The following is a 95,927-nucleotide window of genomic DNA, read 5'->3' as shown; positions in this document are numbered from 1 at the left end:
CCCGCGGCCGTGGTTTTCGTTTTAAGCCTTTAAATAATCCAGTGGGCGTTCGTCTTTTTTCTGGTTTGGGGTTGTGTTGTCGTCACCCGCGACTCCCTGCCCGCCCTGTGCGCCACCCAGGTCACCAGCTGGGGCATCGTCTACTACGCCTTCCCTGTCCTCAACCCGCGCCTGACGGCCGACACCGGCTGGTCCGGCAACGCCACCACGGGCGCGTTCTCCCTCGCCTTGCTCGTTTCCGCCTTGGTCGGAATCCCCGTCGGCCGGATACTCGACCGCCAAGGTCCCCGAGCGGTGATGACCGCCGGATCCGTCATCGGCGCACTCGCCGTCCTGACCATCGCCGCCGCTCCCAACCTGCCCGTCTTCTTCCTCGGCTGGATCCTGGCCGGGATCGCGATGGCGGCCACTTTCTATCCACCCGCATTTGCTGCGGTCACCCGTTGGTGGGGACCTGGCAGGGTTCGGGCCCTGACCATCGTCACCCTGGCCGGCGGTCTGGCCTCCACGGTGTTCGCACCGCTCACCGCCACGCTTGCGGAGCACCTCAGTTGGCGGCAGACCTATGCCGTCCTGGCCATCATCCTGGCCGCGATCACCATTCCGGCCCACGCATTGGCCCTGCGAGCCCCCTGGCCCCCGGCGCCTCCGGCCCCGCCCACCACCGACCGGACCCCGGTGGCCAAGACCCGCCCCTTCGTCGTCCTGGCGGCGGCCTTCACCCTCTCCAGCTTCGCCATGTACGCCGTCGTCATCGGCCTGATCCCGCTCCTCACCGAGCGCGGCGCCGACACCACAACCGCCGCCTGGGCCCTGGGACTCGGCGGCGCGGGCCAGACACTCGGCCGCACCCTCTACGCGGGCCTGGCCGACCGCACCACGGTCACCGCCCGCACGGTCACGCTCATCGCACTCGGCGGCGCCACCACGGCAGCGCTCGCTCTCATCCCGGGTCCGCTGCCTCTACTGGTCATCCTCGCGGTCCTGGCAGGAGTCGTCCGCGGCAACCTCACCCTCCTGCAGGCCACCGCCGTCACCGACCGCTGGGGCACCGCCCACTACGGCCGCCTCTCCGGACTCCTCGGCGCCCCGGCCCACATCGCCGCCGCCCTCGCCCCCTGGGCCGGCGCCGCCCTGGCGGGCCCTCTCGGCGGCTACCCCCTGCTCTTCGGGCTGCTCGCGGTGCTCTCCGGTGTGGCCGCGTGCCTCGCAGTGTGGGGTCGGGGTGACGCGACATCAACTCCGTGAGTCAAGAGTGCATGATGCGAGCATCGATTCCCACGTCGATGAGCGCACAGCATGTACGGATGTGCACGCTGTGCGCCCGCACGCCCGGTTCGGGGCTGGTTCGCCACGGTGCTGAACGCGGGCGGGGCGGGGGAGCGGAGCCGGTGGAGGGCTCCGCGGAGGCGCTGGTCAGGGCACGCCCGCGGTCATGGTGATGGTGGCGGCCAGGTGCCGTAGGTCGTGGACGGTGATCCTGGGGAGGCCGGCTTCCTCGGAGATCCGGTGGAACCGGTCAAGGACCTGGTGCGGTCCGGGCGGGTGGCCGTCGGGCCCGCAGAAGACGAGCCCGGCGAACGGGTCGTGGGGATCCTCGCGGGTTCGGGATGCTGATCGGGCCCTGTGCCGGAGGGCGGTAGTAGTACGTGTCTTCTCCCGCGGGATCTGACCACGGGCTGTTATGGGGACTTCCAGTCCGACTACAGCCTGGCCAACTGCACCGGGCGCGTCATGCACGACAAAACCCTGGCCAAGGACGCCGCCGGCTCATCGCGGTCCCTCATCGGTGACAACTTCAACAAGGCGCGCGCCCTGGCCACACGTGACATCACGCGCCAGTGGGAGTCGTTCCGAGCCGCACTCCTCGAACGGTATGCGGCCAACAACCGGGGCTCCGTCATGGTGTGCGCGATCACGCACGACAACCCTGTCGCGGCCTGCTGAGCTTGGCGTCCCCTCTCAGCCCCCACCTCCGTCGGTGGGGTGGGGGCTGACGGTTCACCGTCGGCCCGTTGCTGAAGGTTCCAGCAATTCCCCCTGGAATACGCCTTGTTGGTGGACACCTACGGCGCGCCGGGCAGACTGTTGGGCCGCACGGGTGGTCATGTCCATTGCAGGAACGATCAAGCTCCGGGTGATCCTTCTTCGCGCCGGACGGGTGTGGAACGTTGACAGCGCAAGCCCCCAGCGCGACCACGACACTCAGGAGGTGTTCGGCAAATGGTGACCGCACCCGTGCTCTGGAACAACGACAAGGCGTACCTGTTCGACGGCGGGAACTACTACCGCTACGACGTCACCAAGGACAAGGTCGACCCCGGCTACCCGCAGCGGATCACCGCCAACTGGCCGGGCCCGTTCCCGTCCCGCGTCGACGCCGGCGTGGTGTGGAACAACGGCAAGGCGTATTTCTTCCGCGGTTCCGAGTACGTCCGCTACGACATCGCGGCCGACAAGGTCGACGACGGGTACCCGAGGCCCATCGCCGCCAACTGGCCCGGCCTCCCCTAAGCGAGGCTCCAGCGCGCGCACGGGCCGCCCAGTCTCTTCCTCCCTCCACCGAAGGAGCTCCACATGGGAATCGTCGATGCCGCCGCCAAGACCGCCGGGAAGGCCCGCGACACCGCGTACGTCGCACTCGGCGGCAAGAACGGCTCCGGCCTCGAGTACAAGATCGTCGAAGCCAAGGGCGTGCAGAAGATCGAGGTGAAGGCGCCCGAAGGCTACATCGTCACCGGCGGGGGCTGGAACGCCCCGTCGTGCAGCCCCGGTCCGTCCGGGTGACGAGGGATCGTTCCTGCGTACCGGTCGGAGATCGGGAGCCGGGTACCGCACCGGTTCCCGGCTAGCGTCTGGTTGCCCGGCCGGCCGGGGCCGGCCTTTCGGCCCGCGACCGGGCCGGGCGACATCAGTCCGCGACCTGCTCCGCGGACGGTCCCACTACTCGCCATGGCCGGGAGAGAAGCCGTGTCCGTACCGTCGACGATCGACCACACCGCCAGGAAGCACAGCCCCCAGCTCGCGTACTGGATGGTCCGGGCCGCCGACCTCGCCTACAAGGACGAGGCCACCATCGATGCCGAAGCCCGCGCATGGGGATTTGGCCGGGTGCGTCACCACCACACCCGGTTCACCCCGCCGTTCCCGCTGGAGGACACCCAGGCGTACACGATCGCCAGCGACAAGATGATCATCACGGGGTTCCGGGGCACCGAGCCCGCGCAGATCCGGGACTGGCTCTCGGACGCCACCACGCCCCCGTGGCCGGGACCGGGCAAGACCGGCTACATCCACTACGGCTTCGGCCAGGCCCTCGACTCGATCTTCCCCACCGTCAGGGACGCGCTCGCCGACTTCCGGGACAACGACCAGAGCGTGTGGTTCACCGGCCACAGCCTCGGCGGCGCACTCGCGATGCTCGCCGGCTGCCGCATGTACCTGGAGGAGCCGCGCCTGCGGGCCGACGGCATCTACACCTACGGCCAGCCCCGCACCTGCGACCGGCTCCTGGCCGCCTCCTGCAACAAGGGCTTCAAAGACCGCCTGCACCGCTATGTCAACAACAACGACATCGTCCCGCAACTGCCGCCCGAGCCCGCCTACACCCACGTCGACACCTTGCACTACATCGACGCCGGCGGCCGCATCCGCTCCTCCATGCCGCTGACGAGCGCACTGGCCGACCGGGTCAAGGGCGCCACAGCGGACCTTCTTGCCCCCGCAGGCGACGCCCTGCGTGACCACCCCATCAAGAATTACCTCGCGGCCATGGAGAAGAACCTCGTGTGAAGGAGCGGGGTTCCGAGGGCTCGGTTCACGCCTCCGTGTCGCGACCCGCTCGTAACCCCCACAGCTCGAGGGCGGGGGCTCACCTGCCCAGGAGTCGTCCGGCCGATCAAGGCCTTCCGCCGCCTCTCCCCAGGCCGGCTCGGTCTGCCTGGCCCGGCGAGAGTGCTCCTCGTGGACGTACGTGAACACCTACCCGAGGGACCGGAGGTGCTCAGCGGGCGAGTACGTGGCCGTCGTGGGGGCGGTGGTCGCGGGAGCGGCGCAGGTCGGTGGTGACGTAGGTGCGTTGCAGCCAGCGGTCTGCTCCGTCGTAACGGGGGTGAAAGGCGGTACGGCCGTGGACGGTCACGCGGTTGTCGATGATGACCAGGTCGCCCGGATTCAGGCGCAGGGTGCGGGCGGTCGCCTCGCAGGCGCGGCCGAATGCGGTCAGCGCCGCGGCGGCCCGAGGGGTGAGCGGGGTGGTGACGAGTTGGGCCATCCGTATGTCGGGATCCTCGACCGCTCCCGACAGCACCGGTCGGGGCTCGACGTCGGGCTCACTCGCGGCAGCGTCGGGGCCGAAGGAAGGTGGTGGTGTGGTGATGAACTCCGGTGCGAACAGGGCCTGGCGACTGGCTGGGGTGAGGAGCGGCAGCGCTTGGCGGATGCCGGCGACGCGCATGCCGGCGATCCGGTCGTGGTCGGCGCGCAGGCACAGGAAGATCACATAGTCGGGTGGGTGGGGGTGGAAGCCGTTCTCGGTGTGGAAGGACAGCGGCACCGATCCGGCGTTGCCGTGGAAGCTCTCCTGCCCGGGCACGGGCACGACGTCCTGCACGAGGGCGCCGGATTTCTCTGCCCGGTAGGCGAGGGGCTCGCCGAGTCCGCAGGCCACCATGGTGAGCACCGCGGCCGAGACGGTGGCCCGGCGCTGGACCGAGCCGGGTACGGACGGTGTCGCGGGCAGGGCCGCCTGATCGACGGGCAGGCCGCCGATCACCAAGGTGCCCTGCGGGCCGGAGTGCCTTCGAAATCGGCGCACCCCACGGCGCAGCGGGAACGGAAGGTCCTCCCAGGCGTCCCGGGCCCGGGCCACCCACTCGGGGTTGTCGACCAGGTCGTGCTCGCCAGTGCACAGGGTGCGGGCCAGCCGCTCGCACGCGCCGGCATCGGCCGGGTCAAGTGCCCAGTCGGCGGCGACGGCAGAGCTTCGGGTGGTGCCGGGCGTCGTCTCGGGCATCAGGGTCTCCTGCCGGAGGTGTGGGCGGCGGACACGCGGACTCACGAGTGGCGCAGGCCGGCCACGGCGTCGGCGATGTAGTGGTCCCCGAATCGGATCAGCGAGGCGTACTGGGCCGCGCGGCGATGGCGCATGAGCCGTAGTTCGGCGACGGCGTTGTCTGGGCCCTCTGGTTTCTGAGCGATGGAACGACGCAGATGCACCATCGAGTACGCGAGGGTGACGTGCCGTTCACCGTCCACGATGTCGGCTTCCAGGAGCGCGCCCCGTGCCTCGGCCAGCTCCGGGGCGCGGGCCGCCAACTGCTCGTAGGAGTCGGGTACCACGGACAGCAGCTCCTTCATCGCCGCCCGGAACAGCTTGTATCCGCGATGCTGGCGCCCGCTCAACGGAACGTCCACCGACGGGGGCGCCATGGTGCGGCGTATCTCCGCCATGTAGTAGTCGGCCGGGACCGTACTCGCGTGGGTCATGGCCGCCGGGAAGCCCCGCACGTACGCCGTCGCGTCTGCCAGCCGCAGCAGAGCGGCATCGCCGTCGCCGTGCCGTAGATGGCGGGTGGCGTCGGCCACGGCGACCGCGGCGCAGATGTTGAACAGGACGTGGACCTGGTGACCGATGAGCCACCGGGCACTCCACACACTCTCCAACGACGGCCCAGCGCCAGGCTCGGGGACGGCCACCGGCGGTACGTCGTCACGGTCGGCGTCCGCCGCTGCGCCGGTGAGGTCGAGCACCGCCTGCCGCATCCCGGTCACCTCCAGGGCCAGGTCGGCACCCGACAGCGGAGCCTCACACAGGTCTTCCAGACCGCGGTGGATGACCAGGGCGCCGTGCAGGGCGGCCTGTTGATCTGACAGCTCCCCCTCGCGGACCCGGAAGTAGGACTGACTGGTCGACTCCGCCGGCAGTTCCTCACCGGCCGCGGCCGGAGCCAGCGCCGACAGGGCGGCCACCAACTCACCGGCAGTCGCATCGGCCTGCCGCAGCGCGAGGGCCCGCTCCACAGGTCTGGCATGGGTCGCCAACCCGGCCAGCACGCACGCGGTCCGCTGCGCCGCGGCATCCACCCGTGGACCCAGCACGGGTACGGGCCGACCGCCTCGGGGCTCACGGAAGACAGCGACAGCAGGATGACCGGTATCCGGCGATAAGCCCATGGTGGAAGTACTTCGCCAAGAACACTCCATCCGAAACCCTGATCCGCAAGATGTTCCGGTGCGGCGGTGTGCCGCTCCCGATGTCCGGATCTGAGACAACCTCGTCATTGCGGTCACGCGGCGCAGGCCGAATGATCGGTGCATGCCCCCACCGCGAAGAGTCGTCATCGTTGCGTTCCCCGGAGTCGAGTTGCTCGACGTCACCGGGCCCGCCGAGGTGTTCTCCGTGGCGACCCGGGTCGTGGGGCAGGAGGGGGCCGGATACCTGGTGCAGATCGCGACGGCCGCTGGAGGTGAGCTGCTGACCTCCAGCGGTCTGCGGATGGTGTCCGACCTGTCCCTGGACGAGGTGGACGGCAGGGTGGACACCTTGCTGGTGGCCGGTGCGATCGCCCAGGACGGGGAGAACGTCGAGGCGGTCATCGACGAGACGGTGAGCGCGTGGCTGCGCCGGGGAGAGCCCCGGGCCCGCCGGATCGGCTCGATCTGCGCCGGCGCCCATCTGTTGGCCGATGCGGGGCTCCTGAAGGGATTGCGGGCCACGACCCACTGGCTCACCGCCGCCCAGCTGGCCGCCGACCATCCGGAGCTCAGGGTCGAGCCGGACCCCATCTTCATCCGGTCAGGACGCGTGTGGACCTGCGCGGGGGTGACCTCGGGGTTGGACATGGCTCTGGCGATGGTGGCCGAGGACCACGGCCAGGCCGTCGCGCTCGCCACCGCCCGCATGATGGTCATGTACGTGAAACGGTCGGGCGGGCAGAGCCAGTTCAGCGTGCCGCTCTCCGTACCGGGTCCCTCCGACGATCCGTTGGAAGCGCTGTGCCGGTGGATCGGTGAGCATCCTGCCGAGGACCTCTCGGCCGAAGCCCTCGCTGCCCGGATGAATCTGAGCGCGCGCCACTTCTCGCGGCAGTTCGGCAGGCGCATGGGCAGCACTCCTGCCTCCTACGTCGAGGCCGCCCGGCTTGAGGCTGCCCGCCGGCTCCTGGAGGAATCGGACATGAGCCTGCCGGAAGTCGCCGCGTCCAGCGGTCTCGGCTCGGTGAAAACCCTGCACCGTTCCTTCCAGCGCCGGCTGAGAACGACTCCCGCCGAGTACCGGCGCCGCTTCCGCTAGGCCGGTCCGAGCCGCGCCTCGCCCCGAAACACAAGATCCCGCCCTGTCCCCGGCCCCCGGGGCTCGTGGTGAACACCGGCATGCCCGAAACACGCTCCACTACACGAGGGAGAAGACGATGTCCCACACGAAGGTCATCCCGATTCCGGTCCTGGGCAGGCACGCGGTCAACGCGTACCTGCTGCTGGGCCGGCGCCCCGTCATCGTTGACGCCGGAACGCCGGGCAGCGCCCGCAAGATCTACGATCAGGTCGCCGCGCACGGGGTGGACCCCGCGGACATCGCGCTGATCGTCATCACGCACGGCCACATCGACCATTTCGGCTCCGCGGCCGAGCTGCAGCGGCTGACCGGAGCACCCGTCGCCGGTCACATCGCAGACCTCGACCCCTTCCGAACCGGCCGGGTCCGAGAGCCGTACCTGCCCACCGGCCCCATGGGACGCCTCATGAACCGCAACAAGAATCTCCACGTCCAGGCCGAACCCCTCGAACCGGACGTCCTGGTCCGCGGCGAGACGAGCCTCGGCGACTTCGGCATCGCGGCGCGCATCATGCCCACTCCGGGACACACCGCGGGCTCGCTCTCCGTCATCACCGACACCGGTGACCTCGTCGCGGGAGACCTGGTGGCCAACTCCTTCATGGGCCTCATACCGGGGAAGCCGGCCAACCCGCCCTTCCACGACGACCCGCTCGGCAACCTCGCCAGCCTGCGGGAGATGCTCGCCCTCAACCCCACGCGCCTCCACGTGGGCCACGGAACGGCGCTCGACCCCGACCGCGTACGGCGCTGGGCGACCCGTGAACAGCGCCGGCTCGCCCGCCTCGCCGCCCGGGGGCGTCTCACCACTCGGGATCCGGCACTTACCGGCCTCAATCAGGGCCCGTCCAGTCGAAGGTGATGTGCTTGCTGGACTGACCGTCGCGGCTCCAGTGGAAGCCGAAGGCGTCGGCGCGGTCCGCCGTCGAGCGGCCCCAGGTCGCGACCTGTCCCGGCCCGGTCTCACAGCCCGGCAGGTTGGTCGACTGTACGCGCGCACCCTCAGGCGTCGTCGGCCCGGTGAGGGCCACGGCGCTCGCCTCGACCCGGCCGGGAATCGTGGCTCTCCAGCCGCCGAGGTCTTCATCCACCTCGATCTGAATGGGGGCGAAGTCCATGCCCCGCATCTCGGCGTCCATCATGCTCACCATCTCGGCGGGCCAGCTGCCGGCCTGGCCGCCGAAGATCATCTGCAGTGCTTCGCGCTGCGCGTCGTCGGCGCGTTCGTCGAGGAACACCGCCGCGTAGGTGTCGGTGTGCTCGGCCCATATGTTGCCGACGAACGCGCCGAGCATCACCACGTTGAGGCCGTCCAGCTGTACCTCACCGTAGTTGCCCTCGCGTATGTGCCAGGCCAGGACTCCGTCGCAGTCGCCGTAGGTGGGCAGCTGGGCGAACGAGCAGGGGCAGGGAACGTTGCACCTGCACGTATCGAACCAGTCACCGACCGTGTGCCATCTCGGGACGGTCGCTGTCGTCTCAGTCATCTCGTCGCCTCCTGATGGCCCGCACGGACAGGGTTCCGCCTGGTCGGCGAGGCCCCGCCGGACGTCAGAACAGGCGCTCGGTGCCGCGGGTCGTCATCAATTCTCCTCCCGTCGGCACGTGGGTAAAAGCCGTGCTGCCGCGAGCGCGGCCATCGGGGCGGGCACAGCGCTCATCCGGCCCAGCCGGTCATCCGGTCCATGGGCGGGGCGGTCTCCAGGCCGGGCAGGAGCCAGGGCTGGAAGGGAGCGAGCACGGCCAGGACGAGGAACGCGAAGCCGACGGCCCACGCCAGCCAGGGGCCCTGCCGCCAGAGTTTCTCCAGGAAGATCACGGCCGCCAGTCCTGCCATCGCGGCCACGTTCATCACGCCGAGCGGGATCAGGACGATCATCAGCCCCCAGCAGCAGCCGACGCAGTAGAGCCCGTGGTGCGCCCCGACCCGCAGGTCCTTCGCCCAGGGCCGGAAGCGCGAGTACTGGACCAGCTGGAACATCGGGTTGCGGCAGTGCCGCAGGCAGACCCGTTTCAGCGGCCCGAACTGCTGGGCCGCCGCGAGGAGGAAGACGGCGGCGCCGATCCAGCGGCCCGTTCCGGGGTTGCGGTCCACGAGGTGCCCGGTGGCCGTCAGGGCGGCGTACGCGAGTAGCCCGAACGCGGTCCAGGCGAGGAGGTAGCCGCTGACGAACGCCGCGATCCGCAGGGCGCGGGCAGGGCCGGCCGAGCGGCGGTTGATTCCGCGCACCCAGGTGATGGCCACGGGGGCGACGGACGGCAGCATCATCGCCGCCATCATGACCACCCACAGGAGCAGGAAGAGGGGCAGCGCCAGGCCCATGGTGCCGGGTTGCATCCCCATGTGGCGGGACTGGCCGATGGTGAGCAGCCACGCCAGGGCGGCGAGCAGCACCATCAGCACCCATGCGACCGCCAGGTCCCGGGCGGGCAGGAGGACTCCGGGCCTCGTGGGCGCCGGAGGGGCCAGGCGGAGGTGCGGCACGGGAAGCCTCCCAAGGACGCGAGCTGCCCAGGCCGTCCCGGGCACCCGTGCCGCACGGATGGCGGTGGTACACCGCGGGTAGCCGAGACGGGCCTGACGGCATCTCCAGCAGATCACAGAACCGGAAGGCCCAAAACCCGGGGGGCCGGCCGTGAGCGCGATGAGCCGACCTCGTTGGGTTCCTCCTGGTCAGCGGTACAGGAGCTGGAGCTGGAGCTGGAAGCGCCGTGGCCGCAGGCTGTTGGGGGAGCGCCGAACGGCCGACGGTTCAGGGCATGCCCTAGCATGGCGCGCATGTCGCGACGCCTGCCCCCGTCACTGCGGACGTGGTCCGGAGTGCTGCTGGTGTGCGCGTTCTTCGCCTGTCTGACGGGGCTGGCGCGTCCCGCGATGGCGATGGCAATGCCGGGGCCGATGGAGATGTCCCCGCACGCCGCGATCAGTGGGCATGTCGCGGCTCCGTCCGCCGCCGAGGCGCCGGACCACGGCCCGCGCTGCCCGGTGGCCGCGGAACAGTGCGTGGCGCCGCAGGGCATCCTCGCTCAGGACGGTCCGGCCGTCCCCCCGCTCGCGGCCGTGCCGCACGCGACGCCCTGCTCGCCCGAGCCCCTGATGACGCGGCCCAACGCCCCGCCGCCGGTGGTGGCTCCCCCTGACCTGCACCGGTTGTGCGTGTCAAGGACGTGACAGCCGGCCACCCGTGAGGCAGCGCCTCGCGGACGCCGTGTCTTCTCACGTCCGCCTCGGCACGCCCGGACTTCCGTATGTCCGTGTGCGCGTGCCGTCGTCGCAGAACAGGAGCAACGACGCATGCCGTCGTCCGTCGCTTTGCTGATCACCGGTGCGAGCACCGGTCTGCTCGCCGGTGGCGCCTCGTGCGCCGCCGTACAAGGGGGCCTGCTGGCCGGCGCCGTGACCCGCCGCCGCACCCCCGCACCCACCTCGAAAACGGCCGCCGAGCCGAACACCTCCCGACCGGAAGCCGCCATGCCGCTGGCACCGGTCGGAGCCTTCCTCGCCGGGAAGCTCGCCTCACACACCCTGCTCGGCGCCCTGCTGGGCATCTTCGGCCACACCCTGCAGCCCAGCCCCCGCACCCAGGCGGTGCTGATGCTCGCGGCCGGGGCGGTCATGGTGCTGTTCGCCCTGGACTTGATCGGGGTCAAGTCCGTGGGGCGGCTACTGCCCAGGCCCCCGGCGTCGTTCGGCCGCCTGGTGCGGCGCAGTGCCAAGGCCGACTCGGTCGTCACCCCCGCCATCGTCGGCTTCGCCACCGTCCTGGTGCCCTGCGGGGTGACCCTCTCGATGGAGCTGCTCGCCATCACCTCCGGATCGGCGGTGGCCGGGGCCGCGGTCATGGCCGGGTTCGTGGTGGGCACCGCGCCGCTGTTCGCCCTCCTCGGCTATCTGTTCCGGCGCAGCAGCCGGGCACTCTCGGGCAAGCTCGCAGGACTCACCGGCGTCGTCGTGCTGGCCGTCGCCGCCTGGACGATGCTCTCCGCGCTGCAGGCGGGCGGCTGGGTCTCCTTCGACTCACCCTCACCGGGCCGGCAGACCTCGGCGAGCGGGCCGTTCATCGTCGAAGGCGGCGACGGCAGCGGTTCCGGGGGCAACAGCGGCTCATCGGAGACCGTGACCCCCGTACGCACCGACGCGTCCGGGCGGCAGATCATCACGCTCACCGTGACCGACTTCTACGCCCCCACCCAGTTCACCGCGAAGGCCGGCGTACCCACCACGCTGGTCCTGCACGGCAAGGACTCGGGCGGCTGCGCCAGGGCGTTCACGATCCCCGAACTCGGGGTGCAGGAGATCGTCGAACGGGACGGAGACACCGACGTCGACCTGGGCACCCGCAAGCCGGGCACCCTCCTCTTCACCTGCGCCATGGGCATGCAGACCGGCGCCATCGAGTTCAAGACGGGCCTGTGATGAAGCTCTTCAGCCGCAAGAACAAGACCGGGGCCGACACCGCTCCTCAGGTGGAGCTCCTCATCGACGGCATGCACTGCACCAGCTGCGGCCTGCTCATCGACGACGAACTGGAAGACCTCCCCGGAGTCCGCTCGGCCGCCACGGACACGCGCCGGGGACGGAGCGTCGTCCGCCTGGAGGAAGGAGCCCGGGTCGACGGCGCGGCTCTCGTCGCCGCGGTGGAAGCGGCGGGCGCTTACACGGCTCGGCTCGCCGACTGACAACGGGGGGCGCTCCCGCTGGAGCGCCACAACACGCCAGGGCTCCTGTCGGCCTCCCGGTAGGGGCCCTGGCGGCCGGTTCAGGCGATCCGGCCGGCCGCGAAGGTCCGCCGCCGCGCGCGTACGGTGGACGTAGGGCCGGAGCGGGGTATGCGCCGGTCCCGGCAGCCGCTGCGGGCGGCCACCCGCCGTGGCGCGCTCTTCTGCTCCTCCACAGGAGGGAAAGGCCATGCCCGAGCACATCGTCGGCACGCAGGAGGAATTCGAGGCAGCCCGAGCGGAGCTGCTCGCGGAGGAGAAAAAGCTCACCAGGCGCAGCGACGAGCTCGCGCGGAAGCGGCGCCGGCTTCCCTGGGTGCAGGTCGAAAAGGACTACCGCTTCGAGACCGAGGGCGGGACCAAGTCGCTCGCGGACCTCTTCGACGGCCGCTCACAGCTGCTCGTCTACCACTTCATGTTCGGCCCGCCGTACGCGGCCGGATGCCCCGTCTGCTCCTCGATCGCGGACACCCTCGACCCCAACGCGGTCCATCTCAAGGCCCGCGACGTGACGCTGATCTGCTCCTCGCGGGCACCGGTCGACAAGCTCCTCGCCTACCGGGAGCGGATGGGCTGGAGCTTCGACTGGGTCTCCGCCGGCGCCGGCGACTTCCACCGCGACCTCGGCTTCATGTCCACGGAGGAGGAGCTGAGGCCGTTCCTCGACGGCGAGATCCCGGCGACCGTGAGCCAGATGGCAGAGGCGTGCGGCACGGACGTACTCGGGTACGTCACCGAAGGGCCCGGGCTGAGCTGCTACGCCCGTTCGGAAGGCGCCGTCTACCGGACGTACGTCACCACCGCGCGCGGCCTCGAGCCCGCCATGGCCTACTACGGGCTCCTCGACCGCACGCCGCTGGGACGCCACGAGGAGGGCGAGGCGACCCACTGGCTGCGCCGCCACGACGAGTACGGGACCTGAGAGGCCGTTCTCTCGTCCATGAGGGAACGGCCTTTCGTGTGAGCGGCGCGGCATGCCGGCGGAGGGGTGCCGCAGGGCGGCGAGAGCACGACTCTGCCCGTGCCGGGCGCGGAGAGGCGGGGTGTCGCCCACCGCACCCCCTCCCCTACAGTGCGTGATGCCCGCATCCCGCCCCGTGAGGAGCCGTCCCGTGGCCACCCATGTCCGCCCCGGATCCCTCCCGGGCGTTCCCGAGCTGGATCCCGCCCTCGTCGGACAGTGGCAGGCCGGGGGAGGGGAGCTCGTCGACCTCTTCGCCCAGGCGCGGCAACGGCTCGGCGGGGTCGCCGCGTTCCGGCTCGGCCCGCGCCCGACCGTACTGGTCACCGCCCCCCAATCCGTGCAGCACGTGCTCGCGCTCCACCCCGACCGGTACGTCAAACGCTCGCACCGCGCCCGACTCCTGATCGGCGACGGCCTCCTCGCCGCTACGGGCGAGGCGTGGCAGCGGCAGCGGCGGCTGCTGCAGTCCCAGTTCACCGGCCGCGGAATGCGCCGCTACGAGCAGCGGATCGCCGATGCCGCCGGGACCGCCGCGGCGCGCTGGGCCGGGTACGCCCGCACCGGGCAGGTCCTCGACGTCGGCGACGAGATGCGGCGCTTCGCCCTGGACACCATCTGGCGCGCCCTGACCGGCCATCCCCTCGACCCCGGCACGGAGCGCGAACTGGCCGCCGTGCCCGCCGTGGTGGCCGCGCTGCCCAGCCTGCCCGCCGACGGGGCCGCAGCCCAAGGAGCCGTCGCCGCCGAGCTGGCCCGCATCGACGCCGTGGCGGGCCTCGCCATCGCCGCCGCCCGCGACGGCGACGCCGGACCCGACGGCCCGGGCCTGCTGCACGTCCTGATCGAGGCGGCGGGAACGCGCCCCGAGTACACCGACCGGCTGATCCGCGACGAGCTGGTCACCCTGCTGGTCGCCGGTCACGAGACCACCGCCACCACCCTGACCTGGCTCCACCTCCTCCTGGACCGCAACCCCGGGGCGCGGGAACAGGCCCTCGCCGCGGGCCCCGAAGGCTCACCCGAACGGCGGCAGGCCGTCCAGGCACTCGTCAACGAAACGCTGCGCTTCTACCCGTCCGCCTGGATACTGCCGCGCTGCGCCGCGGAGGACGACGTCCTCGACGGATACGGGATCGAGGCCGGCACCGACGTGCTGGTCTGCCCCTACCTCACCCACCGGGACCCCGGGCTCTGGGAGGACCCCGACCGGTTCGATCCGGGGCGCTTCACCACCCCCGGCCGACGCCCCAACCACCCCGGCAGCTACCTTCCGTTCGGCATCGGACCCCGGGCCTGCCTGGGCCTGCAGTTCGCCCTCCGGGAGTCGACCGCCCTCCTCGAACACCTGCTGCCCGCCCCCGCCCCGCGCTTCCGCTCCACCCCGGCCAAGGCCGCGTACGGCCTCACCGTCCGCCCCGACGGTCCGACCCCCGCGGTGCTGGACGGCTAGCGAAAAACGCTTGGACGCCGCGGGGACCGTCACGGGACACTGCGAACCTTGTCCTTGGGGGTCCGACAAAGCAGGGTTGGAATGGGTTCGCCTGAATCGAGCAAAGGTTCACCGGGCAGGGGTCCGGTGCTCCTCGCACTTCGCTACTACGGACGGGAGTTGGCCCGGCTGCGCCGGCTGACGCTACCCGCGATGCTGCTCCCGGCGATGGGCAACATCGGCATCAACTACATCGCACCACTGGTCGTCGCGAAGCTCGTCGGCCACATCGTCGGGGGCGGCGGTACCGGCATCGACGCGATGCTGCCCTACGTCCTCGGCTTCACCGGTGTACTACTGCTCGGCGAGACGCTGTGGCGCGTCGGACTGCACTGCCTGAACCGGCTCGACGCCCGCGGCATCGAGCAGCTGTACGTGATCGGCATGGACGAACTGTTCGCCAGGGACGCCGCGTTCTTCCACGACAACTTCGCCGGATCGCTGACCAAGCGGGTCCTGAGCTTCGCCTCCCGCTTCGAGGAGTTCGTCGACACCCTGACCTTCTCGGTCATGGGCAGCTTCGTTCCGCTGGTGTTCGCGTCGGTGGTCCTGTGGCAGTACGAACCGCTGCTCGTGGTCGGGCTGTTGGTGATGATCGCGGTGACGGCCCTGTGCGTCGCTCCGCTGATCCGTCGCCGCCAGGCGCTCGTCGCCCAGCGGGAGGAGGCGATCGCCCGGGTCTCGGGGCACGTCGCCGACAGCCTGATGAACATGGACACGGTCCGCGCGTTCGCCGCCGAGGAGCGCGAAGCCGCCGAACACCGCTCCCGCGTCGCGGAGTCGAGGCGGCTGACGCTGCGTTCGTGGGACTACGGCAACCTGCGGATCGACACGCTGGTCGCGCCCATGTCCGTGCTGACCAACGCGCTGGGCCTGGTGCTCGCGCTCTCCCTCGGGGCGGGGGAGCACGGCGTCGAGGGGATCATCGTCGCCTTCACCTACTACGCCAACGCGACCCGGATCATGTTCGAGTTCAACCAGATCTACCGCCGCCTGGAGAGCTCGATGACGGAGGCCGCGCAGTTCACCGAACTGCTGCTGACCCCGCCGACCGTCCTGGACCCGCCCTCCCCGGAACCGCTGCTGTCCCGGGGCGCCGACGTGCGCTTCGAGCGGGTGACCTTCGCCCACGCCGGCGCGAAGCCGCTCTTCGAAGGCCTCGACCTGGACCTGCCCAGCGGGGCGAAGGTCGGTTTCGTCGGCCGGTCCGGCGGGGGCAAGACCACGCTCACCCGGCTGCTGCTGCGGATGACGGACATCGACGCCGGCCGGATCCTCATCGGGGGCCAGGACATCAGCAGGCTGCGCCAGGCCGAACTGCGCAGCCTGATGGCCTACGTGCCGCAGGACCCGGCGATGTTCCACCGCACACTGCGCGACAACATCGCCTTCGCCCGGCCGGACGCCACCGACGCCGAGATCCGCCGCGCCGCCGAGGCCGCGCACGTCACGGAGTTCGCCGACGCGCTCCCCGACGGCTTCGACACCATGGTGGGCGAGCGCGGGGTGAAGCTGTCCGGCGGCCAGCGCCAGCGGGTCGCCCTCGCCAGGGCGATCCTGCGCGATGCGCCGATCCTGCTGCTCGACGAGGCGACCAGCGCCCTGGACTCCGAGAGCGAGGTCCTCGTCCAGGACGCGCTGTGGCGGCTCATGGACGGGCGGACGGCGCTCGTGGTGGCACACCGGCTGAGCACGGTCGCCGGCATGGACCGGCTCGTCGTCCTCGACCGCGGCCGGATCGTCGAGCAGGGCACGCACCAGGAGCTCCTCACGGCGGACGGGGCCTACGCGAAGCTGTGGCAGCACCAGTCGGGCGGATTCCTGGAGGACACCCCCGCGACGACCGAACTGCGCCCCTGATCCGCACCAGCGGGGAGCGGAGCGGCGGCGGCTATCCGCCGTCGGCCGGGCGGCCGGCGTGGAGTTCCAGGGGGCCGGCGCCGGTGGTGCGTGCGGTGAGGCAGGCCTTGATGCGGCGGCGCAGGGCCGGCTTGACCAGGGCGGGGAGTTCCGCGGGCGGGACGGTACGCCACTGCAGGAGTTCGTCGGGGGCCAGGCGGATGCGGGCGAGGGAGGGGGCGTCGACGACGCCGCCGTCGTAGAGGAAGCGGACGCGGGCCAGCCGGCCCGGCTTGTGGGCCCAGTCGACGGCGAGCAGCCGCCCCGGCGGGAGGTCGAGGCCGATCTCCTCGCGGACCTCCCGCCGGGCGGCGGCCCGCGGGGTCTCCCCGAGGTCGCTGTCGATGCCGCCGCCGGGCAGGTGCCAGCGGCGGGTGTTCCCGTACGCCGGCTGCACGAGCAGGATCCGGCCCTCGGCGTCCGTGAACAGCACGCTCGCCGAGGTCAGCGCCTTGGGGCGGTGGGCCAGGTGGCCGGCGGCGCCGAGGGTCCCGGTGTGTTCGAGGGCGAGGCGGTCGGCCGGCTCCAGGCCGGCCGGGGAGCCGGGCTGGGGCACGCCGTCGACGAGGTGGGCGAAGGAGCCGGTGCGCAGGGCGGCCAGGCCGGCGCGCAGCCGGCGGGCGAGGCGGGAGGGCAGGGCGGCGCAGGCCTCGTCCGGCGCCAGCCAGCGCGCCTCGGTGATCTCGCCGTCCGGGAAGGAGATGGCCGCGGCCTCCTCGGGCGACAGCGGGCCGACGAGGTGGACGTGCACGACGAGGGAGCGCCCGAGGAGGCCCGGCCGCCGGGAGTCCACCGCGAGCAGCCGCCCGACGGGCCGGCCGAGGTCGAGCTCCTCCTTCAACTCGCGGGCCAGCCCTTCCTCCGGGGTCTCGGCGTCCTCGACCGTGCCGCCCGGAAGCTCCAGATCCGCCTTGTACGACGTGGTCAGTACGAGGACCCGGCCGCGCGGGTCCAGGACGATCCCGGTGGCGGCGAGGAGCGGGGCGGGCTGGGCGGCGTAGTACTCCCGCACCGCGTCGGGGGAGGGGCGGTCGGGCACGGCGGGCTCCTGTGGGGTGTCGTCAGGCACGGGCCAGCAGCATGCCGCCCATCGTGACCATCGTCGCCGCGACCAGGCCGTCCAGCACCCGCCACGCGGAGGGGCGGGCGAGGAGGCCGCTGAGCAGCCGGGCCCCGTAGCCGAGGGTGCCGAACCAGGTCAGGCTGGCCAGGCCGGCGCCGATGCCGAAGGCCCAGCGCAGGTCCCCGCGGTCGGCGGCGAGGGAGCCGAGGAGCAGGACGGTGTCCAGGTAGACGTGCGGGTTGAGCCAGGTCATCGCCAGGCAGGTCAGCACCGCCCGGCGGCCGGACCCGGCGGCGGCTCCCTCCGCGGTGAGGGCGGCGTCCGGGTCGGGCCGCAGCACCCGGCGGGCCGCGAGGATCCCGTAGCAGATCAGGAATCCGCCGCCGGCCAGTCCCACCACGGTCAGGGCGGCCGGCCAGGCGGTGACGAAGGCGCCGACGCCGGCCACGCCGAGGGCGATCAGGAGCGCGTCGGAGACGGCGCAGATGGCGACCACGGCCAGGACCGCGTGGCGGCGGGCTCCCTGGCGCAGGACGAAGGCGTTCTGCGCGCCGATGGCGACGATGAGGGAGAGTCCGGTGCCGAAGCCGGCGAGGCCCGCCGTGATGATGCCGTGTGTCATGTCTTCGACCGTATGCAGCCGTGTCGATTCAGTACAGCTAAAGATTTTTACGTACCATTAGCGCTTGTGATGGACGAGCTTCCCCTGGACCAGGTGCGGACCCTGCTGGCCGTGGTGGACGAGGGCACCTTCGACGCGGCCGCGGCCGCCCTGCACGTGACGCCCTCCGCCGTCAGCCAGCGGGTCAAGGCCCTCGAACAGCGGACCGGGCGGGTGCTGCTGATGCGGTCGAAGCCGGTGCGGGCCACGGAATCGGGGGAGGTCGTGGTCCGGTTCGCCCGCCAGCTGGCCCGGCTGGAGCGCGACGCGCGGGCCGAGCTGGGGATGGCCGCCGAAGGGGCGGGGCCGCTGCGGCTGCCGATCGCGGTGAACGCGGACTCCCTCGCCACCTGGTTCCTGCCGGCGCTGACGCGGGTGCCGCAGGATCCGCCGGTCTGCCTGGAGCTGCACCGCGAGGACGAATCGCACACGACAACGCTGCTGCGGGAGGGGCAGGTGATGGCGGCGGTGACCTCCTCGCCCGATCCGGTGGCGGGGTGCGGCGTACGGATGCTGGGGCTGGCGCGGTACCTGCCGGTGGCGAGCCCGGAGTTCGCGGCGCGCCACCTGGCGGGGGCGCCGGAGCGGGACCTGAGGCGGGCGCCGACGATCGTCTTCGACCGGAAGGACGAGCTCCAGGACGCCTTCGTGCGGTCGTTGACCGGGGACGCGACGGGCGGGGCCGGGCCGGTGCGGCACCACGTGCCGACCTCGGAGGGGTTCCGCGACGCGGTGGTCGCCGGGATGGGGTGGGGGCTGGTGCCGGAGCAGCAGGCGCAGCCGCTGGTGCGGACGGGGGAGCTGGTCCTGGTGGTTCCGCGGCGGCCGATGGACGTGCCCCTGTACTGGCAGCAGTGGAAGCTGGACTCGCCGGTGCTGTCGACGGTGGCCGAGGTGATCGCGGAGGCCGCGGGGGAGGCCCTGCGGAGTCCCGCGCCGGACACCCCCTAAGCTGCCCACCATGGAGTCCTACACGATCGGCCAGGCGGCGCGGCTGCTGGGCGTCAGCGTCGACACGGCGCGCCGCTGGGCGGACGCCGAGCGGTTCCCGACCCGCCGCGAGGGCGCGCGGCGCATGGTGGACGGGCCGGACCTGGCCGCGTTCTGCGTGGAAGCGGCGCAGGAGGGCGGCGACGGCGAGCAGGCCCCCTACACCTCGGCGCGCAACGCCTTTCCCGGGATCGTCACCGGGGTGAAGCTCGGTACGGTCGACGCGCAGGTGGAGATCCAGGCCGGGCCGCACCGCATCGTGTCGCTGTTGACGCGGGAGGCCGTGGAGGAACTAGGCCTGGAGGTGGGCGCCCGGGCCACCGCGCGCGTGAAGTCGACCAGCGTGTTCATCGACCGGACCTGAGCGGGGCCTCGGCGGACCTGCCCGGGCGGACGCGGGCGGAGCCCTGGCGGGAGCCGTGCGGCGGCGGTGGCAGACTGGCCGCTGATCTGCCCGAAGAGGAGTACGCCGTTGTCCATGTTCAGCACCCTGCGCCGGGCCGTGCGCCGCGGCTACCGGCGGGCCGTCGACCTCAGCCACCCGGCCCGCTCCCCGCTCGGCAGCGCCGTGGTCAACTGCGTGGTCTACCGGGACGGCGTGCGGCAGGACGGCTGCGCGGAGGCCGAGGAGGCGCTGCACCGGGTCCGCAAGACGGGCGAGGGCTTCGTGTGGATCGGCCTCCACGAACCGGACAAGGCGGAACTGGCCGGGCTCGCCGAGCTGTTCGGCCTGCACCCGCTGGCCGTCGAGGACGCCGTGAACGCACACCAGCGCCCCAAGATCGTGCGGTACGACGACACGCTGTTCTCCGTCTTCAAGACCGTGCGCTACGTCGAGCACGAGGAACTGACCGCGACCAGCGAGGTGGTGGAGACCGGCGAGCTGATGGCCTTCACCGGTGAGGACTTCGTCATCACCATCCGGCACGGCGGCCGCGGCACCCTCGGCCCGGTCCGCGAGGCGCTGGAGGCCGAACCGGAGCAGCTGGCGAAGGGGCCGGCGGCCGTGCTGCACGCCATGGTCGACCACGTCGTCGACGACTACACCGCCGTGACGGACGCGGTGCAGAACGACATAGACGCCGTCGAGACCGCGGTGTTCAGCGAGTTCGGCGGCCGCGGCGACGCCGGGCGGATCTACCAGCTCAAGCGCGAACTCCTGGAGCTGCGGCGGGCGGTGGCGCCGCTGAGCCGGCCGCTCCAACAGCTGGCCACGCAGCCGATACCGGTCATCCCGCCGGAGATCCGCGCGTACTTCCGGGACGTGGAGGACCATCTGACCCGCGCCACCGAGCAGATCGGCGCCTACGACAACCTGCTCGACTCGATCCTCCAGGCCCACCTCGCGCAGGTGACCGTCGCCCAGAACGAGGACATGCGCAAGATCACCGCGTGGGCGGCGATCGTTGCCGTCCCGACCATGGTCTGCGGGGTCTACGGCATGAACTTCGACCACATGCCCGAACTGCACTGGACGTACGGGTACCCGCTCGTCCTCGGCGTCATGGCGGTCGCCTGCTTCGCGATCCACCGGGGCTTCCGGCGCAACGGCTGGCTCTGACGGCCCGCGAAAACCCTGGTGAGGGCGGTCGGGGCCGCCGGTAGGGTCCGCCTGTCACTGATGATCACAGGGAACGGGCGGGTCGGACATGGAACGGCAAGCGGCGGAGGCGGACGGTGGCGCGGCGGTCGGTGGCGCGGCGCTCGGCGGCGCACCGGACGGCGGTGTATCGGACGCCGACGCACTGGTCGGTGAGCGCGTGCGGCTGGAGCCGCTCGCCCACCGGCATCACGACGGGCTCTGCGAGGCCATACGCGACGGGAAGCTCTGGGAGCTCCCGGTGACGATCGTCCCGCACCCGCGGGACGTTCCCGCCTTCATCGACGACGCGCTGGCGGCGCGCGAGGCGGGCACGCAGATCGCGTACGCGACGGTGGACCTCGCGACCGGCAGGATCGCGGGCTCCACCCGGCTCATGATGATCAACACCCAATTCCGGCGGCTGGAGATCGGTTTCACCTTCCTCGGCGCGTCCTGGCAGGGGACCGGGCTGAACACCGAGGCCAAACTCCTCATGCTCAGCCACGCCTTCGAGGCGATGGGCATGAACCGGGTCGAGCTCCTCACCGATGTGCGCAACAGCCGTTCGCGGGCGGCGATCGCGCGGCTCGGCGCCACGCACGAGGGAGTGCTGCGCCACCACATGGTGATGCGCGACGGGTGGATCCGGGACACCGCCGTCTACAGCATCACGCGCCCCGAGTGGCCGGACGCCAAGCGGGCCCTGCGGGAACGTGTGCGGGGGGCTTGACGGTTCACGGATTCCGGCACGGGTCTTGAGGGCTTGCGAACTCTGGTAGTAAAGTTTCCTAACGAAACCGGGAACGCCTCAACTACCCCACGGAGGCCTTGTGTTGACCCCCCACCGCAAGAAGATGCTCGCGATCGGCGCCGTGCTAGGCAGCGCGCTCATCGCCGTACCGGTCACCGCCCACGCGACCGCCCCGGCCCCCGTCACCGCCCCCGCGGTGGCGGCGGCCGCGGGGCTCGACGATCCGGCGAAGAAGGAGATCGCCATGAAGATCGTCTCCAGCGCGGAGAACTCCTCGCTGGACTGGAAGGCGCAGTACAAGTACATAGAGGACATAGATGACGGCCGCGGCTACACGGCCGGCATCATCGGCTTCTGTTCCGGCACCGGCGACATGCTCGACCTCGTCGAGTACTACACCCAGGTCAAGCCGGGCAACGTCCTCGCCAAGTACCTCCCGGCGCTGCGCAGGGTCGACGGCACCGACTCGCACGACGGCCTCGACCCGAACTTCACCAAGGACTGGGCGAAGGCGGCCCAGGACACCGAGTTCAAGAAGGCCCAGGACCACGAGCGCGACCGGGTCTACTTCAACCCGGCGGTCAAGCAGGGCAAAACCGACGGCGTCGGCACCCTCGGCCAGTTCATCTACTACGACGCCATCGTCATGCACGGCGACGGGACCGACTCCACGAGCTTCCGCAACATCCGCAAGCGCGCCCTGTCCAAGGCCAAGCCCCCGTCCCAGGGCGGCAACGAGACCACCTGGCTGAACGCCTTCCTCGACGCCCGCGTCTGGGCGATGAAGCAGGAGGAGGCGCACAGCGACACCAGTCGCGTCGACACCGCGCAGCGGGTGTTCCTGAAGAAGGGCAACCTCAACCTCGACACCCCGCTCGACTGGAAGGTCTACGGGGACTCCTTCCACATCGGCTGACCCGGCGGCAGCGGCGGCCCGGGGCGGATCCCCTCCCGCTCCGGGCCGCGAGGACGTCCGGCCCGGGCCGGCGGTGTCGCAGTGCGATAACGATGTCGGAGCCGCAGAGCCCGGCTTCTGCGGCGGCGAGCCCGCCCGGGGCGGGGACGTTACGGACTTCAGGGGACACGGCGCCTCTCCCGCACCCTGAGTTACGGCTTTCGTCACCGGAAAGCTTGCTGCGGGGCCGATTCGTAACCCTGTTATGTGGCTTGACCGCGCCATAAGCGGGGCATAAGTTCTGCCCCGGCTTGCTCCAGCAGGACGGGCCGGAACACTGTCCTCTGGGGGGACCTGTGCACTACTTCACCGATGTCGTCAAGCGGTACGCCGACTTCAACGGCCGCGCCCGTCGCCAGGAATACTGGATGTACACGCTCTTCTACGCGGCGGCGCTGATCATCTTCCTGATCGTCGACTTCGCGCTCGGCACCTACCCGCTGTTCTACTTCCTCCTCGCGCTCGGCCTCTTCCTCCCCACGCTCGGGGTGGGCGTGCGCCGCCTCCACGACCAGGACAAGTCCGGCTGGTGGATCCTCATCGGCGCCGTGCCCCTCATCGGCTGGATCTGGGCGATCGTCCTGATGGCCACCGAGGGCACCCCGGGCCCGAACCAGTACGGCCCGAGCCCCAAGTCGATCCACGCCTGAGACGCGCGCCGCGCCTGAGACGGGCGCGGGCACCCGTATCGCCGAGCGCCGTCGCCGACCCCACAGGTCGGCGGCGGCGCTCGCGCGTGGAGCACGCGTGACGCGCGTCTCCCGCAGCTCGTGCCAGGGGGCTGTCCTGAGCGGCCCGATCAGGAGATATCTTGATGTCGAGCAATGTTGCAGACGAGAGACCAGACTGTGGAGCGGAGCATCCGGTGACTGACTCGACCATCATCTACACGCACACTGACGAGGCCCCGGCCCTCGCGACGTATTCCTTCCTGCCTGTGATCCAGGCGTACGCGTCGACGGCCGGTGTGAATGTCGAGACCCGTGACATCTCCCTGGCCGGTCGGATCATCGCCAGCTTCCCCGAGCACCTCGAGGAGGGCCAGCGCATCGCCGACGCCCTCGCCGAGCTGGGCGAGCTGGCCAAGACGCCGGAAGCCAACATCATCAAGCTGCCCAACATCTCGGCCTCGATCCCGCAGCTGAAGGCCGCGGTCGCCGAGCTCCAGGGCCAGGGCTACGCCCTTCCCGACTACCCGGACGACCCGAAGTCGGACGAGGAGCGCGAGATCCGCGCCCGCTACGACAAGGTCAAGGGCAGCGCCGTCAACCCGGTCCTGCGCGAGGGCAACTCCGACCGCCGCGCTCCCGCCTCGGTCAAGAACTACGCCAAGGCCCACCCGCACCGCATGGGTGCCTGGACCTCCGAGTCGAAGACGAACGTCGCCACCATGGGCGAGAACGACTTCCGCTCCACCGAGAAGTCCGCCGTCATCGCCGAGGCCGGCAGCCTGCGCATCGAGCACGTGGACGCCGACGGCGCCGCCACCGTGCTGCGCGAGTCCGTACCGGTCCTCGCCGGTGAGGTCGTGGACGCGTCCGTCCTGCACGTCGACGCGCTGCGCACCTTCCTGAACGACCAGATCGAGCGGGCCAAGGCCGAGGACGTCCTGTTCTCCGTGCACCTCAAGGCCACGATGATGAAGGTCTCCGACCCGATCGTCTTCGGCCACGTGGTCCGCGCCTTCCTCCCGACGACCTTCGCGCGCTACGGCGAGACCCTCGCCGCCGCCGGCCTGTCGCCCAACGACGGCCTCGGCGCCATCCTGAACGGCCTGGGCGCCCTGTCCGACGGGGACGCGATCAAGGCGTCCATCGACGCCGAGATCGCCGAGGGCCCGGCCCTCGCCATGGTCGACTCCGACAAGGGCATCACCAACCTGCACGTGCCGTCCGACGTCATCGTCGACGCCTCGATGCCGGCCATGATCCGCACCTCCGGCCACATGTGGGGCCCGGACGGCAACGAGGCCGACACCCTGGCGGTCCTCCCGGACAGCAGCTACGCCGGTGTCTATCAGGTCGTCATCGACGACTGCCGCGCGCACGGCGCCTTCGACCCGGCCACCATGGGCTCGGTGCCGAACGTCGGCCTGATGGCCCAGAAGGCCGAGGAGTACGGCAGCCACGACAAGACCTTCGAGATCGCCGCCGCGGGCACCGTCCGCCTCGTCGACGCCGCGGGCAACGTGGTCCTGGAGCAGGAGGTCGCCGAGGGCGACATCTTCCGCGCCTGCCAGACCAAGGACGCGCCGATCCAGGACTGGGTCAAGCTCGCCGTCACCCGCGCCCGCGCCACCGGCGTCCCGGCCGTCTTCTGGCTCGACGAGGGCCGCGCGCACGACGCGCAGCTGATCGCCAAGGTGCGCACGTACCTCGCCGAGCACGACACCGAGGGCCTGACCATCGAGATCCTCTCGCCGGTCGAGGCCACCGCGTACTCCCTGGAGCGCATCCGCCGCGGCGAGGACACCATCTCGGTGACCGGCAACGTGCTGCGCGACTACCTGACCGACCTCTTCCCGATCCTGGAGCTGGGCACCAGCGCCAAGATGCTGTCGGTCGTCCCGCTGATGAACGGCGGCGGCCTTTTCGAGACCGGCGCCGGCGGCTCCGCCCCGAAGCACGTCCAGCAGCTGGTCAAGGAGAACTACCTGCGCTGGGACTCCCTCGGTGAGTTCCTCGCGCTGGCCGTCTCCTTCGAGCACCTCGCCACCACCACCGGCAACGCCCGCGCCCAGGTGCTGGCCGACACCCTGGACCGCGCGACCGGCACCTTCCTCAACGAGGACAAGTCGCCGAGCCGCAAGCTGGGCGGCATCGACAACCGCGGCAGCCACTTCTACCTCGCCCTGTACTGGGCGCAGGAGCTGGCCAAGCAGACCGACGACGCCGAGCTCGCCGCCTCCTTCGAGGCGCTCGCCAAGACGCTGGGCGAGCAGGAGCAGACCATCGTCGCCGAGCTGATCGCGGTGCAGGGCTCCCCGGCCGACATCGGCGGGTACTACCAGCCCGACGTCGTCAAGGCCGCGGCGATCATGCGCCCGTCCGCGACCTTCAACCAGGCGATCGCGACCCTGGGCTGATCCACCCGGCGGCGGCCGATCCGCGCCGCCGTCGACGCGTTCCGCCCCGGCCGGCCTCGTGCCCGGCCGGGGCGGACCCGTTCGCGGCCCTCACAGCCGGTGGACCCGCTCCTGTTCGAAGCCCAGGGGGGAGCGGCCGGCCGCGAGGATGCGCAGCCCGGGGGCCGTGGCGAGGAGGCCCCGCAGCCAGGCGAGGGCGGCCGGGCCGAGCCGTTCGGTGCCGTCCAGGACGAGCAGCATGTCCCGTTCGGCCAGCCACGAGGCGGCGTTGGCCGTCCCGCACGGCAGGAAGGGCATGCCGGGCACGTGCCCCAGCTCGGCCGTCAGCTCGCGCACGCCGTAGCCGCCGTGGAGCGGGTCCAGGGTGACGACGGCGACCCCGTCGTAGAAGTTGGACGCGAGCCGCCGTGCGATCTCGCGGACCAGCAGGCCGCGCGGCTCGCGGAATCCTCCCGTCACGGTCAGGACGCGCCCCCGCCGGACGGCCGTGAGCAGCCGGGACATCTCGGCGGACGTAGCGGGCAGTGTTCCGGTCGACCCGGATTCCCTCATCGGCACGATGCCCCCCATTGCATGCGTGACCAAGCGCGGCGACAGGGTTTTTTCAAGCCGCGTGACGACGATTATGCGCCACTTGTGCCGTAAGACCAGGGGAATGTCGCATTCCGCCGGAGCTCTCCGCTGCCCCGCAGGTCAGGTCGCCCACGCGGCGCGGTGCACCGGCGCGGGCAGCGCTCGGCTCCCGCCCGCCGGGGGTACCGCGCCGGCTCCGACCGCCTCGCCGAAGCCGCCCGCCCGGCCCGCACCGGCCACCCGGCCCGCCCGCTGCGCGTGGTGGCGCTTGAGGTCCTCCTCCCGGTAGCGCTTCGTCCGGTCGTGCCAGCAGGCGATCCCCGCCATCCACCGCCTCAGCTCCTCGGCGCTGCGGTCCACGGCCGCCCGGGCCGCCGCGTCCAGCCCGAGGTCCGCGTACATGACGGGCAGTTCCTTCTCCGCCACGTGCTCGAACTGCTTCATCCGCGAGGTCATCAGATCGTTCGCGATCCGCAGCGCCGTCGCAGGGTCGCAGCCGAAGAAGTTCTCCACGACGATCAGCAGGTTGTGCAGCTCGCCGTCGTACTCGGCCTCCTTCTGGTACGAGTACACGTCGTTCATGACGGCCGAGTACTCGAAGGCCGCGGACTGCATGGACTGCATCGCCGAACTCGCGTAGACCTCCTCCGGTACGACGTCCAGGTGCGCCAGCCGGGAGAGCGCGATGGTCATCGGCGACCCGAAGGTCACCCGGCGCATCTCCAGGTAGTCCACCGGGTCCGGCACCCGGTTCGCGGCCTGGTTCTCCAGCTCCCAGTGCCAGCCGGCCAGCACCTCGTCCATGGCGTCCCGGAAGATCTTCCGGCCGCGCATCGGCATCGGCCCGGCCGTGCGCCGCCACAGATCGGCCAGCCCCCGCTCCATGGCGTTGGCCGGGGGCGGCGGCGCGGACAGGTCGAGGGGCATGCAGGCCTGCAGCCGCGCCGTCTGCGCCCTGGCGGCGGCCAGGCCGCGGGGGGTGCCGAAGAGCAGCGGATAGGCGTCGTCGGCGTACGTGCCCCAGCTCAGCCAGCCCGCGCTGATGTCCAGGGTCTCCGGCGGGCACTGCGGATCCATGCCCGCCGAGCACAGCGCGAAGTCGTAGTCCCGGGCCTTCTCCTCCCACCAGAGGCCCTCGTCGAGCATGCCCATCCGCCGGTTCCACTCGACGAGCCGCTCCCGGGCGCCGTCCAGGTGCGGATTGAGCACGTTGCGCAGCGGCATGTAGAACTCCGGGATCACCGAAGGGCCCACCGGCCGCGGGGTGTTGCCGTACCGGCGCAGCCGCGGGGCACCGCCGGTCAGTCCCAGCAGCGCCCTGATGTTGGCGCCGGTGGTGCCCAGCCCCGAGGGGCCGCGGAGCCCTTCGGGCAGGCCCGCGTCGGTGCGGCCCGGGCGCCCGTTCATGTACCGGCTGGAGCGCATGTGCCATTCGTGGCCGCCGGACTGCCAGTCCTGCAGCCCGCGGGCGTAGGTCAGGACCGCGAGGACCTCGGCCGGGGTGAGCCCCTTCTCCGCGCACAGCGCGGGCAGTTCGGTGAAGAAGGTGGTCTCGAACTGCTGGAGCCGGGAGGTGAGCAGCTCGTTCAGCCGGTCGGCGGCCTCCTGGGTGGTGCAGCCGAAGAACTTCTCCAGCACCAGCACCCCGTTGCTGAGCTCCCCCTCCGCCCCGGTCTCCCGCTGGTACGAGAACAGGTCGTTGCGGAAGTGGACCGAGTCGGCGAAGCAGTCCCGCAGGACGCGCAGCGCCCGCTCCCCGGCGACGGACGGGGGCACCTCCGCGCCCACCGCGTGCTCGACGAGCCCCGCCGACCAGGGCGCGCCGCCCACCTTGCGGCGCTGTTCCACGTACTCCATGGGGTTGGAGATCCGGCCGATGCTGATGTTGTCGAGCTCCCACAGCGACTCGTGGAGGAGGTTGCGGGTGCTGAGGGTGAAGCGCGCCGTCCAGTCCGCCGAGTGGCCCGGGACCGTACGCCGCCACAGGTCGGCCAGGCCCGCCTCCACGGGGTTGGTGGGCTCGGGCATCGGCGTGCCCGGATCGGCGGGCATGAACAGCGCCAGGCGCTCCAGCGCGTCCCGCCCGCCCGGCCGGTCGCCGGTGCGCTTGAAGCGCTCCAGGAACCAGTCGTCGAAGAAGAACACCCACACGTACCAGTCGGTGACGAGCGAGAGCATCGGCCCGTCGCACTCGGGATGCGTGTAGGCGCACAGCAGCGCGTAGTCGTGCGCTTCCAGGTCGGCGAGGTCCCAGACGCCCGAGCCCTCCAGCATCCCCAGGTCCCGGGCCCAGGCCCGGGTGTGCGTCCGGGCCTGCTCCAGGTGCGGATTGAGCCGCGCGGGGTGCGGCAGGTAGAACTCGGGCAGCTCGAAGGGCTGCTCAGCGGTCATGACCCGGCCCCTCCCGGTCGTCGAACCGGGAGATCTCCACGTTCTCCAGCACCCCGACCGCGTCGGGGACCAGGATGGCCGCGGAGTAGTAGGCGGTCACCAGGTAGGAGATGATCGCCTGCTCGTTGATGTTCATGAAGCGCACCGACAGGCCGGGCTGGTACTCGTCGGGCAGCCCCAGCTGGTGCAGTCCGATGACGCCCTCGTTGTCCTCGCCGGTGCGCAGGACCAGGATCGAGCTGGTCCGCTCCTTCGTCACCGGGATCTTGTTGCAGGGCAGCAGGGGCACCCCCCGCCAGGAGGGGAGCGCATGGCCCTGGAAGTCCACGGTCGCCGGGTACAGGCCGCGCCGGCTGCACTCGCGGCCGAAGGCGGCGATGGTGCGCGGATGGGCGAGGAAGAACTCCGAACCGCGCCTGCGGCTGAGGAGTTCGTCCATGTCGTCGGGGGTGGGCGGTCCGGTGCGGGCGAAGATCCGCTGCTCGTAGTCGGCGTTGTGCAGCAGCCCGAACTCCGGGTTGTTGATCAGCTCGCTCTCCTGGCGCTCCTTCAGTGCCTCGATGGTGAGCCTCAGCTGCTGTTCGGCCTGGTTCATCGGCTGGTTGTAGAGGTCGGCGACCCGGGAGTGCACGCGCAGCACGGTCTGCGCGACGCTGAGCTCGTACTCGCGTGGGCTCAGGTCGTAGTCGACGTACGTGCCGGGCAGCATCACCTCGCCGGTGTGGCCCGCGGACAGGTCCACGGCGTCGCTGCCCTTGCGGCCGACGCGCTCCGCCTCCAGATAGGCCTCGGCGTGCCGGCGCAGCGCGGGGGAGCTGTTCAGGGCCACGTCCCAGTCGCCGCGGTTGAAGGTCATCGTCACCACGTCGGTCAGGGCGCGGGCGGTGAACTCCCAGCGGGCGTCCGGCAGGGGGTGGTGGCCGAAGTGGTCGCCGTCGCTCAGGACGCCGAGGCTGGCCTCGTCCCCGTAGGCGCTGGCGCTGAGCCGCTCGATCCGGCCGTGGGCGACGAGGTAGATCTTGTCGACGGGGTCACCGCGCCGGACGATCACATCGCCCTTGCGGAACTCCTCCTTCACGAACCGCTCGGCGATCGACTCGACCACCCGGTCGTCGGGGAAGTTCCGCAACATCCCCAGCTCGCGCAGCATGGGCGGGATGACACGGAGTTCGGTGCCGGTCTTGACGAAGGTGATGCGGCCGTCGCCGAGGGTGTAGCTGACGGTGCGGTTGACCCGGTAGGTGCCGCCGCCCGTCTGCACCCACGGCAGGATCCTCAGCAGCCAGCGGGAGCTGATGCCCTGCATCTGCGGGGCGGACTTCGTCGTGGTGGCCAGGTTGCGGGCGGCCTCGGTGCTCAGGCTCTGCCGGGCGGCGGCCAGATGATCGGCGGCGCTCACTTCGGCGGCGGGGTCGACGGACATGGCAGGCCTTCCTCTCGGTCAGTCTTCCTGGGCGCGGCGGCGCGGCGGCGCGGGGCGCGGTGGCGCGGGGGCGCGGTGGCCGCCGGCTGGTCGGGGGTCGTGAACGGGGGTGATCGGAAGGAGTGATCCCGCTTCCAGTGATCTGCTGCGCTCCCGTACGCCAGGGGCATGCGGTGTGATCGCGTGCCGCCGAGCGCACACGTCTTAGTTAGGGGCAGGACGGCTTCACCGGCTACGGCGGCCCCGCCCCCACCCTGTTGAATGTCCCATCGCGTTGAAGGGCTGGACGTTTGTACGAGCTGGGCGGTTCTGATGGCCATGCGTGAACCCAACGGACGACTCCGCACCCTCCTCACCGACGCCCGCTGGAGCGGGCAGGACTTCGCCCGCGCCGTCAACGGCGTGGCCGCCGAAACCGGCCTCACCCTGCGCTACGACCGGACCTCCGTCTCCCACTGGCTCGCCGGCACCCGCCCGCCCGCCCATGTCGTCGCCCTCGCCGCCGAAGCGCTCAGCCGGCGGACCGGGCGGCGGGTCAGCCCGGCCGACACCGGGCTCACCCGGCCCGCCGGCACCAGGGTGCGCGACCGCACCGGCGCCGAACCGCGGGGCGCGGACGGCCTCGCGCCGGGCGAAGCCGAGGCCCTGCTCGGCGAGATCCCCGTCTACTCCTCCGCGTGGCGGCCCCCGGGCGGGCCGCCGCCGCCCGGCGGGGCCGGTGCCGCGGCCCCTTCGGCGGGCGGGCGAATCGGGGCGGACCACGTGGCGGCGGCCGAGGCCGTGCTGCCGGTCTTCCGGAACACCGACATGATGTTCGGCAGCGGCCTGGCCCGGCCGGCCCTGACCCGCTACCTCGCGACCACCCTGGCGCCCTGGCTGCGCGCCGCCGCCGCGCCCGCGGTCCGGCACCGGCTGCTGGGATGCGCGGCCAGGCTCGCCTACACCGCGGGATTCCTCTGCTTCGACAGCAACCAGCAGGGCGTGGCCCAGGCGTACTACCGGGCGGCGCTGCGGCTGGGGCAGGAGGCGGGGGATCCGCAGTGCTGGGCGCCCGTACTGCGCGCGATGAGCGTGCAGGCCCATGCGCTGGGCCACCGCAAGCAGGCGTGGGAGCTGGCGGAGGCGGCGGCCCGCGAAGCCGGTCGGCTGCCGTCGCTCCAGGCGGCCTTCGTCACCGGGCAACTGGCCGTGGCGGAGGCGGGCTGCGGCGACCGGCGGGCCGCGGTGGCGCATCTGGCGGAGGCGCAACGGCTGTTGGAGCGCTCGGACGGGCAGCGGGCGGCCATCGGCGACTACCACCACGCCGCCCTGGCCCATCAGGAGGCGGAGGCGCTGGCGGCCCTCGGGGACGTGCGGGGCGCGATAGCCGCGCTCGGCACGTCGCTGCGGCACCGGGCGGGCGGCGAGCGGCGGGCGCGGGCGATCACGACGGCGCGGCTCGCCGAACTCCACCTCGGGCAGGGGCATGTGGAGCGGGCCTGCGGGGTGTGGCACGAGCTGCTCGACCTGGTGCCGCAGCTGGATTCTGCGCGGGTGGAGGAGGCCGTGCGGAGGCTGCGCGGGCGGCTGCAGCCCGTGCGCGGCCACCGCGCGGCCCGTACGCTCCTGGCCCGCCTCCCCTAGCCGGGGCCCGTTCCTGGGGCTCCGCCCCGGACCCCGCGCCTCAAACGCCGGCGGGGCTGGATTTGGCCCGCCCGGGTGGGCCCGTGCGGCTCAAGGATCGGGGCTCCGCCCCGGACCCCGCGCCTCAAGCGCCGGCGGGGCTGGATTTGCCCCGCCCGGGTGGGCCCGTGCGGCTCAAGGATCGGGGCTCCGCCCGGGGAAGGGCCCCGCGCAGCGGAAGGGGTGGTTCAGGAACCCGTGGTGCGGACCGAGCCGGTGCTTGAGCCGGTGGTGTCGCCCAGGAAGCAGGTGACCTCGCGGTCGCCGAAGGCCCAGGTGGTGGACTGCGGGAAGTAGTAGTACATCTCCATCTTCTCGGAGAGCTTGGGCTTCGCGCCCACGTAGTCGGTCAGCTTCGTGCCGGAGCACTTCTCCTCGGCCATCGCGGTGACCTTCTCCGTGCCCGGGTACGCCCCGCCCTCCAGGTCGAAGACGGCGTACGCCTCCGCCTCGTGCGGCTGGTCGCAGGGCACGATGCGCACCGAGAAGGAGGCCTGGCCGCCGTCCTCGTCCTGGTAGTCCGCCAGGTCGCCGCCCGTGTTGAAGCAGTCCCCCATGCGGATGTCGTTGACCTTGCTGGAGCCCGGGTCGGTGACCTGGCCACCGGTGTCGCGCTTCGGCGCGGGACCGTCGTCCAGCGCCCCGGAGAGTCCGAGCGCCACGAGGATCGCGTAGAACGCGATGGTCGCGCCGTGGATGGCGATCGCCGCGATGGCGAGGCCCTTGCCCTGCTCGCCCCGGCTGCGGATCTGCGAGAGGGCCACGATGCCGAGGATCAGCGGGACGAACGGGATCGCGCAGACGAGCGACATGACGAAGGCCACGATCGCCAGGGGGTTGGTCTTCCGCGACGGCATCGGGGGCGGGGCGTACCCGCCGGGCCAGCCCTGAGGGCCGCCGTACGGTCCCGGCTGCGGGTACGGCTCGGGCGACGACGGCGGCTGCGGTGGTATGGACATGCGGGGAGAAGCTCCTTGGTCAAAGCGTGAGACGCAACCAACAGCCAGGCGGTGACTCCGCGGCCGCCGTGTGGGGCCTGCTCGGCGCATGGTGCTGTGCCGCGCCTACGCTACCCCGCGAGGGCAAGGGGAGCTGCCGTGGGGTCGGTCCTCGCCGGGGGAGTGAGACGGTGATGACGGGCTCGGGCCGGTCCTCGTTCCCGGGGGCCCTCAGGCCGGGCCGTGGTAGCGGGGGCTGGTGGCGTGCCATTCCTTCGCCCCGCCCATCCAGTTCCAGACGCCCTCCAGGAACCGGCCCAGCAGCGGCGAGCCGAGCCCGGCCAGGACCGCCGACTCCGCCTCGACGGTCCGCATCACGTCGTCGTGGATCGCCGCCGTCCGGTTCACCGCCTCCTGGAGCGAACAACCCTCCTCCGCCACGATCAGGTTGGGGAGATTGGTGTCCGCGGAATCCTCCCGGGCCATCGAGTACAGGTCGTTCAGGAGGCACGAGGCCACCCCCGCGTACATGTACGTACGCCGCACCCGCACGTCCGCGAACTCCTGCGCCGGCACCTCGTAGCCCCCGACCGGGTCGGTCAGGACCATGCACGGGAAGAAGCCGTTCTCGTACCGGTGCACCAGGTACTCCCACACCGGCGGGCGGCGGCCGGACATCCGCCACTCGGCCTCGTGGTTGTACCCGACGAACATCACCGACAGCTGGTAGCGCAGCCGGGTCACCTGGGTGGGGGAGGCGAACTCGGCGAGGTGGTCCAGACCGGAGCGGAACGCGCGCAGCACCGGCTCGGCCGCCACCCGCTCCTCGAACTGCCGCTCGTAGCGCGGCGGCAGCCGCACCGGGTCCACCACGGCGTGCGCGAGCGCCGACCGCAGGCCGATCAGCGCCGGATCGGGGTCCCGGCCCTCGTCGACCCAGTGGTCGTCGACCGCCCACTCGGAGAGCCCGCACTTGGCGGCGGCCAGCAGCCGGTCCGGATCGTCGCAGTCCGGGTGCGCGAGCATCATCAGCCGGCCGAAGCCGCTGGAGCGCAGCATGTCCAGCCGCCCCTCGTAGATCCCGACCTCGGCGGCCCACCGGACCAGCCGCTCGTCGACCACCTCCGCCAGCGCCGGGTCGTCCCGTACGGCGTCGGGGCAGTACAGCGGGGGGACCACGATGCCGCTACGGGTCCCCGTACGCGCCTCCGTACGGGAATCCGGGACCGGGCCGGCGGCCGCCGTGGCAGGCGGGGCAGGCGGGGCAGGCGGGGCAGGCGGGGCCGGGGCCCGCCTCGGCGAGGTGCCCAGTCCGCTCCGGCCGCCGAGCAGCCGGCTCAGGACGTCCTCCGGTGCGTCGAGGGCGGGAACGGGGGCGCGGTCCATGGGTCCTCCTGCGGGTCGGCACACCCACCCATGGAGCGCGGCCGGTCCGCCGGCCCGGTAGGCCCCGCCGCCTGCCCGCCTGTTGAAGATGCGGCGGCGTTGAAACCCTGCACTGGTGTCCGCACCGCCGGCCGCCCGGCTCCCTCCTCCCGGCTTCGTACTGGCGTACAGGGCTTCAACCCGCCGGGATTTTCAACAGGCCTCCCGGCCCGGGCGGGTACCGCCACCGCCGCCCCGCGCCCCACCGTGAGCCGTGCGGAGAGCAGAGCCTTGCCGCACGCCGCATGCTCCTCGTGGACCGACGCAGGGAGGAACCCCGCATGACCTCGCAAGCGCCGCCGCCCCTGGACCCCGCCGACGAACGTCAGCTGAGCCTGAGCACCGCCGCGGCCCGCAATCTGGCGACGACCACCAAGTCCGTTCCCCAGATGCAGGGCATCAGTTCGCGCTGGCTGCTGCGCATGCTGCCCTGGGTGCACCTCGGCGCCGGCACCTACCGCGTCAACCGCCGCCTCACCCACGCCGTCGGCCGGGGCCGGGTCTCCTTCGTCCAGACCGGCGCGGACGACGTACGCATCCTCGCCCCCACCCTCACCGAGCTCCCCGCCCTCAAGGGCTACGCCGACAGCGGCGTGCTCGACGAGCTGGCGCTGCGCTTCGTCAAGCGCGACCTGCGCGCCGGTGACGCCCTCGTGGACGCCGGCGCCGCCGTCGACGAGGTGTTCGTCATCGCCCACGGCCGCTTCGAGAAGCGGGCGGAGGGCAAGTACGGCGGGACCGAACTCCTCGGCGTGGTCGCCGACGGCGACCAGCTCGGCGACGACGCCCTCGGCCAGACGGACCCGCGCTGGGGCTACGCCGTCCGGGCCGCCACCGCCGCCACCGTCATGGTGCTGCGGTGGAGCTCCTTCCAGGAGGTGCTGGGGCGCTCCGCGACCCTCCGCGCCCACCTGGAGCAGTACGTCGAGAACGGCCGCCGGCCCGTCAACCGGCGCGGCGAGGCCGACATCGAGCTCTCCTCCGGCCACGAGGGCGAGGCCGTGCTCCCCGCCACCTTCGTCGACTACGAACTGCGGCCGCGCGAGTACGAGCTCAGCCTCGCCCAGACCGTGCTCCAGATCCACACCCGCGTCGCCGACCTCTACAACGACCCGATGAACCAGTTCGAACAGCAACTGCGCCTGACCGTCGAGGCGATGCGCGAGCGCGAGGAGTCGGAACTCCTCAACAACCGCGATTTCGGGCTGCTCCACAACGCCGACTACGGACAGCGCATCAGCACCTGGTCCGGCCCGCCCACCCCCGACGACATGGACGACCTGCTCAGCATGCGCCGCGGCACCCGCTTCTTCCTCGCCCACCCCAAGGCCATCGCCGCCTTCCTCCGCGAGTGCAACAAGCGCGGCATCTCCCTCGACACCGTCGACGTCCACGGCAAGCAGGTGCCCTCCTGGCGCGGCATCCCCCTGCTGCCCTGCGGGAAGATCCCGGTCGTCGGCGGCCACACCAGCTCCATCTTGGCCCTGCGTACCGGCGAGGAGAGCGAAGGGGTCGTCGGCCTGCGACCGGCCGCGATCCCCGAGCAGATCGAACCGGGCCTCAACGTCCGCTGCATGGGCATCGACCAGAAGTCGGTCATGTCCTACCTGGTCAGCTCCTACTACTCCACGGCGATCCTCGTCCCCGACGCCATCGGGATCCTCGAGAACGCCGACATCGCCTCTACGCGCACCTGACCGGCCGGCCCCGCCTCGGGCGTAGTTCCCGTCGGCCGTGTGACGTACGTGTCCGCGCCCCGGCTCCGGCGGCGGTTGTCCGGAGGCCGGTCATCGGCTCTACTGCTGTGCAGCCCCGCCGTTGGGGCATATGCGCGGGAGGGACTCCAGGATGACAACGGACCGGCGATCGGACCGGCGACCGGACCGGGTGCCGGGCGGGCGACCGGACCGGCGGGCTCGGCGGTCGGCGGCCCGTCCCGTGTCGCACCGGCGCAGGCCGGGCTTCCGGGGCCGCCGGCCCCTGTTGGCCCTCCTGATCTCCGCCTTCCTCCTCGTCGGGGTCTGCGCGGCCACCGGCATGGCCTGGGACCCCTTCGGCTCGGCCTCCGCACAAGGCGGTCCGGCCCCCGCCATCGGCGCCCCCCGGTCCACCGGGCCGGCCGTCGGCCCCACCCCCGGCGCCTCAGACCAGGCCACCCCGCAGCAGCCCGCGCCGAGCCCGTCGCCCACCAAGGGCACCACGGCCAAGGGCGATTCCCACGGCACCGTGGACACCGGCGCCGAACGCCCCGCCGGCGCCCTGCCCTTCGACATGCCGGCACCGGCGGCCCTGCGCTCCGGCGCGGCGGGCCGGAAGCTGGTGTTCGCCCACTACTTCACCCCGTACCCGCTCTCCCTCGACAACGCCGGCGCGGACGGCGACTACTACACCCGCCACTACCTCGACCCGGACGGGGAGAGCCGCAAGCACGAGAAGTACGGCGGCCTGCTGCGCGACCGGCCACTGCCCGTGGCACCGAAGGGCGGCGACTGGGAGTACGCCAACCTCCAGCAGGAGGTGCGCACGGCCCGCGCGGCCGGCATCGACGGCTTCACCCTCGACATGCTCTCCCTCTCCGGCAAGAACTGGGACCGCTCCAACCTGCTGATGGCGGCGGCCCACTCGGTGGACCCGGCCTTCAAGATCATGCTGATGCCGGACATGACCTCGCTGAAGACCGACGACCCGGGCGTGCTCGCCGACGCCATCGCCGCCCTCGGCGACGCCCCGGCCGCCCACCGGCTCCCCGACGGCCGGCTCGTCGTGTCCCCCTTCAAGGCGGAGGCGAAGAGCGCCTCCTGGTGGACCGAGGTCATCGCGCTCCTCGCGTCCCGGCACCAGGTCCGCACCGCCTTCGTCCCGCTCTTCCTCGACTTCGGCGCGCACAACGGGGAGTTCGCCCCGATCAGCTACGGATTCTCCGAGTGGGGCAGCCGCAGCTACGTCGGCCAGGAGAGCAACACCCGCGACGTCCGGCGCGCGCACGACATGGGCAAGATCTGGATGCAGCCCGTGTCCGTCCAGGACGCCCGCCCCAACCAGGGCATCTACGACGAGGCCGGCAACACCGCCACCCTGCGCTCCACCTGGACGCACGCCATCGAGGACGGCGCCGACTGGGTGCAGCTGACCACCTGGAACGACTACTCCGAGGGCAGCCAGTTCGCGCCCTCCCTGCACAACGGCCACGCCTACCTGGACCTGACCTCCTACTACCTGACCAGGTTCAAGACGGGCAGCTGGCCGAAGATCGTCCGCGACACGCTGTACCTCACCGCGCGCACCCAGTTCGCGGACGCCGATCCGACGGGCGGCCAGTCGCTGCTCATGTCGGTGCGCAAGGGCAGCGCCGCGCCCCGGGACACGGTGGAGGTGCTCAGCTTCCTCACCGGGCCGGGAACCGTCCGTACGGCCGTCGGACCGGCCGAGGCCACCCACGAGGCCCCCGCCGGGATCCACTCCGAGCTGCTGCCGCTGAAGCCGGGCGGCGCCTCGGCGCGGCTGGTGCGGGGCGGGAAGACCCGGGCGGAGGTGGAGCTGCCGTATCCGGTGGACCACACGGTGGAGGTCCAGGACCTCCAGTACTACGCGGCCACCAGCGGACGGGCGTCGTAAGGCCGCGTCCCGCGAGGGGCGGGGTGTCGGCGGCCGCGCGGCCGGGAGATGATCCCCGGGACACCCGCGCCGCACACCCGGAGGTCCCGTGAACCAGCCGCCGCACCAGGCCGCTCCGCCGCACCCCGCCGCCCAGCCCCCCGCCGCGTTCCCCGGCGGGCCCGAGCTCTTCCGGCTCGACCCCGGCGTCGCCCACCTCAACCACGGCTCCTTCGGCGCGGTGCCCGTCCCCGTCGAGGAGGTCCAAGCGGGCCTGCGCGCCGAGGCGCACGCCGATCCCGATGCCTTCTTCCTCGCCGTCTCCGACCGGCTCGCGGAAGCCCGCGCCCGGATCGCCGCGCACCTCGGCGCCGACCCCGACGGCCTCGCCTTCATCTCCAACGCCACCGAGGGCGCCAACCTCGCCCTCGACGCCATCCCCTTCGCCGACGGCGACGAGATCCTGGTCACCGACCACGGCTACGGCACCGTCGTCGCGGCCGCCGCCCGCCGCGCCCCGGTCACCACCGTCGCCCTGGACCCCCACCTACCCGACGAGGACGCCGTACGGGAAACCGTGCTGGCCGCGCTGACGCCCCGTACCCGCGTGGCCGTACTCGACCACGTCAGCTCGCCCACCGCCCGGCTGATCGCGGGCCCCCGGCTCCTCGCCGACCTGCGGGAACGCGGGGTCATCACCGTCATCGACGGGGCGCACGCCCCCGGCATGCTCGCCGACCCGCTCGCCGGCGGCGCCGACTTCTGGTTCGGCAACCTCCACAAATGGGGCTACGCCCCGCCCGGCAGCGCCCTCCTCGCCGTCGCCCCGCAACACCGCCACCGGGTCCGGGCCCTCGTACCGTCCTGGGAGGACCAGCACGGATTCCCCCGCTCCGTGGAGTACCGCGCCACCGCCGACTACACCGGCTGGCTCGCCGCCCCCGAGGGCCTCGACCTCCAGGACCGCCTCGGCGCGGACCGGGTCCGGGCCCACAACAGCGCCCTCGCCGAGCACGGCGCCGCGCTGCTCGCCGGGATCCCCGGGCTGACCGCGCTCCCGCACACCGCGGGCCTCGCCATGCGCGCCCTGCGCCTGCCGCCCGGCGTCGCCGAGACCGTGGAGGACGCCCGGGCGCTGCGCGAGGAGATCGCGGCGCGGGAGCGCGTCCGGGTGCTGATCTGGCCCTGGCCGGGCGGCGGCGGCATCCGGGTCTGCGGGCAGGTCTACAACCGGCCCGAGGAGTACGAGCGCCTCGCCGCCGTCCTGCCGCGCTTCCTGAAGTGACGCGGGTCAGCCGCGGCGGAGCAGGTACGTGTCCATGATCCAGCCCTTGCGGGTGCGGGCCTCGGTCCGCAGCTCCTCGATCCGGCCGGCGACCTCCGCCAGCTTCCCCGAGACCAGGATCTCGTCCGGGGTGCCCACGTAGGCCCCCCAGTAGATGAAGAGGTCCTGGTCCAGGTGGGCGGTGAAGGCGTGCCGCGCGTCCAGCATCACCACCACGTCGTCCACGTCCTGCGGCCAGCCCTCGGCGAGCCGCCGCCCGGTGGTGATCTGGACCGGCCGGCCGACCCGGTTGAGGTTGGTGCGGTGCCGGGCCAGCAGTGCGGAGACGCTGCTGATGCCGGGCACGACCTCGTGCTCGAAGGCCACCCGGCCCCGCTCCAGCACCTCGTCGAGGATGGCGAGCGTGGAATCGTAGAGCGAGGGGTCGCCCCACACCAGGAACGCCCCGGTCTCGCCCTCCGCCAGGTCCTCCGCGATGAACCGCTCGAAGAGCTCGGCCCGCGCGCTGCGCCAGCCGTCCACCGTCGGGGTGTAGTCGGCGGGGGTCCGGTCCCGGTCCGGGTCGCGGCCCTCCACCAGCCGGTGGCCGGGGCGGGCGTGCTCGTCGAGCATCGCGCGCCGCAGCCCGGTCAGATCCGCCTTCTCCTCCCCCTTCTCCAGGATGAGGAATGCGTCCGCCGCGCCGATCGCCTTGACCGCCTGGAGGGTCAGGTGGTCCGGGTCGCCCGCGCCTATGCCGATCACTGAGAACTTCTTCACCCGGCTATTCTGCCCGTCATGCGCGTCGCCCTGTTCGTCACCTGCGTCAACGACGCGCTGTACCCGCGGACGGGCATCGCCGTCGTACGCCTCCTGGAGCGCCTCGGGGTCACCGTGGACTTCCCGGCGGCCCAGAGCTGCTGCGGGCAGCCGCAGTACAACACGGGCTACCGGCGCGAGGCGGAACCGCTGGTGCGGCGCATGGCGGAGGCCTTCGCCGGGCACGAGTACGTGGTCACCCCCTCCGGGTCCTGCGCCGCCATGATCCGCGAGCACTACCCGCGGATCGGCCGCCGCGCGGCGGGGGAGGGGCGGGGCGAGGAGCTCGCGGACGCCGCCCGCTCGCTGGCCCCGCGGGTGTACGAGCTGACCGAGTTCCTGGTCGACGTGCTCGGGGTGACCGACGTGGGCGCGTACTTCCCGCACACCGTCACCTACCACCCCTCCTGTCACGGGCTGCGCAGCCTCGGGCTGGGGGACCGGCCGCGGCGGCTGCTGGCCGCCGTCAAGGGCCTGGACCTCGTGGAACTGCCCGGGGCCGAGGAGTGCTGCGGCTTCGGCGGCACCTTCGCCGTCAAGAACCCGGACGTATCGGCCGCGATGGGCACCGACAAGATCGGCAGCGCGGCCGCGACGGGCGCCGAGGTGCTGTGCGGCGCCGACAACTCCTGCCTCGCCCACCTCGACGGCCTGCTGCGCCGGGCCGACTCCCCGGTGCGGGCCCTGCACCTCGCCGAGATCCTGGCCGCCACGGAGGAGGACCCCCTGCCATGACGGGTACGTATCTGGGCATGCCCGCCTTCCCCGCCGCCGCGCGGGAGGCCGTACGGGACGACGTGCTGCGCGCCAACCTCCGGCACGCCACGCACACCATCCGCGACAAGCGGGCCCGCGCGGTCGCCGAACTGGAGGACTGGGACCGGCTGCGCGCCGCCGGCAAGGCGGTCAAGGACCACACCCTGCGCCATCTCGACCGCTACCTGCTGCAGTTGGAGGCCTCGGTCACCGCGGCCGGCGGCACCGTCCACTGGGCGGCCGACGCCGACGAGGCCAACCGCATCGTCACGGACCTGGTCCGCGCCACCGGGGAGCGGGAGGTCGTCAAGGTCAAGTCCATGGCCACCCAGGAGATCGGCCTCAACGAGGCACTGGAAGCGGCCGGGATCGCCGCCTACGAGACCGACCTCGCCGAGCTCATCGTCCAGCTCGGCCACGATCGGCCCTCCCACATCCTGGTCCCGGCCATCCACCGCAACCGGGGTGAGATCCGCGACATCTTCCGTGCGGAGATGGGGAGTTGGGGCCGCCCGGCGCCGGAAGGGTTGGGTGACGACCCCCGCGAACTGGCCGAAGCCGCCCGCCTGCACCTGCGCGAGAAGTTCCTGCGCGCCAAAGTCGCCGTCTCCGGGGCCAACTTCATGGTCGCCGAGACGGGCACGATGGTCGTCTTCGAGTCCGAGGGCAACGGCCGGATGTGCCTGACCCTGCCCGAGACCCTGATCTCCGTCGTGGGCGTGGAGAAGGTCGTCCCGACCTTCCGCGACCTGGAGATCTTCCTCCAGACCCTGCCCCGCTCCTCGACGGCCGAGCGGATGAACCCGTACACGACCATGTGGACGGGGCTGGGGCCGTCGAAAGGGGCGGACGGCGACGGGCCGGCCGCCTTCCACCTCGTCCTCCTCGACAACGGCCGCACCGACACCCTCGCCGACGAGGTGGGCCGCCAGGCCCTGCGCTGCATCCGCTGCTCCGCCTGCCTCAACGTCTGCCCCGTCTACGAACGCGCCGGCGGCCACGCGTACGGCTCGGTCTACCCCGGGCCGATCGGCGCCATCCTCAGCCCCCAACTGCGGGGTACGGGAAGCGAGATCGACGCCTCGCTGCCGTACGCCTCCACCCTGTGCGGGGCCTGCTACGAGGTCTGCCCGGTCGCCATCGACATTCCCGAGGTCCTCGTCCACCTGCGCGAACGGGTGGTCCAGGGCGGCCCGGTGACGCGCGACGGCATCCGCGTACGCCTCCGCCCGGCGCACGGCCACACCGCCGAACGGGCCGCCATGCGCGCCGCCCGGCTGCTCCTGGACCGCCCGGGCGCGCTGCGCGCGGGCGAGCGGCTGCTGGCCCGGGCCCGCCGGCTGGCGCCCCGCAGGCTGCCCGGCCCGGGCCGGGCCTGGACCGACACCCGCGAACTCCCACCCGTCCCGGCGCAGTCCTTCCGCGACTGGTGGACCGCCCGCGAACGGGAGACCCCGCAGTGAGCAGCAAGGACCGCATCCTGGCCCGCATCCGCCGCGCCGTGCCCGACCCGGGCCCGTACCCGGGTCCCGACGCGGAGATCCCCCGGGACTACCTCCGGGTGCACGGCTCCCGCACGCCGGCCGAGAGCGCCGACCTCCTGGCGGCCAACCTGGCCGAATACCGGGCGAAGGTGCACCGCACCGACGAGGACGGGCTCGCGCCGCTGCTGATGCGCCTCCTCGCCGAACGCGGTGCCCGGACGGTCATCGTCCCGCCCGGTCTGCCTCCGCACTGGCTCTCGGCCGCCGATCAGACCCGCGTCCCCGACCGCGCCGGGTCCACCCCCGGCGAACTGGACGCCGTCGACAGCGTCGTGACCGGCTGCGCCCTGGCCATCGCCGAGACCGGCACGATCGTCCTCGACGGGAGCCCCGACCAGGGGCGCCGGCGCATCACCCTCGTCCCGGACCACCACATCTGCGTGGTCCGCGTCCCCGAGCAGCTGGTCGACTCGGTCCCGCAGGCCCTGTCCCGCCTCGACCCGGCCCGCCCCATGACGTGGATCTCCGGTCCCTCCGCCACCAGCGACATCGAACTCGACCGGGTGGAGGGGGTGCACGGCCCCCGCACCCTGGAAGTGATCCTCGTCGGCGCACAATAGGGGCATGCCCTCCCACATCGCGCTCACCGCCCTCGTGGTCCACGACTACGACGAGGCCATCGACTTCTACACCCGCGCCCTCGGCTTCGACCTCGCCGAGGACACCGCCCGCCCGGACGGCTCCCGCTGGGTCGTGGTCCGCCCGCCCGGCGCCACCGAATCCGCCCTCCTCCTGGCCCGCGCGAAGGACGACGCCCAGCGCTCCCGCGTCGGCGACCAGACCGGCGGCCGCGTCGGCTTCTTCCTCTACACCGACGACTTCGCCCGCGACCACGCCCGGATGACCGCCGAGGGCGTCCGCTTCCTGGAGGAGCCGCGCCACGAGGCGTACGGCTCCGTCGCGGTCTTCCAGGACCTCTACGGAAACCGCTGGGACCTGCTCCAGCCCGCTGCGTAGGCCTCGCGGTCGGCCAGGGGGTCAGGCGGGGCCCGGCGGGCCGATGAGCGTCGGCGCCTCGCCCGCGGCGTCGATCCGCTCGCCGGCCTCCACCCGGTTCGCGAGGTCCCGGGCCCACCCGACCAGCCCCGCCACGCCGATCCCGTACGCATCGCCGCGCCCGGCCAGCCCGTCGGCCCCCCGCAGCAGCAGCCGCGCCCCGCCGACGGCGTTCCCGCGCGCGGCGTGCGTCAGCCCGACCGCGAGTTGGGCGAGCCCCCGCCAGAGCGGAGCCTCGCCCTCCGGACCGGACTTCCAGGCGTCCTCGAACACCTCGTGCGCGTGGAACGGCATCCCGGCGTCCAACAGCCGCTGCGCCTCCGCGACGGTCTCCCCGGGCGACCGCACCACCCCCTCGGGCTGCCGCTCCACCCCGGGCACCCCGTACGGCAGCGGCCGCCCCAGCCCGTCCCTGGGCCGCGCACTGCGCGCCCGCCCCTCACCGTCCCGATCCCTTGCGTTCACCCCCTCATCCTGCCCCGCCCCGATTACCGGTGCATGCGCACCCCTCTGTGTGGGGTAATGTTCTGCATGTGCCGCCGGGACGGGGGAAACCCCAGATCAGAAGCACAACGGGACGTGGCGCAGCTTGGTAGCGCACTTGACTGGGGGTCAAGGGGTCGCAGGTTCAAATCCTGTCGTCCCGACCATGCTTCATGCAGGTCGGAGGCCGTTCTCTCACACGTGAGAGGACGGCCTTTTCCATGCCCGGAGTCCTGGTGGTCGCAGTGTGGTCGCACGCCCGGTTCGGGGCAGGTCTGCCATGGTGCTGAACATCGTGGCGGCGAGGTGCCGCAGGTCGTGAACGGTGATGCGGGGAACGCCGGCTTCGTCGGACAGTTTCCGGAGCCGGTCGAGCACGCCCTGAGGGCGGAGTGGCCGTCCGTCGGGTCTGCAGAACACGAGTTCGGCGAACCGATCATAGGGATCGCCGCGGGAGCGGGTTTTTGACTGGGCCCGGTGTTGGAGTGCGGTGGCGACGCGGGGTGAGATGGCGACCCAGTTCTCGCTGGCGCGCGTCTTCGGGCTGGTGATGGCGAGGTGGTTGTTGTCGATTGCCGAGAGGGTGCAGCGGACGTAGAGAACCCGTTCGGGCGGGTGGACGTCGTGCCAGTGAAGCCCCAAGGCCTCTCCTTTGCGCATGCCGGTGCCCATGAGGAACTCGAACAGGTCGGCCATGTCCGGGTCTGCCTGATGGCGGTGCTGGAGGAAGCGGACGGCCTCGTCCGCGGTCCAGATCCGCCGCTCTGGCGACGGTGGACGGTGAAGAGCCGGTGGGCTGGCTGGGTTGTGGGGGAGGCGGTGTTGGCGGACGGCGTCGCCGAGAGCACTGGAGAGGGTGGCCAGGCAGCGGTAGAGGGTGGTCTTGCCGCGGCCTGCGGCGAGCTCGGCGGTGACGAAGGCCGCGATGTGACGGTGTCCGAGCTCGTCCAGCTTGAGGGTGCCGAAGGCGGGCGCGAGGTCGTTGTGGTCGTCGAAGCCGCCTTGCACGGTCGTCCGGTGGCGGCGTGGGGCCGGGACATCGACTGCAAAGGTCCACGTCCCGTGGTGACCGTCGGTGAGCAGGTGGGGGAGTGCGCTCCGAGCTGGTGATGCAGTGTGTCCCGGCAGCCACATCTGCGGTAGATGCGGCCACGGTCGGCGGTGGTGCGCATGGGGATCGCCTCCAGGAGGCGGAGGAAGGGCCGACACTTCCAGTCTCGTGCGACCACATGCGACCACCACGCTCCTCACGCCGGCCGTGACCAGCACGTTTCCCTTGACCGGGCGAAGGGTGGCGGCTCAGGCGGCGCTGCTCCCAGCCGATGGGTGCCCATTCTTCGTGTGCGAATGGCCCGGATCTTGGTCGCGGCGGCCGAGTGGCTTGGATGGCCCAGGGCTACTCCTCACAGTGCGCCTCGGTGACCGGCTGTCTGCCGGCCGGCCAGGACTGGGAGCGGCCTGCGTTGCCGGTTCCGATGCGGAGCTGGAGCCAGCTGGAGAGACGGGTGTCCGGGTCGTCCAGGTCGAGGCCGAACAGTTCACGGCTGCGGCGTAGCCGGTATTTGAGGGTGTTCTGGTGGATCGTCAGGCGCCCTGCCGCTTCGCTGATGTTGCCGACGGCGTCCAGCCAGGCGGCCACGGACGATGCGTAGTGGGTGTGGTGGGTGCGGTCGTGTTCGAGCATCGCCTCGATGCCCGGGTGGCGCAGTCGCGGCCGGCGGGCGAGTCCGTCCGCAAGGTGTGCGAGCAGGACGCGGGCGTGGACGTCGGTCAGGGCCGCGACCGGCGGTGCTTCGGGATCGGTGGTGGTCACGCGCAGTACGTCGTCGACCTCCGCGCGCAGGTCGGCCAGCTCGGACAGGCCCGTTGCGGATTCGCCGAGCGCGGCACGCAGCGGCTGGGTGCGGGGCCGGGTGACGGCTGCGAGAGCCTGTGCGGCCAGGCGCCGCCCTGAATCCGGGTCTTCGCCGGGCAGCAGGGTGTAGACGGCGCCGGGGGCGGTGGCGACCGCGGCCGAGGGGCGTACGGCCGACCAGTGCCGGCCCAGCTCGCCTCCCAGCCGGGTGAGCAGAGCCTGCGCCTCCTGGGGTGCGCCGGCCGGGGCGAAGCCGATCAGCAGCAGCGGTGTGCCGGCCGGCAGGCCGAGGCGGGAGGCCGTCTCCTGCGCCCGTGCGGTGCCGTCCAGAGCGGCTCGCAGCGCCTGGTCGCGGGCGTGGAGTTCCAGGGCGGCGGCCCCACGGCGGCGGAGCATGTGCAGGGCGGCGGTCCGGGCGCCGTCCAGCAGCGCCTGCTCTCCGGCAAGGTTGAGCGGGGTGTGGTCCTCGATCGCCCAGATCGTCCCGAGCGGGAGGTCTCCCGCGCGGATGGCGACGGCGGCGCGCGGCAGTTCGCCGTCGGCCAGGGCCGGGAGGCGTACGACGCCGGTGGCGGCCAGCACCTGACGGTACTGGCGCAGCTGTCCCTCGTGCTGCGGGCGGGCCTGGTCGGGGACTCGCCGGCCGAGGATGCCCTGGCGGCGCAACTCGTCGATGCGGCCGTCCGGCAGCGTGGAGTAGGCGAGGACGCGGGTGTCGAGGTCCTCGATCGCCACGGAACCGCCGATGACGGCGGCGATGGCGTCGGCGAGAGCGAACAGCTCCTCGCCGGTCCCGTCGCCGCTGCCCGGGATTGTCAGATCCGACCACGTCATGGCTGGATCGTAGGCGATCGGGACAAGGCGGGGGAGGGGTGGCGGCCTCCAGCATGGTGCGACCGGCCGGCCCCGAGTTCGGGACGGCCGTATCCCACCCGTGGAGGAAGATCATGTCCGTCGCGCTCGCACCAGCCGCCGCCTCGCCGTCCCAGGAGGCACTCCTCGGGCTGTTTCCGCCGGGCACGGAGCTCACTCCTGGCGGTGAGCTGTTGATCGGCGGCTGTCGGGTGACCGAGCTCGCAGAGCGATTCGGTACTCCGGCGCTGATCGTCGACGAGGCGGCACTGCGCAGCCGCGCGCGCCGGTACGCGGACGGGCTCGCCGCCCGCTGGGAGAAGTCACGGGTGGCGTTCGCATCCAAGGCGTTCCCCTGCACGGCCGTGTACCGGCTGCTGGCGGAGGAGGGGCTGAGCATCGACGTCGCGGGCGGCGGCGAGCTGGCTCTGGCCCTGGCCGGCGGGGTCGACCCGGCTTCGCTGGTGGTGCACGGCAACGCCAAGACGGAAGCGGAACTGCGGATGGCGGTGGAGGCCGGTGCCGGGTTGATCGTCATCGACAACCTCGACGACATCGACCGGCTGGAGCGGATCGTCACGACGGAGCAGCCCGTCCTGGTCCGGGTGACGCCGGGGATCCGCCCCGACACCCACGCCGCGGTCTCCACCGGGCAAGACGGATCCAAGTTCGGCCTGACCCTGCCCCAGGCGCGCGAGGCGATCGCCCGGCTGCGCGCGAGTGACCGGCTGCGGCTGGACGGTGTCCACGTCCACATCGGATCCCAGATCCTCGACACCGATCCGTTCGCCCGGGCCGTGGAAGCCGTCGCCGGCCTCGGTGCGTTCGCCGTCTACGACCTCGGAGGCGGTCTCGGCGCCCGCTACACCTACGGCGATCGCCCGCCCACCATCGAGGAGTACCTGGACACCCTGGTGGGTGCGGCCAGGAAGGTGCTGCCCTCCGATGCGGAGATCATCATCGAGCCCGGCCGGTCGATGGTCGCGGAGGCCGGGGTGACGCTCTACCGGGTGGTCACCGTCAAGCACGGCGAGCCGGGCTTCGCCGCCGTCGACGGCGGGATGGCGGACAACCTCGAAGTCGCCCTGTACGGGCAGCGATTCGAAGCCACCGTCGCCACCCGCGTGGGAGGCGGCGAGCCCCACCACTTGGTGGGCAGGCACTGCGAGTCCGGCGACGCCCTCAGCGCCGGCGTGCCCCTGCGCGACCCGCGCCCCGGCGACCTGATCGCCGTACCGGCCACCGGCGCCTACTGCTTCTCCCTCAGCAACAACTACAACGGCGCGCTTCGGCCCCCCGTTGTCTTCTGCCAGGGCGGCGAGGCGCGGGCCGTGGTCCGCCGGGAGACCTACGGCGACCTGACGCGCCGCGACCTCCCCTGAACCCCCTGTGCTGCCCGCCGCCCTCACGCGAAAGCCGTAACCGCCCCGCCCCTCGAAGGAGTTCCGATGCCCATTCGGCCGACGCTGCGCCAGCAGCTCCTCAGACGCAAGCCCCTGCACACCTTCGCCGGCGAGTCGGAAGGCGGCGGTCTGCGCCGGACCCTGGGTCCCTTCCAGCTCACGATGATCGGGATCGGCGCCACGATCGGCACCGGCATCTTCTTCCTGCTCGGCAGCGCGGTTCCGGAGGCCGGACCGGCCGTGATCGTGTCCTTCGCCCTCGCCGCCGTCGCCGCGGCCCTCACCGCCCTCTGCTACGCCGAGCTGGCCTCGGCGGTGCCGGTGTCCGGCTCCTCGTACTCCTACGCGTACGCCACCCTGGGAGAGTTCGCCGCCTGGGCCGTGGGCTGGTGCCTGCTGCTGGAGTACGCCGTCTCCGGCGCCGCCATCGCGGTGAGCTGGGGCCAGTACCTCAACGACCTCACCCAGCGACTCTTCGGCTTCCAGATGCCCGACGCGATATCCGCGCCGCCGGGCGCCGGCGGCTACATCAACCTGCCCGGCGTCGTCCTGGTGGGCCTGTGCTGCCTGCTCCTGGTTCGCGGCGCCAAGGAGTCGGCCCTGGTCAACACCGTCATGGTGCTGGTCAAGCTGGGTGTCCTGGTCCTGTTCATCGTCGTGGGCATCACCGGTTTCAACTCCGGGAACCTGCAGCCCTTCGCCCCCATGGGCATGGCCGGCATCAGTACCGCCGCGGCCACCGTCTTCTTCGCCTTCATCGGCCTCGACGCGGTCTCCACCGCCGGCGAGGAGGTCCGCAACCCCCGCCGCACTCTGCCCCTGGCCATCGTCGGCGCCCTGATCGTGGTCACCACCCTGTACATCCTGGTCGCCTTCGTGGGCGTCGGCGCCCAGCCCTGGACGGCCTTCGACGGACAGGAAGCCGGACTCTCCGCCATCCTCGGCGACATCACCGGAGCCGGCTGGCCCGCCGTCCTGCTCTCCGCCGGAGCCGTGCTCTCCCTCGTCAGCGTCACCCTCGTCGTCCTGTACGGGCAGAGCCGCATCCTCTACACCATGGGCCGCGACGGCATGCTGCCCTCCGCGTTCCGCCGCGTCAGCCCGCGTACGGGCACCCCGGCTGTCGCCACCCTCCTGACCGGCGGCTTCGTCGCGCTCCTCGCTGCCGTGTTCCCCCTCGACCTGCTGGCCGACCTCACCAGCATGGGTACCCTCGCGGCCTTCGCCGTGGTCTCGCTCGGCGTGATGATCCTGCGGCGCACGGCTCCCGGCCTCGATCGCGGCTTCCGGGTCCCCGGATATCCCGTGGTCCCGGTCCTGTCGATCCTGGCCTGCGGCTACCTCGTCCATGAACTGCCGCTCGACACCTACCTCCTCTTCGGAGGCTGGCTTGCGCTCGCCCTGGTCGTCTACCTCTTCTACAGCCGCAAGCACTCACGGCTCGAAGAGGCAGCCGAGCCCGCTGGAGAACAGGCCGTGGTCTGACAGGTCGAGGTTGCACTCCTGTGACGGGGTGGCGATGAGGGCAGTCAGGGGCGGGGCTTCGTCAGCCAGGCGGACAACCACCTGCTGCGCGGGCTCGGCCTGAGCCTGGCGGCCTCCATCAGTCTGGCCAACGCCTGGTCTGCCGTGAAGCTCGTACGGGAACTGCTTCACGGCACCGGGCCGGAAGGGGCGCTTGCGCTGCTCAGCACGGCCGGAGCCGTCTGGGTGGCCAATGTGGTCGCCTTCGCACTCTGGTACTGGGAGTGGGACCGGGGGTGGCCGGTGGCCAGAGCGCAGGCGACCAAGGAGTACCCGGACTTCCTTTTCCCGCAGATGTAGCAGAAGGGGATCTCCGCCCCGGACTGGAAGCCCTCCTTCGGGGACTACTTGTACGTCGCCTTCACCCATGCCACCGCCTTCAGTCCGACCGACACCATGCCGCTGACGACGTGGGCGAAGCTGCTGATGATGGTGCGGACGTCGGTGTCGCTGATCATCGTGCTGCTCGTGGTGTCCCGGGCGGTGGGCATCCTGCAGTGACGGGAGCCGTCCCTGGATCAGGTATCGAGGTCGGCGAGCCAGTTCAGGGCCCGCAGTCCGGGCATGAAGCAGTACTCGCCGCCCCGGGTGACGACGAACCGCGGGAGTTCCTGCAGGCGCCGGCGGACGGGTCGCGCGGGGACGGTGAAGGTTCCGGTTTCGTCGTTCGCCCCGACGATCGGATCCTTTTCGGCGTAGCCGATGAAGATTCCGTCGTTGGCCCACTGGGTCTTGGCGAACTCGAACTGTCGCTTCAGGTGGGCTCCGGCGAAGATGAACACGATGCCCCGGTCGATGCCGTCGTCGTCGAGGACGCCGTCGGGGAGCATCGGACCGTAGCTGGTACCCCGTCGGATCAGGCGGTGGAGGTTGACGTCGACCATCTCGCCCTTGAGGGCGTCGCGCGGGTTCATCCGCCGGGCATGCGCACCCGCCGGACACTTGAACCCGCGCTCGTCGTCGTCGAAGTAGAGGAAGTCGTTGTTGCGCTGAGGGTCGGCGCCCAGTCCGGGGTCGTCCCGTTCGGGGCAGAGAGCCAGCGGTGCGCCGCTCGGCCAGCGTCCGACCATCTTCGCCGCGAGGAGCTCCTCGGCCTCCGGTCCGTCGGAGTGGTCGCGGAGGTATTGCCGGAATGCCGCCACGCGGGTGTGGAGCTTGCGGAACACGGCGTAGGTGCCGTTGCGGCCGAGTACCTCGGGGTACGGCATCGGGGGCAGGTTCCCGGTTTCGTCGGGGTAGCCGAGGATGAACTCTCCGGCCTTGACGGGCCGCTCTTGGCTGGGAGGTCCGGGCGGTCCTCCCTCCACCGCCGGATTGCTGATCCCGTCCTTGAAGCCGAACGAGGTGCGCCCGGTCGGCAGCTGGTAGCAGTCCTGACGGAAGATCATCTCGACGCCGGAGAGCTCTTCGAAGGCGGCGAGAGCCGGTTCAAGGGCCGCGTCGAGCCGTGCCGCATCGGGGGAGAGGCAGGCCACCGCGACATGGACATCGGCGGTGCCGAGCGGCTTCTCCCAGTGGGCCGGTGCGCTGTCGCCGGCGTCACCAAGGAGCTCCGCCCGCGCGGCCATGCCCTGCCGGAACTCCGGAGCGAAGCTGTCGAGCGACTCGGGCGGCACACCCAGCGCCCTGAGGCCTTCGTAGGTGAGTCCTACGTTGACCCACACGTTCTGGTCCGGGTCCGGTGCGGCGGCGGCAGAACCGATCGCAGGGATGAGCCGCCGCAGCAACGCGCGCCCGGCACGGCGGTCGTCGATCCGTAGGAGAAAGTACCGGCCGACGTACGGCGAGGGCCGCGGATCCAGGATGCCGCCCTGGATGTCGTCCAGCTCGAGCGCGGGGGTTCCCACCGTCGTCATCCGCTGCCGTCCCGTCCGTCTCGTCTCGTCCGTCTCGTCCGTCTCGTCTGGGTCACCCGGTGCCGTCCGCCGGCCCGGAAACCGGAGCCGGATGCTGCCTGGTGCCGGCGGTCAGGTCGCCCCCGCGTCGAGAAGTTCCTGGAACGCCCGGTTCACCCGCAGCGCCTTCTTGAGCTCCTTCACCGTGGCGTCGGGGATGGCCCGGGAGTATCCGGCCGCGGTGTGCTGGTGGTCGACGACGAAGTCCTTGATCCTGGGGTCGCGAATGCCCGGGTAGTCCTCGGTGTGCTGAAGGATGCCGTCGAACACATCGGGGATCAGGGCAGCGAAATCATCGATGTAGACATCCCAGTCGCCGTCGAAGTTCGAAGCGAACAACAGCCGTGTGTCGTCGTCGAAGAGCACCCATCGGGCATCGTGCAGCGTCCCGATCCGTGCCTGGATCTGAGCCTCCCTCTCCAGGTTGCTCTGGCCGAGGACCGTGCGGAGCTGCTCTCCCTGCCCCGGCTTGATCTTGAAGATGAGGGTGAACTCGTTCGTGGGTCCCCGGCTCATTCCGGGGCGCTGGCCTTGTGCCTGAGTCGCCATCGTTCACGGCCCTCTCTGTTCTGAAGTCGCTGGTACGACATCGCTGCCTGTCCCCACCGGCACCGTCACCAACAGGACGAGCTCGCAGATCAGGCGAACGGAGGATCGACGAGTCGTCCCGCGCCATCGGCATGGTGCCCTGTGCGTGACCGATGGGCCGTTGGGGACATCCCGGGGAGGGCAGAAGATCACCCTGCCGGCTCCCCAGGCCTCCAGGCCGCTCCCGGGGGCATCCGGGGAAGCTAGGAATTCGAGGGCTTCCCGGCGATGGCGTCGTACACCCGCACGCGCAGGCGGCGCTGCCATCCCTCGCGCTCCTCCCGGGCCTGCGCCCGCTCCGCCTTCAGGCTGCCGGCCGGGTAACGGCGACGCGCCCAAGGAGATCCGGGACGGGCCAGCCGCACCGCCCCGACCGCGGCGAGGACCGGGACCAGCATCCCCAGCAGGCCGGTGAAGGCCTTGCCCTTGGCGAGCGCCACCAGCGCGAATCCCGCGTTGACCACGATCACGGTCGCGTACGACCAGCCGGAGACGGGGGCCCCGTCCACCGATGCTTCGGTGACCCCGAAAGGCGCCGCGCCGAGCAGCAGCAGACCACACACCGCCGCACCGACCACCACGGCGTCCACCGAAAGCCTGCCCTCCTCGGACCAGTAGACGTCCCGCAGGTGCAGGATCAGCGCGAACTCGTCCAGCACCAGCGCGGTTCCGATGCCGAAGAGCGCGGCTTCGATCTCGGCCCAGGGACGCGTACCGCCGATCGGGGAGGCCAGCCCCAGCCCACCAAGGATCATGAAGACCACGCCGAAGACCACGTGGTGGATGTGCAGCCCGCCGGGCGTGACGTTCTTCGGCCACCAGGAGACCTCCGCCCGGATCATCCGGACGCTGAGGCGGATGAAGAGGAACGCCCCGAGGAAGCCCAGCAGCAGGAAGAACAAGGGCTGCTTGCCCGGGTCCAGGATCTCGCGCCGGTACCAGTCGCCCATCGGTCAGGCCACGCGCTCGGTGGCGGGACGGCCGCGCCGCTTCCGGGCGTAGACCAGGAACCCGGCGAACGCCACCACCGAGGCGATCGCACCCGCCAGGGTGGCGCCGCGGAACCACGGCGCCTCCACGTCCATGACCCGCTGCCCGGCGTGCGAGGCACTGCCGCCGCCTGCCACAACGCTCAGCGTCCACAGGTTCGGCAGGGCGAGGACCACGGCCAGGGCCAGCCAGCCGACCGTGACCTTCCAAGGGCGCCGCTTGCGCAGACCGATCCAGGCCACGATCAGGGGCAGCAGCGTGCAGGCGATACCGAAGACCAGCCCGAGCACGAGCCCGGTGCCCAGATGGCCGTCCACTGCCGCCCCCACCCGCTGGGACCACCAGCGGGGGATGGTCGCGGCCAGGATGAAGTAGGCCACGACGAGCACGGCCAGCGCCCCACCGCCGAGCAGCACGCGTTTGCGCCGGCCGGGACGACCGGCCCCGGCCGCGTCCGTCTGCTGTGACGTCATGATCCCGATGCTGGCACCGACCCGCCTCGCGCGCAGTCCGAGGGCGCTGAGTCCGCGGTGCCCGGGGTCGGGGTGTCAGGTGTTGTTCCCGGTGCCCGGTAGGACCCGCACTTACGGTGGGTTTTGTGACGGAACATGCGGCGGACGCACTGGGTACGGAGATGGCCGCGGCCCAGCTCAAGGAGCGGATCTACGCGACGATCACCATGATCTCCGTCGTCATCGGGCTCGCGGGCAGCAGCCACGTGGCCGTCCTCGGGGCCGCGGCGACGGTCGTGACCGCCTCGGTGGGTCTGTGGCTGGCCGCGCTGGTCGCCGATCAGCAGGCCCATCGTGTGATGCACGGCGCTCTCGCGCGGGGACGGGAACTACGCGCGATGCTCTTCGTCAGCAGCCCGCTGCTGCTGTCCTCGGTGGGACCCCTCGTGCTGATCGGCGTCTCGGCACTGGGAGCGATGGGCCTGAAGACGGCCCTGCTCACGGCGGCCGGGGTCAACGTCGCGACATTGTTCGCATGGGGGTGCTACGGGGGGATCCGCATGGGTGGAGGGACGGTATTCGCGCTGCTCGCCGGCGCGATCGACGCGGCGATCGGGACGGCGGTCGCGGTGGTCAAGGCTGCCACCGGACACTGACGCCTCCCTTGGGGACCAGTTGGGGACCAGCCCTCACGACGACGGGCGCACAGCACGTACGGATGTGCACGCTGTGCGCCATCAGATTGAGGCATATGTCATGAATTTTCCTCCGACCCATCGATCTGGGGGTCAAGGGGTCGCAGGTTCAAATCCTGTCGTCTCGACTCGAAAGAGTCGCAGAGCAGGGGTCGTTTTACGGGCGTAAGGCGGGTCCCGGGGGTCCCCGTTCCCCAGGTGGTGTCCGGGGAGCGGGGAGGCGGGGTCAGGAGGACTGGTCCGTCAGGATCGCCGGGTCGGAGAGGCCGGGGGCGCCGGTCTCGACCTTGCCCGCGAAGCGGCGCAGGAAGTCCGGTGCCTCGGACGCGGTGACCGTCACGTCGTACCAGCGCTTCGTGTTCTTCAGCGACACGCTGTACGTGACGGTCGCGCCCTTGGCGACCGTCAGGCGCTTCGGGCCGCCCGCGTAGGCGTTGGTGACCGTGAGGGTGGCGGTCGACGTTCCGGCGTTGGTGAGGGTGAGGTCCAGGTTCCCGGTGGCGGCGTTGTGGCGGGCGGTGACCTCCGGGCCGGCGGTGGTGCCGGGGTTGCGGAAGCCGCGCAGGAAGCCGTTGGGGCCGTGCACGGTCAGATCGGTGACCCCGGCGGAGTAGCGGGTGTTCCAGGTGTCCGCGATCGACTTGCCGGCCTCGGTGGTGTACGTCCACGGGGCGTCGGTGCGGTTGCCCGAGGTGACGTAGAACTGCGCGCCCAGGTCCTGGCCGCCGCTGAACGTCAGCCGGAACCTGCCCTCCGCGACGAGCGCCGAGCCGTCCACGTACGGGGCGTACTTCAGCGCACGCGTGGGCCGCAGGCCCTTCTCCTGGCGCGGCATGGTGCCCTCGGCCGGCGGGGTGGCCCGGAAGTCGGGGTGACGCTCACGGTCCGGCGGGAACCAGCCGCCGGTGTCGGGCAGGGTGACGGTGTCGCTCTCGTTGCGGGCGAAGTCGAAGGCGGAGGTCAGGTCGCCGCACACGGCGCGGCGCCACGGCGAGATGTTGGGCTCCTGCACGCCGAAGCGCTTCTCCATGAAGCGGATCACCGAGGTGTGGTCGAAGGTCTCGGAGCAGGAGTATCCGCCGGTGCTCCACGGGGAGACCACGAGCATCGGCACGCGCGGGCCCAGGCCGTAGGGTCCGGCGACGTAGCCGGGCTTGCCGGGGAAGACGTCCAGGGCGGTGGGCGTGGTCGAGAGGCCCTGCGCGGCGCCGGCCGGGGCGTACGGCGGGACGACGTGGTCGAAGAACCCGTCGTTCTCGTCGTAGGTGATGAACAGCGCGGTACGGGCCCACACGTCGGGGTTGGAGGTGAGGGCGTCCAGCACCTGCGAGATGTACCAGGCGCCGTAGTTGGAGGGCCAGTTGGAGTGCTCGCTGAACGCCTCGGGGGCGGCGATCCAGGAGACCTGGGGCAGGGTGCCGGCGGCGACGTCGGCGCGCAGCCGGTCGAAGTAGCCCTCGCCGGCCCTGGCGTTCGTGCCGGTGCGGGCCTTCTCGTACAGCGCGTCGCCGGGCTTGGCGCCCCGGTAGTTGTTGAAGTAGAGGAGGGAGTTGTCGCCGTAGTTGCCGCGGTAGGCGTCGTTGATCCAGCCCCAGGAGCCGGCGGCGTCGAGGCCGTCGCCGATGTCCTGGTAGACCTTCCAGGAGATCCCGGCCGCCTCCAGCCGCTCCGGGTAGGTGGTCCAGCCGTAGCCGGCCTCGGCGTTGTTGAGGACCGGGCCGCCGCCCGTGCCGTCGTTGCCGGTGTGGCCCGACCAGAGGTAGTAGCGGTTGGGGTCCGTGGAACCGATGAACGAGCAGTGGTAGGCGTCGCAGATGGTGAACGCGTCCGCGAGGGCGTAGTGGAACGGGATGTCGTCGCGGGTCAGGTAGGCCATGGTCGTGGCCGTCTTGGCGGGCACCCAATTGTCGTACTTGCCGTTGTTGAAGGCGCTCTGCCCACCCGCCCAGTCGTGGTTGAGGCCCTGGAGGAACTCCATGCCGAGGTCCTCGGACGGAGGCCGGAACGGCAGCGTCTCCTTCGTCCCGTTCGATTGGTGAAAGACGGACTTGCCGCTGGGCAGGGTCACCGGACGCGGGTCGCCGAAGCCGCGGACACCGCGCAGCGCGCCGAAGTAGTGGTCGAAGGAACGGTTCTCCTGCATGAGCACCACGATGTGTTCGACATCGGCGATGGTGCCGGTGGTCCCCTGTGCGGGGATGGCGGCGGCGCGGGCGATGCTCTCGTTGAGCATCGTCAGGGCGGTGGCGCCACCGGCGAGCTGCAGGAAACGGCGGCGGTTGAGTTCTGCCATGGCGGAAACGACCTCTGCGGTTGAGGGGTGGTTGAGCGCCCCCAGCAGAGCGCGCCCGGCGTACCGGAGAGGGAGCCTGGCGTGACGGTGGCGCATACGCCAGGCGAACGGCAGCCGGATTTCGATGGAGTTCGGCCAGCGTCAGGCTGAGGAGGGGCCCCGCGGCGGCCGGTTCGAGCACAGCGGTGGGGCACGGGTGCCGTCTGCGAGATGTACGCCTCGGGCGAGAACGAGGGCGACGACGAGGTGGGCGTTCTGCACGGTCCGGCCGAGATGGGGTACCCGGCGTAGACCGTGGCGCTCGTGGACCTGAGCTACGGCTGCAAGGAGGGGCAGGGACCGAGCTGGTTCCGGAGGCGGCCGGCCGGCGGATCGTGGCGGCGGCCGCGGCCCTGCCCTTCACCCGCCGTGGCTGGAGGGACATCGAGCGGCCGCTGGACGAGGACGACCACGACCCCCTGAGGACGCTGGAGGAGATGATCGGCTCGGGCGTCTGGGACCTCAAGCGGCTGGATCTCGTGGCGGCGCTCCGTGCGATCGCGAGCCGTGGCGCAGTGTCCCCCCGGTCCGGCCGTGACCGACGTGCCGTTCACCGGGACCAGCCGTACCCGGTCGGGGCCTACGCCACGCCGGGGCTTCGCCGGCCGGGAGGAGCTCGGCGGGGCGGTCACGAGGGTTTTCGCCTTCGACGTCCGGCGCGGCCGTGAACGCCGGCAAGGGACGCGTGGCTGAAGATCGTGGTGGGGAGGCGTATCGCTGTAACTTCTGGGAAGGGGCAAGAGGTGGACGGAAGGGTGGTGCCGGATGGTCGCGCGAGCGGACAGTGAGCGTTTTACCGTCGCGGTGCGAGCGGCGGACGGTGCCGTCGTCCTCGAGGTCGCCGGGGAGCTGGACCATGACACGGTGCGGCCCCTGCGGGATGCCCTCGATACGGCGGTCGCTCCTGGTGGGCGGGTGTTGGTGGACCTGGCGGGGCTGGGGTTCTGCGATTCCACCGGGCTGAACGTGCTGCTGCACAGCCGGCTCGCCGCCCGGGAGGCGGGCGGCAGTCTGGAACTGGCCGGGCTGCACGGGCCCGTCGCCCGGATGTTCCACATCACCGGCGCGGACGGGCTGTTTCCCGTACACGCCGATGTTGCGGACGCACTGGGGGAGTCCAGCGGTCCGTCCCGCTAGCGCGTCGACACGGAGGAGCCTGAGCGTCATGGAACAGCGGGGGTCACCCGACCGGACCCGGTCCCTGGTGCTGGACGGGACCACCGACGTCGTGACGCGCAGTCGTGACTTCGTCCGTCGGGCGCTGGCCGCCTGGCACTGGCTGCCGGCCGCGACGGAGGCCGAGCAGGAGGCCGCGGAGGACGTGCTCCTGCTGGTGTCGGAGGTGGTCGCCAACGCCTGCCTGCACGGCGGCGGGCCGGGCGCCCTGCGGCTGGACTGCACCGACGAGCGGCTGCGCATCGAGGTGACCGACGGGAACCCGGATCCACCGGTCCCCGTGCGCGCGGGCTCGGCCGCGGAGGCGGGGCGGCCCGGCGGGCACGGGCTGCTGATCGTGGAACGGCTGGCCAGCCGGTGGGGTTCCCGGCCGTGGCCCGGCGGAAAGTGCGTCTGGCTGGAGGTGGCCGTTCCCGCGCCGGTCAGGAATCAAGGGCGGCAATGATCTCGTCGGTGGTGCTGACCCTGCCGATGCGCGGGAAGATCTTGCCGAAGCTGTGGGCGTGCGAGTCCGCGTCCGTGTCGGCGGTGGCGTCCTCCGCGAAGACCAGGTCGTAGCTGTGCTCCCAGGCGGTACGGGCGGTGGACTCGACGCCCACGCTGGTGGAGATGCCGGCCAGCACGATGCGGTGGATGCCGCGGCGGCGCAGCTGGAGGTCGAGCTCGGTCCCGGTGAAGGCGCCCCAGTGGCGCTTGGTGACGACGACGTCGCCGAGCGCGGCCAGCTCGCCCGGGATCTCGGAGAACGCGGCGGGCGGCGCGGACGCGGGGCCCGGGCGGTCCACGTTCGAGGTGGGCAGGTCGCCGCCGTCGGGGGACCAGGCGACCTTGACCAGGACCACGGGCAGCTTGTGCGAGTGGAACGCCTCGGCGAGGGCGAGGCCCTTCTTGAGGATCTCGGCGGAGGGCTTGGCAGTGGGCAGGGCCAGGATGCCCGTCTGGAGGTCGATGAGGACCAGGGCGGTGTCCTTGCCGAGGTTCAGGCGGTGCGAGTCGGCGGCCGTCATGGAGGCTCCTTCGGTGCGTGCGTGCGGAGGATCAGTGTTCGGCGAGGCGGCGCAGCAGCGGGACCGCCTCGGCGAGCAGGCGCTGCTCGGCAGGGCTCAGCCGTTCCGCGATCAGTTCGGCGATCCGCCCGTGGCCGGCCCGGCGCCGCTCGCCCACGAAGGCCCGGCCCTCGGGGGTGAGGGAGATGAGCAGTCGGCGCCCGTCGGTGGGGTGCGGGGTGCGGGTGACGTACCCGTCGGCCTGGAGGGCGTTCACCGTGGCGATCACCGACTGCGGGCGGATCTGCTCGGCGCGCGCCAGCTCCGAGGCGGTGGAGGGCCCGAGGCGGTCGAGCCGCTTGAGTACGGACACCTGCGACAGGCTCACCCCGCTGCCGGCCGAGGTGGCGCGCAGCTGCCGGACCAGCATGCCGAGGGCCAGCTGGAGCTCCTCGGCGGTATCGCGGGGCGGGATGTCCGGAGGGGGATGCAATGCGGACATGTCGTGAGATTACGGGGCGTACAGTCAAACTTGCAAGTCTGGCTTGGTGGTTTTGGGGAGGTCCTCAGGGGCCGTCGGTCCAGGCTCGGTGCACGGCTCCGGCAGCCGCCGCGACAGGGCCCACGCCACCGCCGGCAGCACCGCCAGCGGCAGCAGGGCGACGCGCAGCGAGGCGGCGTCCGCGGCGGCGCCGATGAGCGGGCTCGCGAGGCCGCCGACGCTGACGGTCAGGCCGAGGGTGACCCCGCTCGCGGTGCCCATGCGCGTCGGGAGGTAGTCCTGGCCCAGGGTGACCTGGAGGGAGAACGGCACGTACAGCGCGCCGGCCGCCAGCGCCGCGCACACGTACACCAGCGGGAGCGGCAGGAACAGGATCCCGGCGACGGCGGGCACGGCGGCGGCGTACGACCGCCGGACGGCGGTGACCCGGCCCCAGCGGTCCGCGAGCCGGCCGCCGAGCAGGGTGCCGCCCGCGCTGCCCGCGAACAGGGCGAACAGGGCCACGGCGCCGGCGGTTTCACCGCCGCCGCGCTCGCGTACGTACAGCGCGATGAAGGTGCTTAGGCCGATGAAGACGACGGAGCGGACGACCACGACGAGGGAGAGCCGCAGGAACGCCGGCCGGTTCTCCCCGCCGACGTGCGGCGTGGCGGCGGGCGCGTCCGTCGGCGCGGCCCGGCGGCGCCCGGCCGAACGCGGCAGGTTGAGCAGGACGCCGAGCGCCGCCGGAAGCGCGAGCAGCCACCAGCCGGCCGCCCCGGGCACCGCCAGGGCGCCCACGACCAGCAGCGGCGCGCAGGCGAAGCCGACGTTGCCGCCGAGGGCGAACCAGCTCATCGCGGAGTGCCCGGCCCCGCCCAGGGCCGTACGGACCAGCCGGGCGGCCGCCGGGTGGTACGCGGCGACCCCCAGCCCCGACAGGGCGACGGCGGCCACGGTGGCCGGGTAGCCCGCGTCCAGGCCGACGAGGGCGATGCCCAGCCCGGCCGCGGCCGTGGCCAGCGGTATCAGCCAGGGCATCGGCCACCGGTCGGTCAGCATCCCGAACAGCGGCTGGACCACGGAGGAGAGCAGCGAGGCGGCGAGCACGACGCCGGACGCGGCGGCGTAGTCGTAGGCGCGCTCCGCCACGAGGAAGGGGACGAGTGCGGCGACGGCGCCCTGGTACACGTCGACGCAGGAGTGACCCGCCGAGAAGGCGGCGGTACGGAAGCTGTTCTTGTTCACCGGTTGAGAATCGCCGCGGCCGGGGGTGCGGCGCTTCCGATAAATTGCCGGGTGATGCAGAAAATCCGCCACACCCCGCGCGCCCCGACCAACATCCGCGCGCTCGACACCGACACCGGGGTCGACCCCCACCGCCACGACGACCACCAGATCGCCTACGCGGGCCGCGGGGTGCTGTCGATCACCACCGACGCCGGCACCTGGGTGGCCCCAGCGACCCGGGCCCTGTGGATCCCGGCCGGGACGGTGCACGAACACCGCGCGTTCGGCCGCACCGACCTGCACTGCGTCGGCCTGCCGACCCGCCTCAACCCGCTGTCCCTGGACGCGCCGGCCGTGATCGCCGTGGGACCGCTGCTGCGGGAGCTGATCCTGGCCTACACCCGGACCCCGGACGACGGCAGCCCCGCGCGGCGCCGGATGCTGGCGGTCCTCCTCGACCAGCTGCGGGCCTCGCCGCTCCAGCCGCTGCACCTGCCCGCGCCCGCCGACCCGCGGCTCGCGGCGGTCTGCGCCCTGCTGCACGCCGACCCGGCGGACCCGCGCGGACTGGCCGCGCTCGGCGCCGAGTCGGGGGCCGGGGCGAGCGAGCGGACGCTGAGCCGGCTGTTCCGGGCCGAGCTGGGCATGACCTTCCCGCAGTGGCGCACCCAGCTGCGGCTGCACCAGGCGCTCAGGCTGCTGGCGGTCGACACCCCGGTGACCGCGGTCGCGCACCGCTGCGGCTGGTCGTCGGCGAGCGCGTTCATCGACGTCTTCCGGCGGGCGTTCGGGGACACCCCGGGGGCCTACGGCCGTTCGTAGCGCAGCTGCACAACGCCGTTGCCGAAGGTGTGCGTGCCCTCCAGGCGCAGCGGTACCGGGGCGTAGTCGAGCTGCTGGAAGAGCGGTGTGCCGCGCCCGATCCGTACCGGGTGGACGTAGATCCGGTAGGCGTCCACCAGGTCGTGGCGCAGGAAGTCGGCGGCGAGCCGGGCCCCGCCGACGGCGAGGTCGCCGCCCGGGGCGGCCTTGAGGGCGGCCACCTCGGCCGGGACGACGTCCCGTACGAGCGTGGCGTTCGGGCCGACCCGCTCCAGGGTGCGCGAGTACACGTACTTGGGCGTGTCCCGCCAGATCGCGGCGAACTCGGTGACGACCGGGCCGGCGCTCGCGGGATCGGCGTCGGCCGTCGGCCAGTACGCCTCCATCAGTTCGTACGTGGTACGGCCTTCCAGCAAGCCGCCCAGCGTCCGGGTCATGTCGTTGAAGTGCTGGTGCAGTTCGTCGTCGACGACGTGCCAGTCGATCTGCCGTTCGGGGCCCTCGGTGTAGCCGTCCAGCGACATCGACAGTAGGAGGATGATCTTCCGCATGGCGGTCCAGGCTACGCCCGGGAACCGTCCGGCGGTGGGAGCGGCGCGGGGCGCGGAGATACTGGCCGGTGTGAAGACCGACGACGTGCAGCCCGAAGACACCGTCCTGTTCCACATCGACGGCCGGACCGGGGTGGTCACCCTCAACCGCCCCAGGTCGCTGAACGCGCTCACCCACCCCATGGTGAAGCGCATCGACGAGACCCTCGCCGCCTGGGCGGCCGATCCCGCCGTCCGGCAGGTCCTGATCCGGGGCGCCGGCGAGCGCGGACTGTGCGCGGGCGGGGACATCCGCGCGATCCACGACGACGCCAAGGCCGGCACCACCGCCTCCGCCGACTTCTGGCGCGACGAGTACCGGCTCAACGCCCGCATCGCCCGCTATCCCAAGCCGTACGTGGCCCTCATGGACGGGATCGTCATGGGCGGCGGCGTCGGGCTCTCGGCCCACGGCGGGGTCCGCATCGTCACCGAGCGCTCCCGCGTGGCCATGCCCGAGACCGGCATCGGCTTCGTCCCCGACGTCGGCGGGACCTGGCTGCTCGGCCGCGCCCCCGGCCGCCTCGGCACCCATCTCGCCCTGACCGGGGCCGCCGTGGGGGCCGCCGACGCGCTGCTGTGCGGGCTCGCCGACCACTTCGTCCCCGCCGCCCGGCTCCCGGAGCTGACCGCCGCACTCGCGACGGCCCCCGTCCACGAGGTGCTGCCGCGGTACGCCGCCACGCCACCGCCCGGTGAACTCGCGGGCGGGCGGCCCTGGATCGACCGCTGCTACGCGGCCGGCACCGTCGAGGAGATCGTGGAACGGCTGCTCGGGGAGGGCGAGCCGGCCGCCAAGGAGGCCGCCGAGACGATCCTGGCCAAGTCCCCGACCGCGCTCAAGGTCACCCTCGCCGCCCTGCGCCGCGCCGAAGGCCTCGGCTCGCTGGAGCGGGCGCTGGCCCAGGAGTTCCGCGTCTCCTGCAACGCGCTGCGCTCGCCCGATCTGGTCGAGGGCATCCGGGCCCAGGTCGTCGACAAGGACCGCAGGCCGCGCTGGTCGCCCCCGGCGCTGGCGGACGTGTCCGACGCGGACGTGGAACGGTTCTTCGCGCCGCTCGGGGAGGAACGCGAACTCAGGCTGCCGGACGGCGACTTCAACCGCGGCTGAGCCGGACCTCCAGGCCGTCCAGGACCCGCTGGAGCCCGTAGTCGAAGTTCTCCTCGCGCATCCGCGCCGGGTCCACGCCCTGCCGGGAGGCGGCGTGGTCCTGCGTCAACGGGTGCCCGTCCAGGGCCTCCTGGGCGGCGGGCAGCAGCGACTCCAGCCACTGCGCCTCGGTCTTCCCGCTGCGGGCGAGGAGGGAGAGGTAGGAGGCCTCGCTGGTGGTGGCGCCGATGACGTACGAGATGACCGCCTTCATCGCGAGGTCCGCCTCGCCGGGCGGGAAGCCGGCCGCCTGGGCCAGCCTCAGCATCCGCTCCGACATGCGCATCAGGTTCGGACCCAGGTAGGCCAGACCGACCTGGCCGAGGACCGAGGCCACCCAGGGGTGGCGCAGGACCATGTCGCGCAGGCTGTGCCCGCTGTGGGCCAGGGCCTCGCGCCACGCGTCGGGGCCGGCCGGCTCCGGCACCTCCAGCTCGCCGTAGACCTCGTCCACGACCAGCTCGATGAGCTCGTCCTTGTTGGCCACGTGCCGGTACAGCGAGGTGGCGGCGGCGCCCATCTCGGTGCCGAGCTTGCGCATGCTCAGCGCCTCGATGCCCTCGGCGTCGAGGAGGCGCACGGCCGTAGAGACGATCTGGGCCTGGCTGAGCGCCGGCTGCTGCTCCTTGCGGCGGCGCGGGCGCGCCCAGACGGAGGGGACGGCGGACCCGGCGGACGCGGCGGATGCGCCGGGGCTCTGCTCGCTCTGGTGCTTCTCGTCGGCTGGCATGTCTCCACCCTAGCGCATGTGCGAACGCCGTACGCATCATGCGTACGGCGTCCACACGTGTGGCGGAGGTGTGGCGGGGATGTAGCGGTGCGGAGGGCATCGGTTCCCGGACAACCGGAATTGGACAGAAGCCGGTGCGACGAACACCATGAGGGCTGCATGATCGCGGCAGCACGGGGGCACGCAGGCGCACCGCTGATCCGGACACCGGTGCCTCCACTCCGCTTCGTCCCCATTTGTCGTCCCCCTGGAGAGACTTCGCCATGAGCTTCGGCGACCCGAACAACCCGTACGGCCAGCAGCCCCCGCAGGGCCGGCCCGGCTACCCGCAGCAGGCGCCCCAGGGCGTGCCCCCGCAGTACGGCTACCCCCAGCAGCAGACGCCGCCGCCGTACGGCGCGTACCCGCCGGCGGGTGCCCCCGGTATGCCGCCCATGGGCATGCCCGGCATGGGGATGCCGCCGCTGGCCCATTGGGGCCTTCGCGTGGGCGCCACCCTGCTCGACGGTCTGATCACCGCCGGCCCGATGTACGCGCTGGGCTTCATCGATCTCGCCACCAGCGACAACCCGGACGAGCCCGGGTTCTTCTTCCTCATCGGCGTGCTGTACGCCATCGCGATGGGCTTCTACCAGCTCTACCTCGAGGGCAAGACCGGCCAGAGCATCGGCAAGAAGGCCGTCGGCATCAGTGTCCGCCGCGAGGCCGACGGCCAGCCGCTCGGCTTCGGCATGGCCTTCGTCCGCAAGCTGGCGCACTTCCTCGACGGCATCGCCTGCTACATCGGCTACCTGTGGCCGCTGTGGGACGAGAAGAAGCAGACCTTCGCCGACAAGGTGTGCAACACCCTCGTCATCACGGTCCCCAAGGGCTGAGAACCGGCGGCACGGCGACACCCCTAGCGGTAGCCGGTCGGATCGGCGGGCAGGCCGGGGTCCTGGACCTCGACCATGTAGCGCCAGGCGTCCGGACGGCTGCCGTCCAGGTCCGTGAAGCCGTAGACCCCGGCGAGTTGGCCGCTGGACAGGGACTGCCCGTTCCAGCGCGCCACCTCCGGGTCCGCGGCGAGCGCCGCGACCGCGCGGCCCACGTACGACGGGGTCTCGGAGATGGCGAAGTGCGGGACCTTCGCCAGCGCGTCCCGCCAGGTCGCCTCCGTCACGCCGAAGGCGTCGAGCATCATCTCCGAGCGCAGCCAGCCAGGCGTCAGTGCCACCGCCGTGGCCCCGCGCGGCCCGAGCTCGTGGCCCAGCGCGAACGCCATCCGCAGGACCGAGGACTTGGCGATGTCGTAGAAGAACGAATTCCGGTAGCGGGTCGCGTTGTACTCGGCGGTGCCGTCCGTCATCTCCACCACCAGCCCGCCCGGCTCGCGCAGCAGCAGCGGCAGCGCGAAATGGCTGGTGACGGCGTGGGTCTCCACCGCCAGGCGCAGCAGCCGCAGGCCGTTGTCCAGGTCGTGCTCCCAGACCGGGCTCTCCCACTCGAAGAGCCGCTCCCCGCCCCAGATGTCGTTGACGAGGACGTCAAGGCGCCCCCGCTCGGTGTCGATCCGCCCCACCAGCGCCTCGACCTCGCCCGGCACCAGATGATCGGCGACCACGGGGATCCCCGCACCGCCCGCCGCCGTGACCAGCTCGGCGGTCTCCTCCACCGTCTCGGGCCGGTCGTACTCCGAACGCCTGCCCCCGGTGCTGCGGCCCGACACGTACACCGTCGCGCCCCGCGCGCCCAGTTGCACGGCGATGCCCCGGCCCGCTCCCCGGGTGCCGCCCGCGACCAGGGCGACCTTGCCCTCAAGAGTTCCCGACATGCGGGCGAGCCTATGCCCGGACGGGCGGGGATGGCCGGATCGACGCCCTTTCGGGGTGGCCGGGGCGCAGGCTACGACTGGGGTTCCCGTCCCCTCCAGGGAGGCACGCCCCATGGCCACCGCACTGATGACGAGCTTCGACGAGGTCTACGCCCTGCCCGACCCGCGCGGCTACTTCACCCGGCTCCGCCCGTACGCCTACCAGACCCCGCACCACGCACAGCACCTCTTCCGCGAGCTGCTGGACGAACTGGGCCCGGGGCCGCACACCGTGCTGGACCTGTGCTGCTCCTACGGCATCAACGCGGCGCTGCTCACCTGCGACCTGACCCTGGCCGACCTGTACGAGCACTACGCGCGGCCCGCGGCCGCCGACCTTCCGGCGGGCGAACTCATTGCCTGGGACCGGGAGTTCTACGCGTCCCGGCGGCTGGCCGACCCGCTGCGGGTGATCGGGGTCGATGCCTCGGCGCCCGCGATCGCCTACGCGGTGGCCGTGGGGCTCCTCGCCGAGGGGTACGCGGAGAACCTGGAGACGGCCGCCCCGAGCCCCGGGCTGCTGCGCGCGGCGGCGGGCGCCGGGCTGATCACCGTGACGGGCGGCAGCAGCTTCCTGACCGGCCGCACCTACGGGCCGCTGGTGGCGGCCACGGCGGGCCGGGCCCCGGTGGCCTCCTTCGTGCTCCGCCACCACGACTACGGGCCGGTCACCGCCTGTCTGGAGGGGCTGGGGCTGACCGACCGGCGCTCGCCCGTCAGCTACCGCCAGCGCCGGTTCACCGGTCCGGAGGAGCAGAGCCGGGTCCTCGCGGCGCTGGCCGCGCGGGGCGTGGACCCGGCGGGGAGGGAGGCCAGGGAAGCCGACGGCTGGTACCACGCCTGGTTGCACGTGGCCCGCCCGGCCGCGTCGACGTGAGCAGGCAGACGACGGCCAGGACGGCGGCCAGCGAGCCCGCCGCGGCCGCCAGCGCGGTGCCCGGCCCCCACAGGGTCCAGGCGGCCCCGAACAGGAGGGAGCCCGCGAACCGGGCCAGGGCCTGCGCGGTCTGCAGCACCGCCAGCCCGGTGGTGCGCAGCTCCGCCGGAAGCAGCGGCCCGGCGGCGGCCATCAGGACCCCGTCGGTGGCCGCGTAGAACAGGCCGAGGAGGGCGAGCACGCCGAAGACGAGCGGGGGACCGGCCGGCAGCGGAGCCAGGAGCAGCAGGCAGGCGCCGAGCAGCGGCACGTGCCCGGCGAGGAACACCCGGCGCCGGCCCAGCCGGTCGGCGAACCGTCCCAGGGGCAGCGCGGCCAGCAGGAACACGGCCGCCGTACCGACGGGCAGCAGCGGAAAGTACGCCGCGGGCAGGTCGAGCCGGCGCTGGAGCAGCAGATAGAGGAAGGCGTCGCCGACGGTGAACAGGCCGAGCGCCGCGGCCGTCGCGCACAGCCGCCGCAGGCCGGGGATCCGTAGCAGGGTCCGGACGGGCGGCAGCGGGGTGCGGGTGGCAGGCGCCGGGGCCTCCCGCACGAACAGGGCCAGCACCACCACGCCCAGCACCGCGATGCAGCAGCTCACGGTGAACACGGCCTCGTACCCGTCCACGGCCACCCACAGCACCCCGAACGCGGCCAGCGGGCCCAGCAGTGCGCCCGCCGTGTCCAGTGCGCGGTGCACCCCGAAGGCGCGGCCCTGTTCCTCCGGCGGGCAGGACAGTGAGATCAGCGCGTCGCGCGGCGCGGTGCGCAGGCCCTTGCCGGTGCGGTCGGCGGCGAGCACCGCCGCCACCGACCAGGGGGTGGTGACGGCGAGCAGGGCCGCCTTGCAGGCGGCGGAGAGCGCGTAGCCGAAGCCCGCCACCAGCTTGCGGCGGCGGGTGCGGTCCGCGATCCGGCCGCCCGCGAGGCGCAGCAGCGCGGTGGCGCCCTGGTGGAGCCCGTCCAGGGCGCCGAACGCGAGCGGGGACATGCCGAGTCCGGCCATCAGGTACAGCGGCAGGACGGAGGTGACCATCTCGGCCGAGACATCCGTGACCAGGCTGACCAGGCCGAGCGCGAACACGGTGCCGGGGACGGCCCGCAGCGGGCCTCTCGGGGCCGGGGGACGCCGTCCGGCCGTGTCCGCGGCCCGGCTGGTCGACAGGTACACGGATGCCTCCCTCAGAACCAGTTGACGGTGAGCGGGAACGCGGCGGTGACGGTGGCGCCCGTGGAGTCGGTGGCGGTCGCGGTGATCTGGACCGTGCCGCTGCCCCACGGCTTGCCGCTGATCCGGCCGGTGGCGGCGTCGACGCTCAGGCCCCAGGGCAGGCCGGTGGCCGCGTACCGGATCGGGGACTTGCCGCCGGTGGCGGTGAGCTGGATGGTGCAGGACTGGTTGAACTTGCAGGTCTGCGGACCCGGGTTGGCCAGCTTCAGGTCACCGGGGGTCGGCGTCGGGGTCGGGGTGGGAGTCGGTGTCGGGGTGGGCGTGGGTGTGGGCGTCGGCGTGGGGGTCGGGGTCGGAGTGGAGTCGCCGAACACCTCGCTGATCGGCTGGACGTTGGCCGCGTTGCCCGCGTGCGTGGCCGTGCCGAACAGGTCCTCGAAGGTGCGCAGCAGGTGGTGGTGGTTGAAGGCGGTGGTGTACTTGCCCGTCTTGACGTTCGCTCCGTAGAAGACGGTGGCGATCTGGTTCGACCCGAGGTAGTTGTCCTCGTCCCACGTCAGCACCAGCAGGCTGTTGTTGGCCTTCGCCCACTGCGCGTAGGCGTCGATGTTGTTCTTCGTCCAGGTGTCGCCCGTGGACACCGAGCACGAGTGCATGTCGTTGCACTGGTTGGGAACGATGAAGGACAGGTTCGGCAGGGCGGCGAAGTTGTTCTGCGGGAACTGCGCCCACGTCTTGCCGGTGTTCAGCGGCACGTTCTTGAAGGCGAACCACGGGTTGTGCTTCTGGGCGTACTGGCCGTTCGTGCAGGCCGTGGAACCCTCGGCCGGCAGGTCCTCGTTGTACGTCGCGAAGGTCTTGCCGGCCGCGATCACCTCCTGGCCGAGGTTCGGCGCCGTCATCGACTGCGGCGTGTAGCAGCCGTCCCCCGTGATGCCCTGGGTGGCGCCGGAGAAGAGGTTGAAGTAGTTGGGCTGGCTGGGGTGGGTCAGCGCCTTCATGCCGGTCAGGCTGGCGCCGGCGTTCGCCAGCTGGTTGATGTACGGGGCGTTCGCGCTGCCGATGATCTCGCCGTACTGCTTGTTCTCGTACACGACGACCACGACGTGGTCGTACGTCGGCAGCGCGGCCGCGGCGGGGGTCGCCACGGTGGAACCGCTCTCGGCGGCCTGGGAGTTGGCGACGGTGAAGGCGCCCAGCAGGCCGAGGGCGCCGAGTGCGGCCACGATCGCGGACCGTCGGGCCCCGCGTCTCGCGCGCGCCGCCGTCGGAGTCGGAGTCGGTGTTGGTGAGGGGGTGGGCATGGGTGGTTCCTCCTTCTCGTGTCATTCCTCGCGCCGGGCCGCACCGGCCACGGCGATGTTCAGGAACCGCGGTACGGGCCGCTCCCGGTCGCGGAAGTCCTCCGCGACCGCGGCCCGCACCGCCGCCAGTCGTGCCTCGGGCAGCAGCACCAGTACGCTCCGCCCCGGCTGTTGTTGCGCCGGGCCGGGTGGCCAGGCGCTCAGGGCCCCCGCCCGGCGGGCGCAGGCCACGGCCCGGGCCAGGTCGGCGGGCCGGTCCGCCGGTTCGCCGCGGACGGCGACGAGCACCAGCCGTGCGCCCGAGGCGGCCGGGTCGAAGGTGACGTACCGGTGCCCTCGGGGCTCCGCGGCGAGCAGCAGGGCCTTGCCGGGCAGGGCGAAGAGCGCCGCCCGGCGCAGGGTGTCGTCGCCCTCCGGCAGGGCATCGGCGAGCAGCCGGGCCAGGTGGGCGCGGTCCGGCTGCTCGCCGGCCGGCATGTGGGCGTCGGCCACGGCGAGCGCCATCGCGCAGTCGGCGGGCTCGGCCGTGGCCAGCCCGGCGGCCGCCGTGAGCGAGCCCTGCACGTGGAGATCGGTCCCGCCGCGGCCGTAGCCGGCCCGGGCGAGGGCCCGCAGGACGGCGTACGGGCGTGCGGCCCAGGCGGGCGCGGCCGGGGGCGGCCCGGACAGGGACAGCGGCAGATCGCAGCTGTCGGCGGGGTGGGAGAGGGAACTGAGCCGCACCAGCCCGTCGGTACGGGGAGCCGCGGCTGCGGCCGTGGGCCACCCGGCGGCCGCGACGAGCCCGGGCGAGCCGAGGTGGAAGGCGTACGGGGCGCTCCACACGGCGGCGGGGGGCCGCCCGTGCGCGGCTTCGAGGGCGTAGGCGACGAGCCGGAACAGCGGATCGGCGGTGGCCCTCCGAGCCAGGTCGCCTCCGGCGGGCTCGACTGGTTTGGGGGTGGTCCCCCGCCCCGGTTCGCCTGCGGCGGGGTCGACCGGCCTGGGGGTTGCCCCCTGGCCCGGTCCGCCTCCGGCGGGGTGAGCGCTGTCCGCGTTGCCCGTGCGGGCGGCGGCGCCGGGGCGGCCGGGGGCCGGCGGGGCCCCTCCCGCGGGGGCGGGGGGCGTCATCGGAGGGCCTTGCGGGCCAGGAGGCGGTAGGCGTTGCCGCCGTCCGTGTGGTGGGCGGCCGCGGTGCGCAGGGCGTCGAGGACCACCGCGCCGGCGAACAGGGGGAGGGCGCCGGCGCGAACCGCGGCCGCGAGGGCGCGGGTGCGGGGAGTGGGCGGGGGTCCCCAGGGGCGGTCCGGGTCCGGGGCCAGGCGGGTCGCCGTCAGGGCCACCGCGCCGAAGAAGTCGTTGCCCTGGTGGGCCGGGCCGTGTTCCTCGGCGAGGACGGTGAATCCCCGGTCGGCCAGCGCCTCGCGCAGGTTCGCGGCCGGGATCAGGTGCTGGTGCTGCGGCTGGAACCACGGCAGCCACGCCGGGCCGAGGAGCCGGGCCATCCGCGATTCCGGGTCGGGCAGTTCGATGGCCAGGTGCCCGCCGGGGGCGAGGACGGCCGCCGCCGTGTCCAGTTCGGCGAACGGATCCCGGGTGTGCTCCAGGTAGTGGTACATGCTGACCACCTCGTACCGGCCCGCCAGCTTCGACGCGAACTCCGGGAACTGCCCCTGGAATCCGGTCTCCACCCAGCCGCGGCGCTCCGCCTCGAGGACCCCGTCGCCCATGTCGAGCCCGTCGAACCGGGTCAGCGGCCAGACGGCCCGCGCCGCGTTGCAGAAGTGCCCGTGCCCCGTGCCCACATCGAGCCAGGACGCCGGCTCGGCGTGGGGGAGGAGCATCTCGGCGCGCCCCCGGTAGGCGGCGCCCAGCCGGCCGAAGACCGTGCCCGCTCCCTCGCCGCCCCGCCCGTCGTAGAAGTCGCGGTAGTAGAACTCCAGCCCCTCCACCGTCAGCCGGGGGTTCTGGAAGACGTGTCCGCAGTCCCCGCACTGCTCCAGCGTGAACCGGCCCGGCTTGCCCTGGAGTTGATCGGGCATTCGGACCCGGACGGACAGCCGGTCGGAGCCGCACCACGGGCAGTCCTGGCGGCGCGGTTCGAAGAACCGGTCGGTCCCGGCGGCCAGATCGTCCCGGTAGGCGGAGGCCCGCGCGGCCTGCGGACCGCCGGACCCGGTCCGGTCGGCCGCCGCGGCCGTACGCAGGGCGGCGCCGAGGGAGCGCACCGGCCGGGCGGCGGTGGCCCGGGCCAGATCGGCGGGTCGCAGCGGGGAGCCGGGCCCCCCGAGGGCGAGGTACGGCTGGAGCCAGTACAGCCCGGCCGCGGCCGCCCCCCACCGGCCCTGGCGTACGGCGACCCCCGCGAGCAGCGCCAGCCCGCACAGCTGCGCGGCGGCGAGCGCCCGCGGCGGCAGCCCCTGGGCCCGCAGCTCGGCGGCCCGCGCGGGCCCGGCGGCATCCACCTCCGGCCCACAGCTCAACGCCGGCGCGATGGCCAGCCCCGTGGCCCCGGCCGCGTACTCCTTCAAACGGCGGGTGAGAGCGAGGAGTTCCGCCGGACCCGGGCGCGGCCCGCCCGGATCCACCCCGGCCCGTTCGAGCACCTCGTCGGCGACGAGCACCGCGAACCCGGCCCCGCGCCCCTCGCCGAGCCGATCCTCCCGGTACCGGGCGGGATCGACCAGGCGCAGCAGCCCCAGCGCCCGCTCGGCGGCCAGATCCCCGGGCACCAGGTCCAGCACCCGCAGGCCCTCCCGGTCGGCGTGCACGCACGCGGCGAGGAAGGTGGCCGCGTCGGGCTCGACCCCCCGCGCGGTGAGCAGCCGCCACCCGGCGGCCCGCGGCACCCCGGCCGCCGTGGGCGGGACGACCGGCAGCACCGGGATCGCCCGGAGCCGGCGACCGGCCCGTAAGGTGCCCGCGCCGAGCGCGGCCAGCAGCACCGCGGAGGTCCACCGGACCCGGACCGGGACCCGGGCCGGGACTCCGCCCAGGCTCCGGCTCCGGAAAATCGGGGGTGGGGTCATATCAGCTTCTCCAACCGGTCGGCCGCGGCGGCGGCACCGCCCGCCGCGGCGAATGAGGCCTGGATCCGCCGGGCGGACCGGCGGGGGCCGGGTTCGTCCAGCACGGCCGTGAGCGCGTCCCGCAGTTCCTCGGCCCGGGTCCGGCCGAACCGCACCCGGACCCCGGCCCCGGCGCGGACGACCTGCTGGGCCACGATCGGCTGGTCGTCGCGGATCGGCGCGACCACCAGCGGCAGTCCGTACGCGAGGGCCTCGCAGACGGTGTTGTGGCCGCCGTGGCAGACCACCGCGTCCAGGTGCGGCAGCAACTCCAGCTGCGGGACGCGCTCCTGGAGCAGTACGTGGTCCGGCGCGGCCCCGACCAGGGCGGCCGGCGCCGCCAGCACCAGCTGCACCTCCGCCGCCAGCCGCTCGGCCGCGCCCAGCACCGCGCCGTAGAAGCGGCCGCCCGCCTCCTGGTTGAGGGTGCCCAGGGAGACCAGCACCCGCCGCCGGGCCGGGTCCAGCCGCTGCCAGGGGAATCCGGAGGCCGTCGGCCGGGCCCCGAAGGCCGGGCCGACGAAGGCGTAGTGGGGCGGGAAGCCGCCGTCCGCTCCCACGAGTTCGGGAGTCGAGAAGACCAGGACCAGCCGGTCGGAGAAGCGCGGATCCCACTCCCGGCCCCCCTCACCGCCGTCCCCGTCCGGGCCGTCCGCCCCGAACTCCCGGAGCAGGCCCGAGATCCGCTCCGCCACCCACTCCCCGACCTTCGGGAAGTCGGCGAAGGGCCGGGTGAGTTCGGCCGAGGTGCTCGCGGACGTCGCCCACGGGACGCCGAGCCGCCGGGCGACCAGCGGCCCGGCCAGGGCCTGCTGGTCCGCGACCATCACGTCCGGCTCGAAGGCGCGGACCGCCCGGGTCACCCCCGGCACCATCGCCCGGGCCAGCGGGACCAGCGCCTCCTCCCACAGGAAGCGCAGCGCCCCCACCCCGCGCAGATCGCGCCAGCGCGCGTGCAGCGCCGAGTAGCCGCCGCCCGCCTCCTCGCCGGCCGGCAGGATCCGGGCCGACGGCGGCAGCAGCCCGGCCAGCGCCGAAGCCGGCCCGGTCCAGGCGATCTCGTGGCCCCGGGCGGCCAGTTCGGCCCCGACGGCCACGGTCGGATTGACGTGCCCCGCCAGCGGCGGCACCGTGAACAGCACCCTCATGGGACCAGCGCTCCCACCCGCGGCCGGGCCGCCGCCACCGGGGCCGCGGGTGCGGCCGTCGCGTCGAGATGGGCGAGCACGGCCTCCCGTAGCGCCCCGCTGCTCTCCTTGAGGACGTCGTGCCCCAGGCCCGGCAGGATCCGCAGGCTGCCGTGCGCGGCGTGCCGGGCCAGTTCCCGGGCGCCCGGCACCAGTTCGGAGTGCTCCCCGCAGACGATCAGGACCGGGCAGTGGAGCCGGGCGTAGTCGGCGGGGGTGAAGGTGCGGCTCGCGGCGATGTCGTCGATCAGGGTCGTGCGGTTGAGCAGGTCGTCGGCGATGGCCGTGAGGTGCGCGGCCTTGCGCAGGCGCAGGGTGAGCAGCTCCGCCGGAACCGGACTGTCCTCCAGGCTGAGGGCGGCGGCGGACAGGGTGTCCACCATGTTCTCCACCCACGCCCCGCCGAGCGGGGGTTCGAGCAGGGTGAGCCCTGCGACGAGGTCGGGCCGGGCCAGGGCGGCGTGCAGGGCGAGGGTCCCGCCGTAGCTGTTGCCGACCAGGTGCACCGGGCGCCGCCCGAGGTCCAGCGCGCCGAGCAGCGCGAAGAGGTCCCGTACGGCGGTGCGGCTGTCGTAGCCGGCGGGCGGGCGCTCGGTGCGGCCGTGGCCGCGCAGGTCGTAGAGGACGACCTCGTGCCCGGCCCGGGCCACCGGCACGGCCAGCGGACAGTAGAAGGAGGACAGGTTGTCGACGACCAGGCCGTGCAGGAAGACGACGACGGGCTGGTCGGCGGAGCTGCCGGTGCCGGCGGTGGCCGGGAGCCGCTGGACGTGGACGCGGAGGGAGTCCGCGAGGACGAAGGCCATCGCGGGCTCAGCCGGCCGTGGCGGCGGAGACCGCCGCGGTGGACGGGGCAGCGGGGATGTCGGCCGCGTCGGCGGGGTCGGCGGTGGCCGAGTCGGCCGCCGCCCGTGCCAGGGAGGCGTGCGTGATCCGGCCGATGTGGGTGACGAGTTCACCGACGGACATGGCGAGGATGGCGTCCATGTCCTTCTCCGCGAGGAAGCCCATCAGATCCACCTCTGCGCCGTAGCGGTGGTGGAGGAGCTCGGCGAGGGCGACGAACTCGATGCTCTCCAGGGCGAGATCCTCGTTGAACGTCGTCTCCATCGTGACCTCCTCCGCGAGGAGGTAGTCGTCGCCGACGATCTCCACCAGCATGGCGGTGATCTCGGCGAGGATGTCAGTTGCCATGACGTGTCTCCGTGAGGTGGAAGGGGACGGTGGGCGCCGCCGTGCCGTGGGCGGTCCAGGCGACGACGTGGTCGAGCGGCGCGGAGCCGAGCAGGGTGGTCTCGATGGCGTACGGGTGCCCGTCGGGGGACCGCACCAGCAGGCCGCCGGAATCCGGGTCGCCGGACACCCGCCAGTCCCGCGGCCGGCCGCCGAGCCCGCTGCCCTCCGCCTTGGCGGCGGCCTCCTTGGCGCACCACAGGGCGGTGAGCGCGGCCGGCAGGCCCGTGCCCTTGCGGGCGGCCAGGGCCTCGGCCAGGCGGAGTTCGTCCGGTCCGAGCGCGATGCGGATCAGCGCGTCCGGGTCGGCGGTCACCGGCTCCACGTCGATCCCGACGGCCCGGTCGGGGTGGGCGAGGGCGACCGCGATCCGGTCCTTGTGGGCGATGCTCAGCCGGTGTCCGCGGGCGAGCGGGCCCTCGGCGACGGGGCGGCCGGCGGGGTCGTTGCCGATGGGCACCTCCGCCGGGAACACCGGCCCCGCGCCGCCGTCCCACAGCAGTTGGCGCAGCGCGTCCTTGGCGGCGATCCGGCCCAGCAGCCAGGGCGCCCGGGCGCGCGGCGACAGCCGCTCGTAGGCCGCCCGTTCGGCGGCGCCCAGGTAGCGGCGCATCACGAGCTCCTGGGAGGCGGGATCGGACCAGCGGCGCCGGGCCAGGCACCAGCCGGCGGGCTGGGGTTCGCCGATGCCGCACACCTCCGGGGTGAACTTCATCGGCCAGACCCGCTCGTCGGCGCCGAACCGGCGGTACGTCCACCCCTCGATCCGCGCCCACACCTCGCCGCCGGCGCGGCGCAGCTCCACGTCGCCGCGCACGGTGACGTCGTGCACCTCGCGGATCCGGGCGGTGGCGGAGACGAGCTCCTGCGGGGCGGGCGGCGGCCCGGAGTACCGGATGCGGTCCACGGTGGCCGGGAACACCAGCCGGTCCACCGGGAGGCGCAGCTGCATCCAGTGCCCGAACAGCTGGCCGGCGGCGTCGAGCAGCGCGCCCGGGTCGGGGAGCGCCCGCAGGACCCCCTGGATCCCGTCCGAGCCGACGGTCCGCACCTCGTGCACGGCGGCGAAGCGGGGGCCGTGGAACATCCACCGGTCCCGGTAGAGCGCCCCGGCGCTGACGGGGGCGGGCCGCGGGTCGCGCAGGGGCGTGGTGTCGGGCGCGGGCGGCTGCCCGTAGTGCCCGGGCTCGCCGAGCAGGACGACCACCGTGGCGTACGCCCCGAGGCCGACCCGGTACCGGCCGGGCCCGTCGCCCCGCACGGTGACCTCGACGTCGACGGCCGGTTCCACGGGGAGCCAGCGAAGGGCCCGTACGTCCTCGTAGCCGAGCACGGCGAGGCCGGGCGGGGCGTACCGGCGGGCGGCGTCGGCCGCCAGCTCCAGCATGGTGGTCATGGGCACGACGGGGAACCGGTCGGAGTCCTCCGGCCAGTCGTCGGGCTGCAGGTACACGCAGTGGTCCCGTACGTAGGGCAGCGCGGCCAGGGAGACGTGGAGGGTGTGGTTCCCCGTGGCGCTCGGCGCAGGTGTGGGGCCGGGCTGCGGGCCGGGCTGCGCACCGGGCCCCGTGCCCGCGACCGCACCCGGCCCGGCGAGCGGGCCGGCCGGCTCCGGCGGGCGCCCGGCCGACCAGGCCTCGCTGACGCTCCGGGCCGCCGAGCGGGTGTCGCTGAGGACCGCGTCCAGGGCGGACAGGAGGACCGGTCGGAGTCCGGTGGGCGTGGGTTGGGCGGCCTCTGTGGTCTGCGCGGTCTGTGAGGTCTGTGAGGTCTGCGCGGTTGCCGGGACGGCCGGAGCCGGGGGCAGGAGGCCGCCGAGCGCCGTCCGGGCCTCCTCGCCGAGGCGGACCAGGGGCGAACCGAGGTCCAGCGGCACGGCACGCCCCGATCCGGCCGGGGCGGCGGTCGCCGGCCGGATGCCCGTGGCGCCCGACCCGGTGTCTGCCGGCCCCGCGGGCCCGGCGGACACCGGCCCGGAGCCCGCCTCCTGCTGCGTGCGCCCGGCAGGGAACAGCCGGTCCCAGCGCGGCGCGTGACCCTCGACCCACAGCGCGGCGCACGTGCGGCTCAGGGACGCCAGGCCGGGAAGGCGGGGGGAGGAGGTGGACACCGAGAGGTGGGGGCGCTCGCGCAGGGTGTCCTCGACGAACCCCGGCAGGCTGCCGGGGCCGAGCGTCACGAAGCTCCGCACGCCCTCCTCCTCGTACAGGCGCAGCGTCAGCTCGCGGAAGCGGACCGGCTCCAGGAGGTGGCGGACCACCAGCTCGCGCACCTCCTGCGGGGCGGCGGGGAACGGCGCGCACGTGGTCGCCGACCAGACCGGGAGGACCCCGGGCCGCAGCGGCAGCCGCGCGAACGCGGCGCGCACCTGGCCGAGGTACGGCTCCCACATCGGGGTGTGGAACCCCGAACGGAACGGCAGCTCCTGCCCGATCACCCCCTCGCCGCGCAACCGCGAGACGACGGTGGCCACTTGGTCCGGATCCCCGCACACCACCGACTGGTGCGGGCAGTTGTCGTGGCTGACCACCACCCGGTCCAGCCCGTGGAGCGCGGCCTCGGCCCGCCGCGCACCGCAGCCCAGCGCCGCGTACACGAGGTCCGGGACCTTCAGCGAGCCCGGGCGCAGCGAGTCGAGGAAGGTGTCGGCCGCCTCCTGCGGGTACATGCCGGCGGCCACCATCGCCGCCCACTCGCCGAGGCTGTGGCCCGCCAGTACGTCGGCTTCGATGCCGAGGCCCGGCAGGACCCGGGCGAAGAAGCGGCCCGTCGCGAGGGCGTCGAGGGCCCGTTCCACCAGCGAGGCACCCCGGGTGAGCCGGGGCGGGATGAGCCGCAGCCGGTCGGCCACGTCGTCCACCACCGGTGCGAACTCCGGCTCCAGGCCGGGGAACAGGAACGCCGTCCGCCCGCCCAGCGGCTCCGGCGTGAACCACACGTCGCCCCTGCCCCGCCAGGGCCGGCCGCGCGCCACGACCTTCGCGGCCAGGGCGAGGCGCTGGGGCGTCGGCCCGAGCACCGCCACCCGGCAGGGCCCGCCGCCTACGGGCACCGGGAAACCGGGGTCCGGGAAGCCGGGGTCCGGGAAGCCGGGGTCCGGGGACACGGATGCCGCCGAGCCGGAGTCCGCGCCGCCCGCCGCCCGGGAGGCCGACGCGAGCCGCGCCGCCAGTTCGGCCGTACTGTCCGCCGCCAGCAGCAGTACGCCGCCCCGCGCGGCCCCGCCGACCGGCGCCGCCGAGCCCCCCAGCGGCAGGAACCGGCGGACCGGGGCGGCCGGCCGGGCGGCGGCCGCCGGAGCCTCCTCCAGCACCACGTGCGCGTTGATCCCGCCGAAGCCGAACGCGTTGACCCCGGCCCGGCGGGGCAGCGGCCCGCGCTCCCACGGCTCCGCGGCCGTCACCGGCCGCATCCGGGTCCGGGCCAGGTCCGCGTGCGGCTCCTCCAGGTGCAGCGTCGGCGGCAGCACCCCCTCGTGCACGGAGAGGGCGGCCTTGATCAGTCCGGCCATGCCGGAGGCCTGCATGGTGTGGCCGAGCATCGACTTCACCGAGCCGAAGCCGATGCCCCGTCCGCTCGGCTCCGGCGGACCGAACACCTGGGCCAGGGTGTCCAGTTCGGCCGCGTCCCCGACCGGTGTCCCCGTACCGTGCGCCTCCAGCAGCCCCAGCGCGCCCGGCGCCCGGGGATCCAGGCCGGCCTCCCGCCAGGCCCGCTCCAGCGCCCGTACCTGGCCGGCGACCAGTGGACTCATCAGGCTCGCGGCCCGGCCGTCCCCGGCCACCCCGGTACCGCGGATCACCGCGTAGATGCGGTCGCCGTCGCGCTCCGCGTCCGCCAGCCGCTTCAGCAGCACCACCCCGGTGCCCTCGGACAGCAGGGTCCCGTCGGCCCTGCGGTCGAAGGGCCGGATCCGCTCGCTCGGGCTCAGCGCCCGCAGCTGCGTGAACACGCTCCACAGCGTGGCGATGTGGCAGTGGTGCACGGCCCCGGCGACCACCGCGTCACAGCGCCCGCCCGCCAGCAGTCCGACCGCCTGGTCCACGGCCAGCAGGGAGGAGGCGCAAGCCGCGTCGAGGGTGTAGGCGGGGCCGCGGAAGTCCAGCCGGTTCGCGGTGCGGGCGGCGGTGAAACTGGGCACCAGCCCGATCGAGGCGTCAGGCCGCTCGGGACCCAGCGCGTCCTGGAAGGCCGACCGCACCTGCGCGATCCGCCGCTCGCCCAGCTCCGGCGCGAGCTCCCGCAAGGTCTGCGCCAACTGGTGGGCGGTGCGCACCCGTTGGTCCAGCCGGGCCGTGGCCACGCCCATGAACCCGCCGCGCCCCAGCACGATCCCGATCCGGGAGCGGTCGGCCGGCAGCCGGTCCTCGCCGCCCGCGTCCGCGATGGCCTCGGCCGTCGCGTGCAGGGCCAGCATCTGATCCGGCTCCGCTCCCTCCACGGCGGCCGGCATGATCCCGAACCGGGTCGGGTCGAAGGCGGCCAGCCCGTCCACGAAGCCGCCGCGCCGACAGTAGAAACGGTCGCCGGCCGTTGGTTTCGTTGCGCCGTCCGGGTCGTAGTACACCTCGGGATCCCAGCGTCCGGGCGGGACGTCGCCGATGGAGTCCGTACCGGCGAACAGGTTGCGCCGGTAGCAGGCCAGGTCGGCGGCGCCCGGGAACACCGCGCCCATTCCTACGATCGCTGCGTCGGTGGGGCGCGGGCCGCCGGGCCGCCGGCGCTCACTCATCGCCGCTGTCCTTTTCCGGGGATGCGGATGCCGATGGCGATGGCGATGCCGATGCCATCAGGACTACCTGTACGTCGTTTCCGTACGCCAGTTCGTCGAGGAACGCGGCGGTGCCCGCCTCCGGGGCGATCAGCGGGATCCCGCGCCGGGCGTACGCGCGCTCCAGCTCGGGGGTCACCATCCCGCCCGCCTCCGCCGCCCAGGGGCCCCAGTCCACGGCCAGCACCCGGCCCGGGAAGGACTCCGCCCAGGTGTGGGCCAGGCCGTCGAGGGCGTCGTTGGCCGCGGCGTAGTCGCTCTGGCCGCGGTTGCCGTACACCCCGGCGACACTGCCGAACAGGGCCAGGAACCGGGGAGCGGGGCACGACCCGTGCTCGGCGGCCGCGGCGGCCAGGTGGCGGGCGCCGGCCACCTTGGTAGTGAACACCTCGGTGAAGTCGGCCGGCTGCTTGTCGCGCAGCAGTCCGTCGCGCAGGATCCCGGCGCCGTGCACGATGCCGTCGAGCCGGCCGTGGCGCGCCCGGACATCGGCCACGACGGCCCGTACGGCCTGCTCGTCCGTGACGTCCGCGCAGTGGTAGCGCACGGAGGCCGCCGCTGTGGCGAGGGCGGCCAGGGCGGCCCGTACCTCGCGCTCCGCGAGGATCCGCGAGGCCGCCGCCTCGATCTCGGCGGGCGTACGGAGCCCCGCGGCGATCAGCGCGGCGCGGAGGGCGACCCGGTCGTGGGCCTGCCCGAACTCATCGGCGTCACCGGTCGGTTCGGGCGTGCGCCCGATCAGCTCGATGTGGCATCCGGTGGCGCGGGCCAGGGCGAGGGCGGTGCGGGCGGTGATCCCGCGGGCGCCGCCCGTGAGCAGGACCACGGAGTCGGGGTCCAGGGGTGGGGCGCCGCCGGTTGCGTGCAGGGGGGCGGGGACGGGGTGGCGGGTGGAGCGGGTGCCGTCCAGGGTGTAGCCGACTGAGGGTGGGGTGGGGGCTTCCGGCGTGGGGCTTCCGCCGTCTCCGGCTTCCGGGTTGTGGCCGCCGCCGTCTGTGAGTTCCGTGACGAGCTGGGTCGTGATGCGTTCCTGGTCCTCCTTGGGGTGGACCTCCACCGCGCGGATCAGCGTGCCGGGGAATTCGAGGGCGGCGCTGCGGGCGAAGCCGTGCAGGCCGGCGCCGGGGGTGCCGGGTGTGGTGACGAGGAGGAGCCTGGGCAGGCCGGCGGTCAGGGCGCGTTGCAGGCCGGGGAAGGCCTCGGGCAGGACCGGCTCGGCTCCCGGCCGCAGTGCGGACAGGTCGATCAGGCCGTCGAAGCCGGCCTCGGGCGTGGGCAGGACCTGCGCTTCGGCGCCGTGGGCGCGCAGGGCTTCGGCGAGGGTGCGGGCCAGGCCTTCGGTGTCCTCGACGATGCCGATGCGGAGGTTGCGCAGGGCTGTCGTCGGGTCGGGGGCGGGGGCCGGCGGTGCGGGCCGGAGCTCTATGCGGAGGCGGGTCACCGGGGGTGTGGTGGGCAGTGGTTCGGGGGCGGTTCCGACGGAGCCGTCGGGGGCGCCCTGCGTGTGGGACACCACCCAGTCCACTATTCCGCGCAGGGTCTTGATGCGGGACAACTCTTCGACTGCGGACTCGGCCGAGCCGCCGGGGTCCTGGGGGAGGCCGATTCGGTCGGCCAGGGCACCGATGATCTCGACCCGCTTGATGGAGTCGATGGACAGGTCCGCCTCCAGGTCCAGCTCCGGGTCGAGCATCTCCCGGGGGTAGCCGGTCCGGGTGTGGACGATCTCCAGGACGGCCTCCATGACCGACTCGGCGGACCGGGCGGCCGGCGGCGCGTCGTTGGCGGGGTCGGTATCGGTGGGGGCGGTTCCGGCGGGGCCGGTCGCGCGCCGGGGCACCTCCTCGGGCGCCGAACGTGACCAGGGGTCGGAGAGTGGAAGCGGCGTTGCGTTCGGCGCCCTGCGGGGGCGCCCCGGCACACGCCCGTCCCCGCCGGAACCGCCCTGGCTGTCCGGACTTGCAGCGCCCAGGTAGCCCAGGAGGATGTCCCGTTGGGCCTCCACCAGTTCGCGCGTGCCCCGGAGGTATTCCAGGACTGCCTCCTCGCGTCGGTCTGGGGACGGGGACGGGGGCAGGGATACCCGGGTGGGTGGGCGGAGGCCGCCGGATACCGGGGTGCCGGTCGCTGTGCGGACCAGGTGGCCGTCCACCAGCCAGCCCGGGCGGCCCGGGGCTCGTTCCGGGAGTTGGGTGGTTCGGCCGCGGAACAGGGCCTCGGGGTCTATTGCCACGCCCGTTGTCGTCAGTTCCGCCAGTGCCGTGAGCAGGCGGACCAGGCCGTGTTCGCCCGGTACGTCCAGTGGGACCGCCGTGTGGGGGCGGTCGTGGAGGATGCGGCCGATCAGGCCGGTCAGGACCCGGCCCGGGCCCGCTTCCACGAAGGTGCGGACTCCGGACGCGTACATGGCCTCCACCTGCTCCACGAACCGGACCGGCTCCGCGACCTGGCGTGCTGCAAGGCCTCGTACGGCATCGGGACCGGGCGGATAGGGGGAGGCCGTGGTGTTCGACCAGACCGGTACGGCGGGGTCGGCCACCGCCGTACCGGCCAGCTCCGTGGCGAGCGTCGTCGCCGCGCCCGCCACGACCGCGCTGTGGAAGGCGCAGGCCACCGGGATCGGCTCCGCCGACAGGCCCGCTTCCCGGAGTGCGGCCACTGCCGTGGAGACGGCTGTCGTCGGGCCCGAGATCACGCATTGACGGGGTGCGTTGTGGTTGGCCACCACGCAGCCCGCGCGGGCCGCGATCTCCCGGACTTCGGCCGGTGCGGCGGAGACGGCTGCCATGGAGCCCGGGTCCGTGCCGGCCGCCGCGAGGATCGCCTCGGCGCGGCGGGTGCTCAGCCGCAGGAGGGTCTCCGTGTCGTAGGCGTCCGCCGCCCAGAGCGCGGTGAGCTCTCCGTACGAGTGGCCGGCCACGGAGTCGGGTCGGACGCCGAGGTGGGTGAGGAGGCGGTGTGCCGCCGCTCCGGCCAGGCCCAGGGCCGGCTGGGCCATCCGGGTGTCGGTGAGCGCTGCCCGCTGGGCCGTCCGGTCCTCGGTGGTGAAGGCCGCCGGGGGGAACATCGCCCTGACCACCGTGGTGGGAGCGGTGTCCAGGAGTTCGCGGAGGAAGGGGAAGGCGGTGAACAACTCGGAGAGCATTCCGGGTCGTTGGCTGCCCTGGCCGGGGAAGAGGAACGCCACCCGGCCGGGGTCGGCCGAGTCCTCCCGTACGTGGACACCCGGGCCGGGAGTGAAGGTCCGGGCCTGTTCCAGCCGGGTCGCGAGCTCGTCGGGGTCGGCGGCCACGATCGCCACGCGGATCGGGCCGGAGCCCGTGGCGGCCTCCGCGGCGAGGTCGCGCAGTGCCCATGGGCGGCCGGCGGCGTCGTTCTCCTCCAGCCGGGCCGCGAGCCGCGCCATCGCCCGGCCCGCCGCCCGGCGGTCCTCACCGCGGAAGCAGAACAGCTCGGCGGGCCACTCCTCCAGGCCGTGCCGGGGCTCCGCGGTGCCCTCGTAACCGGCCAGCACCGCGTGATAGTTGGTGCCGCCGAAGCCGAAGGCGCTCACGCCCGCGATGCGTTGGCGCGGGGGCGCCGCCCAGGGCCGGGCCTCGGTGTCGAAGGTGAAGGGGCTGGTCTCCGCCTGCCAGGCCGGGTTCGGCGTGTCGATGTGCAGGGTGGGCGGCCGCACGCCCGTGTGGACGGCCCGCGCGGCCTTGATCAGCCCGGCCAGGCCGGCCGCGCACTTGGTGTGCCCGAGCTGCGATTTCACCGAACCCAGGGCGCAGGATCCGGGCGCGGCGCCGGAGGCGGTGAAGAGGTCGGTGAGGACGGTGAGTTCGGTGCTGTCGCCGACCACCGTGCCGGTGCCGTGCGCCTCGATCAGGCCCACCTCGCCCGGGGTGATGCCGGCCCGGGCGTAGGCCCGCTCCAGGGCTCGGCGCTGCCCTTCCGGGCGGGGCGCGGTCAGGCCCAGGGACCGGCCGTCGCTGGCCGCGCCGACCGCCTTCACCACGGCGTACACCCGGTCGCCGGCCCGCTCGGCGTCCGCGAGCCGCTTGAGGACGAGTGCGCCGACGCCCTCGCCGAGCGCGATTCCGTCGGCGGCGGCGTCGAAGGGGCGGCAGCGGCCGGTGGGGGACAGGGCACGGACCGAGGAGAACATCAGGTAGTCGTTGATGCCGTTGTGCACGTCGGCTCCGCCGCAGACCACCATGTCGCTGTCTCCGTCGCGCAGTTGGCGGCAGGCGAGGTCGAGGGCGGCCAGGGAGGAGGCGCAGGCGGCGTCGACCGTGCAGTTCGCGCCGCCCAGGTCGAGGCGGTTGGCGACCCGGCCGGCGATGACGTTGGCGAGGATGCCGGGGAAGGAGTCCTCGGTGAGCCGGGGCAGCTGCTCGTCCAGGGCGGGCGGGACCTCGCCCAGGTAGGCCGGGAGCAGTGCGCGCAGGCCGTACGCGCCCGCCAGTTCGGTGCCGGCCTCGGCGCCGAAGACCACGGAGGTCCGGGAGCGGTCGAACTCCCGGTCCCGGCCGTAGCCGGCGTCCGTCAGGGCCCGCGCGGAGATCTCCAGGGCCAGCAGCTGGACCGGCTCGATCCCGGCGAGCGAGGCCGGCGGGATGCCGTGCGCGAGGGCGTCGAAGGGCACGGGCCCGAGGAAGCCGCCCCACCGGGAGGGCGTGCGCTCGCCGGCCCGGGCCGGGTCGGCGTCGTAGTAGAGCGCCGGGTCCCAGCGCTCGGCCGGCACCTCGGTCACGGCGTCCGTACCGGCCAGGATCCGTGCCCAGTAGGCGGCGAGGTCGGGCGCCCCGGGGTAGGCGCAGGCCATTCCGACGATGGCGATGTCGAGCGGATCGGCGGCCGCCGCCCGATCCGGCCGGGTATGCGGCCCGGTGACCTCCCGGGCCCGCCGGTCCAGGAAGCGCGTCGCCCCCTCGGTCACCTGCGCGTGCAGCGCGGCCACGGTCGTGGTCCCGTCCCGCAGGGTCGCCGCCTGCCCCAGCATGAACAGCCCCTCCGCGTACTGCTCCTCCTCGCCGACGGCTTCCAGCCGGGGTGCGTCCGGGGCGTCCGCAGCATCCGCTGGCTTACCGTCCGCTCCGGTGTCGCCGGCGCGGCGGAGGCCCTTGGAGGCCAGCCGGAGGCGGCCCAGGTTGAGGTGTTCCAATTGCTCCCAGACGTCCCGCGGTTCGAGGCCGGCGGCCGTGAGGCGCCGGCGGGTGGCCTCGAAGGCCTCGGTGTACGGGGTCGCCGCGCAGCGGGTCGCGTGGCCGGGCGCGGTGTGCAGCAGCACGGTGTCGGCGCACTCCACCGCCGCCCGCTGGAAGACCGGCCGGACCGCCCCCGCCGCCACGGCCTCCTTCGTGAACAGGTACGCCGTACCCATCAGCACCCCGATCCGCGCCCCCCGATCGGCCAGCGGCGCGGCTGCCGCCACGGCCATCGCCGCGGAGCGCTCGTCGTGGATGCCGCCCGCGAACAGCACGTCGAGGGCCGCCGGTTCGGGGCAGGACAGCAGCCGTTCGATCTGCTCCTCCCAGAGCGGGAACGAGGCCCGCGGACCGACGTGCCCCCCGCACTCCAGCCCCTCGAACACGAACCGCCGCGCCCCCTCGGCGAGATACCGCTCCAGCAGCCCCGGCGACGGCACGTGCAGGTGCGTCCGGATCCCGGCCGCCTCCAGCGGCGCGGCCTGCGCCGGGGTGCCGCCCGCGATGATCGCGTACGGCGGGCGGGCCTCGGCCACGGCGGCCAGCTGCTCGCGCCGCAGCTCGGCCGGGGCGAAACCGAGCAGGCCCACGCCCCAGGGGCGGTCCCCGAGCCGCTCGGCGCTCTCGGCGAGGAGCCTGCGCACGTCGGGGCCCGCCATGACCGCGAGCGCCAGGTACGGGACCCCGCCCGCCGCGGCCACCGCCTCGGCGAAGGCCGCCTGGTCGCTCACCCGCGTCATCGGCCCCTGGACGACGGGCAGGGCCCGCTCCAGCGGCCGGGCCCGTACGGCGGCGGCCAGATGCCCGGCGATGGCCTCCCGCACGGCCTGGATCACCCCGCCCGTGGTCCGGTGGCGGGCGGCCAGCCGGGCCGCCGCGGCCCCGTCCTGCCCGACGGGCAGCAGCTGCGCCCGCAGGTCCCGGGCGCCCAGCAGCGCGGCGACCTGCCCCTCCGGCGGCGGGGGCAGGTCGGGCCGTGCGAACACCCGGTGCCCGTCGACGAGGCGGGTCTCGGAGCCGTCCATCGCCCGCAGTGCCGCCGCGACTTCGGCCGGCAGCGCCTCCTCGCCCTCGGCGGTCAGGGCGAGTTGTACGTCGAGCAGCACCCCGGCGGCTCCGCCCGCGACGGCCGCGGCCGCCGTGTGCGGCCCGATCCCGCCGCACGCCCGCACGGGCACCGCGCGCCCGGGGTCCGCGAGCAGCTGCTGGAGCAGGACGAAGGTGGTGGTCCCGCCCACCCGGCCACCGGCTTCGTGGCCCTTGGCGACGAGTGCCTCCGCCCCGGCGGCCACGGCGGCCGCGGCCTCCGCCGGGCTGGTGACCTCGGCCCACACGCGGGGCCCGCCGGACGCCGCGGCCCAGGCGGCCACCTGCTCCGGGGTGTGCGCCGCGGGATCGGCCAGCAGCACGGTGTCCACGGCGGACGGCAGCTCCCCGGGCCCGGTCGGGCAGCCCACGGGCACCCGCACCCCGTAGCGGCCGCCTTCGCCGAGCCGGCGGGCCAGTTCCGCGAAGGCGCGCCGCGCGGCGCTCGCGTCCCGGCCGAGGTCGAGCAGCCCGAGGGCCCCGGCGCGCTCGGCGGCGGTCACGATCCGCGGGTGTGGCTCCTCGAACGGACTGACCGCGACGACCAGATCGCGGGTGGCGGCGGCGGACTGCGGGGGATGGGGGGTCACGGGCGCTCCTCTTCCAGTGCTGTGTGACATGGCGCTGTGCGGGGCGGAAGAACCGGGGAGAGCGATGAGAACTGCGGGTCGTGCGGACCGGGCGCCTCTTGCGCACACCGGCCGGGCTCCCCGGCCGATCGGGGGCGAGCTTGAACCTTGAACAACGATCAAATGCCGGGACGCCGCGTTGCATCGTGCGGGGGGCGCCGTGCACTGTCAACAGCCATACGGAATACGATGCTTCGGGCCTTCGGGACCCGCAGACCACTCGGAACCCGCCCCGCGCGGACCGGCGGAACGCCCCCGCCGAGCCGGTGGCCTGCGGTGATTCCCGCCGGGGTGGGCCGACCCGATGCGCGGGCCGACGTACCGGATCCCCGTGGCTCATGCCGCACCGGCATGTCTTGCCGCCGACCCGGCATGAACGCCGCTCCCGGGGCTGACAGTTGTTCACCCTGCGGCCCTTACAGGTGCACCTTCCCGCGGTTACCGTCCGGTCATGACCCCCACCCTCGCGCAACTCCGCTACCTCGTCGCCGTTGCCGACTGCCGCTCCATCACCGGCGCCGCGGCCTCCGTCTTCGTCGCCCAGTCCGCGCTCTCCCGGGCCGTCCAGGCCATGGAGCGCGACCTGGGCGTCGAACTCCTCGCCCGCCGGGGAAGGGGGGTGGACCTCACACCGGAAGGGGCCCGGGTCGTCCGGCTGGCCCGTACCGTGCTCAACGCGGTCGAGGCCATCGACGACATCGGGACCCCGCACGGCAAGGACTCCCGGGGCTCCCTCGCCGTCGTCACCACACCCACCCTCGCCCTCGACCTGGCCGCCGACCTGGTCGCCGCCTTCACCGAGCGCCATCCCGGCGTGGACGTCCGGCTCCACCAGCACGACAGCAGGGAGGCGGTCGTCCAGGAACTGAACCAGGGCCGGGCCGAGTTGGCGCTGGTCGACCTGCCGATCGACAAGGAGCTCTCCACCCACCACATACAGGAGCGCGAGGTGGTGCTGATCTCGCCGATCGGCTCCCGGCTGCCCAACCCGGTGCCGCTGCGCATGCTCGACGGGCTCCCGATGGTGCTGCCCACACCGGGAACCGGCCGGCGCACCGAGATGGAGGCCATGTTCAGCTGCCTCGGGGTCCGCCCCGTGCCCTCCCTGGAGGTCGACGAACGCCTCGCCTGGGTGACGGGGGTGACGGACGGCCGGGGCTCCCTCATCTGGTACCGGGACGTGGTGTTAAGAGCATTCGGCGCCAGGGCGGAGATCCGCTCCTTCACGCCGCCCCTGCTCCGCCCGGTGGGCATCGCGCACGCCCGGCGGCCGCTGAGCCGCGTGGCCCGCGCCTTCATCGCGCACGTCGGACGCAAGGCGCCCATGCGGGAGCCGGTGCGCTGAGCCCGGCCACCGGAAGGCGTACCGGAGGCATACCGGAGGCATGCCGGCGCGGCATTGAACGATGCTCGAACGGGGGGTGGTTGGGCCTGGTGTCCTCGGCCGCTGCCGCCTCACATGGTCCGCATGTCCCGACTCCTGACAGCCCCACGGGCCGCCGCCGCCCTCGCGGCCGCGGCCCTCGCCACGATCCTGCCCGCGGTGGCCTGGATGACCAGCGCCACCGCCTCCCCTGCCGCCGCCGCGGTCCCGGCCGGCCCCGCGGCCGCCGCCGCCCTGGCGCCGGAGAAGAAGTGCACCCTGCCCGGCGGCCTGGCCGAGCTCAGCGGGCTCGCGATGAGCCGCAGGCACCCGGGCGTCTTCTACGCCGTCAACGACAGCGGGAACACCAACCAGGTCTTCGCGATCGACTGCACGGGCGCCACCGGCGTACTCAGGGCCACCCTGACCGTCTCCGGCGTCGGCAACACCGACTGGGAGGGCCTGGCGATCGGCAAGGACGCCGCGGGCGGCCCGGTGATCCTGGTCGGCGACATCGGGGACAACTTCAGCGGCCGCGCCGAGATCACCGTGCACGGCTTCGCCGAGCCCGCGCAGCTCGCCAACGCCACCGTGACCCCGACGACCTACCGCTTCGCCTACGCCGACGGCAAGCACGACGCGGAGTCCCTGCTCGCCGACCCCGTCACCGGCCGGCTCTACATCGCGAGCAAGCTCATCGGAGCCGCAGGCCAGCTGTACCAGGCCCCGCTCCCGCCGGCGACCGGGCAGGTCAACACCCTCACGGCGGTCGGGCCCGGCCCGGTGTTCGCCACCGACGGAGCCTTCTCGCCGACGGGAGCCTCGTACGTGCTGCGCAGCGGCGGACCGCTGGGCGCCAACACGGCCTCCGTGTACGACACGGCGGGGACCAAGCTCGCCGATGTGCCCCTGCCCGCCCAGTCGCAGGGCGAGACGGTGACGTACGCCGACTGCGCGAACCTGTTCGTCGGGTCGGAGAACGACACCCAGATCTGGCGGGTGCCGCTGCCGCCGGAAGCGATGCCCGGCTGCGGCACGACACCGACGCCCACGCCGACCCCCACACCGACGCCCACTCCCACGCCGACGCCCACTCCCACCCCGACACCGACCCCCACTCCCACCCCCGGGGACCTGAAGCTCGCCAACCCCGGCCCGCAGACGTGCAAGTTCAACCAGTCCTGCACCATCCAGCTCAGCACCACCGGCGGTAAGCCGCCCGTCCGGTACGCCGCCTCCGGCCTGCCCTGGGGCCTGTCCCTCGACGCCGCCTCCGGACGCATCACCGGCAAGCCCTGGAGCAGCGGAACGGTCCAGGTCACGGCCACCGCGACCGACTCCACCGGAGCCTCCGCGGGCACCTCGTTCGCGCTGACCGTCAACTGGTTCTGAGACGGCCCGGGGGCGGGCTTGTACAACCCGCCCCCGAAGCCGCACTGTTGACCGAGATTCGTTCATCAGGTCAGGAGATCCGGCTTGTCGTCCCCCATGTCACCCGTCCCGCACGTCATCGACCCCGCGGGCGGCTGCCCGCACGCGCTGAACGCCCGGCTGCGCGCCCAGGGCGCCGTGGCCGAGGTCGTACTGCCCGGCGGCGTGCCCGGCGCGGTCGTCCTGGGACACGACGCGCTGAAGGAGTTCCTCGCCCACCCCGACGTGGCCAAGGACGCCCGGCACTTCCCGGCCCTGCACGACGGCACCATCCCGCCCGACTGGCCGCTGCGGGTCTTCGCCAACGCCCAGGGCATGCACACCTCCGACGACGACGACCACCGCCGGCTGCGCTCGCTGGTCGGCAAGGCCTTCACGGCCCGCCAGGTGGAACGGCTGCGGCCGCGCGTCGAAGAGCTGACGGCCGAACTCCTCGACGACCTCGGGCGGGCGGCGGCCGAAGCCCCCGACGGGGTCGCCGACCTGCACACGCACTTCGCCCTCCCGCTCCCGATGAGCGTCATCTGCGAGCTGCTCGGCGTGGACCCCGAGCACCGGGACCGGCTGCACCGGCTGACCAACAAGGTGATCATCGCGACCGACGTCACCCCGGCCGAGAAGATGGCCGCCCTCCAGGAGCTCGTCGCCCTGACCGGTGTCATCGCGGCCGCCCGCCGCGAGGCCCCCGGGGAAGACCTCACCAGCGCCCTGATCGCGGCCCGCGAGGCCGACGGCGACCGGCTCAGCGAGGTCGAACTCATCGGCACCATGCGGCTGATGCTGGTCGCCGGCCACGAGACCACCCTCAACCTGATCACCAACGCGGTCCGCGCCCTGTGCACCCACCGCGACCAGCTGGCCCTCGTCCTGGAGGGCAAGGCGACCTGGTCGGACGTGGTGGACGAGACCCTGCGCTGGGACTCCCCGGTCAGCTGGTTCCCCTTCCGCTACCCGACCCGCGACCTGGACGTCGAAGGAACGGTGATCCCGCAGGGCACCCCGGTGCTCGCCGGCTACAGCGCCGCCGGCCGTGACGAGGCCTTCCACGGCCCGGACGCCGACCGCTTCGACATCACCCGTCCCACGGCCGCCCGCAGCCTCTCCTTCGGCCACGGCGCGCACTACTGCATGGGCGCCCCGCTGGCCCGGCTGGAGGCCACCATCGCCCTGGAGAGGCTCTTCACCCGCTACCCCGACCTGGACCTCGCCGTCCCCGAGGCGGAGATCCCGCACCAGCGCAGCTTCGTCAGCAACAACGTGCCGTCGCTGCCGGTCCGCCCGGTACGGACGTAGCGGCGCCGCGGCACCTCGGCCCCGGCGGGGCTTCCCGCCGGGTGCCTGGGCCGTCCGGGGGAGTCACGCCGCGCTCGGCGGCGCGAGCTGCGTGCTCAGCCAGCCCAGGGCCTCCGGGTACATCGCGATCCAGGTCTGGAAGTTGTGCCCGCCTTCCGGGCGGACGAGCGTCTTGACCCGGACCCCGCTGCCCGCCGCGGCCTTGGTGAAGGCCTCCAGCTGCTGGGGCGGGCTGTCCTTGTCCTGCGCGGAGGTGGCCAGGAACAGCCCGACGTCCGCCTTCTTCGTGTGCTCGACCAGCCACATCGGGCTGTTGCGCTCGCGCAGGGCCGGGTCGGGCAGCACCTCCGGGTCGCCGGTCAGCGGATCCGGGTCCAGGGCCGCGCCCGCCCGGAACACCTTCGGGTACTGCAACGGCAGCTTGGCCGCGCAGAAGCCCCCGGTCGACACGCCCATCAGCCCCCAGCCGGCCGGGGCCGGCAGCGTACGGAAGTTCCGCGTGACCAGCTCCGGCACGTCCTGCGCGAGCCAGTCGGCGATCTTGCGCCGCGGGGTGTTGCTGCAGTCGGTGTTCACCCCGCCCGGATAGATCTCCGGCACCACCAGGATGAAGGGGTGCGCCGCGCCCAGCTGCACCAGCTGGTCGAGCGCGCCCGGCATGTTCCCGAGGTCCATCCACGTCCGGGGTGTGCCCGGATAGCCGTGCAGCAGCATCAGCACCGGAAAGCGGGTGCGGTCCGCGCCCGGTGCGTCGTACTCCGGGGGAGTCCACACCGTGACCTGCCCGGCGAGCTTGGAGTGGGAGCCGCGGAAGTAGGTGGTCCGGGTGCCGTCGCCGTTCTGCGTGAACCTGGCCCGGCCCGGCGGCGGGCCGGTCATCGAGCCCGCCTCCTGCCCGGTGTCGGTGCCGAGCAGGTCGTCCCAGGAGGAGTAGAGCCCGTAACTGCCGTTGATCCAGGTGGCCACCACACAGATGGCGGTGAGCTGGCAGACCCCGATCATCAGCACCCGCGCCGGCCAGCGCACCCACCCCGGGCCCGGGATCCGGTTCCACAGGAGCAGGGCGGCGAGCATGGCCAGCGCGGTGACGACGATCAGCGTGACGAGGAACGACGTACTGGTCAGCTCCACGGCGCCGGCTCCTGACGGGATGAAATGCGGCCGATGTCCGATTGTCGCGTCAATCCGCCCGCGGCGCCCTCAGGGAGCCGACCCGACGCGCACGGTCACCGTGTGCCAGCCGGTCGCCCCGTCGGGCAGGGTGCCGGTGCGTTCCCCCGTCTGGACGGCGCCCGTGCCGTCCGTGGCGCGGACCTCGAGGGTGTGCCGGCCCGCCGTCGCCTCCCACGGCCACACCCACTGGCGCCAGGTGTCGGCGCCGTCCGCGGCCCCGAGCCGCGCCTCGTGCCACGGACCGCCGTCGACCCGTACCTCCACCCGGGCGATCCCCCGGTGCTGCGCCCACGCCACCCCGGCGACCGCCACCGGGCCGGGCACCAGTACCGCGCTCGCCCGCGGGGTGTCGATCCGCGACTGCGTCTTGACCGGGCCCATGGCCGCCCAGGACCGGCGCACCCAGTACGCGTCGTAGGCGGCGAAGGTGGTCAGCCGCAGCTCGCGCAGCCACTTGCAGGCGGAGACGTATCCGTACAGGCCCGGTACGACCATCCGGACGGGGAAGCCGTGCGCGAAGGGCAGCGGCTCACCGTTCATCCCGACCGCCAGCAGCGCGTCCCGGCCGTCCATCACGGTCTCGACGGGCGTGCCCAGGGTCATGCCGTCCACCGAACGGGCCACCAGCTGGTCGGCCGGACCGCCCTGCGACGGAGGCCGTACACCGGCCTCGCGGAGCAGGTCCGCGAGGCGGACGCCGAGCCAGCGGGCATTGCCCGCGTACGGGCCCCCGACCTCGTTGGACACACAGCACAGGGTGATGTCGTGCTCGACCAGGGGGCGGGTGAGCAGCTCCCGCAGGTCGAGGGTGAGGGGTTTCGCGACGCCTTCCCCGTGGATGCGCAGCCGCCAGGTGTCCGCGTCCACGCGGGGGACGACGAGGGCGGTGTCCACGCGGTAGAAGTCCCGGTTCGGGGTGAGGAAGGGGGAGACCCCGGGTACCCGCAGGTCCGCGCCGGCGGGTACGGGCGGCGCCGGCACGGCGGGCGCGGGGAGGCGGAATCCGGCCCGGGAGGCGGTCGCGCCGGCGGAGCCGTAGGCCCCGAGGCGGCGTCCGGCGTAGCCGGCCCCGGCCGAGACCGCCAGGGTGGCGGCGACGAGGCGGCCGAAGCCGCGGCGGTCCATCGCCCAGGCGCCGCCGGCCGACGTCCCGGCCGGTCGTGGTCGTCGCAACGCCGTGACCAGCAGGTACAGCACCCCGGCGGCGGCGGCCCCGCCCACCAGCGAGGGCAGGGCGTCCCGCCAGGTCGCCTCCGGCCGGCTGAGCGCGGCGGCCGCGCCCAGCACCCCGAAGCCGCCGGCGAGGGCCATGCCTGCGGGGAGCCGGCGGAGGGCGAGCAGGCCGGCCCCGACGGCCACGGCGCCCAGGAGGGCGACGATGCCGAGGGTGAGCACCAGCTTGTCGGCGGTGCCGAACTGCCGGATGGCCCACTCCTTGACGGCCGCGGGCGTACGGTCGACCACGGCCCCGCCGACCGCCGTGAGCGGGGACGCCTCCGGCCGGACGGCGGCCGCGGCCAGCTCGGCGAGGGCCAGCCCGGCGCACGCGGCGATCACGCCACCGGCGGCGCCGAGCAGGCGCGGCGGCCGCCCCGGCGGCCCCGGGCGCCTCGGATCTGCCTTCACACGGCCAGTGTGCCTCGCCCCCCGGGGTCCGGCCCGGCGCTCCCGCTGCCGCGGCCGCCGGTCGGGGCCGCCGGTGAGGGCCGCCGGTCAGTGCACGGGCGCCGGCGGCACCCAGCGCCCGGTGCGCGGCGCCTTCACCCCGTACTCGTCCTTCAGCTCCTCCGGGATGGCGTGGTGCATCACCCGGCCCCGGGTCAGCGCGGACAGTTCGAGGCCGGAGAGCAGCGAGCCCGCCTTGTCGAGCGCCCACTCCGCGTACGGGCTGCTGTCCTCGATCGTCTCCAGCAGCCCGAGGAACACCGGTACCGCCTTGGCCGCCGTGTCCCAGGGCGTGCGCGGGATCTCCAGCCAGTCGCCGATGGTGTCGCCGACGAGGTAGCGGACGGTGGCGGGCACCATCGGGTCGAAGAAGGTGCCGGGGACCACGTCCTCGTACATCCGCATCAGCTGGGCGTTGAGCTTCACCCCCTCGGGCGAGGGGCCGAGGTTGCGCAGGAGGTACAGGTCGCAGTAGTCGCGGGCCTCCGCGAGGCTCTCCGGCACCGCCGACATGTCGCAGCCCAGCATGGCGCCCACGACGCGCCAGGCGTAGAAGTAGGCCTCCGCGCCGTCCTCGCTCATGTGGATGCCGAGCTGGTGCATGGCGTCGAGCACCAGGAGCGAGAAGCAGATCTGACCCCCGATCATGTCCTCCTGGCAGATCGGCAGTCCGTCCTTCTCGATGTCCCAGTGGCCGCCGTGGCGCAGGTGGTGGCGGACCGCCGCGTGCAGCAGCCGCACCTTCTGCGCGGCCGGGATGAACTTGCTGCCCTCCGCGAAGGAGTTGGTCTGCATGAGGTAGGTGACGAACTGCCCGGTGTTGGCCATCCGCCGCGAGGGGTACGCGAGGGAGTGCGTCGAGGAGAGCAGCCGGGAGAGCCGGGGGATGGCGTAGGTCGCGGGCATCGCCGCGAAGGACAGGCCGGTGTTGATGTGGGCCGCGTTGTCCATGAAGAACAGCCGGGCCTGCTCCATGACGTCCCAGTCCACCCAGCTCGGGGGCATGGCAGTCGCCTCGAAATAGGCGCGCGCGGACTCCGGGAGCTGCTCGGGCAGCTTGTCCCCCGCGGTGGTGAAGAACCGCATCAGGGTGTTGAGGTCGCCGACCTCCTTGCGGTGGAACATCGCGGCGACGGTCTCGTCGGCGAGCGGATCGCCCTGGGTGCGCAGGGCGTCGAGTGCGGCGTCGTCGTATCGGGTGCGCGCCGAGGTGGTCTTGGTGGTGTTCACTTCAGTCGTCCTTCTGGTCTCTTCGGGTGGGGTGCCGGTCGTCGGCCGCCGGCCGGGGCGTTGGCCGCGGCGGCTGTTACCGGGACCGCTCGGCGGCGGTCCCGGCCAGCTCGCGCAGCGCCGACCGCGCCTCCGCGGGCATCGGTGCGACGTCCAGGGCGCCGGTGGCCCGTCCGATGCGCTCCCGGATCATGTCCTCGACCTGTTGCCGGGCTCCGTGGCGCTCCATCAACTCCCGGACCGAGGCGGCCTCTTCTGGTCCAAGGTCGGGATTGCCGACGAGTTTCGCGAGCAGCCGGCGGTCGTCCGGGCCGGCCGCCGCCACGGTCAGGGCGAGCAGCGCGGTGGGTTTGGCGTCCCGGAGGTCGTCCAGGTTGGACTTGCCGGTCCTGGCCGGGTCGCCGAAGGTGCCCAGGAGGTCGTCGCGCAGCTGGAAGGCCTCGCCGAGCGGGAGACCGTAGGCGGAGAAGGCGTCCAGCAGGGCGGGGGAGCCGCCGCCGAGGGTGGCGCCCAGGTGCAGCGGCCGCTCCACGGTGTACTTGGCCGTCTTGTAGCGGGCCACCTCCAGCGACTCCGCCACCAGCGGACCCGCCACTTGAGGTTCCAGGGGAGGTCGCGTGCCGGTGCGCAGCACCTCCAGGAACTCGCCCGCCATCGTCTCGCGGAGCAGTGTGGACCAGAGCGGCACCGTCCGGGCGAGGTAGGCCCCGGGCAGCCCGCAGGAGGTGAACACGTGTCCCGCGTACCCCATCAGCAGATCGCCGAGGATCAACGCGAGCGCCGTGGAGCGCTGCCCGGCCGCGGCGAACGCGGCGTGCGCGGTGAGCTGCCCGTGCCGCATCCGGCTGTCGTCGATGATGTCGTCGTGGGTGCAGGCCGCCGCGTGGACGAGCTCCATCGCGGCCGCGGCCCGGATCACCCCCTCGCAGTCGGGCTGGCCCGCCGCCCGCCACCCCCAGTACAGGAAGGCCGCGCGGATCCGCTTGCCGCGCGCCAGCGACCGGCGCAACTGCTCGGAGAGCGGGGTGAGTTCGACGTTCAGGCCGAGCAGGGCCTGCTCCTCCTCGTCGGCCAGCCCGATCAGGACCTCGTCGATGCGGCCCTTGAAGCCGGCGTGGTCATGCACAGGGGCGGCCCTCGGCGGCGATGCGCTCCGCGGCCCGCCGGGCCATGGTCTCCAGGTAGTTCTCGTTGCCCACTCCCGCCCGGCGGGTGGCCAGTTCTCCGCGCTTGCGCAGCTCCACCACCCCGTCGGTGAACAGTTCCCGCAGGTCGGAGCGGCGCATCACGTGCTGCGCGCGGTCAGCGGTCTGCCGCAGCTGGTCGAGGGCAAGATCGGCCACTCCGGCGGCGAGCAGCGTCAGCAGCTCCAGGGGCGCGGTGTTCGGGGCGGTGCCGGCGGACCGTTCCCGCTGGGGCCGTTCCCGCTCGGACTTTTCGTGCGCGCGCTGTTCGTGTTCGGTCTGGGACATGCTGCGGTGCACTCCTGGTCGCGTCGTGCCGGCGAGGCATCGGAAGGGGCGGCCACCGGATCGCTCCGACGGCCGCCCCTGATCGTTTCCGGGTCAGTGAACCGAGTGCCGCTCCCGGGGGACGAACCGCGGGCGGTCCTCTCCCTCGCACGAGTGCCGAGATTCCCACGGGCGGGTGACGATCGCCGGATGAGGCGATGGCCACCGCCGGCGGTGGTGTATCTCAGCCGGCCGTCGCCGCGGGGAGGGCCGCCGCGATGCCCGCCGCCACCTCGTACGGGTCCCCGCTCGGCCGGACCGGATGCCGGGTGGTCAGCCGGGCCCACTCCTCCTCCACGGCATGCCAGTCGATCTGCCGCGGCGCGGTCCGCCCGACCAGTGCCTCCTCCAGCGAGTCGAAGTAGAGCTGCCACCTGCGCGCGTACAACTCCGAGACCAGACCGCTCCATTCACGGTTCGCGTAGTCGTGCAGGAATCCGCCCTCGCTGGTGCTGCGCCGCCCCCACACGCTGAGGACGGAGCGGGCGTCGTACTCGTACCGGTCCTGCTCGGCCCGGTCGGCGCCCGAGGAGCGGGCCCGGTCGAGCCAGCGGCCGAGGAGGAAGTTCGGGTCGGAGCCGGTGACCGCGTCCAACCGCCTTTCCCCGTCCGCCCATTCGGCGACCAGTCGGCGGAAGAGCGTCAGGTCCTTGGCCTCGTAGGCCGCCTTGATCCTGGGCAGCAGCACCCGCGAGTGGTTGGCGAGGGCCTGCCGGGCGGTGTCCACCAGGTCGAAGCGGTAGGCGCTGGAGGCGCG

At 73.1% G+C, this 95,927-nt stretch carries 83 protein-coding genes and 1 tRNA gene (1 of these 84 only partly in view); 42 read left to right on the top strand and 42 right to left on the bottom strand.

Features of this window, described 5'->3' with window-relative positions; translation table 11 throughout:
• Positions 1-36: 36 nt before the first annotated feature.
• From ACFWBN_RS12005 to ACFWBN_RS11980, 6 genes are all read left to right on the top strand, one after another.
• Positions 37-1,248: an MFS transporter gene (locus ACFWBN_RS12005; RefSeq protein WP_385174604.1), complete on the top strand. Its 1,212-nt coding sequence runs from the start codon at positions 37-39 to the stop codon at positions 1,246-1,248.
• A gap of 219 nt (positions 1,249-1,467) precedes the next feature.
• The gene (locus ACFWBN_RS12000; RefSeq protein WP_385174579.1) at positions 1,468-1,617 is read left to right on the top strand and encodes a hypothetical protein; all 150 of its coding nucleotides are present in this window, start codon (positions 1,468-1,470) and stop codon (positions 1,615-1,617) included.
• 117 nt (positions 1,618-1,734) lie between these two features.
• On the top strand, positions 1,735-1,947 hold the full coding sequence (locus tag ACFWBN_RS11995; protein WP_385174576.1) for a hypothetical protein: 213 nt from the start codon (positions 1,735-1,737) through the stop codon (positions 1,945-1,947).
• Between the two features lie 276 nt (positions 1,948-2,223).
• Entirely contained in the window at positions 2,224-2,514 is a 291-nt protein-coding gene (locus tag ACFWBN_RS11990) for a hemopexin repeat-containing protein (protein WP_385174573.1), read from the top strand.
• Positions 2,515-2,577: 63 nt separating this feature from the next.
• Entirely contained in the window at positions 2,578-2,787 is a 210-nt protein-coding gene (locus ACFWBN_RS11985) for a hypothetical protein (RefSeq protein ID WP_385174570.1), read from the top strand.
• Positions 2,788-2,970: 183 nt separating this feature from the next.
• Positions 2,971-3,792: a lipase family protein gene (locus tag ACFWBN_RS11980; protein WP_385174568.1), complete on the top strand. Its 822-nt coding sequence runs from the start codon at positions 2,971-2,973 to the stop codon at positions 3,790-3,792.
• A 211-nt stretch (positions 3,793-4,003) separates the two neighbouring features.
• On the opposite strand, the gene ACFWBN_RS11975 is transcribed toward ACFWBN_RS11980, so the two are convergent.
• Both ACFWBN_RS11975 and ACFWBN_RS11970 read right to left on the bottom strand, forming a co-directional pair.
• Positions 4,004-5,014, bottom strand: a complete 1,011-nt coding sequence (locus tag ACFWBN_RS11975) for a TauD/TfdA family dioxygenase (protein WP_385174565.1) — start codon at positions 5,012-5,014, stop codon at positions 4,004-4,006.
• Between the two features lie 41 nt (positions 5,015-5,055).
• Positions 5,056-6,099, bottom strand: a complete 1,044-nt coding sequence (locus ACFWBN_RS11970; protein ID WP_385174563.1) for a hypothetical protein — start codon at positions 6,097-6,099, stop codon at positions 5,056-5,058.
• 217 nt (positions 6,100-6,316) lie between these two features.
• Here ACFWBN_RS11970 and ACFWBN_RS11965 point away from each other — a divergent pair, with 217 nt between their 5' ends.
• A complete protein-coding gene (locus tag ACFWBN_RS11965) occupies positions 6,317-7,294 on the top strand; it encodes a GlxA family transcriptional regulator (RefSeq protein WP_385174560.1) in 978 nt (325 codons plus the stop codon).
• A 118-nt stretch (positions 7,295-7,412) separates the two neighbouring features.
• The gene (locus tag ACFWBN_RS11960) at positions 7,413-8,198 is read left to right on the top strand and encodes an MBL fold metallo-hydrolase (RefSeq protein ID WP_385174558.1); all 786 of its coding nucleotides are present in this window, start codon (positions 7,413-7,415) and stop codon (positions 8,196-8,198) included.
• Here the strand turns inward: ACFWBN_RS11960 and ACFWBN_RS11955 are convergent.
• On the bottom strand, positions 8,170-8,823 hold the full coding sequence (locus ACFWBN_RS11955) for a DUF1326 domain-containing protein (RefSeq protein WP_385174555.1): 654 nt from the start codon (positions 8,821-8,823) through the stop codon (positions 8,170-8,172). The two genes, ACFWBN_RS11960 and ACFWBN_RS11955, sit on opposite strands and share 29 nt — an antisense overlap.
• Before the next feature lie 170 nt (positions 8,824-8,993).
• The gene (locus ACFWBN_RS11950) at positions 8,994-9,821 is read right to left on the bottom strand and encodes a DUF2182 domain-containing protein (protein WP_385174552.1); all 828 of its coding nucleotides are present in this window, start codon (positions 9,819-9,821) and stop codon (positions 8,994-8,996) included.
• A 294-nt stretch (positions 9,822-10,115) separates the two neighbouring features.
• Here ACFWBN_RS11950 and ACFWBN_RS11945 point away from each other — a divergent pair, with 294 nt between their 5' ends.
• The 6 genes from ACFWBN_RS11945 (at position 10,116) to ACFWBN_RS11920 (ending at position 16,368) form a co-directional block, all read left to right on the top strand.
• The gene (locus ACFWBN_RS11945; protein WP_385174549.1) at positions 10,116-10,508 is read left to right on the top strand and encodes a hypothetical protein; all 393 of its coding nucleotides are present in this window, start codon (positions 10,116-10,118) and stop codon (positions 10,506-10,508) included.
• A gap of 123 nt (positions 10,509-10,631) precedes the next feature.
• Positions 10,632-11,753, top strand: a complete 1,122-nt coding sequence (locus tag ACFWBN_RS11940) for a sulfite exporter TauE/SafE family protein (RefSeq protein WP_385174547.1) — start codon at positions 10,632-10,634, stop codon at positions 11,751-11,753.
• Positions 11,753-12,016, top strand: a complete 264-nt coding sequence (locus ACFWBN_RS11935) for a cation transporter (protein WP_385174544.1) — start codon at positions 11,753-11,755, stop codon at positions 12,014-12,016. Before ACFWBN_RS11940 ends, ACFWBN_RS11935 begins: the two co-directional genes overlap by 1 nt.
• A gap of 229 nt (positions 12,017-12,245) precedes the next feature.
• Entirely contained in the window at positions 12,246-12,977 is a 732-nt protein-coding gene (locus ACFWBN_RS11930; RefSeq protein ID WP_385174541.1) for a DUF899 domain-containing protein, read from the top strand.
• 190 nt (positions 12,978-13,167) lie between these two features.
• The gene (locus tag ACFWBN_RS11925; RefSeq protein WP_385174538.1) at positions 13,168-14,469 is read left to right on the top strand and encodes a cytochrome P450; all 1,302 of its coding nucleotides are present in this window, start codon (positions 13,168-13,170) and stop codon (positions 14,467-14,469) included.
• An 81-nt stretch (positions 14,470-14,550) separates the two neighbouring features.
• The gene (locus tag ACFWBN_RS11920; protein ID WP_385174535.1) at positions 14,551-16,368 is read left to right on the top strand and encodes an ABC transporter ATP-binding protein; all 1,818 of its coding nucleotides are present in this window, start codon (positions 14,551-14,553) and stop codon (positions 16,366-16,368) included.
• A 31-nt stretch (positions 16,369-16,399) separates the two neighbouring features.
• Here the strand turns inward: ACFWBN_RS11920 and ACFWBN_RS11915 are convergent, their stop codons facing one another.
• Positions 16,400-17,476, bottom strand: a complete 1,077-nt coding sequence (locus ACFWBN_RS11915) for an NUDIX domain-containing protein (protein WP_385174532.1) — start codon at positions 17,474-17,476, stop codon at positions 16,400-16,402.
• Complete coding sequence (locus tag ACFWBN_RS11910) at positions 17,469-18,092, bottom strand: LysE/ArgO family amino acid transporter (protein WP_385174530.1); 624 nt, start codon at positions 18,090-18,092, stop codon at positions 17,469-17,471. Before ACFWBN_RS11910 ends, ACFWBN_RS11915 begins: the two co-directional genes overlap by 8 nt.
• A 69-nt stretch (positions 18,093-18,161) precedes the next feature.
• Here ACFWBN_RS11910 and ACFWBN_RS11905 point away from each other — a divergent pair, with 69 nt between their 5' ends.
• From ACFWBN_RS11905 to ACFWBN_RS11875, 7 genes are all read left to right on the top strand, one after another.
• A complete protein-coding gene (locus ACFWBN_RS11905) occupies positions 18,162-19,082 on the top strand; it encodes a LysR family transcriptional regulator ArgP (protein ID WP_385174527.1) in 921 nt (306 codons plus the stop codon).
• 10 nt (positions 19,083-19,092) lie between these two features.
• A complete protein-coding gene (locus ACFWBN_RS11900; protein WP_385174524.1) occupies positions 19,093-19,485 on the top strand; it encodes a molybdopterin-binding protein in 393 nt (130 codons plus the stop codon).
• Positions 19,486-19,599: 114 nt separating this feature from the next.
• Complete coding sequence (gene corA, locus ACFWBN_RS11895; protein ID WP_385174601.1) at positions 19,600-20,682, top strand: magnesium/cobalt transporter CorA; 1,083 nt, start codon at positions 19,600-19,602, stop codon at positions 20,680-20,682.
• 88 nt (positions 20,683-20,770) lie between these two features.
• Complete coding sequence (locus ACFWBN_RS11890) at positions 20,771-21,433, top strand: GNAT family N-acetyltransferase (protein ID WP_385174521.1); 663 nt, start codon at positions 20,771-20,773, stop codon at positions 21,431-21,433.
• Positions 21,434-21,557: 124 nt separating this feature from the next.
• Entirely contained in the window at positions 21,558-22,370 is an 813-nt protein-coding gene (locus ACFWBN_RS11885) for a chitosanase (protein ID WP_385174597.1), read from the top strand.
• A gap of 335 nt (positions 22,371-22,705) precedes the next feature.
• Positions 22,706-23,059: a DUF805 domain-containing protein gene (locus ACFWBN_RS11880; RefSeq protein ID WP_385174518.1), complete on the top strand. Its 354-nt coding sequence runs from the start codon at positions 22,706-22,708 to the stop codon at positions 23,057-23,059.
• Positions 23,060-23,274: 215 nt separating this feature from the next.
• A complete protein-coding gene (locus tag ACFWBN_RS11875) occupies positions 23,275-25,494 on the top strand; it encodes an NADP-dependent isocitrate dehydrogenase (protein ID WP_385174515.1) in 2,220 nt (739 codons plus the stop codon).
• 90 nt (positions 25,495-25,584) lie between these two features.
• Here ACFWBN_RS11875 and ACFWBN_RS11870 read toward each other — a convergent pair whose 3' ends face one another.
• The 3 genes from ACFWBN_RS11870 to ACFWBN_RS11860 form a co-directional block, all read right to left on the bottom strand.
• The gene (locus tag ACFWBN_RS11870; protein WP_385174512.1) at positions 25,585-26,052 is read right to left on the bottom strand and encodes a hypothetical protein; all 468 of its coding nucleotides are present in this window, start codon (positions 26,050-26,052) and stop codon (positions 25,585-25,587) included.
• 135 nt (positions 26,053-26,187) lie between these two features.
• Complete coding sequence (locus tag ACFWBN_RS11865) at positions 26,188-28,458, bottom strand: germacradienol/geosmin synthase (RefSeq protein WP_385174509.1); 2,271 nt, start codon at positions 28,456-28,458, stop codon at positions 26,188-26,190.
• Positions 28,448-29,881, bottom strand: a complete 1,434-nt coding sequence (locus tag ACFWBN_RS11860; RefSeq protein WP_385174506.1) for a family 2B encapsulin nanocompartment shell protein — start codon at positions 29,879-29,881, stop codon at positions 28,448-28,450. Before ACFWBN_RS11860 ends, ACFWBN_RS11865 begins: the two co-directional genes overlap by 11 nt.
• 312 nt (positions 29,882-30,193) lie before the next feature.
• On the opposite strand from ACFWBN_RS11860, the gene ACFWBN_RS11855 reads away from it, so the two are divergent.
• A complete protein-coding gene (locus ACFWBN_RS11855; RefSeq protein WP_385174503.1) occupies positions 30,194-31,504 on the top strand; it encodes a hypothetical protein in 1,311 nt (436 codons plus the stop codon).
• Positions 31,505-31,731: 227 nt separating this feature from the next.
• Here the strand turns inward: ACFWBN_RS11855 and ACFWBN_RS11850 are convergent, their stop codons facing one another.
• On the bottom strand, positions 31,732-32,502 hold the full coding sequence (locus ACFWBN_RS11850; protein WP_385174500.1) for a DUF4190 domain-containing protein: 771 nt from the start codon (positions 32,500-32,502) through the stop codon (positions 31,732-31,734).
• Between the two features lie 210 nt (positions 32,503-32,712).
• On the bottom strand, positions 32,713-33,867 hold the full coding sequence (locus tag ACFWBN_RS11845; protein ID WP_385174496.1) for a family 2 encapsulin nanocompartment cargo protein terpene cyclase: 1,155 nt from the start codon (positions 33,865-33,867) through the stop codon (positions 32,713-32,715).
• Positions 33,868-34,187: 320 nt separating this feature from the next.
• Between ACFWBN_RS11845 and ACFWBN_RS11840 the strand changes: the two genes are divergently transcribed.
• From ACFWBN_RS11840 to ACFWBN_RS11830, 3 genes are all read left to right on the top strand, one after another.
• A complete protein-coding gene (locus tag ACFWBN_RS11840; protein ID WP_385174493.1) occupies positions 34,188-35,603 on the top strand; it encodes a family 2B encapsulin nanocompartment shell protein in 1,416 nt (471 codons plus the stop codon).
• Between the two features lie 286 nt (positions 35,604-35,889).
• Entirely contained in the window at positions 35,890-37,521 is a 1,632-nt protein-coding gene (locus ACFWBN_RS11835) for a glycoside hydrolase family 71 protein (RefSeq protein ID WP_385174490.1), read from the top strand.
• Positions 37,522-37,609: 88 nt separating this feature from the next.
• On the top strand, positions 37,610-38,785 hold the full coding sequence (locus ACFWBN_RS11830) for an aminotransferase class V-fold PLP-dependent enzyme (protein WP_385174487.1): 1,176 nt from the start codon (positions 37,610-37,612) through the stop codon (positions 38,783-38,785).
• Between the two features lie 6 nt (positions 38,786-38,791).
• Here the strand turns inward: ACFWBN_RS11830 and cobF are convergent, their stop codons facing one another.
• Complete coding sequence (cobF, locus tag ACFWBN_RS11825; RefSeq protein ID WP_385174484.1) at positions 38,792-39,544, bottom strand: precorrin-6A synthase (deacetylating); 753 nt, start codon at positions 39,542-39,544, stop codon at positions 38,792-38,794.
• 18 nt (positions 39,545-39,562) lie between these two features.
• Between cobF and ACFWBN_RS11820 the strand changes: the two genes are divergently transcribed.
• From ACFWBN_RS11820 to ACFWBN_RS11805, 4 genes are read left to right on the top strand one after another with little or no spacing between them, the layout of a single operon-like run.
• Positions 39,563-40,318, top strand: coding sequence for a (Fe-S)-binding protein (locus ACFWBN_RS11820; RefSeq protein WP_385174481.1), 756 nt, complete (start codon positions 39,563-39,565; stop codon positions 40,316-40,318).
• Complete coding sequence (locus ACFWBN_RS11815; protein ID WP_385174478.1) at positions 40,315-41,802, top strand: lactate utilization protein B; 1,488 nt, start codon at positions 40,315-40,317, stop codon at positions 41,800-41,802. Before ACFWBN_RS11820 ends, ACFWBN_RS11815 begins: the two co-directional genes overlap by 4 nt.
• Positions 41,799-42,443 (top strand): lactate utilization protein C, encoded by a 645-nt coding sequence (locus ACFWBN_RS11810; protein ID WP_385174475.1) that lies wholly within the window; start codon positions 41,799-41,801, stop codon positions 42,441-42,443. Before ACFWBN_RS11815 ends, ACFWBN_RS11810 begins: the two co-directional genes overlap by 4 nt.
• A gap of 4 nt (positions 42,444-42,447) precedes the next feature.
• Positions 42,448-42,840, top strand: a complete 393-nt coding sequence (locus ACFWBN_RS11805) for a VOC family protein (RefSeq protein WP_385174472.1) — start codon at positions 42,448-42,450, stop codon at positions 42,838-42,840.
• Positions 42,841-42,861: 21 nt separating this feature from the next.
• Here the strand turns inward: ACFWBN_RS11805 and ACFWBN_RS11800 are convergent, their stop codons facing one another.
• A complete protein-coding gene (locus ACFWBN_RS11800; protein WP_385174469.1) occupies positions 42,862-43,344 on the bottom strand; it encodes a DUF309 domain-containing protein in 483 nt (160 codons plus the stop codon).
• Positions 43,345-43,452: 108 nt separating this feature from the next.
• Here ACFWBN_RS11800 and ACFWBN_RS11795 point away from each other — a divergent pair.
• A tRNA-Pro gene (locus tag ACFWBN_RS11795) sits at positions 43,453-43,529 on the top strand.
• Positions 43,530-43,557: 28 nt separating this feature from the next.
• Here ACFWBN_RS11795 and xerC read toward each other — a convergent pair.
• Entirely contained in the window at positions 43,558-44,370 is an 813-nt protein-coding gene (gene xerC, locus ACFWBN_RS11790) for a tyrosine recombinase XerC (RefSeq protein ID WP_385174466.1), read from the bottom strand.
• Positions 44,371-44,758: 388 nt separating this feature from the next.
• Complete coding sequence (locus tag ACFWBN_RS11785; protein WP_385174463.1) at positions 44,759-46,051, bottom strand: PucR family transcriptional regulator; 1,293 nt, start codon at positions 46,049-46,051, stop codon at positions 44,759-44,761.
• Between the two features lie 113 nt (positions 46,052-46,164).
• On the opposite strand from ACFWBN_RS11785, the gene lysA reads away from it, so the two are divergent.
• The 3 genes from lysA to ACFWBN_RS11770 all read left to right on the top strand — a co-directional run bounded on the left by lysA (position 46,165) and on the right by ACFWBN_RS11770 (position 49,296).
• On the top strand, positions 46,165-47,451 hold the full coding sequence (gene lysA / locus ACFWBN_RS11780; protein WP_385174460.1) for a diaminopimelate decarboxylase: 1,287 nt from the start codon (positions 46,165-46,167) through the stop codon (positions 47,449-47,451).
• 66 nt (positions 47,452-47,517) lie between these two features.
• On the top strand, positions 47,518-48,957 hold the full coding sequence (locus ACFWBN_RS11775) for an APC family permease (protein ID WP_385174457.1): 1,440 nt from the start codon (positions 47,518-47,520) through the stop codon (positions 48,955-48,957).
• 144 nt (positions 48,958-49,101) lie between these two features.
• Positions 49,102-49,296 (top strand): hypothetical protein, encoded by a 195-nt coding sequence (locus ACFWBN_RS11770; RefSeq protein ID WP_385174454.1) that lies wholly within the window; start codon positions 49,102-49,104, stop codon positions 49,294-49,296.
• Positions 49,297-49,340: 44 nt separating this feature from the next.
• Here the strand turns inward: ACFWBN_RS11770 and ACFWBN_RS11765 are convergent, their stop codons facing one another.
• The 5 genes from ACFWBN_RS11765 to ACFWBN_RS11745 all read right to left on the bottom strand — a co-directional run bounded on the left by ACFWBN_RS11765 (position 49,341) and on the right by ACFWBN_RS11745 (position 52,942).
• Positions 49,341-49,487 (bottom strand): hypothetical protein, encoded by a 147-nt coding sequence (locus ACFWBN_RS11765; RefSeq protein WP_385174451.1) that lies wholly within the window; start codon positions 49,485-49,487, stop codon positions 49,341-49,343.
• Between the two features lie 27 nt (positions 49,488-49,514).
• Positions 49,515-50,852, bottom strand: a complete 1,338-nt coding sequence (locus tag ACFWBN_RS11760) for a Dyp-type peroxidase (RefSeq protein ID WP_385174448.1) — start codon at positions 50,850-50,852, stop codon at positions 49,515-49,517.
• Between the two features lie 111 nt (positions 50,853-50,963).
• Entirely contained in the window at positions 50,964-51,407 is a 444-nt protein-coding gene (locus tag ACFWBN_RS11755) for a hypothetical protein (RefSeq protein WP_385174445.1), read from the bottom strand.
• 275 nt (positions 51,408-51,682) lie between these two features.
• Positions 51,683-52,429, bottom strand: a complete 747-nt coding sequence (locus ACFWBN_RS11750; protein WP_385174443.1) for a hypothetical protein — start codon at positions 52,427-52,429, stop codon at positions 51,683-51,685.
• A gap of 3 nt (positions 52,430-52,432) precedes the next feature.
• A complete protein-coding gene (locus ACFWBN_RS11745) occupies positions 52,433-52,942 on the bottom strand; it encodes a hypothetical protein (RefSeq protein WP_385174440.1) in 510 nt (169 codons plus the stop codon).
• Positions 52,943-53,067: 125 nt separating this feature from the next.
• Between ACFWBN_RS11745 and ACFWBN_RS11740 the strand changes: the two genes are divergently transcribed.
• Positions 53,068-53,577 carry a hypothetical protein gene (locus ACFWBN_RS11740; protein WP_385174437.1) on the top strand — a complete coding sequence of 170 codons (510 nt, stop codon included), beginning with the start codon at positions 53,068-53,070 and terminating at the stop codon, positions 53,575-53,577.
• Between the two features lie 265 nt (positions 53,578-53,842).
• On the opposite strand, the gene ACFWBN_RS11735 is transcribed toward ACFWBN_RS11740, so the two are convergent.
• Positions 53,843-55,909 (bottom strand): phosphocholine-specific phospholipase C, encoded by a 2,067-nt coding sequence (locus tag ACFWBN_RS11735; protein ID WP_385174434.1) that lies wholly within the window; start codon positions 55,907-55,909, stop codon positions 53,843-53,845.
• Between the two features lie 804 nt (positions 55,910-56,713).
• Between ACFWBN_RS11735 and ACFWBN_RS11730 the strand changes: the two genes are divergently transcribed.
• Positions 56,714-57,085, top strand: coding sequence for an STAS domain-containing protein (locus ACFWBN_RS11730; protein WP_385174431.1), 372 nt, complete (start codon positions 56,714-56,716; stop codon positions 57,083-57,085).
• Positions 57,086-57,113: 28 nt separating this feature from the next.
• Entirely contained in the window at positions 57,114-57,569 is a 456-nt protein-coding gene (locus ACFWBN_RS11725; RefSeq protein WP_385174428.1) for an ATP-binding protein, read from the top strand.
• Here the strand turns inward: ACFWBN_RS11725 and ACFWBN_RS11720 are convergent.
• Genes ACFWBN_RS11720 through ACFWBN_RS11710 form a run of 3 tightly spaced genes read right to left on the bottom strand, consistent with a single transcriptional unit; the run spans position 57,547 to position 59,839 of the window.
• On the bottom strand, positions 57,547-58,131 hold the full coding sequence (locus ACFWBN_RS11720) for a hydrolase (protein WP_385174425.1): 585 nt from the start codon (positions 58,129-58,131) through the stop codon (positions 57,547-57,549). The two genes, ACFWBN_RS11725 and ACFWBN_RS11720, sit on opposite strands and share 23 nt — an antisense overlap.
• A gap of 31 nt (positions 58,132-58,162) precedes the next feature.
• Positions 58,163-58,612, bottom strand: a complete 450-nt coding sequence (locus tag ACFWBN_RS11715) for a MarR family winged helix-turn-helix transcriptional regulator (protein ID WP_385174422.1) — start codon at positions 58,610-58,612, stop codon at positions 58,163-58,165.
• Between the two features lie 24 nt (positions 58,613-58,636).
• The gene (locus ACFWBN_RS11710) at positions 58,637-59,839 is read right to left on the bottom strand and encodes an MFS transporter (RefSeq protein WP_385174419.1); all 1,203 of its coding nucleotides are present in this window, start codon (positions 59,837-59,839) and stop codon (positions 58,637-58,639) included.
• A gap of 54 nt (positions 59,840-59,893) precedes the next feature.
• On the opposite strand from ACFWBN_RS11710, the gene ACFWBN_RS11705 reads away from it, so the two are divergent.
• Positions 59,894-60,643 (top strand): AraC family transcriptional regulator, encoded by a 750-nt coding sequence (locus ACFWBN_RS11705; protein WP_385174416.1) that lies wholly within the window; start codon positions 59,894-59,896, stop codon positions 60,641-60,643.
• Here the strand turns inward: ACFWBN_RS11705 and ACFWBN_RS11700 are convergent.
• Positions 60,628-61,194, bottom strand: a complete 567-nt coding sequence (locus tag ACFWBN_RS11700; RefSeq protein WP_385174413.1) for a dihydrofolate reductase family protein — start codon at positions 61,192-61,194, stop codon at positions 60,628-60,630. The two genes, ACFWBN_RS11705 and ACFWBN_RS11700, sit on opposite strands and share 16 nt — an antisense overlap.
• Here ACFWBN_RS11700 and ACFWBN_RS11695 point away from each other — a divergent pair.
• Complete coding sequence (locus ACFWBN_RS11695) at positions 61,193-62,344, top strand: enoyl-CoA hydratase/isomerase family protein (RefSeq protein ID WP_385174410.1); 1,152 nt, start codon at positions 61,193-61,195, stop codon at positions 62,342-62,344. The genes ACFWBN_RS11700 and ACFWBN_RS11695 overlap by 2 nt on opposite strands.
• On the opposite strand, the gene ACFWBN_RS11690 is transcribed toward ACFWBN_RS11695, so the two are convergent.
• Positions 62,331-63,113 (bottom strand): TetR/AcrR family transcriptional regulator, encoded by a 783-nt coding sequence (locus ACFWBN_RS11690; RefSeq protein ID WP_385174406.1) that lies wholly within the window; start codon positions 63,111-63,113, stop codon positions 62,331-62,333. The two genes, ACFWBN_RS11695 and ACFWBN_RS11690, sit on opposite strands and share 14 nt — an antisense overlap.
• A 263-nt stretch (positions 63,114-63,376) precedes the next feature.
• Here ACFWBN_RS11690 and ACFWBN_RS11685 point away from each other — a divergent pair, with 263 nt between their 5' ends.
• The gene (locus ACFWBN_RS11685) at positions 63,377-63,988 is read left to right on the top strand and encodes an RDD family protein (protein WP_385174403.1); all 612 of its coding nucleotides are present in this window, start codon (positions 63,377-63,379) and stop codon (positions 63,986-63,988) included.
• Between the two features lie 23 nt (positions 63,989-64,011).
• On the opposite strand, the gene ACFWBN_RS11680 is transcribed toward ACFWBN_RS11685, so the two are convergent.
• From ACFWBN_RS11680 to ACFWBN_RS11635, 10 genes are all read right to left on the bottom strand, one after another.
• Complete coding sequence (locus tag ACFWBN_RS11680; RefSeq protein ID WP_385174400.1) at positions 64,012-64,926, bottom strand: SDR family oxidoreductase; 915 nt, start codon at positions 64,924-64,926, stop codon at positions 64,012-64,014.
• Positions 64,927-65,702: 776 nt separating this feature from the next.
• Positions 65,703-67,055, bottom strand: coding sequence for an MFS transporter (locus ACFWBN_RS11675; RefSeq protein ID WP_385174397.1), 1,353 nt, complete (start codon positions 67,053-67,055; stop codon positions 65,703-65,705).
• Between the two features lie 11 nt (positions 67,056-67,066).
• Positions 67,067-68,281, bottom strand: coding sequence for an alkaline phosphatase family protein (locus ACFWBN_RS11670; protein ID WP_385174394.1), 1,215 nt, complete (start codon positions 68,279-68,281; stop codon positions 67,067-67,069).
• A 99-nt stretch (positions 68,282-68,380) separates the two neighbouring features.
• Positions 68,381-69,469: a galactokinase gene (locus ACFWBN_RS11665; protein ID WP_385174391.1), complete on the bottom strand. Its 1,089-nt coding sequence runs from the start codon at positions 69,467-69,469 to the stop codon at positions 68,381-68,383.
• Positions 69,466-71,367, bottom strand: coding sequence for a methyltransferase domain-containing protein (locus ACFWBN_RS11660; protein ID WP_385174389.1), 1,902 nt, complete (start codon positions 71,365-71,367; stop codon positions 69,466-69,468). The genes ACFWBN_RS11665 and ACFWBN_RS11660 overlap by 4 nt, the downstream gene beginning before the upstream one ends.
• Positions 71,364-72,554 (bottom strand): glycosyltransferase, encoded by a 1,191-nt coding sequence (locus tag ACFWBN_RS11655; protein WP_385174386.1) that lies wholly within the window; start codon positions 72,552-72,554, stop codon positions 71,364-71,366. Before ACFWBN_RS11655 ends, ACFWBN_RS11660 begins: the two co-directional genes overlap by 4 nt.
• Positions 72,551-73,399, bottom strand: a complete 849-nt coding sequence (locus ACFWBN_RS11650) for an alpha/beta fold hydrolase (protein ID WP_385174383.1) — start codon at positions 73,397-73,399, stop codon at positions 72,551-72,553. The genes ACFWBN_RS11655 and ACFWBN_RS11650 overlap by 4 nt, the downstream gene beginning before the upstream one ends.
• A 7-nt stretch (positions 73,400-73,406) precedes the next feature.
• Entirely contained in the window at positions 73,407-73,787 is a 381-nt protein-coding gene (locus tag ACFWBN_RS11645; RefSeq protein ID WP_385174380.1) for an acyl carrier protein, read from the bottom strand.
• A complete protein-coding gene (locus tag ACFWBN_RS11640) occupies positions 73,777-78,558 on the bottom strand; it encodes a beta-ketoacyl synthase N-terminal-like domain-containing protein (RefSeq protein WP_385174377.1) in 4,782 nt (1,593 codons plus the stop codon). The genes ACFWBN_RS11645 and ACFWBN_RS11640 overlap by 11 nt, the downstream gene beginning before the upstream one ends.
• Positions 78,551-85,465, bottom strand: coding sequence for an SDR family NAD(P)-dependent oxidoreductase (locus tag ACFWBN_RS11635; protein WP_385174374.1), 6,915 nt, complete (start codon positions 85,463-85,465; stop codon positions 78,551-78,553). The genes ACFWBN_RS11640 and ACFWBN_RS11635 overlap by 8 nt, the downstream gene beginning before the upstream one ends.
• Positions 85,466-85,955: 490 nt before the next feature.
• Between ACFWBN_RS11635 and ACFWBN_RS11630 the strand changes: the two genes are divergently transcribed.
• The 3 genes from ACFWBN_RS11630 to ACFWBN_RS11620 all read left to right on the top strand — a co-directional run bounded on the left by ACFWBN_RS11630 (position 85,956) and on the right by ACFWBN_RS11620 (position 89,591).
• Positions 85,956-86,849 carry a LysR family transcriptional regulator gene (locus ACFWBN_RS11630; RefSeq protein WP_385174371.1) on the top strand — a complete coding sequence of 298 codons (894 nt, stop codon included), beginning with the start codon at positions 85,956-85,958 and terminating at the stop codon, positions 86,847-86,849.
• 123 nt (positions 86,850-86,972) lie between these two features.
• Complete coding sequence (locus ACFWBN_RS11625) at positions 86,973-88,259, top strand: putative Ig domain-containing protein (RefSeq protein ID WP_385174366.1); 1,287 nt, start codon at positions 86,973-86,975, stop codon at positions 88,257-88,259.
• A 96-nt stretch (positions 88,260-88,355) separates the two neighbouring features.
• The gene (locus tag ACFWBN_RS11620) at positions 88,356-89,591 is read left to right on the top strand and encodes a cytochrome P450 (protein ID WP_385174594.1); all 1,236 of its coding nucleotides are present in this window, start codon (positions 88,356-88,358) and stop codon (positions 89,589-89,591) included.
• 63 nt (positions 89,592-89,654) lie between these two features.
• On the opposite strand, the gene ACFWBN_RS11615 is transcribed toward ACFWBN_RS11620, so the two are convergent.
• The 6 genes from ACFWBN_RS11615 to ACFWBN_RS11590 all read right to left on the bottom strand — a co-directional run.
• A complete protein-coding gene (locus ACFWBN_RS11615) occupies positions 89,655-90,722 on the bottom strand; it encodes an alpha/beta hydrolase (protein WP_385174362.1) in 1,068 nt (355 codons plus the stop codon).
• Positions 90,723-90,791: 69 nt separating this feature from the next.
• Positions 90,792-92,390 (bottom strand): molybdopterin-dependent oxidoreductase, encoded by a 1,599-nt coding sequence (locus tag ACFWBN_RS11610; RefSeq protein ID WP_385174358.1) that lies wholly within the window; start codon positions 92,388-92,390, stop codon positions 90,792-90,794.
• 87 nt (positions 92,391-92,477) lie between these two features.
• Positions 92,478-93,659, bottom strand: coding sequence for an oxygenase MpaB family protein (locus tag ACFWBN_RS11605; RefSeq protein WP_385174355.1), 1,182 nt, complete (start codon positions 93,657-93,659; stop codon positions 92,478-92,480).
• Positions 93,660-93,735: 76 nt separating this feature from the next.
• Positions 93,736-94,785, bottom strand: a complete 1,050-nt coding sequence (locus ACFWBN_RS11600) for a polyprenyl synthetase family protein (RefSeq protein ID WP_385174351.1) — start codon at positions 94,783-94,785, stop codon at positions 93,736-93,738.
• Positions 94,778-95,131, bottom strand: a complete 354-nt coding sequence (locus ACFWBN_RS11595) for a hypothetical protein (protein WP_385174348.1) — start codon at positions 95,129-95,131, stop codon at positions 94,778-94,780. Before ACFWBN_RS11595 ends, ACFWBN_RS11600 begins: the two co-directional genes overlap by 8 nt.
• 223 nt (positions 95,132-95,354) lie before the next feature.
• Positions 95,355-95,927, bottom strand: partial view of an alpha-N-acetylglucosaminidase gene (locus ACFWBN_RS11590; RefSeq protein ID WP_385174343.1) — the final stretch only. It continues 1,695 nt past the right edge of the window; 573 of the gene's 2,268 nt are visible here — the last part of the coding sequence; its start codon lies beyond the right edge, outside the window; the stop codon is at positions 95,355-95,357.

The organism is Streptomyces sp. NPDC059989, from assembly GCF_042736975.1.
Classification (GTDB): domain Bacteria; phylum Actinomycetota; class Actinomycetes; order Streptomycetales; family Streptomycetaceae; genus Streptomyces.
The sequence above is the reverse complement of the archived record's forward strand: the minus strand, read 5'-3'. Positions and strand labels throughout refer to the sequence as shown.

Excerpts from the sequence above, each read along its gene's own strand:
- ACFWBN_RS11995 (WP_385174576.1), top strand. The coding sequence starts at position 1,735 with ATGCACGACAAAACCCTGGCCAAGGACGCCGCCGGCTCATCGCGGTCC.
- ACFWBN_RS11990 (WP_385174573.1), top strand. The coding sequence starts at position 2,224 with ATGGTGACCGCACCCGTGCTCTGGAACAACGACAAGGCGTACCTGTTC.
- ACFWBN_RS11985 (WP_385174570.1), top strand. The coding sequence starts at position 2,578 with ATGGGAATCGTCGATGCCGCCGCCAAGACCGCCGGGAAGGCCCGCGAC.
- ACFWBN_RS11975 (WP_385174565.1), bottom strand. The coding sequence starts at position 5,014 with ATGCCCGAGACGACGCCCGGCACCACCCGAAGCTCTGCCGTCGCCGCC.
- ACFWBN_RS11965 (WP_385174560.1), top strand. The coding sequence starts at position 6,317 with ATGCCCCCACCGCGAAGAGTCGTCATCGTTGCGTTCCCCGGAGTCGAG.
- ACFWBN_RS11960 (WP_385174558.1), top strand. The coding sequence starts at position 7,413 with ATGTCCCACACGAAGGTCATCCCGATTCCGGTCCTGGGCAGGCACGCG.
- ACFWBN_RS11955 (WP_385174555.1), bottom strand. The coding sequence starts at position 8,823 with ATGACTGAGACGACAGCGACCGTCCCGAGATGGCACACGGTCGGTGAC.
- ACFWBN_RS11945 (WP_385174549.1), top strand. The coding sequence starts at position 10,116 with ATGTCGCGACGCCTGCCCCCGTCACTGCGGACGTGGTCCGGAGTGCTG.
- ACFWBN_RS11940 (WP_385174547.1), top strand. The coding sequence starts at position 10,632 with ATGCCGTCGTCCGTCGCTTTGCTGATCACCGGTGCGAGCACCGGTCTG.
- ACFWBN_RS11935 (WP_385174544.1), top strand. The coding sequence starts at position 11,753 with ATGAAGCTCTTCAGCCGCAAGAACAAGACCGGGGCCGACACCGCTCCT.
- ACFWBN_RS11930 (WP_385174541.1), top strand. The coding sequence starts at position 12,246 with ATGCCCGAGCACATCGTCGGCACGCAGGAGGAATTCGAGGCAGCCCGA.
- ACFWBN_RS11920 (WP_385174535.1), top strand. The coding sequence starts at position 14,551 with ATGGGTTCGCCTGAATCGAGCAAAGGTTCACCGGGCAGGGGTCCGGTG.
- ACFWBN_RS11910 (WP_385174530.1), bottom strand. The coding sequence starts at position 18,092 with ATGACACACGGCATCATCACGGCGGGCCTCGCCGGCTTCGGCACCGGA.
- ACFWBN_RS11905 (WP_385174527.1), top strand. The coding sequence starts at position 18,162 with ATGGACGAGCTTCCCCTGGACCAGGTGCGGACCCTGCTGGCCGTGGTG.
- ACFWBN_RS11900 (WP_385174524.1), top strand. The coding sequence starts at position 19,093 with ATGGAGTCCTACACGATCGGCCAGGCGGCGCGGCTGCTGGGCGTCAGC.
- corA (WP_385174601.1), top strand. The coding sequence starts at position 19,600 with ATGTTCAGCACCCTGCGCCGGGCCGTGCGCCGCGGCTACCGGCGGGCC.
- ACFWBN_RS11890 (WP_385174521.1), top strand. The coding sequence starts at position 20,771 with ATGGAACGGCAAGCGGCGGAGGCGGACGGTGGCGCGGCGGTCGGTGGC.
- ACFWBN_RS11885 (WP_385174597.1), top strand. The coding sequence starts at position 21,558 with ATGCTCGCGATCGGCGCCGTGCTAGGCAGCGCGCTCATCGCCGTACCG.
- ACFWBN_RS11865 (WP_385174509.1), bottom strand. The coding sequence starts at position 28,458 with ATGACCGCTGAGCAGCCCTTCGAGCTGCCCGAGTTCTACCTGCCGCAC.
- ACFWBN_RS11860 (WP_385174506.1), bottom strand. The coding sequence starts at position 29,881 with ATGTCCGTCGACCCCGCCGCCGAAGTGAGCGCCGCCGATCATCTGGCC.
- ACFWBN_RS11855 (WP_385174503.1), top strand. The coding sequence starts at position 30,194 with ATGGCCATGCGTGAACCCAACGGACGACTCCGCACCCTCCTCACCGAC.
- ACFWBN_RS11850 (WP_385174500.1), bottom strand. The coding sequence starts at position 32,502 with ATGTCCATACCACCGCAGCCGCCGTCGTCGCCCGAGCCGTACCCGCAG.
- ACFWBN_RS11845 (WP_385174496.1), bottom strand. The coding sequence starts at position 33,867 with ATGGACCGCGCCCCCGTTCCCGCCCTCGACGCACCGGAGGACGTCCTG.
- ACFWBN_RS11840 (WP_385174493.1), top strand. The coding sequence starts at position 34,188 with ATGACCTCGCAAGCGCCGCCGCCCCTGGACCCCGCCGACGAACGTCAG.
- ACFWBN_RS11820 (WP_385174481.1), top strand. The coding sequence starts at position 39,563 with ATGCGCGTCGCCCTGTTCGTCACCTGCGTCAACGACGCGCTGTACCCG.
- ACFWBN_RS11815 (WP_385174478.1), top strand. The coding sequence starts at position 40,315 with ATGACGGGTACGTATCTGGGCATGCCCGCCTTCCCCGCCGCCGCGCGG.
- ACFWBN_RS11805 (WP_385174472.1), top strand. The coding sequence starts at position 42,448 with ATGCCCTCCCACATCGCGCTCACCGCCCTCGTGGTCCACGACTACGAC.
- ACFWBN_RS11785 (WP_385174463.1), bottom strand. The coding sequence starts at position 46,051 with ATGACGTGGTCGGATCTGACAATCCCGGGCAGCGGCGACGGGACCGGC.
- lysA (WP_385174460.1), top strand. The coding sequence starts at position 46,165 with ATGTCCGTCGCGCTCGCACCAGCCGCCGCCTCGCCGTCCCAGGAGGCA.
- ACFWBN_RS11775 (WP_385174457.1), top strand. The coding sequence starts at position 47,518 with ATGCCCATTCGGCCGACGCTGCGCCAGCAGCTCCTCAGACGCAAGCCC.
- ACFWBN_RS11765 (WP_385174451.1), bottom strand. The coding sequence starts at position 49,487 with ATGCCCACCGCCCGGGACACCACGAGCAGCACGATGATCAGCGACACC.
- ACFWBN_RS11760 (WP_385174448.1), bottom strand. The coding sequence starts at position 50,852 with ATGACGACGGTGGGAACCCCCGCGCTCGAGCTGGACGACATCCAGGGC.
- ACFWBN_RS11755 (WP_385174445.1), bottom strand. The coding sequence starts at position 51,407 with ATGAGCCGGGGACCCACGAACGAGTTCACCCTCATCTTCAAGATCAAG.
- ACFWBN_RS11750 (WP_385174443.1), bottom strand. The coding sequence starts at position 52,429 with ATGGGCGACTGGTACCGGCGCGAGATCCTGGACCCGGGCAAGCAGCCC.
- ACFWBN_RS11745 (WP_385174440.1), bottom strand. The coding sequence starts at position 52,942 with ATGACGTCACAGCAGACGGACGCGGCCGGGGCCGGTCGTCCCGGCCGG.
- ACFWBN_RS11735 (WP_385174434.1), bottom strand. The coding sequence starts at position 55,909 with ATGGCAGAACTCAACCGCCGCCGTTTCCTGCAGCTCGCCGGTGGCGCC.
- ACFWBN_RS11730 (WP_385174431.1), top strand. The coding sequence starts at position 56,714 with ATGGTCGCGCGAGCGGACAGTGAGCGTTTTACCGTCGCGGTGCGAGCG.
- ACFWBN_RS11725 (WP_385174428.1), top strand. The coding sequence starts at position 57,114 with ATGGAACAGCGGGGGTCACCCGACCGGACCCGGTCCCTGGTGCTGGAC.
- ACFWBN_RS11720 (WP_385174425.1), bottom strand. The coding sequence starts at position 58,131 with ATGACGGCCGCCGACTCGCACCGCCTGAACCTCGGCAAGGACACCGCC.
- ACFWBN_RS11715 (WP_385174422.1), bottom strand. The coding sequence starts at position 58,612 with ATGTCCGCATTGCATCCCCCTCCGGACATCCCGCCCCGCGATACCGCC.
- ACFWBN_RS11705 (WP_385174416.1), top strand. The coding sequence starts at position 59,894 with ATGCAGAAAATCCGCCACACCCCGCGCGCCCCGACCAACATCCGCGCG.
- ACFWBN_RS11695 (WP_385174410.1), top strand. The coding sequence starts at position 61,193 with ATGGCGGTCCAGGCTACGCCCGGGAACCGTCCGGCGGTGGGAGCGGCG.
- ACFWBN_RS11700 (WP_385174413.1), bottom strand. The coding sequence starts at position 61,194 with ATGCGGAAGATCATCCTCCTACTGTCGATGTCGCTGGACGGCTACACC.
- ACFWBN_RS11690 (WP_385174406.1), bottom strand. The coding sequence starts at position 63,113 with ATGCCAGCCGACGAGAAGCACCAGAGCGAGCAGAGCCCCGGCGCATCC.
- ACFWBN_RS11685 (WP_385174403.1), top strand. The coding sequence starts at position 63,377 with ATGAGCTTCGGCGACCCGAACAACCCGTACGGCCAGCAGCCCCCGCAG.
- ACFWBN_RS11680 (WP_385174400.1), bottom strand. The coding sequence starts at position 64,926 with ATGTCGGGAACTCTTGAGGGCAAGGTCGCCCTGGTCGCGGGCGGCACC.
- ACFWBN_RS11665 (WP_385174391.1), bottom strand. The coding sequence starts at position 69,469 with ATGACGCCCCCCGCCCCCGCGGGAGGGGCCCCGCCGGCCCCCGGCCGC.
- ACFWBN_RS11660 (WP_385174389.1), bottom strand. The coding sequence starts at position 71,367 with ATGACCCCACCCCCGATTTTCCGGAGCCGGAGCCTGGGCGGAGTCCCG.
- ACFWBN_RS11655 (WP_385174386.1), bottom strand. The coding sequence starts at position 72,554 with ATGAGGGTGCTGTTCACGGTGCCGCCGCTGGCGGGGCACGTCAATCCG.
- ACFWBN_RS11650 (WP_385174383.1), bottom strand. The coding sequence starts at position 73,399 with ATGGCCTTCGTCCTCGCGGACTCCCTCCGCGTCCACGTCCAGCGGCTC.
- ACFWBN_RS11645 (WP_385174380.1), bottom strand. The coding sequence starts at position 73,787 with ATGGCAACTGACATCCTCGCCGAGATCACCGCCATGCTGGTGGAGATC.
- ACFWBN_RS11640 (WP_385174377.1), bottom strand. The coding sequence starts at position 78,558 with ATGAGTGAGCGCCGGCGGCCCGGCGGCCCGCGCCCCACCGACGCAGCG.
- ACFWBN_RS11630 (WP_385174371.1), top strand. The coding sequence starts at position 85,956 with ATGACCCCCACCCTCGCGCAACTCCGCTACCTCGTCGCCGTTGCCGAC.
- ACFWBN_RS11625 (WP_385174366.1), top strand. The coding sequence starts at position 86,973 with ATGTCCCGACTCCTGACAGCCCCACGGGCCGCCGCCGCCCTCGCGGCC.
- ACFWBN_RS11620 (WP_385174594.1), top strand. The coding sequence starts at position 88,356 with ATGTCACCCGTCCCGCACGTCATCGACCCCGCGGGCGGCTGCCCGCAC.
- ACFWBN_RS11595 (WP_385174348.1), bottom strand. The coding sequence starts at position 95,131 with ATGTCCCAGACCGAACACGAACAGCGCGCGCACGAAAAGTCCGAGCGG.